The 112,958-nt window shown below is 69.0% G+C and carries 102 protein-coding genes and 1 tRNA gene (2 of these 103 running past the window's edge); 64 read left to right on the top strand and 39 right to left on the bottom strand.

Annotated elements, in window-relative coordinates; translation table 11 throughout:
• The 5 genes from HMPREF1529_RS01340 to HMPREF1529_RS01320 all read left to right on the top strand — a co-directional run.
• Positions 1-169, top strand: the 3' end of a protein-coding gene (locus HMPREF1529_RS01340; protein ID WP_016463394.1) for a 5-(carboxyamino)imidazole ribonucleotide synthase. It extends 971 nt beyond the left edge of the window; 169 of the gene's 1,140 nt are visible here — the last part of the coding sequence; its start codon lies beyond the left edge, outside the window; it ends in the stop codon at positions 167-169.
• A 274-nt stretch (positions 170-443) separates the two neighbouring features.
• Entirely contained in the window at positions 444-911 is a 468-nt protein-coding gene (purE, locus tag HMPREF1529_RS01335) for a 5-(carboxyamino)imidazole ribonucleotide mutase (RefSeq protein WP_016463393.1), read from the top strand.
• On the top strand, positions 908-2,371 hold the full coding sequence (locus HMPREF1529_RS01330; RefSeq protein ID WP_016463392.1) for an LCP family protein: 1,464 nt from the start codon (positions 908-910) through the stop codon (positions 2,369-2,371). The genes purE and HMPREF1529_RS01330 overlap by 4 nt, the downstream gene beginning before the upstream one ends.
• Before the next feature lie 3 nt (positions 2,372-2,374).
• Positions 2,375-3,496: a glycosyltransferase gene (locus HMPREF1529_RS01325; RefSeq protein WP_016463391.1), complete on the top strand. Its 1,122-nt coding sequence runs from the start codon at positions 2,375-2,377 to the stop codon at positions 3,494-3,496.
• 132 nt (positions 3,497-3,628) lie between these two features.
• Positions 3,629-6,391, top strand: coding sequence for a hypothetical protein (locus tag HMPREF1529_RS01320; protein ID WP_016463390.1), 2,763 nt, complete (start codon positions 3,629-3,631; stop codon positions 6,389-6,391).
• Between the two features lie 13 nt (positions 6,392-6,404).
• Here HMPREF1529_RS01320 and HMPREF1529_RS01315 read toward each other — a convergent pair whose 3' ends face one another.
• Both HMPREF1529_RS01315 and rfbB read right to left on the bottom strand, forming a co-directional pair.
• Complete coding sequence (locus HMPREF1529_RS01315) at positions 6,405-7,802, bottom strand: sugar nucleotide-binding protein (protein WP_016463389.1); 1,398 nt, start codon at positions 7,800-7,802, stop codon at positions 6,405-6,407.
• A 4-nt stretch (positions 7,803-7,806) separates the two neighbouring features.
• On the bottom strand, positions 7,807-8,805 hold the full coding sequence (gene rfbB / locus HMPREF1529_RS01310) for a dTDP-glucose 4,6-dehydratase (RefSeq protein ID WP_016463388.1): 999 nt from the start codon (positions 8,803-8,805) through the stop codon (positions 7,807-7,809).
• Between the two features lie 90 nt (positions 8,806-8,895).
• Here rfbB and rfbA point away from each other — a divergent pair, with 90 nt between their 5' ends.
• The 8 genes from rfbA (at position 8,896) to HMPREF1529_RS01270 (ending at position 19,822) form a co-directional block, all read left to right on the top strand.
• Positions 8,896-9,768: a glucose-1-phosphate thymidylyltransferase RfbA gene (gene rfbA, locus HMPREF1529_RS01305; RefSeq protein WP_016463387.1), complete on the top strand. Its 873-nt coding sequence runs from the start codon at positions 8,896-8,898 to the stop codon at positions 9,766-9,768.
• A gap of 7 nt (positions 9,769-9,775) precedes the next feature.
• Entirely contained in the window at positions 9,776-11,719 is a 1,944-nt protein-coding gene (locus tag HMPREF1529_RS01300) for a rhamnan synthesis F family protein (RefSeq protein WP_016463386.1), read from the top strand.
• Positions 11,716-13,653, top strand: coding sequence for a rhamnan synthesis F family protein (locus HMPREF1529_RS01295; RefSeq protein WP_016463385.1), 1,938 nt, complete (start codon positions 11,716-11,718; stop codon positions 13,651-13,653). Before HMPREF1529_RS01300 ends, HMPREF1529_RS01295 begins: the two co-directional genes overlap by 4 nt.
• 42 nt (positions 13,654-13,695) lie before the next feature.
• On the top strand, positions 13,696-14,613 hold the full coding sequence (locus tag HMPREF1529_RS01290) for an ABC transporter permease (protein ID WP_016463384.1): 918 nt from the start codon (positions 13,696-13,698) through the stop codon (positions 14,611-14,613).
• An 8-nt stretch (positions 14,614-14,621) separates the two neighbouring features.
• A complete protein-coding gene (locus HMPREF1529_RS01285) occupies positions 14,622-15,827 on the top strand; it encodes an ABC transporter ATP-binding protein (RefSeq protein ID WP_016463383.1) in 1,206 nt (401 codons plus the stop codon).
• 7 nt (positions 15,828-15,834) lie between these two features.
• On the top strand, positions 15,835-17,682 hold the full coding sequence (locus HMPREF1529_RS01280; RefSeq protein ID WP_084675211.1) for a glycosyltransferase: 1,848 nt from the start codon (positions 15,835-15,837) through the stop codon (positions 17,680-17,682).
• Positions 17,683-17,687: 5 nt separating this feature from the next.
• Positions 17,688-18,830, top strand: a complete 1,143-nt coding sequence (gene glf / locus HMPREF1529_RS01275; protein WP_036282898.1) for a UDP-galactopyranose mutase — start codon at positions 17,688-17,690, stop codon at positions 18,828-18,830.
• Positions 18,831-18,901: 71 nt separating this feature from the next.
• Entirely contained in the window at positions 18,902-19,822 is a 921-nt protein-coding gene (locus tag HMPREF1529_RS01270; RefSeq protein ID WP_016463380.1) for a class I SAM-dependent methyltransferase, read from the top strand.
• Positions 19,823-19,828: 6 nt separating this feature from the next.
• On the opposite strand, the gene HMPREF1529_RS01265 is transcribed toward HMPREF1529_RS01270, so the two are convergent.
• Positions 19,829-21,253, bottom strand: coding sequence for a glycosyltransferase family 4 protein (locus tag HMPREF1529_RS01265; RefSeq protein ID WP_232212026.1), 1,425 nt, complete (start codon positions 21,251-21,253; stop codon positions 19,829-19,831).
• Entirely contained in the window at positions 21,250-22,695 is a 1,446-nt protein-coding gene (locus HMPREF1529_RS01260; RefSeq protein ID WP_232212095.1) for a DUF2142 domain-containing protein, read from the bottom strand. Before HMPREF1529_RS01260 ends, HMPREF1529_RS01265 begins: the two co-directional genes overlap by 4 nt.
• Positions 22,696-22,842: 147 nt before the next feature.
• Here HMPREF1529_RS01260 and HMPREF1529_RS01255 point away from each other — a divergent pair, with 147 nt between their 5' ends.
• Genes HMPREF1529_RS01255 through HMPREF1529_RS01240 form a run of 4 tightly spaced genes read left to right on the top strand, consistent with a single transcriptional unit; the run spans position 22,843 to position 26,017 of the window.
• A complete protein-coding gene (locus HMPREF1529_RS01255) occupies positions 22,843-23,574 on the top strand; it encodes a glycosyltransferase family 2 protein (protein WP_016463377.1) in 732 nt (243 codons plus the stop codon).
• Positions 23,571-23,972, top strand: coding sequence for a DUF2304 domain-containing protein (locus HMPREF1529_RS01250; RefSeq protein WP_016463376.1), 402 nt, complete (start codon positions 23,571-23,573; stop codon positions 23,970-23,972). The genes HMPREF1529_RS01255 and HMPREF1529_RS01250 overlap by 4 nt, the downstream gene beginning before the upstream one ends.
• A 22-nt stretch (positions 23,973-23,994) precedes the next feature.
• Complete coding sequence (locus HMPREF1529_RS01245; RefSeq protein ID WP_157533848.1) at positions 23,995-25,221, top strand: hypothetical protein; 1,227 nt, start codon at positions 23,995-23,997, stop codon at positions 25,219-25,221.
• A 52-nt stretch (positions 25,222-25,273) separates the two neighbouring features.
• Positions 25,274-26,017: a glycosyltransferase gene (locus HMPREF1529_RS01240; RefSeq protein ID WP_135948437.1), complete on the top strand. Its 744-nt coding sequence runs from the start codon at positions 25,274-25,276 to the stop codon at positions 26,015-26,017.
• Position 26,018: 1 nt separating this feature from the next.
• Here the strand turns inward: HMPREF1529_RS01240 and HMPREF1529_RS01235 are convergent, their stop codons facing one another.
• The 3 genes from HMPREF1529_RS01235 to HMPREF1529_RS01225 all read right to left on the bottom strand — a co-directional run bounded on the left by HMPREF1529_RS01235 (position 26,019) and on the right by HMPREF1529_RS01225 (position 29,455).
• Positions 26,019-26,894, bottom strand: coding sequence for a glycosyltransferase (locus HMPREF1529_RS01235; RefSeq protein WP_016463373.1), 876 nt, complete (start codon positions 26,892-26,894; stop codon positions 26,019-26,021).
• Positions 26,895-26,982: 88 nt separating this feature from the next.
• Positions 26,983-28,008 carry a glycosyltransferase family 2 protein gene (locus HMPREF1529_RS01230; RefSeq protein ID WP_016463372.1) on the bottom strand — a complete coding sequence of 342 codons (1,026 nt, stop codon included), beginning with the start codon at positions 28,006-28,008 and terminating at the stop codon, positions 26,983-26,985.
• Between the two features lie 43 nt (positions 28,009-28,051).
• On the bottom strand, positions 28,052-29,455 hold the full coding sequence (locus HMPREF1529_RS01225) for an O-antigen ligase family protein (RefSeq protein WP_016463371.1): 1,404 nt from the start codon (positions 29,453-29,455) through the stop codon (positions 28,052-28,054).
• A gap of 42 nt (positions 29,456-29,497) precedes the next feature.
• On the opposite strand from HMPREF1529_RS01225, the gene manA reads away from it, so the two are divergent.
• From manA to HMPREF1529_RS01205, 4 genes are all read left to right on the top strand, one after another.
• Complete coding sequence (gene manA, locus HMPREF1529_RS01220) at positions 29,498-30,673, top strand: mannose-6-phosphate isomerase, class I (RefSeq protein ID WP_016463370.1); 1,176 nt, start codon at positions 29,498-29,500, stop codon at positions 30,671-30,673.
• Positions 30,674-30,842: 169 nt separating this feature from the next.
• Positions 30,843-31,160 (top strand): WhiB family transcriptional regulator, encoded by a 318-nt coding sequence (locus HMPREF1529_RS01215; RefSeq protein WP_005048276.1) that lies wholly within the window; start codon positions 30,843-30,845, stop codon positions 31,158-31,160.
• 91 nt (positions 31,161-31,251) lie between these two features.
• Positions 31,252-34,098, top strand: coding sequence for a glycosyltransferase (locus HMPREF1529_RS01210; RefSeq protein ID WP_016463369.1), 2,847 nt, complete (start codon positions 31,252-31,254; stop codon positions 34,096-34,098).
• Positions 34,095-35,522, top strand: coding sequence for a DUF5719 family protein (locus HMPREF1529_RS01205; protein ID WP_016463368.1), 1,428 nt, complete (start codon positions 34,095-34,097; stop codon positions 35,520-35,522). The genes HMPREF1529_RS01210 and HMPREF1529_RS01205 overlap by 4 nt, the downstream gene beginning before the upstream one ends.
• A 33-nt stretch (positions 35,523-35,555) precedes the next feature.
• On the opposite strand, the gene HMPREF1529_RS01200 is transcribed toward HMPREF1529_RS01205, so the two are convergent.
• Positions 35,556-35,990 (bottom strand): metallopeptidase family protein, encoded by a 435-nt coding sequence (locus HMPREF1529_RS01200; RefSeq protein ID WP_036282608.1) that lies wholly within the window; start codon positions 35,988-35,990, stop codon positions 35,556-35,558.
• 101 nt (positions 35,991-36,091) lie between these two features.
• Between HMPREF1529_RS01200 and HMPREF1529_RS01195 the strand changes: the two genes are divergently transcribed.
• The 9 genes from HMPREF1529_RS01195 (at position 36,092) to hpf (ending at position 46,463) form a co-directional block, all read left to right on the top strand.
• The gene (locus HMPREF1529_RS01195; protein ID WP_005048283.1) at positions 36,092-36,298 is read left to right on the top strand and encodes a DUF3499 family protein; all 207 of its coding nucleotides are present in this window, start codon (positions 36,092-36,094) and stop codon (positions 36,296-36,298) included.
• Between the two features lie 40 nt (positions 36,299-36,338).
• Positions 36,339-37,820, top strand: a complete 1,482-nt coding sequence (gene ahcY, locus HMPREF1529_RS01190) for an adenosylhomocysteinase (protein WP_016463366.1) — start codon at positions 36,339-36,341, stop codon at positions 37,818-37,820.
• A gap of 105 nt (positions 37,821-37,925) precedes the next feature.
• Positions 37,926-38,405: a Fur family transcriptional regulator gene (locus HMPREF1529_RS01185; RefSeq protein ID WP_016463365.1), complete on the top strand. Its 480-nt coding sequence runs from the start codon at positions 37,926-37,928 to the stop codon at positions 38,403-38,405.
• Positions 38,402-40,675 carry a catalase/peroxidase HPI gene (gene katG / locus HMPREF1529_RS01180; RefSeq protein WP_016463364.1) on the top strand — a complete coding sequence of 758 codons (2,274 nt, stop codon included), beginning with the start codon at positions 38,402-38,404 and terminating at the stop codon, positions 40,673-40,675. Before HMPREF1529_RS01185 ends, katG begins: the two co-directional genes overlap by 4 nt.
• 157 nt (positions 40,676-40,832) lie before the next feature.
• Positions 40,833-41,513, top strand: a complete 681-nt coding sequence (mtrA, locus tag HMPREF1529_RS01175; RefSeq protein WP_005048291.1) for an MtrAB system response regulator MtrA — start codon at positions 40,833-40,835, stop codon at positions 41,511-41,513.
• A gap of 10 nt (positions 41,514-41,523) precedes the next feature.
• Positions 41,524-43,194, top strand: a complete 1,671-nt coding sequence (mtrB, locus tag HMPREF1529_RS01170; RefSeq protein WP_016463363.1) for an MtrAB system histidine kinase MtrB — start codon at positions 41,524-41,526, stop codon at positions 43,192-43,194.
• Positions 43,191-44,885, top strand: a complete 1,695-nt coding sequence (locus HMPREF1529_RS01165) for an LpqB family beta-propeller domain-containing protein (RefSeq protein WP_016463362.1) — start codon at positions 43,191-43,193, stop codon at positions 44,883-44,885. The genes mtrB and HMPREF1529_RS01165 overlap by 4 nt, the downstream gene beginning before the upstream one ends.
• A gap of 96 nt (positions 44,886-44,981) precedes the next feature.
• Positions 44,982-45,650: a ComF family protein gene (locus HMPREF1529_RS01160; protein WP_016463361.1), complete on the top strand. Its 669-nt coding sequence runs from the start codon at positions 44,982-44,984 to the stop codon at positions 45,648-45,650.
• Positions 45,651-45,800: 150 nt separating this feature from the next.
• The gene (gene hpf / locus HMPREF1529_RS01155; RefSeq protein ID WP_016463360.1) at positions 45,801-46,463 is read left to right on the top strand and encodes a ribosome hibernation-promoting factor, HPF/YfiA family; all 663 of its coding nucleotides are present in this window, start codon (positions 45,801-45,803) and stop codon (positions 46,461-46,463) included.
• A gap of 134 nt (positions 46,464-46,597) precedes the next feature.
• Here the strand turns inward: hpf and HMPREF1529_RS01150 are convergent, their stop codons facing one another.
• Positions 46,598-47,929 (bottom strand): hypothetical protein, encoded by a 1,332-nt coding sequence (locus HMPREF1529_RS01150; protein ID WP_005048300.1) that lies wholly within the window; start codon positions 47,927-47,929, stop codon positions 46,598-46,600.
• Between the two features lie 143 nt (positions 47,930-48,072).
• Here HMPREF1529_RS01150 and secA point away from each other — a divergent pair, with 143 nt between their 5' ends.
• Together secA and HMPREF1529_RS01140 are read left to right on the top strand one after the other, a co-directional pair.
• Positions 48,073-50,865 (top strand): preprotein translocase subunit SecA, encoded by a 2,793-nt coding sequence (gene secA / locus HMPREF1529_RS01145; RefSeq protein WP_016463359.1) that lies wholly within the window; start codon positions 48,073-48,075, stop codon positions 50,863-50,865.
• A 60-nt stretch (positions 50,866-50,925) separates the two neighbouring features.
• Complete coding sequence (locus HMPREF1529_RS01140) at positions 50,926-52,149, top strand: pyridoxal phosphate-dependent aminotransferase (RefSeq protein WP_005048303.1); 1,224 nt, start codon at positions 50,926-50,928, stop codon at positions 52,147-52,149.
• 38 nt (positions 52,150-52,187) lie between these two features.
• Here HMPREF1529_RS01140 and HMPREF1529_RS01135 read toward each other — a convergent pair whose 3' ends face one another.
• Positions 52,188-52,646, bottom strand: a complete 459-nt coding sequence (locus HMPREF1529_RS01135) for an Rv3235 family protein (protein WP_016463358.1) — start codon at positions 52,644-52,646, stop codon at positions 52,188-52,190.
• Positions 52,647-52,798: 152 nt separating this feature from the next.
• On the opposite strand from HMPREF1529_RS01135, the gene HMPREF1529_RS01130 reads away from it, so the two are divergent.
• Positions 52,799-53,401 carry a hypothetical protein gene (locus HMPREF1529_RS01130; RefSeq protein WP_016463357.1) on the top strand — a complete coding sequence of 201 codons (603 nt, stop codon included), beginning with the start codon at positions 52,799-52,801 and terminating at the stop codon, positions 53,399-53,401.
• Positions 53,402-53,424: 23 nt separating this feature from the next.
• Here HMPREF1529_RS01130 and HMPREF1529_RS01125 read toward each other — a convergent pair whose 3' ends face one another.
• A complete protein-coding gene (locus tag HMPREF1529_RS01125) occupies positions 53,425-53,706 on the bottom strand; it encodes a helix-turn-helix domain-containing protein (protein WP_005048309.1) in 282 nt (93 codons plus the stop codon).
• Between the two features lie 98 nt (positions 53,707-53,804).
• On the opposite strand from HMPREF1529_RS01125, the gene HMPREF1529_RS01120 reads away from it, so the two are divergent.
• Genes HMPREF1529_RS01120 through HMPREF1529_RS01110 form a run of 3 tightly spaced genes read left to right on the top strand, consistent with a single transcriptional unit; the run spans position 53,805 to position 57,263 of the window.
• Positions 53,805-54,434 (top strand): hypothetical protein, encoded by a 630-nt coding sequence (locus HMPREF1529_RS01120; protein WP_016463356.1) that lies wholly within the window; start codon positions 53,805-53,807, stop codon positions 54,432-54,434.
• Positions 54,431-55,720 carry an AAA family ATPase gene (locus HMPREF1529_RS01115; protein WP_016463355.1) on the top strand — a complete coding sequence of 430 codons (1,290 nt, stop codon included), beginning with the start codon at positions 54,431-54,433 and terminating at the stop codon, positions 55,718-55,720. The genes HMPREF1529_RS01120 and HMPREF1529_RS01115 overlap by 4 nt, the downstream gene beginning before the upstream one ends.
• 49 nt (positions 55,721-55,769) lie before the next feature.
• Positions 55,770-57,263, top strand: coding sequence for a sensor histidine kinase (locus HMPREF1529_RS01110; protein ID WP_016463354.1), 1,494 nt, complete (start codon positions 55,770-55,772; stop codon positions 57,261-57,263).
• A gap of 61 nt (positions 57,264-57,324) precedes the next feature.
• Here HMPREF1529_RS01110 and HMPREF1529_RS01105 read toward each other — a convergent pair whose 3' ends face one another.
• Positions 57,325-57,573, bottom strand: a complete 249-nt coding sequence (locus HMPREF1529_RS01105) for a WhiB family transcriptional regulator (RefSeq protein ID WP_005048317.1) — start codon at positions 57,571-57,573, stop codon at positions 57,325-57,327.
• A gap of 213 nt (positions 57,574-57,786) precedes the next feature.
• Here HMPREF1529_RS01105 and HMPREF1529_RS01100 point away from each other — a divergent pair, with 213 nt between their 5' ends.
• Positions 57,787-58,179 carry a hypothetical protein gene (locus tag HMPREF1529_RS01100; protein ID WP_005048319.1) on the top strand — a complete coding sequence of 131 codons (393 nt, stop codon included), beginning with the start codon at positions 57,787-57,789 and terminating at the stop codon, positions 58,177-58,179.
• 32 nt (positions 58,180-58,211) lie between these two features.
• Here the strand turns inward: HMPREF1529_RS01100 and bcp are convergent, their stop codons facing one another.
• The 3 genes from bcp to aroA are packed head-to-tail and all read right to left on the bottom strand — an operon-like array spanning position 58,212 to position 61,089.
• Positions 58,212-58,679 carry a thioredoxin-dependent thiol peroxidase gene (bcp, locus tag HMPREF1529_RS01095; RefSeq protein WP_005048321.1) on the bottom strand — a complete coding sequence of 156 codons (468 nt, stop codon included), beginning with the start codon at positions 58,677-58,679 and terminating at the stop codon, positions 58,212-58,214.
• A 15-nt stretch (positions 58,680-58,694) separates the two neighbouring features.
• Positions 58,695-59,732, bottom strand: coding sequence for a ribosome small subunit-dependent GTPase A (gene rsgA / locus HMPREF1529_RS01090; RefSeq protein WP_005048324.1), 1,038 nt, complete (start codon positions 59,730-59,732; stop codon positions 58,695-58,697).
• A 22-nt stretch (positions 59,733-59,754) separates the two neighbouring features.
• Positions 59,755-61,089 (bottom strand): 3-phosphoshikimate 1-carboxyvinyltransferase, encoded by a 1,335-nt coding sequence (gene aroA, locus HMPREF1529_RS01085; protein WP_005048326.1) that lies wholly within the window; start codon positions 61,087-61,089, stop codon positions 59,755-59,757.
• 94 nt (positions 61,090-61,183) lie between these two features.
• On the opposite strand from aroA, the gene HMPREF1529_RS01080 reads away from it, so the two are divergent.
• Together HMPREF1529_RS01080 and HMPREF1529_RS01075 are read left to right on the top strand one after the other, a co-directional pair.
• Complete coding sequence (locus HMPREF1529_RS01080; RefSeq protein WP_005048327.1) at positions 61,184-61,915, top strand: sigma-70 family RNA polymerase sigma factor; 732 nt, start codon at positions 61,184-61,186, stop codon at positions 61,913-61,915.
• Complete coding sequence (locus tag HMPREF1529_RS01075; RefSeq protein ID WP_005048329.1) at positions 61,912-62,157, top strand: zf-HC2 domain-containing protein; 246 nt, start codon at positions 61,912-61,914, stop codon at positions 62,155-62,157. Before HMPREF1529_RS01080 ends, HMPREF1529_RS01075 begins: the two co-directional genes overlap by 4 nt.
• 14 nt (positions 62,158-62,171) lie before the next feature.
• On the opposite strand, the gene HMPREF1529_RS01070 is transcribed toward HMPREF1529_RS01075, so the two are convergent.
• The gene (locus HMPREF1529_RS01070) at positions 62,172-63,125 is read right to left on the bottom strand and encodes a diacylglycerol kinase (protein WP_016463353.1); all 954 of its coding nucleotides are present in this window, start codon (positions 63,123-63,125) and stop codon (positions 62,172-62,174) included.
• Between the two features lie 128 nt (positions 63,126-63,253).
• Between HMPREF1529_RS01070 and HMPREF1529_RS01065 the strand changes: the two genes are divergently transcribed.
• Entirely contained in the window at positions 63,254-63,763 is a 510-nt protein-coding gene (locus HMPREF1529_RS01065) for a DUF3060 domain-containing protein (protein ID WP_005048333.1), read from the top strand.
• 12 nt (positions 63,764-63,775) lie between these two features.
• Here the strand turns inward: HMPREF1529_RS01065 and HMPREF1529_RS01060 are convergent, their stop codons facing one another.
• Positions 63,776-67,501, bottom strand: coding sequence for a multifunctional oxoglutarate decarboxylase/oxoglutarate dehydrogenase thiamine pyrophosphate-binding subunit/dihydrolipoyllysine-residue succinyltransferase subunit (locus tag HMPREF1529_RS01060; RefSeq protein ID WP_016463352.1), 3,726 nt, complete (start codon positions 67,499-67,501; stop codon positions 63,776-63,778).
• A 122-nt stretch (positions 67,502-67,623) separates the two neighbouring features.
• Between HMPREF1529_RS01060 and HMPREF1529_RS01055 the strand changes: the two genes are divergently transcribed.
• Positions 67,624-69,081 (top strand): GuaB1 family IMP dehydrogenase-related protein, encoded by a 1,458-nt coding sequence (locus HMPREF1529_RS01055; protein WP_016463351.1) that lies wholly within the window; start codon positions 67,624-67,626, stop codon positions 69,079-69,081.
• On the opposite strand, the gene HMPREF1529_RS01050 is transcribed toward HMPREF1529_RS01055, so the two are convergent.
• Positions 69,071-69,634 carry a GNAT family N-acetyltransferase gene (locus tag HMPREF1529_RS01050; protein ID WP_016463350.1) on the bottom strand — a complete coding sequence of 188 codons (564 nt, stop codon included), beginning with the start codon at positions 69,632-69,634 and terminating at the stop codon, positions 69,071-69,073. The two genes, HMPREF1529_RS01055 and HMPREF1529_RS01050, sit on opposite strands and share 11 nt — an antisense overlap.
• A gap of 83 nt (positions 69,635-69,717) precedes the next feature.
• The gene (locus HMPREF1529_RS01045; protein ID WP_016463349.1) at positions 69,718-70,299 is read right to left on the bottom strand and encodes a hypothetical protein; all 582 of its coding nucleotides are present in this window, start codon (positions 70,297-70,299) and stop codon (positions 69,718-69,720) included.
• Positions 70,300-70,986: 687 nt separating this feature from the next.
• Here HMPREF1529_RS01045 and HMPREF1529_RS01040 point away from each other — a divergent pair.
• A complete protein-coding gene (locus tag HMPREF1529_RS01040) occupies positions 70,987-72,330 on the top strand; it encodes a hemolysin family protein (RefSeq protein WP_036282600.1) in 1,344 nt (447 codons plus the stop codon).
• Positions 72,327-73,382, top strand: coding sequence for a hemolysin family protein (locus HMPREF1529_RS01035; protein ID WP_005048345.1), 1,056 nt, complete (start codon positions 72,327-72,329; stop codon positions 73,380-73,382). The genes HMPREF1529_RS01040 and HMPREF1529_RS01035 overlap by 4 nt, the downstream gene beginning before the upstream one ends.
• Positions 73,383-73,485: 103 nt before the next feature.
• On the opposite strand, the gene HMPREF1529_RS01030 is transcribed toward HMPREF1529_RS01035, so the two are convergent.
• Complete coding sequence (locus HMPREF1529_RS01030) at positions 73,486-74,562, bottom strand: NADH:flavin oxidoreductase/NADH oxidase (protein ID WP_005048347.1); 1,077 nt, start codon at positions 74,560-74,562, stop codon at positions 73,486-73,488.
• Between the two features lie 96 nt (positions 74,563-74,658).
• Here HMPREF1529_RS01030 and HMPREF1529_RS01025 point away from each other — a divergent pair, with 96 nt between their 5' ends.
• From HMPREF1529_RS01025 to HMPREF1529_RS01010, 4 genes are read left to right on the top strand one after another with little or no spacing between them, the layout of a single operon-like run.
• Complete coding sequence (locus tag HMPREF1529_RS01025) at positions 74,659-75,489, top strand: ADP-dependent NAD(P)H-hydrate dehydratase (RefSeq protein WP_036282888.1); 831 nt, start codon at positions 74,659-74,661, stop codon at positions 75,487-75,489.
• Positions 75,490-75,512: 23 nt separating this feature from the next.
• Complete coding sequence (locus tag HMPREF1529_RS01020) at positions 75,513-76,760, top strand: glycosyltransferase 87 family protein (protein ID WP_036282597.1); 1,248 nt, start codon at positions 75,513-75,515, stop codon at positions 76,758-76,760.
• A gap of 44 nt (positions 76,761-76,804) precedes the next feature.
• Positions 76,805-77,167: a thiamine-binding protein gene (locus HMPREF1529_RS01015; RefSeq protein WP_016463347.1), complete on the top strand. Its 363-nt coding sequence runs from the start codon at positions 76,805-76,807 to the stop codon at positions 77,165-77,167.
• A gap of 42 nt (positions 77,168-77,209) precedes the next feature.
• Positions 77,210-78,403, top strand: a complete 1,194-nt coding sequence (locus tag HMPREF1529_RS01010) for an MFS transporter (RefSeq protein ID WP_016463346.1) — start codon at positions 77,210-77,212, stop codon at positions 78,401-78,403.
• A gap of 7 nt (positions 78,404-78,410) precedes the next feature.
• On the opposite strand, the gene metX is transcribed toward HMPREF1529_RS01010, so the two are convergent.
• Both metX and HMPREF1529_RS01000 read right to left on the bottom strand, forming a co-directional pair.
• Entirely contained in the window at positions 78,411-79,613 is a 1,203-nt protein-coding gene (gene metX, locus HMPREF1529_RS01005) for a homoserine O-acetyltransferase MetX (protein WP_005048358.1), read from the bottom strand.
• Positions 79,614-79,783: 170 nt separating this feature from the next.
• Complete coding sequence (locus HMPREF1529_RS01000) at positions 79,784-81,106, bottom strand: bifunctional o-acetylhomoserine/o-acetylserine sulfhydrylase (RefSeq protein WP_016463345.1); 1,323 nt, start codon at positions 81,104-81,106, stop codon at positions 79,784-79,786.
• Positions 81,107-81,270: 164 nt separating this feature from the next.
• Between HMPREF1529_RS01000 and HMPREF1529_RS00995 the strand changes: the two genes are divergently transcribed.
• Positions 81,271-82,074 carry an SDR family oxidoreductase gene (locus HMPREF1529_RS00995; protein ID WP_016463344.1) on the top strand — a complete coding sequence of 268 codons (804 nt, stop codon included), beginning with the start codon at positions 81,271-81,273 and terminating at the stop codon, positions 82,072-82,074.
• 27 nt (positions 82,075-82,101) lie between these two features.
• Here HMPREF1529_RS00995 and HMPREF1529_RS00990 read toward each other — a convergent pair whose 3' ends face one another.
• Positions 82,102-83,604 carry an MFS transporter gene (locus HMPREF1529_RS00990; protein WP_232212025.1) on the bottom strand — a complete coding sequence of 501 codons (1,503 nt, stop codon included), beginning with the start codon at positions 83,602-83,604 and terminating at the stop codon, positions 82,102-82,104.
• 60 nt (positions 83,605-83,664) lie between these two features.
• Between HMPREF1529_RS00990 and HMPREF1529_RS00985 the strand changes: the two genes are divergently transcribed.
• The 3 genes from HMPREF1529_RS00985 to HMPREF1529_RS00975 are packed head-to-tail and all read left to right on the top strand — an operon-like array spanning position 83,665 to position 85,498.
• A complete protein-coding gene (locus HMPREF1529_RS00985; RefSeq protein WP_016463342.1) occupies positions 83,665-84,165 on the top strand; it encodes a phosphoribosyltransferase in 501 nt (166 codons plus the stop codon).
• The gene (locus HMPREF1529_RS00980) at positions 84,165-84,854 is read left to right on the top strand and encodes a uracil-DNA glycosylase (RefSeq protein WP_016463341.1); all 690 of its coding nucleotides are present in this window, start codon (positions 84,165-84,167) and stop codon (positions 84,852-84,854) included. Before HMPREF1529_RS00985 ends, HMPREF1529_RS00980 begins: the two co-directional genes overlap by 1 nt.
• Before the next feature lie 5 nt (positions 84,855-84,859).
• Complete coding sequence (locus tag HMPREF1529_RS00975) at positions 84,860-85,498, top strand: GNAT family N-acetyltransferase (protein ID WP_005048370.1); 639 nt, start codon at positions 84,860-84,862, stop codon at positions 85,496-85,498.
• Here HMPREF1529_RS00975 and HMPREF1529_RS00970 read toward each other — a convergent pair.
• From HMPREF1529_RS00970 to HMPREF1529_RS00935, 8 genes are all read right to left on the bottom strand, one after another.
• The gene (locus HMPREF1529_RS00970; RefSeq protein WP_231860909.1) at positions 85,487-85,801 is read right to left on the bottom strand and encodes a protealysin inhibitor emfourin; all 315 of its coding nucleotides are present in this window, start codon (positions 85,799-85,801) and stop codon (positions 85,487-85,489) included. The genes HMPREF1529_RS00975 and HMPREF1529_RS00970 overlap by 12 nt on opposite strands.
• 22 nt (positions 85,802-85,823) lie before the next feature.
• Positions 85,824-86,924, bottom strand: a complete 1,101-nt coding sequence (locus tag HMPREF1529_RS00965; protein ID WP_016463340.1) for a M4 family metallopeptidase — start codon at positions 86,922-86,924, stop codon at positions 85,824-85,826.
• Between the two features lie 62 nt (positions 86,925-86,986).
• Positions 86,987-87,790, bottom strand: coding sequence for an ABC transporter ATP-binding protein (locus HMPREF1529_RS00960; RefSeq protein ID WP_005048375.1), 804 nt, complete (start codon positions 87,788-87,790; stop codon positions 86,987-86,989).
• Complete coding sequence (locus HMPREF1529_RS00955) at positions 87,787-88,575, bottom strand: ATP-binding cassette domain-containing protein (RefSeq protein ID WP_005048378.1); 789 nt, start codon at positions 88,573-88,575, stop codon at positions 87,787-87,789. Before HMPREF1529_RS00955 ends, HMPREF1529_RS00960 begins: the two co-directional genes overlap by 4 nt.
• Positions 88,572-89,450, bottom strand: coding sequence for an ABC transporter permease (locus tag HMPREF1529_RS00950; RefSeq protein WP_016463339.1), 879 nt, complete (start codon positions 89,448-89,450; stop codon positions 88,572-88,574). Before HMPREF1529_RS00950 ends, HMPREF1529_RS00955 begins: the two co-directional genes overlap by 4 nt.
• Complete coding sequence (locus HMPREF1529_RS00945; protein WP_016463338.1) at positions 89,447-90,397, bottom strand: ABC transporter permease; 951 nt, start codon at positions 90,395-90,397, stop codon at positions 89,447-89,449. Before HMPREF1529_RS00945 ends, HMPREF1529_RS00950 begins: the two co-directional genes overlap by 4 nt.
• The gene (locus HMPREF1529_RS00940) at positions 90,394-91,905 is read right to left on the bottom strand and encodes an ABC transporter substrate-binding protein (protein ID WP_016463337.1); all 1,512 of its coding nucleotides are present in this window, start codon (positions 91,903-91,905) and stop codon (positions 90,394-90,396) included. The genes HMPREF1529_RS00945 and HMPREF1529_RS00940 overlap by 4 nt, the downstream gene beginning before the upstream one ends.
• A 153-nt stretch (positions 91,906-92,058) precedes the next feature.
• Complete coding sequence (locus tag HMPREF1529_RS00935) at positions 92,059-93,000, bottom strand: alpha/beta hydrolase (RefSeq protein WP_016463336.1); 942 nt, start codon at positions 92,998-93,000, stop codon at positions 92,059-92,061.
• A 103-nt stretch (positions 93,001-93,103) separates the two neighbouring features.
• Here HMPREF1529_RS00935 and HMPREF1529_RS00930 point away from each other — a divergent pair, with 103 nt between their 5' ends.
• From HMPREF1529_RS00930 to HMPREF1529_RS00920, 3 genes are read left to right on the top strand one after another with little or no spacing between them, the layout of a single operon-like run.
• Positions 93,104-93,598, top strand: a complete 495-nt coding sequence (locus tag HMPREF1529_RS00930) for a carboxymuconolactone decarboxylase family protein (protein WP_005048390.1) — start codon at positions 93,104-93,106, stop codon at positions 93,596-93,598.
• Positions 93,595-94,305: a tyrosine-protein phosphatase gene (locus tag HMPREF1529_RS00925; protein WP_005048393.1), complete on the top strand. Its 711-nt coding sequence runs from the start codon at positions 93,595-93,597 to the stop codon at positions 94,303-94,305. Before HMPREF1529_RS00930 ends, HMPREF1529_RS00925 begins: the two co-directional genes overlap by 4 nt.
• 38 nt (positions 94,306-94,343) lie before the next feature.
• Positions 94,344-94,835 carry an SIP domain-containing protein gene (locus HMPREF1529_RS00920; RefSeq protein WP_016463335.1) on the top strand — a complete coding sequence of 164 codons (492 nt, stop codon included), beginning with the start codon at positions 94,344-94,346 and terminating at the stop codon, positions 94,833-94,835.
• Here the strand turns inward: HMPREF1529_RS00920 and HMPREF1529_RS00915 are convergent.
• From HMPREF1529_RS00915 to HMPREF1529_RS00900, 4 genes are all read right to left on the bottom strand, one after another.
• A complete protein-coding gene (locus HMPREF1529_RS00915; RefSeq protein ID WP_016463334.1) occupies positions 94,822-95,295 on the bottom strand; it encodes a hypothetical protein in 474 nt (157 codons plus the stop codon). The genes HMPREF1529_RS00920 and HMPREF1529_RS00915 overlap by 14 nt on opposite strands.
• Positions 95,292-96,104: an arginase family protein gene (locus HMPREF1529_RS00910; RefSeq protein ID WP_016463333.1), complete on the bottom strand. Its 813-nt coding sequence runs from the start codon at positions 96,102-96,104 to the stop codon at positions 95,292-95,294. Before HMPREF1529_RS00910 ends, HMPREF1529_RS00915 begins: the two co-directional genes overlap by 4 nt.
• A gap of 87 nt (positions 96,105-96,191) precedes the next feature.
• A complete protein-coding gene (locus HMPREF1529_RS00905) occupies positions 96,192-96,929 on the bottom strand; it encodes a PspA/IM30 family protein (protein WP_016463332.1) in 738 nt (245 codons plus the stop codon).
• Between the two features lie 78 nt (positions 96,930-97,007).
• A complete protein-coding gene (locus tag HMPREF1529_RS00900) occupies positions 97,008-99,038 on the bottom strand; it encodes a TPM domain-containing protein (RefSeq protein WP_016463331.1) in 2,031 nt (676 codons plus the stop codon).
• 173 nt (positions 99,039-99,211) lie between these two features.
• Here HMPREF1529_RS00900 and HMPREF1529_RS00895 point away from each other — a divergent pair, with 173 nt between their 5' ends.
• Genes HMPREF1529_RS00895 through HMPREF1529_RS00880 form a run of 4 tightly spaced genes read left to right on the top strand, consistent with a single transcriptional unit; the run spans position 99,212 to position 102,997 of the window.
• Positions 99,212-100,060 (top strand): DUF3097 family protein, encoded by an 849-nt coding sequence (locus tag HMPREF1529_RS00895; RefSeq protein WP_016463330.1) that lies wholly within the window; start codon positions 99,212-99,214, stop codon positions 100,058-100,060.
• 56 nt (positions 100,061-100,116) lie between these two features.
• A complete protein-coding gene (trmB, locus tag HMPREF1529_RS00890) occupies positions 100,117-100,863 on the top strand; it encodes a tRNA (guanosine(46)-N7)-methyltransferase TrmB (protein ID WP_016463329.1) in 747 nt (248 codons plus the stop codon).
• Positions 100,860-102,158 carry an MFS transporter gene (locus HMPREF1529_RS00885; RefSeq protein ID WP_016463328.1) on the top strand — a complete coding sequence of 433 codons (1,299 nt, stop codon included), beginning with the start codon at positions 100,860-100,862 and terminating at the stop codon, positions 102,156-102,158. Before trmB ends, HMPREF1529_RS00885 begins: the two co-directional genes overlap by 4 nt.
• Entirely contained in the window at positions 102,155-102,997 is an 843-nt protein-coding gene (locus HMPREF1529_RS00880; RefSeq protein ID WP_016463327.1) for a CPBP family intramembrane glutamic endopeptidase, read from the top strand. The genes HMPREF1529_RS00885 and HMPREF1529_RS00880 overlap by 4 nt, the downstream gene beginning before the upstream one ends.
• 24 nt (positions 102,998-103,021) lie before the next feature.
• Here HMPREF1529_RS00880 and HMPREF1529_RS00875 read toward each other — a convergent pair whose 3' ends face one another.
• On the bottom strand, positions 103,022-105,133 hold the full coding sequence (locus HMPREF1529_RS00875) for a bifunctional lysylphosphatidylglycerol flippase/synthetase MprF (RefSeq protein ID WP_016463326.1): 2,112 nt from the start codon (positions 105,131-105,133) through the stop codon (positions 103,022-103,024).
• Between the two features lie 58 nt (positions 105,134-105,191).
• On the bottom strand, positions 105,192-105,353 hold the full coding sequence (locus HMPREF1529_RS16015; RefSeq protein ID WP_016463325.1) for a hypothetical protein: 162 nt from the start codon (positions 105,351-105,353) through the stop codon (positions 105,192-105,194).
• A gap of 127 nt (positions 105,354-105,480) precedes the next feature.
• On the opposite strand from HMPREF1529_RS16015, the gene HMPREF1529_RS00870 reads away from it, so the two are divergent.
• Positions 105,481-106,746: an LCP family protein gene (locus HMPREF1529_RS00870; RefSeq protein ID WP_036282589.1), complete on the top strand. Its 1,266-nt coding sequence runs from the start codon at positions 105,481-105,483 to the stop codon at positions 106,744-106,746.
• A gap of 108 nt (positions 106,747-106,854) precedes the next feature.
• Entirely contained in the window at positions 106,855-107,607 is a 753-nt protein-coding gene (locus HMPREF1529_RS00865; protein ID WP_005048418.1) for an SDR family NAD(P)-dependent oxidoreductase, read from the top strand.
• Between the two features lie 517 nt (positions 107,608-108,124).
• Here the strand turns inward: HMPREF1529_RS00865 and HMPREF1529_RS15785 are convergent.
• Positions 108,125-108,478, bottom strand: coding sequence for a hypothetical protein (locus HMPREF1529_RS15785; protein ID WP_157533846.1), 354 nt, complete (start codon positions 108,476-108,478; stop codon positions 108,125-108,127).
• A gap of 313 nt (positions 108,479-108,791) precedes the next feature.
• Positions 108,792-108,864, bottom strand: a tRNA-Arg gene (locus HMPREF1529_RS00855).
• 159 nt (positions 108,865-109,023) lie between these two features.
• Here HMPREF1529_RS00855 and HMPREF1529_RS00850 point away from each other — a divergent pair.
• The 4 genes from HMPREF1529_RS00850 to lysA all read left to right on the top strand — a co-directional run.
• Complete coding sequence (locus HMPREF1529_RS00850) at positions 109,024-109,869, top strand: transglutaminase-like domain-containing protein (RefSeq protein ID WP_016463322.1); 846 nt, start codon at positions 109,024-109,026, stop codon at positions 109,867-109,869.
• A 98-nt stretch (positions 109,870-109,967) separates the two neighbouring features.
• Positions 109,968-111,635, top strand: coding sequence for an arginine--tRNA ligase (locus tag HMPREF1529_RS00845; RefSeq protein ID WP_005048589.1), 1,668 nt, complete (start codon positions 109,968-109,970; stop codon positions 111,633-111,635).
• Position 111,636: 1 nt separating this feature from the next.
• Positions 111,637-112,476: an LmeA family phospholipid-binding protein gene (locus HMPREF1529_RS00840; protein ID WP_005048590.1), complete on the top strand. Its 840-nt coding sequence runs from the start codon at positions 111,637-111,639 to the stop codon at positions 112,474-112,476.
• 122 nt (positions 112,477-112,598) lie between these two features.
• Positions 112,599-112,958: the 5' portion of a diaminopimelate decarboxylase gene (gene lysA, locus HMPREF1529_RS00835; protein WP_016463321.1), read on the top strand. It continues 1,089 nt past the right edge of the window; only the first 360 of its 1,449 coding nucleotides appear in the window; the start codon lies at positions 112,599-112,601; the stop codon falls past the right edge of the window.

Below are 112,958 nucleotides of genomic sequence, written 5' to 3'. Positions count from 1 at the left end.
GGAGAGCCGCTTTCCGGCCGCGCTCGCCGCGCACCCCTCGGTGAAGGTGCACACGTACGGCAAGGCGCCGCGGCCCGGACGCAAGGTGGGCCACGTCAACGCCTTCGGCGACGAGGTGGATGCCGTCGTCTATGAGGCCCGCGCCGCAGCCGCGTTCTTCGCCGACTGACCGGCCTGGCCCGCCGCCGTCGTTCCGAACTGCAAGGGGCGCCGGATGACACGCCGGTGTTGTGGTGGATGCCGCGGCGGGTCGCTCGCGCCACCTTGCAGTTGCGGCGAGTCGTTCCTCCCGGTCGTTGAGCGAGGTGCGTAGCGCCGAGCGGGAACGCCGTGCACGGTGGGCGGGATGCGTGGCGTTGCGGGGTTCTTCCAGCGTGCCGTCCTAGCCTGGTCGGGTGACCCGCGCTCTGCATTCCTCGGCATCCCCTCTCGTCGGCGTCGTCATGGGATCGGACTCCGACTGGCGCGTCATGAGCGACGCCTCGCAGATCCTCAGCGAGTTCACGATCGAGCACGAGGTGGAGGTCGTCTCCGCGCATCGCACGCCCGACAAGCTGCTGCGCTACGGCCGTGAGGCGCGGGAGCGCGGTCTGCGGGTGATCATCGCCGGGGCCGGCGGCGCGGCCCACCTTCCGGGCATGCTCGCGTCGGTCACCGCATTGCCGGTGATCGGTGTGCCGGTGCAGCTGGCGACGCTCGATGGGCTCGACTCGTTGCTCAGCATCGTGCAGATGCCGGCGGGGATTCCCGTGGCGACCGTGTCGATCAACGGCGCCAAGAACGCCGGTCTGCTGGCGGCGCGGATCCTCGGTGCGTCCGACGCCCGGATCGCCGACCGTGTCGAGCAGTACGCGCGCACCCTCGAGGCGCAGGTCGAGGAGAAGAATCTGCGTCTGAAGGAGTCACTGTGAGCACGGCCGCACCGCCGCGCTCGCCGCGGGCCGCCGCCGAGCCGGTGATCGTCGGCGAGCAGCCGATGCGTCGACCCGACACACGGTCGCCGCGTGTGATGACCCGCCGCGCCTGGTGGCTGCTGGCCCTGAACTTCCTGGTTCCCGGCTCGGCGCAGGTCCTGGCAGGAAGCCGGCGTCTCGGCCGTGTGGGGCTGACGGCGACGCTGATCATGTGGGTAGGCGTGGTCGTCGCGGCCGTAGCGGCTCTGGTGTGGCCGACGCTGCTGTTCACGCTCGGCACCAACGCGGCCGCACTGCTGGCCGTGCAGCTGGTGCTCCTGGCCTACGCCGTGCTGTGGGTCGTGCTGACGATCGACACCCTCCGTCTGATCCGCCTCGTGAATCTGCGAGCGGGAGCGAGGCCGCTGGTGGCGACGCTCGCCATCGTCGGGCTCCTCGTCGGCAGCGGCGGCGCCGTCTACGCCGCCCAGCAGCTGCTGGCGCCCGCGCGCGAGGCGATCGCGTCGATCTTCACGAACAACGCGCCGCCCGTTCCGCCGTCCAACGGCTACTACAACTTCCTCCTGCTCGGAGCCGACAGCGGACTGGGTCGGGACTCCATGCGGTTCGACAGCATCTCCGTGGTGTCGGTCAACGCCGAGACCGGCGCGGTGCACATCACCGGCATCCCGCGCGACCTCGCGTACGCGCCGTTCGCCGACGGTCCCATGCACGATCGGTACCCCGACGGTTTCGAGGGGCATCCCTCGCCGACGTGCGGGTGGGGGCCGGGCATCAATCAGCTGATGAACGCGGTGGAGATCTGCCAGCCCGACGAGGGCAAGGACATCTACCCGGATGCCGCGGCGAACAGCTCCACGCCGGCCGTCGAGGCCACGAAGGATGCCGCGGAGGGCATTCTCGGCATCCAGATCCCGTATTACGTCTTCGTCGACATGAAGGGCTTCGCCGACATCGTCGACGCGCTCGGCGGCGTGGACATCACCGTGCAGGAGCGGCTGCCGAAGGGGGGCGGACCCACCTACGAGGGGGAGCCCGCCGAGGACTGGGCGATCGGGTGGATCGAGGCGGGGCCGCAGCACATGGACGGCGACACGGCGCAGTGGTACGCCCGGTCGCGGTATACGACGAGTGACTGGGATCGGATGCGGCGGCAGCGCGAGTTGCAGCAGGCGATCCTCGCGCAGGCGAACCCGGCGAACGTGTTGAGCCGTTTCCAGGCGGTCGCCGCGGCGGGTTCAGACCTCGTCAAGACCGACATCCCAGACTCGATGCTCGGATTCCTCGTGCAGTTGGGCGTGAAGGCCAAGGAGCAGCCGGTGCAGACCCTCGAGCTCACCCCCGAGGGCGCCGGCATCGACACCGACAACCCGACCCCCGACCAGTACGCGCACGTGCGCGACCTCATCCAGCAGGCGCTCTATCCGCCGTCGCCGTCTCCGACGAGTGGAGGCTGAGGCATGGTTGCGACGCTGCGCGTGGTGCTCGACCAGCTCGTCGCGCCGACCGACCCCGACCTCGCTCTCGCATCGCGCGAGACGGGGCGTGCTCTCGTCGCGACTACGCCCGGTGGGTGCGAGGTGGCGGCGATCGTTCCCTCAGCGCCCGATGCCGCGGGCGATCTCGAGGGGGCGGTGCCCGGACTCGCCGACGTGACGCGCGCTTCGCTGGCAAGGCGTGAGCTCGCCGCCTCGTGGCAGCTCGGGCTGGCACCGGGGATCGGCGGGGGAATGATCCACTCGCCGACTGCGCTCGCGCCGCTGGTCAAGCACGATCGCGTCCACGACAACGACCAGACCGTCGTGACGATGTGGGATCTCTCGGCCTGGGAGCGCGCGGGAGAGATGCCGCGGACGGCCGTCACGTGGCACCGGGCGATGCTCAAGCGCGCCCTGAAGCACGCGGATGCCGTCGTGGTGCCGAGTCACGCGATGGCGCACCATCTCGCGGAGATCGCGCCCCTGGGTGACCGGATCCGCGTGATCGCGGGAGCCGCGCCGGCCGGCTTCGCCGTTCCCACCGACGAGGTCGGGCGGCGACGGGCGCTCGACGTGCCCGATGGGTGTCTCGTCGTGCCGGGGTCGTCGGCGGCCTCCGCGGGGCTGTCCACCGCTTTCGCGGCCATCGCCGCGGCGGGAGCGGACCTGCCGGTCGTGGTGATCGGTGCGCCCGAGGGGGACGAGCCGGCCGTTGCTGAGCTGGCGGCGGCATCCGGACTTGCAGAAGGGCGTGTGCATGTGCGCGGCGCCCTGGAGGACGCGGATCGCGCGGCCGTTCTGGGCGGGGCGGTGGCGTTGCTGGCTCCGTCGACGCTGAGCGGATTTCCGTGGCGGGTCGTGGAGGCGTTGGCCGTCGGTGTTCCCGTCATCGCCGCGGACTCCGAAACACATCGCGAGGTCGTCTGGGACGGGGGAGTGCTGGCGCCGGCGTCGGAGGACGGTGCGTTCGCGGACGCGCTCGCCGGTCTGCTCGGCTCAGCCGCGGCGGTCGAGCGGCAGGCCGTGCTGGCCGCGGATCGCGGCCGGGCCTTCTCGTGGATCAGTGCCGCGGAGCGGATCTGGCAGCTGCACGCCGACCTGTGAGGACGCGTGATCGGGGCGTGTCTTCGGCGTGTCTGGCCTGCCCCGGTGGTATCAGCTCGTCACATCAGTAACAATGGTCACGTGCGTACCCGAGCCCGGTCCCCCCGCCCTGATCGGCACTCACGGCGAGGGATGCTCGCCGGAGCCGTCGCTGCGACAGCGGCGCTGATCGGGTCGCTCGTGCTCGCGGCTCCCGCCGCAGCCGTGCCGACGGCCGCTCCCGCCGCGGTCGACACCGGGATCGTCCAGACCGCCGCCGTGGCCGGATTCAATCCGGAGAACATCATCTCCGACGCGCTCTTCTACGACGGTAACGCCATGTCGTCGGCGGAAATCCAGGCCTTCCTCGACGCGAAGATCGGCAGCTGCAGCAACGGCAAGTGCCTGAACGTCCTCAACGTCAGTATTTCCTCGAGGGACGCTTGGTATTCGGCGGTGACGGGCGATCTCGTCTGCTCCTCACTCCAGGGCGGCACGATGCGCACATCCGAACTGATCTACCGCGTTCAGGTCGCATGTGGGATCTCCGCGAAGGCGATTCTCGTCACGTTACAGAAGGAGCAGGGGCTGACAACGAGCAGCGCACCGTCCGACTGGAACCTGCAGGCGGCGATGGGCGCGTCGTGTCCCGATACGTCGCCGTGTGATCCCGCCTACTCCGGCGTGGGCCCTCAGATCGTACAGGGCGTGCGTCAACTCAAGATCTACAAGGCGGGACGCTTCGGCAAGCAACCGGGCGTCAACTTCATCGGGTACAGCCCGAACGCCGCATGTGGCGGGACGAACCTCAACATCCAGAACTACGCCACCGCGGCACTGTACAACTACACGCCATACCAGCCCAACGCCGCCTCTCTTGCCGCCGGTTGGGGGCTCGGTGACGGCTGCTCGAGCTACGGAAACCGCAACTTTTTCAACTACTACACGAGTTGGTTCGGCGCCACACAGGTACGGTCCTCCGCCAACGACCCGATCGGGAATTTCGAGTCCGCCAGCGTCGCCCCGGGGATCTTTCGCGTCACGGGTTGGGCACTCGACCCTGACACATCGGCGTCTATTCAGGTGCACGCTTATATCGGCAGTCGCGGTATCCCCTTCGTCGCCAATGGCGATCGACCGGACGTCGCAGCCGCCTACACCGGCAAAGGCGCGGCGCACGGATTCGACATTACGATTCCCGCCGCTTCGGATGGAACAGTCGACGTGTGTCTGTGGGCTATCAATGTCGGGGCAGGGGAAAACCTACCGATGGGTTGCCGTACGCTGACGGCAATGAGCGGCAACCCCGTCGGCGAGGTCGATCAGATATCAGCGACGGGAGGGGCGGTGACCGTCCGAGGCTGGGCGATCGACCCGGACACGACCGCCTCGATCGATGTCCACGCGTACATTGACGGCGTGGGCGTTCCGGTTACGGCCAAAGAGACGCGTGACGATCTGAAGGCTGCCTACCCGGCATACGGGACAGCCCACGGGTATACGGTGAGCGTCCCCGCGAGGGCCGGCCAGCACACGCTGTGCGTGTACGCGATCAATCGCGGGGCGGGCGACAACACCACACTCATGTGTCGCACGCTACTCGTCCCGGGTCCGCCCGATGCGGGCAACGTCCCGATCGGAAATTTCGAGTCCGCGACCGTCACGGGAACAACGCTCGTTGTCGCGGGGTGGGCCCTCGATGCCGACACCACGTCCTCGATTCCCGTTCATGTATACGTGAACGGCGTGGGGAGTATCACGACAGCCTCGGTGGCGCGCGAGGACTTGGCGGCCGCATTCCCACTTTTCGGCGCGCGGCATGGCTTCTCCCTCACCATTCCGCTGTCTGCAGGAACATCGCAGGTCTGCGTCTACGCTATCAACACCTCTGGGTCCAACCCATCACTGGGCTGCCGCACTGTGCAGGCGACGACCAACGGCGTGGAAATGGGGAGAGCTCCCGTCGGGAACTGGGAAACGACGTCCGTCGGGGACGGCGCCGTTCGTGTCAGCGGGTGGGCAGCCGACCCGGACACGGCGAACTCCATCGCCGTGCACGCGTACGTGGACGGCGCCGGAACCCCGTTCATCGCGTCGCAACCGCGCGATGATGTTGCCGCAGCCTTTCCGGGCCTTGGGAACGCGCACGGGTTCGACTTCTCGCTGCCGGTCGCTGCCGGTCAGCACAACGTATGCCTGTGGGCAATCAACGCCGGCCCGGGCTCTCACACAGCGCTGGGGTGCAAGACCGTCACCGTGATCGGTGAGCGAGGGCGAGCTCCGGTGGGAAACTATGAGAGTCTGCAGCTGTCAGGGACGACGGCCACCGTGACGGGATGGGCGATCGACCCGGACACGACTGCCTCGATCCGAATTCGCGTTACGGCAGGAACTTTGACGCGCGAGTTCACGGCGGACCGCGCGCGCGCGGACGTGCAGGCGGCATATCCCGCGTACGGCGGCAACCACGGGTTCGCCGCGTCGATCGCCGTTCCGGTAGGTCCGTCGGCGGTCTGCGTCTACGCGGTCGACAGCGTCTCGGGGGCGACAACCTCTTTCGGATGCCGCTCAGTCACGGCGACCTCACCGGTGACGGAGCAAGGCCGCGCACCCATCGGCAACTTCGAGGAACTCACCGCCCAGCCGGGCGCGCTGCAGGTCAGCGGCTGGGCTCTCGACCCCGATACGACGAGTCCGATCGAGATTCACGTCTATATCGATGGCGTGGGCAGCGTCGAGACCGCGTCTGCGCAGCGGGATGACGTCGCTGCGGCATTCCCTGGTTATGGTGATCCGCACGGGTTCCGATTCGAACGCGCCGTGTCGCCGGGCAACCACACCGTGTGTCTCTACGCGATCAACACAGTGGGCGCCGACCACACCAGCCTGGGCTGCAAGAGCATCGTCACAGGCTGAACGCTGGCGCCCGTTACGCCAGATATGTCGGTAGCGACGCCGTGGCGGTGAACCCGGTTCGCTCAATTCTCGCGAGGTCGAGGACGCTGTTGTGGGGCCGGGCTGCGATGGGGCCGGTTGCCGTGGCGAAGTACTCCCGCGTCGAGACGGCAGAGACGCGGTCAGGGTTATGCCCGGTGAGAGCGAAGACCTCGCGTGCGATGTCGGCCCAGGTCTGCGGTTCGCCGCCGCCGGTGAGGTTGTACGTGCCGTAGTCCGCGCCGGTGGTAAGGAGGTGGTGGATGCCGGCGGCGATGTCCGCGGTGAACGTGAGACGGCCGGTCTGGTCGCTGACCACCTTCGGGTCGACGCCGCGCTCGGCGAGCGCGGCCATCGTGCGCACGAAGTTGTTGCCGTCGCCGATGACCCAGCTGGTGCGGATGATGTAGTGGCGCGGCACGCCGGACACGATCTGATCGCCCGCCGCCTTGGTCTGTCCGTACACGCCCAGGGGGCAGACGGCGTCGTCCTCGGTGTAGGGGCGATCGAGCGTGCCGTCGAAGACGTAGTCGCTGGAGACGTGGACGAGGGTGATGTCGTTCGCGGCCGCCACGCGGGCGAGGGCGGCGACGGCGGTCGCGTTGGCCGCCCATGCGTCGCGGCGCCCCTCCTCGGTCTCGGCGAGATCGACCTTGGTGTACGCGGCGGCGTTGATGATGACGCCGTAGTCCCGCCAGCGGCGCGCGCTCTCCAGGCCGGGGGCGGTGATGTCCAGGGAGCTCCGGTCGGTGTACTCCACGTGCGCGGCGTCACCGTACTGGGCGCGGAGGGCTTTGCCGAGCTGCCCGTTGGACCCGATGATGAGGATCCTCTTCGGAGGGATCGGGGTCACCTGTGCGAGGCGGGGGTGGTTCTTGTCCTTCTCACTGATCTCCACCTGGTCCAGGGGGATGGGCCAGTCGATTCCGGCGGTCTCGTCGGCGAGGTTGAGGAACGAGTACTCCGCGCTCGGCGACCAGTGATCGTTCACGAGGTACGTGTACGCGGTGTCCGGCTCGAGGGTTTGGTACGAGTTCCCGACGCCGCGGGGGACGAAGATCGCTTTCGACGGGTCCAGCTCGGTCGTGTACACCGCACCGAAGGTGGGCCCCTCGCGCAGGTCCACCCAGGCGCCGAAGATGCGTCCGGTCGCGACCGACACCCACTTGTCCCACGGTTCGGCGTGGATGCCGCGGGTGGTGCCGACGGCATCGTTGAAGGAGATGTTGTTCTGCACCGGCCCGAAGCCGGGCAGGCCGAGTGCGGTCATCTTCTCCCGCTGCCAGTTCTCCTTGAACCAGCCCCGCGCATCCCCATGCACCGGCAGATCGAACACCACCAGGCCCGGAATCGAGGTTTCGGTGACCGTCAGCTGCTTCCCGTACTCGGTCACCGCGTCACTGCCCCTTCGACGCGTAGAACGCTTCGACGCCGTCCTTCGCCGGCGCCCACCATGCTTCGTTCTGTTGGTACCAGTTGATCGTCGCGGCAAGACCGGCTTCGAAATCCCGGTACTGCGGCGTCCAGCCCAGCTCGGTGCGCAGCTTCGTGGAGTCGATCGCGTAGCGCAGGTCGTGGCCGGCACGGTCTGTCACGTGGTCGTAGGCGTCGGCGGGCTGACCCATGAGGGTGAGGATCAGTTCGACGACGGTCTTGTTGTCCTTCTCGCCGTCCGCGCCGATGAGGTACGTCTCGCCGATGACACCCTTGTCGAGGATCGTGAGCACGGCGGAGGAGTGGTCGTCGGCGTGGATCCAGTCGCGCACGTTCTCGCCCTTGCCGTACAGCTTCGGACGGATGCCGCGGATCACGTTCGTGATCTGGCGCGGGATGAACTTCTCGACGTGCTGGTACGGACCGTAGTTGTTCGAGCAGTTGCTGATGGTCGCCTGCACGCCGAAGGAGCGCACCCAGGCGCGCACCAGGAGGTCGGAGCCCGCCTTCGTCGACGAGTACGGCGACGAGGGGTTGTAGGGGGTGTTCTCGGTGAACCGTTCCGGATCGTCCAGCTCGAGGTCCCCGTACACCTCATCGGTCGAGATGTGATGCATACGCGTCCCGTGCTTACGCGCGGCCTCCAGCAGCGTGTACGTGCCGATGATGTTCGTGTCCAAGAACGGACGCGGATCGTTCAGGCTGTTGTCGTTATGCGACTCCGCGGCGTAATGCACCACCGCATCCGCGTCGGCGAACAGTGCGTCTACCAGCGCGGCATCGGCGATGTCGCCCTCGACGAACGCGAGCCGGTCCTCGGGGAGCCCGTCCAGCGAGGTCCGGTTTCCGGCGTACGTCAGCTTGTCGAGCACGGTGACGTGGTCGTCGGTGTGCGCGATGACGTGGTGGACGAAGTTGGAGCCGATGAAGCCGGCGCCGCCGGTGACGAGGAGCTTTCGCATTGGTCCAGCCTACCGGCGCAGTTCCTGCGGATCCGGTGCGAGCGATGCGCTCGGTTGGACCGGATCCGTGCCAGATGGGAGACTGGATGAATGCGCGGAATCATCCTCGCGGGCGGTACCGGTTCCCGTCTGCACCCCATCACCCTCGGCATCTCCAAGCAGCTGGTCCCGGTGTACGACAAGCCGATGATCTACTACCCGCTGTCCACGCTGATCCTCGCCGGGATCCAGGACATCCTCATCATCACAACGCCGCAGGATGCCGACCAGTTCCACCGCCTGCTCGGCGACGGATCGCGCTTCGGCGTGTCGTTGACCTACAAGACTCAGCCGTCGCCAGACGGACTGGCCCAGGCGTTCGTTCTGGGGGAGGACCACATCGGGTCGTCTTCGGTGGCGCTCGTGCTGGGAGACAACATCTTCTACGGCCAGGGAATGGGTACACGTCTGCGTCAGTACACCGACCTGACAGGCGGCGTCGTTTTCGGTTACTGGGTTGATGATGCGACGGCATACGGCGTCGTGGAGTTTGATGCTCAGGGTCGCGTCGTCTCACTCGAGGAAAAGCCGGCCGTCCCGAAGAGCAACTACGCCGTTCCCGGTCTCTACTTCTATGACAACGACGTTGTCGAGATCGCAAGGAACCTGCGGCCCTCGCCGCGGGGGGAGCTCGAAATCACCGATGTGAACAAGGCTTATCTCCAGCGCGGGGACTTGAAGGTCGAACTCCTCCCACGTGGAACCGCGTGGCTCGACACGGGAACGTTCGACTCGCTCAGCGAGGCCACAGACTTCATCCGTACTGTCGAAAAGCGGCAAGGGCTGTCGATCGGATGCCCGGAGGAGGTCGCATGGCGGATGGGATTCCTGACCGACGACGAACTGCGAGCACGAGCCGAACCCCTCGTGAAGAGTGGTTACGGCGCCTACCTGCTGAAAGCGCTTCAGCAGGGCAACCGCTGACGGATCGATGAGCGCCGAGAAGGATGTGGCAGTGTCCGTGCAGGGGGCGCCCGAGCGGCGCTTGATTGTCTACGCTTTCAGCCGCGTCGCGCGCGTCGTCGACGACTACGCCCTTATCGCGCTCACTGCGCTACGTGCGCACGCCGAGCGCGTCGTCGCGGTCGTGCCGGCGGGAACGATGCCCGAGAACGGTGCTGCTCTCCGCGCGATCACCGACGAAGTCCTCGTTGCTCCCTCAGCGACGTTCTCGCCGGATACCTATCGTTGGGCTCTCTCGCAAGAGGCCCACCTCGATGACACCGACGAGATCGTCCTGACTGGTGACTCGTGGTTCGGACCAGTTGGCGATCTCGCTGCAGCGATCGACCGTGCCGCGAGCGATGAGGCGCCACTGCGCGCAATGGTCGAGCCGCCGCACCACCTTCCCGAAGCATTCCCGGACGCCGGCTATCCTCGTCGACCATCGGCATGGACGTGGACGGCAATCCGCCGGGACGTCTTTCTCTCGCCCGCGCTGGACAGCCTCTGGCCCTCGCTCCCCGCGTCCCGCGACGATATCTCCACGGAGCGTGAGTTCTTCGAGCGCGCCATTGCGGCGGGCATCGAGGTTTCCTATATCCATGCCGCGAGCGATTTCCCGAGCTCGGATCCCGCCCTGTACACACCGCTCGAACTCTTGGATGAGGGGCACCCGTTCCTCAGCACGGCGATGTTCGGTCTGTATCCGCCTTTGCTCGATCGTTTTGCCGTGGTGGGGCGTCGCATCATCGACGGCGTTGTGGCTCGGGGATATCCTGCGGCCGCGATCTGGCAGCATCTCGCTCGCGCGACGGCACCTCGCGCGCTCTACGCCATCGGTGGTGCGCTGGAGGTGCTGGCTCCGCCGATTGATACGTTCGACATGGACCGGCCGCTGCGCCTCGCCGCGGTCGTTCACGTTGGCGACATCGATGCGCTGGAGGGAGTTCTCGACCGGCTCGAGCACCTTCCCGTGCCGTATCGCCTCTACCTGACAACCACCGACGGTCGCCGGGCCGCGCGCATCCAGGACCTGGTCGAACAGCGTGAGGACGTACGTCGTACGTCGTTCGAGATCCGGGTCACACCTCCCAGTCGAGGCCGCGATATGAGCGACTTCTTTGTGGGATGTCGAGACGTGCTCCTCGCAGGCGACCTCGACCTCGTTGTCAAACTGCACACCCGGCGTATGCGACGGAAGACGGACAACGTCCAGCGGTACTTCCGCCGGTATCAGTATGAGAACTTGCTCGACAATGCGGATCACGCCGCGGGTATCCTCGCGATGTTCCAGCGTGAGGAGGGGCTCGGTTTTGTCTTCCCGCCGATGATGCACATCGGGTACAGCACGATGGGGCGCGGATGGGCGGGGCTGAAGGAAAAGGCCCGCAGCCTTGCTGATGAGCTGGGCATCCATGTCCCGGAGGACTCCGTCTCGCCGCTGGCGCCGTACGGCGGCATGTTCTTCGCGCGCCCGGAGGCGCTCTCGCTTCTTAGCGCTCGGCGCTGGCGCTACCGCGATTACGGGCGCAAGGGGTCGGCGCGATTCCAGCACCTCGCGCACCTGCAGGAACGCATGATCGTGTCGGCTGGCGCGGAACTTGGATTCCACTCGCGCACGGTTCTCACGCCCGAACATGCGTCCATCAGTCACACCGCGCTTGAATCGAAGACCGACTACCTCTTCTCCACCACGCGCGGATGGCCCGTGGAGCAGATTGCGCTCATGCAGCGTGCGGGCAGCACGGGTCACGGCGGCGTCGTAGCCCTCGCCCGGATGTACTTGCGATTGAACCATCCTCGCGCGGCACGCATGCTGATGCCCGTTTTCGATCTGGCGCTACGTGCAACCCTCACGCTGCGCTTCGCGCGCAGGGGTGTGCGCACAACGGTATCCACCCTTCTTGGCAGGCCAGGAGATCTCGACCGATGAAAACCGCCGAACTGGTGACCTATCCGGCGCGTCCGGCGAGTATCTTCCCCGAAAGTGGTCGACGTCTGCTGATCTACGTCGTCTACGACAGGCGCGGTGATGTCGAGGAGTACATTTCTTACGCGCTGAATGCGCTACGACCGCACGCGTCGACCATCCTTGCGGTCGTGAACGGAGCGCTCACCGAGGACGGCAGGGCGCGCCTCGAACCCGTCGTGGACCAGATCATCGTCCGCGAAAACCGGGGCTACGACATATGGGGATACAAGGAGGGGCTCGACGCTGTTGGTGCGAGCCTCGCGGAATACGATGAGGTCGTCCTCGCCAATGACACCTGGTTCGGACCAGTGCAGCCGTTCGGCCCGGTCTTCGAGCGTATGGATCAGCGGCCTCTGCATTTCTGGGGGATGACTGACCACGTCCGCGTCGAACCGCATCCGTTCACTAACTCTGGGTACCTTCCCTACCACCTGCAGTCATACTGGGTCGCCGTCCGGCGGGAGATGTTCCTCTCCCTGGAATGGGCCGCCTACTGGCGCGATCTTCCCGAGATGACCAGCTATTCGGACGCCGTCGTCAAGCACGAGGGCGTGTTCACGGAGCACTTCACTGATCACGGCTTCGTGGGCGAGGTCGCATTTCCGACCTTCACCGACAAAGTGGAGAACCATGCCGTTCTCTACGCAGAACAGCTCGTCGAGGCCGGGTGCCCAACGCTCAAGCGACGCCCGTTCTTCCAGTGGCCGCCCTACCTCGATCACCTCGGGGTCGTTGGTCGCTGGACGCTGGATACCGTGGAACGCCTCGGGTACCCCATGGAGCTTGTATACGCCGACCTCGCACGCAACGTCGAGCCGCGCACGCTGAATGCCGATGCAGCGATGCTCGAAGTTCTCGGCGAAGACGGCTCAGGTTATGATGCCCTGCGGCCGCTGCGGACCCTGGTGATCGCGCACATCTACTACCCGGAGATGACGGACGAGATCTTCGCTCGCGCTCAGATGCTGCCGGCCGAGTATGATCTCGTCGTCACCACACCCGATGAGATCAGAGCCGCGGACATTGAGAGACGGCTGTCAGCGCACGATGTCGAGGGCACCGTCGAGGTCCGCGTTGTCGCGTCGAATAACGGACGCGACCAGTCCGCCTTCTTCATCGGGTGCCGTGACCTCTTGCTCAGCGATGACTACGACCTCGTGGTAAAGCTCCACTCCAAAAAGACTCCGCAGGACGGCTACAACGTCGGTGTGCACTTCGCGTCGCAGCAGTTTGACAACCTTCTGCGCTCGCCGGGCTACGCGGCGAATGTTGTCGGCCTGTTCCAGCGCGAAGCCGGACTGGGCATCGTCTTCCCGCCCACGGTTCACATTGGGTATCCGAGTCTCGGTCACGGATGGTGGGCGAACAAGCCCGGGTTCGAGCGCTTGCGCGGCGAGCTCGGCATCCATGTCCCTGTCGACGATGTCTCACCCCTCGCGCCGTTCGGCTCCATGTTTGTCGCGCGCCCAGAGGCATTGCGGATCCTCGCTGAACATCCGTGGGGCTATGAGGAGTTCGGGGGTGTCGCCGCGTACGAGGACGGCGGGCTGGCGCACATCCTCGAGAGGATGCCGGTGTACGCGGCGGGTGAGCGGGGGTTTCATGCGCGCACGATCGCGAACACCCACTACCTCGCAAGCAGCTACACCGCACTCGACTTCAACTTCGACCAGTTCTCCAGTACTCTGCCCGACACGACCATGCACCAGATCGAGTTGCTGCGCGGTCTCGGACCGATCGAGTTCGGAACCCTCCCGGAGTTCATGCGGATGTACACGCGACGGCACCGCCCCGCCGCAGCGGATCGCACCGAGGCGCTGATCGCGCGGATGCAGAAGCTGCGTGGCGGAGTGCGAGCGGCCATGCATCGGGTGAAGCGCCCGTTCCACCGCTGAGCGCGCAGCGCGTCAGCCTGCCGCGGATAGGATTGAGCAGTTATGCCCGAGTACACCCACGTTGCCGAGGCGCGTTTCGCCCGCCTGTCCCAGACTCCGATGCGCAGTGTCGGTGCGGTCGACGGGATGGGGTTGCGCGGCTTCTGGAGTACCGCGAAAGAGGTCGTCGCACACCGGGAGATGCTGGATCTCCTGGTACGACGCGACCTCAAAGCCAAGTACAAGGACTCCGCCCTCGGATTCCTGTGGGCGCTCGCCCGCCCCCTTGTCCAGCTCGCGATCTACTTCGTGGTGTTGGGGCACTTCCTCGGTGCGGCGAGAGGGATCCCGGACTTTGCCATCTTCGTCTTTACGGGTCTGACAGCGATGGGGCTGTTCCAAGAGATTGCGGTCGGTGGCACGGGTTCCATCCTCGCCAACGCTGGCCTTGTCAAGAAGGTGTACATGCCGAGGGAGTTGTTCCCGTTGGCGAGCACGGGTTCCGCGCTGTTCAACTTCGGCGTTCAGATCGTCGTGCTCATCATCGCGACGATCGTCGTCGGAGCGCCCCCGCTGCATCTGGACATCTTCTATGCCGTACCCGCGCTGATGGTGATACTCGTTTACGGGCTCGCTTTCGCGCTATTTTTCTCCGCCGTCAACGTCTACCTCCGCGACATACAGCACTTGGTTGAAGTCGCAACGTTGCTGCTTTTCTGGATGTCGCCTGTCGTCTACTCCTGGCATATGGTCACGTCGATCGTCACCAACCCCGTGCTCCTGGAGATATACTCTGACAACCCGCTCACGCTCGCTATTCTCGGATTTCAGCGCGCATTCTGGGTGGCCGGTGACAGTGTGGCCGCCCCCGACCATTTGCTGTTGCGGCTGGCGATCGCCATCGTCGTCGGCTTCGGTCTTCTTGTCGTCAGCCATCGCGTCTTCCTGCGTCTGCAGGGCGACTTCGCTCAGGAGCTGTGACCCGCGCCATGCCCATCCCCATGAACGTATCCGCAGGGCGCCCAGACGTTGTGCGCGTCAGCAAAGTCTCCAAGCGCTTCACCGTCCGAAAAGACTCCTCGCTCAAGGAACGCATCGTCACGTTGGGTCGCGATGGCCGCGCACACAAAGAAGACTTCTGGGCGCTGAGCGACGTATCTCTCGCTATCCATGCCGGGAGCACCATCGGTCTCATCGGGCACAATGGATCTGGCAAGAGCACGCTGCTCAAGATTATCGGCGGGATCATCCAGCCGACTTCTGGGACCGTTCGACAGCGCGGCCGAATCGCGGCTCTTCTGGAGCTCGGTGCGGGGTTTCATCCCGACCTGACTGGCCGTGAGAACGTCTTTCTCAACGCTTCTGTCCTCGGACTTAGCGCCGAAGAGACGCAGGCGCAGTTCGCGAGCATCCTCGAGTTCTCGGGTGTTGGCGAGTTCATCGATACCCAGATTAAATTCTACTCCTCCGGTATGTATGTCCGGCTTGCTTTCGCCATCGCAGTGCATACCGACCCGGACATTCTCCTCGTCGATGAGGTACTGGCCGTCGGTGACGAGCAGTTCCAGCAGAAGTGTCTCGACAAGATCCGCGAGTTCCAAGCCGAGGGGCGCACGATTATCATCGTCAGCCATGCGCTCGATCAGATCGCTTCGCTGTGCGACCGCGTCGTCCTCATGAATCGCGGTCAAATGGTGTTCGACGGCGTACCCTCCACAGCAATAGAACGGTTCCGTGAACTGCTCGTCCATAACGCAGTCGGCGAGGGGCGACCTACCGAACAGTCGTCCGCGATGGAGATCGACGCGATCCGCGTCCTGGGGCGCGACGGATCCTCTCGCACCGAGTTCACACCAGGGGAACCGATCGTTCTCGACGTCGACGTGCGAATGGTGCGGTCGGTCGAGAGGTGGGCGATCGGCTTCAGTGTGGACACCAGCATGGGTCAGATGGCGCTCGCATCCAACACCGACCTGCTCGGAATCGACCTCAAGCCGCTGCGGGAGGACCGCTCCGTGCGGATCGAGATCGACGGTGCTGAGTTCGGTCCGGGTACCTATTTCGTCAATGCGAATGTGTCCGGGATCAGCGTGCCGGCATCGCATTCGCTCACCCAGGGCGCGTCCTTCACGGTAAGCGGTGTGGTCCGGACGATCGGTCCGGTCGCAGCGTCCATCCGTATCGACGAGGGATGACGGAGGGATGACGGAGCGACCTCAGACCGCGGCCGTACAGCGAATCCGCTTTCCCTGGCCGGATCAGGAAGATTCCGTCCCGTTGTACGTGCGAGCAGATGCGCCGCTTCGCTGGTCGCGAAGCCTCCTCCGCGCTCCAGCCCGATCCACGGTATCCTTCGACACGTATTTCGGCGCATTTCCCGCAGGATACTGGCGCGATCACGCGTCCGTCTCGCACGTCACTCTCACTGGACGGGCCGAAGGAGCAGTGCGGTTGACGCTGTTCGGCGCGAGCGATGCAGACTCTCGTGCCGTCATTACCGCACGAGACGTCGTCGATGATTCATTCTCCCTGCAGGCATCGACGGACGCCTGGGCATGGCTCTGGTTGGAGGTCGAGGCGCTCGAAGGAGAGATCGCTATCGGAGACATTGAATGGCGGCTCGAGGAGGTGTCGACGGGGCAGGTCGCGGTGTGCATCACCACGCACAATCGCCCGAGCGACTGTGTGCGCGTGCTGGAACGATTGGCAGAGGAGACGACAGCGGAGTTCGTGCCGCAGATCATCGTCGTAGACCAGGGCAGCACGCCCGCGACAGACGCTCTCGGGTGGGATCAGGCCGCCGCACGCCTCGGGGACCGGCTGCGGTACATCGTGCAACCTAACTTGGGCGGTTCAGGCGGTTACAGTCGAGGTGTTTCTGAGGCGCTTGACGGAGTCGCGCGGTACATGCTCCTCCTCGACGATGACATTGTGCTCGAGCCTGAATCGCTCTCGCGCATGGTTGCGTTCGCTGATCGTGCACCGTTCCCGACCATCGTCGGCGCGCAGATGCTCAGCCTCACAGAACCCACCCTTCTGCACAGCTACGGTGAGCGCGTGCGCAGCCGCGGATTCTGGTGGTCGCCCGTCGCTTCGGACCTCGCGCCCACTGATCTTGCTTCGCATACTCCCGCGACCACTCCGGCGATGCGCAGCGTCTATGACGTCGATTTCAACGGGTGGTGGATGTGTCTCCTGCCCAGAGCTACCGTCGTTCAGATTGGCATGGCGCTGCCCTACTTCATCAAGTGGGACGACGTCGAGTACGGTTTGCGCGCCCGGGCGGCGGGGACCCGGACGGTCACGCTCCCCGGTGCGGCAGTGTGGCACATGCCATGGACGGGCAAGGACGATGGGCTGGACTGGCAGGCCTATCACCAATTGCGGAACCGGATTGTCACGGCACTGCTCCATGCTCCCGGTACTCGAGGTGGTGGCGTGCTAGGCGCCTCGTTCGCGCAGGATCTGAACCACATCCTCTGTCTTCAATACGGGTCAGAAGCCGCGCGTGCCGTCGCGCTGCGTGACGTGTTGTCGGGGCCAGATCACCTGTACCGCACGCTGCAGACGCGCGCGGAGGATATGCGCGAGCTTATGCGTCGTGCCGGGCAGATCGTCGTCCCCGACGGTGAGCTGCCCGTCGTCGGCACCCGTCCGGCTCCTCGTGCACCTCGTGGCGCCGTCGATTCTGTCGGGCGACTGCTGCGGATCGTGATCCATCAGCTGCGACCCGTTCAGTCCGCCGGTGTGGTGAGCGTCGCCCTTGATCGCGCGGCAGGTAAGTGGTGGGCGCTCGGCCTTCAGGACAGCGCCCTCGTGCGAAGCGCAACAGGAAGGGGCGCGTTCGTCGCCTATCGCCGACGTCGACTCGCGCTCTCGCTTGTCGTCGAGGCTTCCGTTCTGCGCCTGCGTCTCTGGGCGCGGTGGCCATCGTTGCGTACCAGCTATCGGCGCGCCTTGCCCGACCTCGTCTCCCGGGCTCGCTGGGAGGAAGCTTTTATGTCGTCGACGGTGCGGGTGGACACCCCGGAAACGGACGGAACGGAATGACGAACATGGATCTCCTGGTTGTGGGGTCGGGGCTTTTCGGGCTCACGATCGCTGAGCGCGCTGCACAGAGCGGTCGGCGTGTGACCATCATCGACCGGCGTCACCACATCGGTGGCAACGCCTACTCCGAGACCGAGCCCACCACCGGTATCGAGGTGCACCGCTACGGCGCGCACCTCTTTCATACCTCGAATGCCACGGTATGGGAGTACGCGAACCGATTCACGAGCTTCACCGACTATGTGCATCGCGTTTATACGACGCACCACGGCGTCGTCTATCCGCTGCCGATCAATCTGGGCACAATCAATCAGTTCTTCGGGGCCGCGTATACCCCCGATCAGGCGCGGGCGCTCATCCGGGATCAGTCGGGGGAGTTCGATCCAAAGGCGGCACAGAACCTCGAGGAACGTGGCGTGGGCCTCATCGGGCGTCCGTTATATGAGGCATTCATCCGTGACTATACGGCCAAGCAATGGCAGACCGACCCGAGCGAGCTCCCGGCAGACGTCATCAGCCGACTTCCGGTGCGTTATACCTATGACAACCGCTACTTCAGCGACACGTGGGAGGGGCTCCCTGTCGACGGCTACACGGCGTGGCTCGAACGCATGGCCGATCATCCCCGCATCGACGTGCGACTATCCACCGACTTCTTCGACGAAACCCAGCCGCTCCACCGGGCTGCCGTCGTCGGGAGAGTGCCGGTCGTCTACACAGGCCCGGTGGATCAGTACTTCGGATACGCGGAGGGAGAGCTGGGGTGGCGAACCCTCGACTTCCGTGAGGAGGTTCTGTCGATCGGCGATTTCCAGGGCACGTCGGTCATGAACTACGCCGACCGGGACGTACCGTACACCCGGATCCATGAGTTCAAGCATTTCCATCCAGAGCGCGCGGCGCGCTACCCGGCCGACCGGACCGTGATCATGCGAGAGTATTCACGTTTCGCGACGCGCGAAGACGAGCCGTACTACCCGGTCAACACGCCGCGCGACAGGGCACGGCTGCTTGCATATCGCGAACTCATGAAGGGGGAGGCAGGAGTCCACTTCGGTGGGCGCCTCGGCACATATCAGTACCTGGACATGCACATGGCGATCGGCTCGGCACTGACGATGTGGACCAACAAGCTCGCGCGAGGGTGATCCTCCTGTGAGGAGACGGGGTTGAACTAGGCTGAATGGCGCGACAAGACGTGGGAAGGCGGACCACAGAGATGTCAGACCAGACGCACAGCTCAGTTGAACGCGATGAGGCGTTCTGGTTGTGTGCGGCCAGCTACCTGCTGCCGGCTCACTATCCCGTGTCGGCCTGGACGGAACACGCGCCTTTCGCTGCATGGCTGGTTGACGTGCTGCGGCCTCGCAGTGTGGTCGAACTGGGAACCCACCTGGGGTACTCCTGCTTCGCTTTCGCCGAGGCAGCACGCATTCTCGGTATCGACGTGACGGTATCAGCGGTGGACAGCTGGGAGGGCGACGAGCACGCTGGGTACTACGGCGAGGAGGTCTTCGAGGGCGTACGCCAGACGGTTGCGGACTGTTATCCGCGCTCGGTGCGGCTGGTCCGGGGGCGATTCGCTGATGGCAGGGAGCAGTACGGCGATGCCACCGTCGACCTGCTCCACATCGACGGCCGACATGCGTACGAGGATGTGCGGGAGGATTACCTCACGTGGGTGACGGCGGTGCGTCCAGGGGGTGTCATCCTCTTTCACGACATCGCCGAGCGCGGCAACGGCTTCGGTGTCTGGCGGCTATGGGAGGAGCTGACCGCGTCTGGGGCGCCGTCCTTCTCGTTCGCCCACGGGCACGGACTCGGAGTTCTTGGCGTGGGAGATGGTCATCCCGCTCCGATCGCGGAGCTTTTCACCGCGCGTAGAGGGCTCACGGCGAGGATCCGAGCGGACTTCGAGGCTCTGGGGGCGCGCGTGAGCCGCCAGGCATGGCTGGAGACACTACCCGCGGAGGCGGAGCGGGCATGGTCGGATGCCCGCTCACGCGCAGCACACGAGGAGCAGCTGATCGCCGAGCTGCGCGAGACTCGGGATCGAATCGACGCGATGGAACGTAGCACGAGTTGGCGGATCACGGGCCCGCTTCGAGCAGTCGGCCGTTTGCGACGCGGTCGCCGTTGAGTGTCGTCAGATCGATTCGCGGTCGTGACGTTCGCGCCTCTCGGCCATCTTCTCCTTGACGAGACGCGGACCTCCACGACGCAAGTAGTGGAAGAGGAGGGCAGCATCGCGGCGACGACCGGGGGGCATCTCCAGGATCGCCTCAAAACCACGGGCGCCTCCTCGGACCGAGCCGCGGCGCGCGGACGCACGTGTGCGTGCCGTGACCGCGTCGGCGGCCGGTTGCGGGGCGAGACAGAAGTCGATGAGCGGGGCGAGCGCGCTGTCCCACTCGAACTCTTTTCTCGCGGAACGAACGCGTTCGCGAACGGTGTCCAGGCGTTCGGGATCATCGAGTAGACGGAGGATAGCTGCCGCGACCTGCGCGGCGTCGCCGGCGGGAACGACCTCGCCAAGTCCCCGCTCTCCGATGATGTCGGCGAATGCATCGCCTTCGCTGGCGACAATCGGAAGGCCCGCCCACAGATAGTCCAGGATGCGCGTACGAAACGAGAACCGTGTCTCGGCGTGCCAGACGTGGGTGCTCACACCGATATCGGCGTCGAGCAGGTAGTCCGCGCGTGCCTCGTAGTCGACCCAGGTGTCGTTGAAGAATACGGTCCTCCCCGTGAGACCGAGCCGCTCTGCCGCGGCTATCGCGTCGGTGAGTGCCTTCATCTCAGGGACGTCGGGATTGAAGTGCCGTGCGCTGAGGAAGAACAGTTTGACGTCGGTCCGATCGCGCTCGACGAGGGCCATCGCTTCGATGAGCGTGACCGGATCGAACCAGTTGTAGATGCCGCCCCCCCAGATCAGCACTCGATCGGTGACCTCGATGCCAGGCACCGTACCTTTGATCGCGTGGCGCGTCTGCACCGGCGGCGTATCTGAGAGCCCGAAAGGAACGACCCGCACAAGAGACTCGAAGGTTGGATCGGCCGTGTAGTTTGCTGGATTCAGGCGGCCGAGCGTCGATAGGCCGCCCAGCCAGAGGTTACGCTGGGCCTCCGAGGCACACAGGAAGCAATCGGCGCGCGCGAGCTGCTCGTTGACAAGCGACACGGCTTTGGTGACCTCGTCCTCCCACGCATCACGATCGCGATATCGGTTCATTTCCAGTTGCTCGATTTGGAACGGATCGTAGAGGTCGGCGACAACGATCTTCTGGGTTCGAGAGATGCTCGGGAAGACACGTAACGACGTTCCTTGTACGACGATGACATCGCTCCAGGCCTCGTGGATCGACATTCCGAGGTCGTCGGTCTCGTGCACGTAGTGCAACTCGAATTCGTCGGATCGCCGGCCGATCGGCATCCACGAGACGACACGAACTTCGGCGACTCGGGCGAGCGCGCGTGCCATATGCCAGACCCGGATCGCCGGACCCGCCATCTGCTGTCCTATCGGATCTCCGGTGACGATGAGGACGTGAGTCCGCGCTGCGCCGCTCATGCTCCGGCCGTGGGCATCATCGCTGGGGCAGCGGGGCGCGAGGCTCGCCGCGAGGTGCGCGCCGCCTCGCGGCGCAGGATGGCGAACTGGAGAAGGACAAATACTCCCGCGAACGCGAGCGAACCTGCTATCCACACGGCGAGCGGTGAGGGCGCGAGAGCCCACCACCACTCGGCGCCCGAGCCGGGGTCGAACGTCAGCCGGTCGACGCCTGTCGTGTAACGCTGGATATTGGTGTGCAGCGCGACGGCGTAGGCGATCGTGAGCGCGAGGCCCGCGAGCCACAACCGAGGTCCCGACCACGCGCGCGCTGCTCCGGGCCGCAGCGACGCAACGCCGAGAGTCATGACCATGAGAGGCAAGATGTAGCGCGGCTGCACGAGGTCGCCGACCACAGTGCGGGACTGGTAGAGGAGGATGAACGGTACGAGCCACATGGACGCGAGGCCGAGCGCGACGGCAATGCCGCGCGTGAGGGTCGCGCGGCGCAGGCCGACGAAGAGCGCCCCGGCGAACACCGCGGTCGCGAGGACCTCGACGACGGATGGCAAGTTGGTATCGATCCATCCGAGAGCCCACCCGCCGAGCGCACCCACCCAGAGACTCGGGACCTCGAAGAGGTTGGAGACGATCTGCGCTTTGGACAGTGAGGCGCTGCCGCCAGCGAGTCCGGAGACGACAGCGCCGCCCTGACTGGCACCGAGATAGAAGGCGACGGCAATGACCAGGATGGCGGCTCCTGCCGAAAACGGGATCAGGTTCGAGAGGCGCGGGCGACCGGCAAGGATCAATGCCAGCATCACTGCGAAAACGGCGTAGATCGCCGAGTCGGCACGGGCCCCCGCGCCGATGAAAGCGCCCAAAACGGCGAGCCCGATCAGCAGCCATCGTCGTCGACCATCGACCTGGGTTGCTGCGTACAGCGTCACCCACACAGTAGCAGCCGACAGGATCGCCCACGACGACGGATTGATCGAGGCGAGAACGAAAACGCCGAGCGGCACCGATGTCGCGGCGACCGAAATGATGAGCGCCGGCCGCATACGACGTGGCAGCGCCCAGAACGCCGCTGTCAGCAGGCCGACGGCGAAGGCGCCGTTGAAGAGCCGCATTGCCATCACCGACGCGGCCACGTTCGGGCTGGCGAAGACGGACATGGTGGCATAAAAGGCCTTCGGGTAGAGGCCGTCCGCGTTAGCTCTGTCGACTCGGGTCATACCGGTCTGGGTCGGGTCCCAGCACGCCGCGCTCTCTTCGGGGTGGAATGCGTAGCAGGTCGCGGGAGGGATCGCGGAGGGAATGAGGCGCCCCATGGTGCCATCCTGCGGGTCTTCACAAAGCCCCGCGCGCTCGCCCAACCCGCACCAGCTAGAGGCGAGGTGGAAGTCTTCGTCGGGCGTCGCCGCAACCGGGGAACTGAACGCCCATGCGGCAAGAGCCACGAAGACGAGTAGCGGCACGGCGATGGCGAGGAGGAGCGTGCCCGGCCGGTTTCGTGGGTGATTCACAACGAAATGCTAACCGCAGTGCCTGAAGGTTCGCGGCGCCATGCGGTCAGCGCGGCCCGCCTTGGTACGATAGGTGGCATCATGCCCCCAACCCCCGAGCGCACGCTAATCATCGTTCCCGCGTGGAACGAGGCAGCCAACATCGGCAACACGGTTGCTGAGATCCGCTCTAAGAGCTCGGGGATGGACATCGTCGTCATCGACGATGGCTCCACAGACGATACGGCCGAGGTTGCGCGAGACTCGGGCGCTCGTGTCATCAGCCTGCCTTTCAACATGGGTGTCGGTGGCGCTATGCGCACCGGCTTCACCTACGCGCAGCGTCACGGGTACGCTCGCGCGATCCAGGTCGATGCAGACGGTCAGCACGACCCCGACGACATCGTGCGCGTTCTCAGTGGACTCGAGCACGCGAACATATCGATCGGAGCGAGGTTTGCGGAGGCGGGCGATTATAAGGTCCGAGGTCCTCGTTGGTGGGCGATGCGCTTTCTCGCCACGGTCTTGTCCCGTGTCGCGCGGACGAAGCTCACGGATGTGACCAGCGGTTTTCGCGCGGCTGACCGGCGTGCGATCGATTGTTACGTGCGCTATTACCCGGCCGAGTATTTGGGTGACACTGTTGATTCTCTCGTCAACGCCCTCCACTCGGGGCTGACTGCGACGCAGGTCCCCGTCTCCATGCGCGCGCGTCAACATGGGCAGCCCAGTCAGAACCCGTTGGGCGCGACCGTTTACCTGCTGCGCAGCGTATTCGCCCTGACTCTCGCTCTCCTCCGCGGAAGGCGCCGCGCCGAGGAGGCCAGCGCATGATCGTGTTGGCAGGCATCGCTTTCGCACTGATCGTTCTCGCAATTATCGTCTCGATGTTGCTGCGTCGGCAGCTTCGTGAGAAATATGCGACGTTGTGGCTGGTCATCGGGCTCGCACTTCTCGTCCTTGCCGTCTTCCCTGACCTCCTCGGCGGGCTGGCCCGGCTGCTCGGGGTCGAGATTCCGTCCAACCTGCTCTTCGCTTTGTCGATCGTGCTGCTCGTCGGCGTCGCCCTCCACCTGTCCTGGGAGCTGTCGCGCGCCGAGGATGAGATACGTCGCGTCGCAGAAGACGTGGCGATCCTGCGCGCCGATGTCGAGGCGCTGAGCGCCACCCCGGGCAAGGGGTCCACATCCGATGTCGAGAACGAGACGATTCCGGCCGACGGTGACTGTTAGAGCTGACCGCTCCGGGCTCGCCTTGATCCTGATCTCGACGGCTGTCTCGGGAGTGGTGGGATACGGGATACAGATCGCCGTCCCGGCCTTTGTGTCACCCGTCGACTACGTGACCTTCTCGGTCGCTTGGTCGGCCGTTTTCCTCATCGGTACCGCTCTCTCCGGTGTTCAGCAGGAGGTTAGCCGTAGCGTTCGACCCGTCGACGGGCCTGGAACGTCATGGACCCTCGGTTCCTTCTCGATGATCATTCTTCTGATCGTGGTCGCCGCGACAGGCATAGCCGCTCTTCTGGGATCGACTGCGCTGTTCGGTGAGGCCGCAATCGGCGGGGGAATCGCCGTGGTCGCCGGCTCGGTTGGCTATCTGCTCGTTGTGTTGTTGTCCGGCGTTGTCTATGGGACGAGGCGGTGGTTCGTGGCGGCGCTCATCACCGTCGTCGATGCTGTCGTTCGCGGTGCCGCCGTCGCGACCGGCCTCGTACTCGGAGTGAGCATCGACATACTCGTCTTCCTGGTCGTCATTCCCTTCTTCGTCACGTTCATCGTCGTCGGGATGTTCGCGAAGCTCACCGCCCGCGGGGGGTATGCGGTCGACGCGGGGACACGCGTGCTGCTTCGAAACACCGGCAAGACGGTCGGCGCAGCGATCGCCATGGGAATCATGATCACTGGTCTCCCGCTCTTGCTTCGTGCCAGCACGCAGGATGGCGGGGTGACGGAACTCGCCGCGACCATCTTCGCGATTACCCTTACACGCGCGCCGATCGTGATACCTGTCATCGCGCTGCAGAGCTATATCATCGCGCGAGCGCGAGATCGAGAAGGGGTGTTCTTCTCGGTTCGGGTGCGGCATGTCGCAGCACTCAGCGTCGCGCTTCTCGTCGTGGGTGCTGTCGCTGGACTCGCGGGGCCGTGGGCGGTATCCGCGATCTCCGGCGGAAGCTTGGCGATCACACCGATCCTGATGGCGATCATCGCCGATAGCGCTGTCCTGGTGGCTGCGATGGCAGGGCTGGGCTCATTGTTGGTCGCCTCTTCCCGGCACGACTGGTATCTGGGCGGCTGGATCGTCGCAGCGGTCCTCACCGTAGCGCTGTTGTTCTCGCCGGTCGCCTTCGATGCTCGGCTCGAGGTCGCTCTCCTCCTCGCTCCCGCTGCCGGCCTCGTGGTGCATGTGATTGGACTTCAACGCGTGTACGCGCGTGTTCGGGCAGCGCAGCTCACAGATGCACGGGGCGATGATGACTGACGCGGCGAGGTCGACGGATTCAGCAGAGATGCCGGTAAGAGTTAGCGTCTGTATGGCGACGTACAACGGTGCCCGATTCGTTGTCGAGCAGCTTCGATCGATTCTGTCCGAGCTGGAGGCGGATGACGAAGTCGTCATCGTTGACGATGCCAGCACCGACGACACGGTGGTGAGGATCCGTTCCCTGGCTGACGATCGAATCCATCTGGTCAGCCAAGACTCGAACCGTGGATACGTGCGGACCTTCGAGCATGCCCTTTCGCTCGCACGGGGAGACATACTGATGCTCTCCGACCAGGACGACGTATGGATTCCAGGAAGACGGGCTCTCTTCGTGGAGGCGTTGGCGATCCACCGGGCGGCGGCATCGAACCTCGTCATCCTGGGTTCCGGTGCTCCCGTGCCGTCCCCGGTAAGCGGTCGACCGTGGCGTCTTCCCCCGGACGGGGCGGAACGCGGCGCCGTCCGGTCGCTCCGTGTTCTCGCGGGCATCCAGCCCTACTACGGATGTGCGATGGCGGTGCGCCGGGATCTCGTTTCGTCGATTCTCCCATTCCCCGCCTTCCTGCACGAATCGCACGACCTGTGGATCGCGCTCGTCGCGAACGCCGCTCGAGATATGTGCCATATCGGCGAGGCGACCGTCGAGCGGCGCCTTCACGATTCCAATGCATCGCCATCACGACCTCGGGGCGTGCACGCGGTTCTCCGGGCGCGCTGGATGCTGTTGCGCTCCATCGCTGAAGCGCGTAGGCGAGTGAGGGCGTCGCGCGGCGCGCCCGGCTCGACGGAGTAGATCAACGGAAGATCAACGCAACCGCGGCGCGGCGCGCCCGCGGGTCCCCTCCTCTGATCACGCTGGGCAGTATGGAGACTCCGTGCAGCCGCGACATGATGCGCCACCGCGCGGCTCGGCTCGCACGAGCCCAACCACGCTCGTCGGCGAGTCCAGCCGCTTCGCGATAGTACGCACGCTCGTCGGTGAATCTGGAACCGTCGAGAATTGCCTTCTGCGAGAGGCTCGCCGCATGGCGACGATAGGAAAACACCACCCCCGGCTCGAAGTGCAGTGCGCCGTCCTGCAGCGCTATGTCGATGAGTAGTGCGAGGTCGAGGATGATTGGCAGATCATCGCGGAAGTCGATGGAACGCAACTTCTCCGTGCGGAACATCAACGACGGCCAGTAAAGCCAATTGCCCATAAGTAGGGTGGCGGCCATCTCCTCGCCGCGGAACGTGCGGGGTGATCGCGGCGTGAGCAGTCGCTTGACGCTGTCGACCAATGTGCGAGTCGTGTGGCCATGGGCATCCACGACGCGCACGCCGCCCTGGAAGACGTCCACGTCCGGGTAGCGGGCTGCGACTTTGCTCATGCGCGCGACATAGTGCGGTCCGAGCAGGTCATCGCTCCCGAGAATTACCGTGTAGTCGGTGCGTGCCGAGGTGACGGCTCGGCGGAAATTGTCGGTGATACCGAGGTTCGTGTCATTTCGCCGGTACTCGATCCGCGGGTCGCGCAGCTGCGCGAAGTACTCGGGCACCGAAGGGTCTGGGTAGCAGTCGTCGATGACAGTGAGTATCCAGTCGGGATCGGACTGCGCCAGAACCGACGCCACGGCTGACCTCAGGTCGGTCGGATCACCCCAGAAGGGCATGCAGAAATGGATAGTCATGACGCGAATTCACCTTACACGCGCCATCGCCGGTGACTCTCGTCTCTAAGGCGAGGGGCTGTGCCCTCTCGATTCTTCGGCGATGGTCTCAAGGGTCAGAGCGAGGTGGGGCCGTCAGATCCGCGCCCGCCGCGACCAGCGGCGGCATGGGCTTCCAGGCGGCATCCCGCGAGATCTTGCGTCCGTCGCGCAGGCCTCGGAACAGGTTCGAGGTGCCCCGGACGGTGCGCTCGACGAACAGGAGCCGGATGAGCTCCTTGCCGAACGTCAAAGCGGTGCCGAAGCCGAAGAGCACCGGGTTGTAGACCCCCAGGCTCCGGTAGTAGCGCTTGATGATCGCGCGGTTGCGCATGATGTAGTAGCGGTACGCGTTGCTCGACGCGTTCATGTGGCGGATGCCCATGTCCCACTGCTTGATCTCGCGCGTGCGGCGCAGCACGAACTCGTTCACGATCACCGAAGTGGTGATGCGCGACGCGAGCCAGCCGTAGGTCTGATCGTCCCAGTAGATGAAGAAGCGCGGGTCGGGCAGGCCGATCCGGCCCACGATGTCGCGGTGGATGAACATGCCCTCGAAGCAGCCGGAGTTCATCTCCTTGTATCCCGACTCGTCGAAGCCGCTGGGTGCGAACGGAATGGGAATCGCAAGAGGCTCCGCGACGCGGTACTGCCAGTAGAACTCGCTGCCGTCGAAGTCGTAGCGCCGTCCCTGGATCGACTTGAACCGCGGCGCCCACGCGCCCATCTTCGCGAGGCCGTCGGGCAGCACTTCGACGTCGTCGTCCATGAGCCAGATCCAGGTGGAGCCGAGCTCGTACGCCACGCGCATGCCCTCGCTGAAACCGCCGGATCCGCCGGTGTTCTCGTCGAGTCGGCGGTAGACCAGCTCGGCGCCCAGGCGGTCGCGGAACGACTCGACGACCGCGGTGGTGTCATCGATGGACGCGTTGTCCACGATCACCACGTGGCCGGGCTTCGGCTCCATCGCGGTGATGCTCTCGAGCAGCTTGGTGAGCAGGCCAGAACGGTTGTAGGTGACGATCGCGATCGTCGCGCTGGCGGGCGTGAACGTCTCGGTCGAGGCCGCGTCGGGGCGCGCAGAAGTGGAGGCCATAGCGCGAGAAGTCTAACCCGGCCCCCTGCGCATTCCCCGCTCGTCAGCGCGGCACACGCTCCGTCTCGCCCTGCTCGCCGACCAGCCGCTCTTCCGAGGCTCCGCGTCCGAGCAGCGGTGCCTGCTTGATCTTGAACGCGAGCATGACGATCAGCAGCCAGCCGCCGGCGACGATCGGACCGGAGTCGGCGACGCCCTGCACGAGCAGCACCGCGCCGGTCAGCGTCGGTACGAGCGTCACGGGGGAGTAGGGCCGGTCGGCGACGAGGTCCCAGCGCGGTCGGTCGACGGCGAAGAACCAGGAGCGCCAGACGTACGCGAAGAAGGTCAGGGCCAGGAGCACCATGCCGACGAGCCCGAGCTGGACGAAGACGTCGAGCCACACGCTGTGCGCCTGGGTGAGGGCCGGGTCGACGTCGGCGATCCACGGGGCGGATGCCGCGTCTCGCGGTGGCCACGGCGTCGCGAAACCCCACCCTTGCACCGGACGCTCGAGCGCCTTCGCCGTGATCAGCGCCCATGTCCCTTCGCGCCCGTCGAGGTCGGTGCTGCGGCCGAGGAAGGCGAAGATCTGGCTCCGCCCGAACCACACGGCGAGAATGCCGGCCGCGGCGACCAGGGCGTAGACCAGATAATACCGGGTGCGCTCGCCGGCGCGCTTCGTGGTCCGCATGACCAGCACCGTCGCCAGCACCAGGACGACCGCCGCGGCGCCGAGCCACCCGAGGGCGGAGCCCGCGCGGAAGAAGAGGAACGCCGACAGCGCGAACCACCCCGCCAGCAGCGTGCGCCGCGGCGCACGTGAGGCGAAGCGGACGGCGAACACGACCATGCCGAGCAGCGCGAGGAACGCCAGCGCCGTGGCATCGCCCACGATGCCCTGGATCCGCCCGCCGCTCAGCAGCTGATCGTGTGACCAGACGACGGCCCCGTCGGCCCCGCCGCCGTCGGGCCGCGCGAAACCGGCAAGCAGCACGCCCCGCCAGACCACGGACACCCAGAGCTCGAACAGGAGCGACAGTCCGAGCACCCATTTGAGTGCCGACGCCATCGCCCGCACCAGCTCACGCCACGTGAGCACCGCCCCGACGAAGACGGCCTGCACGGTCGTCACCAGCAGCAGGACGAGGGTCGCGGCCGTCGCGGCGAGATGCGTCGTCCACAGCAGCGAGCACACGGCCCACAGCCCATAGGCGAGCGCGAACCACGGCAGCCGACGCCATTGCACCGGCGGACGCAGCACCGCCCACACCGACGCCGAGACGACGCCGGCGGCGACGACGAGGACGGCGGTGCCCGGGATGCCGAGAGCAAGAGGCCAGGCGGGCCCCGCGAGGGCTGCGGCGAGGACGAAGATGCACCATCCCCGCAGCAGCAGGTGGCCCGACGTCGCGCGGATCGGCGCGGTCGGCGGCGCCGCGACCGGATGCTTCGTGTGGACGGCCATGGTCTGATCAGAGTAGCGCGGCGGCGGTCCTAGGCTGGGGGCATGCTGACGCCGATCTCCAACGATCCTCGCGACTACTCCTGGGGTTCCCCGACCCTCATCCCCGCCCTCGAAGGACGCGAGCCGACGGGGGCTCCCGAAGCCGAGATCTGGTACGGCGACCACCCGGGCTGCCCGTCGCTGACGTCCGACGGACGCACACTCGACGTGGCCCTCGCCGAGGCGGGACGCCCCGCCCTGCCGTTCCTGCTGAAGCTTCTCGCCGCCGCATCCTCGCTGTCCATCCAGGCCCACCCGACGCGCGCGCAGGCCCAGGAGGGCTTCGCGCGGGAGGAGCGGGCCGGCGTGGCGCGCGACGCCGCCGACCGTCTCTATCGCGACGACAACCACAAGCCGGAGATCATCGTCGCCCTGAGCGACGAGTTCCGTGCGCTCGTCGGGCTCCGGCCTCTCGCCGCGACACGTCGCTTCCTGTCGGTGCTGGCCGCGGCCGGCGACGAGGTCCCCGCGGGCGTCGCGCAGCTGCAGCACCGCCTCGACGTCGACGACGACGGTCCCGCCGCCGAGCGTGCGCTGCGCGACGTGCTCGCCTGGGCGCTCGGCGAGGCGGATGCCGCGACGGTGCAATCCGTGGCCACGGCTCTCGATGCCGCGGCCACGGCGCAGCGGGCGGAGTTCGCCGATGAGATCGCGGTGCTGCGCGCCGCGGCATCCGACTTCCCGGGCGATGGCGGGCTGATCGTGGCCCTCCTGATGAACCTCGTGACCCTCCGCCGCGGCGAGGGGCTGTTCGCGCCGGCGGGCGTGCTGCACGCCTACCAGTCGGGCCTGGGCGTCGAGCTGATGGCCGCGAGCGACAACGTCATGCGGGGAGGCCTCACCCCCAAGCACGTGGACGTCCCGGAGCTGCTGCACGTGCTGGACGCGACTCCCGCCCCGGCTCCCGTCATCCGCCCTCGCCGCCTCGCCGACGGGGTCGACGTCTACGACACCCCCGTGGACGATTTCCTCCTCGAGCGTGTCACCGTCGCCGGCGACACCGTTCGCGTCGCGGTGCACGGCCCCGCGATCGCACTGTGCACCGACGGCGAGCTCGTCGTCCGGGCGGCCTCGGGGACGGCGGCGCTCCGCCCCGGCGCGGCCGTGCACATCGCCGATGAAGACGCCGTCGAGGTCTCCGGCACGGGCGAGCTCTTCCTCGCCCAGCCGGGCTCCTGACCCACCGGCATCCGTGAGTGCGGCGAGGCCGCGACACGCCGACGGTCGTGCGTGAAGGTTCAATCCCGCGTTGAGGGTTTACGATCTGCGACTTGACCGCGGCGAATGACAAGGGTGTAATTATTCCAACACGCGCATCGGCGCATCGGGAAAACGTGGGGAGAACGATATGACGGGTTACCGCTCCGGCGTCCCCGACAACTGGTTCGTCGACCCGGTCAATCTGGGCGTGCCGGGAGTGCGTCGCCCGTCCGTCGCCGACGAGGACACTGCTCTCGCCTGGCAGGCCGACGCTCTGTGTGCGCAGACCGACCCCGAGGCCTTCTTCCCGGAGAAGGGTGGGTCGACCCGCGACGCGAAGCGCATCTGCACCTCGTGCGACGTGCGCGGCGAGTGCCTCGAGTACGCCCTGCAGAACGACGAGCGCTTCGGCATCTGGGGCGGACTCAGCGAACGCGAGCGCCGCAAGCTCAAGCGTCGCGCCTGATCGCGGCGGCCGCTTCGGCGGCGTGACCGATCACGAGACTCGCGGGCGACGTCCGCGCTCTGCGCCGGCTCCCGCCTAGGCTGACGACGTCATGCCCGCCCGAGTTCACGCACTGCTGGTCGTGCGCCCCGATGCGCGCGTGGCCACCGACATCCGTCTCGACCGCGTCCTTTCCGCGCTCGCGGCCCAGGCGCGCCCGGTGGACGCGCTCACCATCGTGCTGTGCGGCCCACACGCGACCGATCGCGAGCTTCAGCGCATCGCGGGGGAGTCCGCCGCCGAAGCCGTCATCACCGCCGATCGCGGAACATCCTTCGCCGACGCCCTCGCACTGGCGAGCAGGCGACTCGGTGGGGATGCCGTGTGGGTGCTCGACCAGGACACCACCCCCGCGCCCGATGCGCTCGTTCGCCTCATGGGTGCTCTCGAGACCGCGCCCTCGGTCGCGATCGCCGCGCCGAAACTCGTCCGCGCCGACGACAACGACCGGATCGTGTCGCTCGGTGTGTCGATGACGCGGGGCGGCCGCGCCGTCGGTCTCGCCGACGGGGAGCACGATCAGGGTCAGCATGACGCCAGCGAGGACGTTCTCGGCTCGGATGTGCGCGGCATCCTGGTGCGCACCGACGCGTGGCGCGCGCTCGACGGTCTCGATTCGGCGCTGGCGGGTGCGGACGAAGGCCTCGACCTCGGTGTGCGCGCGCGTCTGCGCGGCGGCCGTGTCGTCCTCGCGCCCCAGGCTTTCGTCGCCATCGCAGACCCCGATCGCACCGACCCGCCGACCCTCGGCGACCGCTTCGAGCCGGTCGGGGTGCGTCGGGCCTACGGCCTGCGCACGGCGCAACTGCACCGCCGACTCGTGTACGCGCCGGCGGTCGCCGTCCCGCTGCACTGGCTCTCCCTGCTGCCGCTGGCGGTCCTCCGCTCGGTCGCCCTGCTCCTCGGCAAGCGTCCGTCGATGATCGGTCCGGAATGGGGCGCCACGCTGACGGTGCTGCTGCGTCCCGCCGCCGTCGCCCGCGCACGCCGCGGCATCCGTGCCGGCCGCCGCGTCTCATGGGCGCAGCTGGCACCGCTGCGGGTCAGTCGGGTCGAGCTGCGTCAGCGTCTCGACGACGACGTGATCATCGACGGCACCGCGCGCGGTGAACTGCACTTCTTCTCCGGGGGCGGTGCCTGGATCATCCTCGGCGCCCTGCTCGTCTCGGTCCTCGCCTTCCTGTCCCTGCTCGCCTGGCCGGTGCTCGGCGGGGGAGGCCTTGCGCCGCTGCGGGCGACCGTCGGCCAGCTCTGGGCCGACGCGGCATCCGGGGCCCGGCCCCTCGGCTGGGACACGCAGGGGCCGGCCGACCCGTTCAGTGCGGTCGTCGCCGTGCTCGGCTCGCTCTGGCCCGCCGCGCCCTCTCGCGTGCTCGTCGTCGTCTGGGTGCTGGCGATCCCCCTGTCCGCCCTGGGCGCCTGGTTCGCCGCCACGCGTCTGACCGACAACGCGCTCGCCCGCGCCGTCGTGGCCGTGGGCTACGCGCTCGCGCCGAGCCTGCTCGACGCCCTGGCGTCGGGACGGCCGACCGTCGTCATCGCACACCTCCTGCTTCCCTGGCTGCTGTGGACAGCGGTCGCGGCGCACCGCTCGTGGACGGCGGCAGGCATGGGATCGGTGATCGCTGTCGCGGTGCTCGCCAGCGCCCCGTCGCTGGCTCCGGCGCTCATCGTGCTGTGGCTCGTGGCGATCGTGCTGACGGCGGCGCTCGGTCGGGGGCGAGGCCTCGCGCGCGTCGTCTGGCTGCTCGTTCCGTCGGTGATCGTCTGGGCGCCGATGATCTGGCGTCGTCTCACCTCCGGCGAGCCGTGGGCCCTGATCGCCGACCCCGGCGTGCCCCTGCCGTCGGGGGAGTCGACCGATCTCGCCCGCCGTGTCGCCCTCGCGCTCGGATTCCCCACCGCGGGCGGTTCGGAGTGGGGCCAGCTCGTCGACGGCGCGGGGCCGTGGCCGTTCCTGCTCGTCGTGCCCGTGATCGTGCTCGCGGTGGCCGCCCCCATCGTGTCGCGCACGGTGTCGGCCGCGATCGTCCTCATGATCGCGCTCAGCGCCCTCGCGACGGCGGTCGCGGTCATCGGCATCGTCGTCACCTCGGATGCCGGGACCGCCATCGCGGTCTGGCCGGGCGCCGCCCTCAGCCTGTACTGGATCGCCCTGCTGGGATCGGCAGCGTTGACGATCGACGCGTTGCCGGCGCCCCCCCGACTCCGTGGACCGCTCGCCGCCCTGGTCATGACCGCCCTCGCGGTCAGTGCGGTCCCTGTGATTACGGCGCTGCCTCGGGGCACGTCGGCCGTCACGAACGGCCCGAGCAGCACTCTGCCGGCCTACGTCGAGGCGGAGGGGCGATCGGGGTTGGGCAACGCCACCTTCGTGCTCACCGCCGCGGCCGACGGATCCGTCGTCACGGATGTCGTCTGGGGGGAGACCTCGGCCCTGGGCGGGCAGAGCACCCTGCGCTCGGCGCGCTCTTCCACCGACGCCGGTGACGCCGAAGCCGCGGAGCTGACGGCCGAGCTCATCGCCGTGCCCTCGGGCGACGCGGTCGCGCGTCTGGGGGCGCACGGGGTCGCGTTCGTGCTCCTCGGCGGCACCGCCGAGGGTGAGAGCGACGCGGCGCGTGCGGTGCGCATCGCGGCCGAGACCGCCCTCGATCAGCGTCAGGATCTCGAGATCGTCGGCGACACCGCGAAGGGCAAGCTGTGGCGGGTCACCGCCCCGGTCACGGATCGCGTGGCGACATCGGCGGTCGACAACGCCCGCACCGCCGCGGTGCAGATCGGGGTCGTCCTGATCGCCCTGCTGCTCGCTCTGCCCACCCGGCGCTCCCTGCGGCTGAACCGTCGTCGCCCGCGCGTCATCGGCGCGCGGCGCGCGTCCGGAGGAGGACTCCGATGAGCACCCGCCTGCCCGGCCTTCGTCGCCTCACGACCGTGCGGGTCGCCGTCGGCACCGTCATCACGGCAGCCGCGGTGGCGGCCGGCGTGGCATTGGTCGCGCTGCCGCTTCCCACGCACACCGACGACTCCGCCCTCTCGATCGCCGCGCACGCGCCGGCGACGGCATCGATCGCGACGTGCGTCGGTCCCGTCCTGGCCCCGGGGCGCGATGCGACCCGCGCCGCGCAGCTCACCGATGCCGCCCCGGCCGCGCTGACCTCCGCCGCGCTGTCGAAGGCGACCCCGACGGATGCCGCGACCTCCACCCTGGCGGCCCCCGACGTGACCGGGGGAACGGGCCCGACCGCGCTGCGGGCCGCTCCGGTGGGCGGACAGCCCGCCGAGATCGCTGCAGCGACCTCGGCGCAGGTGAGCGCGGACGATCTCAGCGGGTTCGCCGCGTCCTCCTGCGCCCGGCCCGAGATGGAGTCGTGGCTCGTCGGCGGCTCCGGGGGGACGGGCGCCTCCGATCTGGTCGTCCTCGAAAACCCGGGCGTGGTCGCGGCGCGCGTCACGATCACCGTGTACGGCGCCTCCGGCGGCGCCGTGCCCGTCGCGGGCAACGCGATCGTGGTCGCCGCCGGCACACAGCGGATCATCCCCCTCGCCTCCCTCGCCCTGCGCGAGGACAACCCGGTGCTGCGCGTGACGTCGGCCCAAGCCCCCATCCGCGCCGCGCTGCAGACCAGCCTCACGCGCGTTCTCGTGGCCGGCGGCGTCGATCAGGTCGGCGCCGCCGCCGTCCCCGACACGGATCTCGTGATCCCGGGTGTTCCCGTCGTGACGACGCAGGGCGGCGCCGGCGAGAGCAACGTCCCGACGTCGCTGCGGCTGCTCTCCCCGGGCGCCGACGCCCAGGCGACCGTCACCATCGTGCGCGACGGTGCGGCAGTGGGTGCCCCGCAGACGGTCCCCCTGAAGGCAGGGGTGCCCCTCAAACTCGATCTGGGCGGACTCGCCACCGGCACCTACGCGGTGCGGGTGAGCGCGACGGCCCCGGTGACAGGCGCCGCCTGGGCCACGTCCGGCTTCGCAGCCGGAAGCGACTTCGGCTGGTTCGTCGCCGCCGACGCGATCTCCGCGCCCGCGCTCGTCGCCGTCGCCGCGGGAGCGGCGCCGACGATGACCATCGTCTCGTCGACAGGCGAGCCCCAGACGGTCGTGCTCACGGCGGCATCCGGTACCGGCGCGAAGACCGATATCTCTGTGCCGGGTGGCGGCGCCGTCACCGTCTCTGTGCAGGCCGGGGACGTCTACCGCCTCGATCCGGGAACGGGAAGTGTCCGCGCTGCCATCACGTACGCCGGTGCCGGCGCTATCGCCGGCTACCCCGTCGCGCCGAGCGCGGCGGCGGCGTCGGCGGTCACCGTCTACCCCCGCTGAGGGCCCCCGACACCGCCCGTCGGTGCGGAACGCTCAGAGAAAGCGGAACCGCTCCGGCCCGAGATCCCACGGGTCGCGGTCCAGGTACTGCGCGGCCGCGCGGAAGACGCAGCCCTCGATGGCCATGCGCCGGTGCAGCTCGTCCTCACGATGCAGGCTCCCGAGCCGTTCGATCGGCAGGCGGTACAGCACGATGCGCCGCTCTTCGGTCGAGACCGTCCACCGCGGGATGCCGTCCTCATCGGATGCCGGTGGCATGGCCGCCACCTCGAAGCGGACCTCTCGCAGCTCCGGCCAGGCGCTGCGCAGGAACTCCGCCGCCGTGCCGACGACGAAGTCGAAACGTTCCTCGCGCGTCTCCTGCGCCGGAAGCGGCGGCCGCACCACGGGACTGCGGTCCTCCCGACCGTGGCGTCCGTGGCGGGACGGCCGCACCCGCGGGGGAGTGCTCGCGCGCCGCCTCATCATGTTCCGAGTCTAGGTCAGCGTTCCCCGCCCGGGTCGGCGATGCGTCCCGCGGCGGCGCGGCATCCCACGCCTCGTGCGCCGCCGCCGGTAGCGTGAGGACGATGCGTACCCGACTGTGTTCGAAGGTGGGCTGTGCCCGCGAGGCCGTGACGACCCTGACCTACGACTACGGCGATCAGATGGCCGCCCTCGGCCCGCTCGGCGCAGCGACCGACCCGCACGCGCACGACCTCTGCGCCATCCACACCGACCGCCTGTCGGTGCCCAAGGGGTGGGTCGTCGTCCGCCACGAGACGCTGCGCGTCTGAGGCTCGGCCGGCGTCAGGACGAGGGTGCGAGAATGGGCGGATGCCGACCACTGCCGCCCCCGCCCGCATTCATGACTTCGTCGTCGCCGACCTGAGCCTCGCCGAGGCGGGTCGTCATCAGCTGCGCCTCGCCGAGAACGAGATGCCCGGCCTGATGGCACTGCGCGAGGAGTTCGGTCCCCTCCAGCCGCTGGCCGGTGCCCGCATCGCCGGCTCGCTGCACATGACCGTGCAGACCGCCGTGCTCATCGAGACGCTCGTGGCTCTGGGTGCGCAGGTGCGCTGGGCCAGCTGCAACATCTTCTCGACGCAGGACGAGGCGGCCGCCGCGGTCGCGGTCGGCCCGCACGGCACCGTGGACCAGCCGGCCGGAGTTCCGGTCTTCGCGTTCAAGGGTGAGACGCTCGAGGAGTACTGGCAGCTGGCCGATCGCATCTTCGACTGGTCGGCCGAGGGCTTCGACGGGCCCAACCTCATCCTCGACGACGGCGGCGACGCGACCCTGCTGGTGCACAAGGGCGTCGAGTTCGAGAAGGCGGGCGCGGTGCCCGCGGCATCCCCGTCCGACTCGCACGAGTACCGCATCGTCCTCGACACGCTCCGCGCGAGCCTCGCCCGCGACCCGCAGCGCTTCACGCGGATGGCGGCGCAGATCATCGGCGTCACCGAGGAGACCACCACCGGCGTGCACCGGTTGTACGAACTCGCCGCAGCCGGGACGCTGCTGTTTCCGGCCATCAATGTCAACGACTCGGTCACCAAGAGCAAATTCGACAACAAGTACGGCATCCGCCACTCGCTTCCGGACGGTCTCAACCGCGCCACCGACGTGCTCATCGGCGGCAAGGTCGCCTACGTCGTCGGCTACGGCGATGTCGGCAAGGGAGCGGCCGAGGCGCTCCGCGGTCAGGGCGCCCGCGTGATCATCGGGGAGGTCGACCCCATCTGCGCGCTGCAGGCGGCGATGGACGGTTTCCAGGTCGCCCGCTTGGAGTCGGTCATCGGCGATGTCGACATCCTCATCACGGGCACGGGGAACACCCGGGTGGTCACGGTGGATCACCTTCAGAACCTCAAACACCTTGCCATCGTCGGCAACGTCGGACACTTCGACGACGAGATCGACATCGCCGGGCTCGAAGCGATCCCGGGTGTCGAGAAGATCGAGATCAAGCCGCAGGTGCACGAGTACCGGCTGCCGGGCGGTGACGACCGTGCGCCGCGCAGCATCCTGGTCATGAGCGAGGGGCGACTGATGAACCTCGGCAACGCTACCGGGCATCCCTCCTTCGTGATGAGCGCGTCGTTCACCAACCAGGTGCTGGCCCAGATCGAGCTGTACACGAAGCGGGAGCAGTATCCCGTCGGCGTGTACGTGCTGCCGAAGATCCTGGATGAGAAGGTGGCGCGACTGCATCTGGCGGCGCTCGGTGTTCAGCTCACCGAGCTCACGCCGGAGCAGGCCGCGTACATCGGTGTTCCCGTGGAGGGGCCCTACAAGCTGGAGCACTACCGCTACTGACGGTCGATGTTCCCCGGACCGGGTGCAGGCGATCCATAGGTGCGGCACAGCGAATGTTCACCCCGCTTTTGTTTTGATTTCTTCAAAACTAGGTAAGGTGGAGGCATGGCCTCGCTCGCAACACCCGCGCACGGCGCAGACGCCGCCGACGCCGCGGCGGCGCTGCGGGCGGCAGGGCTGAAGGTCACGGATTCGCGTGCAGCGGTCTACGACACGCTGCGAACGCACGCGCACGCCAGCGCGGAGGACGTCTTCCTCGCGATCGTGGAGCGGATGCCGCGTGCGAGCCGCCAATCGGTGTACAACGCGTTGGGTGATTTCGCCGATGCGGGGCTCGTACGCCGCATCGAGCCGGCGGGCCGGCCGATGCTCTTCGAGCTGCGGGTCAGTGATAACCACCATCACCTCGTGTGCACCTCGTGCGGCGCGGTCGTCGACGTGGACTGCGCCATCGGCGCGGCGCCGTGTCTCGAGCCCTCCGACAGCCACGGCTTCATCCTCACCACGGCGGAGGTGACGTACTGGGGCGTGTGCCCCGCGTGCGCACGAGCCGCCACCCCACCCCTCACGGAAGGAACATCATGACAGACCAGGACCCGACCAGCGCCGGCATCGGCGCTGACGCGACCGACATCGACCAGTCCGTCACCGTCACCGACACCGACGAGGCGTACGCCGAGGAGGCCGCGACCTGCCCGGTCATCCACGCGCAGCCGCACCCGACGAGCGGGTCGGCCAACCGGGTCTGGTGGCCCAACCAGCTCAACCTCAAGATCCTCGCCAAGAACCCCCAGGTGCGTAACCCTCTGGACGCGGACTTCGACTACGCCGCCGCCTTCGAGTCGCTCGACCTGGCGGCCGTCAAGAAGGACATCGAAGAGCTGCTCACCACCAGCCAGGACTGGTGGCCCGCCGACTTCGGCCACTACGGACCGCTGATGATCCGCATGGCGTGGCACTCGGCCGGCACGTACCGGGTGACCGACGGTCGCGGCGGCGGCGGCGCCGGTCAGCAGCGATTCGCACCGTTGAACAGCTGGCCCGACAACGTCAACCTCGACAAGGCGCGCCGACTGCTCTGGCCCGTCAAGAAGAAGTACGGCCAGTCGATCTCCTGGGCCGACCTCATGATCCTCGCCGGCAACGTCGCGCTGGAGTCGATGGGTTTCCGCACGTTCGGCTTCGCCGGCGGCCGCGCCGACGTCTGGGAGCCCGATGACGACGTGTACTGGGGTCCCGAGACCACCTGGCTGGGCGACGAGCGCTACTCCGGAGACCGCGAGCTGGACAAGCCCCTCGCGGCCGTGCAGATGGGCCTCATCTACGTCAACCCGGAAGGACCGAACGGCAATCCCGACCCGCTGGCCTCCGCCCGCGACATCCGTGAGACGTTCGGTCGCATGGCGATGAACGACGAGGAGACCGTCGCGCTGATCGCGGGCGGCCACACGTTCGGAAAGACGCACGGCGCGGCATCCGACGACAACCTCGACGACAACCCGGAGGCTGCGGGCCTGGAGGCTCAGGGCCTCGGCTGGAAGAACAACCACGGCACCGGACGCGGCGACGACACGATCACCTCGGGTCTGGAGGTCACGTGGACCTACCACCCGACGCGCTGGGACAACGAGTTCTTCCACATTCTGTACGCGTACGAGTGGGAGCTCATGAAGAGTCCCGCCGGTGCCCACCAGTGGCGGCCGAAGGGCGGTCAGGGCGCCGACATGGTGCCCCTGGCCCACAGCGACGGCAAGCGCGAGCCGCGCATGCTCACCAGCGACCTCGCCCTGCGCATGGACCCGGAGTACGACAGGATCTCGCGGACCTTCCGGGACGACCCGGATGCCTTCGCGGACGCCTTCGCGCGCGCATGGTTCAAGCTGACGCACCGTGACATGGGACCCGTCACGCGCTACCTCGGACCGGAGGTGCCGGCTGAGGAGCTCCTGTGGCAGGACCCGGTTCCGGCGCCGACCGGCACCGGGCTGGATGGCACGCAGGTCGCCGACCTGAAGGCGCGCGTGCTCGCGTCCGGCCTGACGGTCTCCGAACTGGTCGCGACGACGTGGGCGGCGGCATCCTCCTTCCGCGGCAGTGACAAGCGCGGGGGCGTCAACGGCGCACGCATCCGCCTCGCGCCGCAGAAGGACTGGGAGGTCAACAACCCCGCCCAGCTGCACCGGGTGCTCGGCGTGCTCGGCGGTATCAAGACGGATGCCGCCCAGGCCGGTATCGACGTCTCCCTCGCCGACCTGATCGTCATCGCGGGCAATGCCGCCGTCGAGAAGGCGGCGGCCGATGCGGGCGTCGCGGTGGACGTGCCGTTCCACGCGGGACGCACCGACGCCTCGGAGCAGCAGACCGACGTCGAGTCCTTCGCCTACCTGGAGCCCGCGGCCGATGGCTTCCGCAACTACCAGGGTCCGCTGGCCCCGATGCCCGCGGAGTACCACCTCATCGACAAGGCGAACCTCCTCACCCTCACGGCTCCGGAGATGACCGTCCTGGTCGGAGGCCTGCGTGTGCTGGGCGCGAACTGGGACGGTTCGCCGTACGGCGTGTTCACGGACCGGGTCGGGGTGCTCTCGAACGACTTCTTCGTGAATCTGCTCGACCTCGGGACGACGTGGACGCCGCTGGACCCCGGCTCCCACGCCTTCGCGGGGGTCAAGGACGGCTCGGGCGAGAAGGTCGGCGTCGGCACGCGCGTCGATCTGCTCTTCAGCTCGAACTCCGAGCTGCGCGCGCTTGCCGAGGTGTACGCCTCGGACGACGCGACCGAGAAGTTCGTCCGCGATTTCGTCGCCGCGTGGACCAAGGTCACCGAGCTGGACCGCTTCGACCTCCACCGCTGAGCACGCATCCACACGACGCCGGGGCCCCTTCCGATCGGAAGGGGCCCCGGCGTCGTCCTGCGCGGCACGCGGTCTCAACCCAGACACGTCGGATACTGTGTTGTTGCGCCCTGCCGCGCCGCGGCATCCGGCCCACCCGAAGGACGAATCAGGCCATATGACTTCCCGCATCCTCGTTGTCGACGACGACATCGCGCTCGCCGAGATGATCGGTATCGTGCTGCGCACCGAGGGCTTCGAACCGCTGTTCTGCGCCGACGGCACCGCCGCCGTCGAGATGTGGCGGGAGGAGCGGCCCGACCTCGTGCTCTTGGACCTGATGCTGCCCGGCATGGACGGCATCGAGATCTGCACGCGCATCCGCTCCGAATCGGGCGTTCCGATCATCATGCTCACCGCGCGCACCGATACGGCCGACGTCGTCCGCGGGCTCGAGTCGGGCGCCGACGACTACATCGTCAAGCCGTTCAACCCGAAAGAGCTCGTGGCGCGGATCCGCACGCGGCTTCGTCCCGCCGCCGAGGCGACCGGCGGCGATCTGCGCATCGGCGACGTCATCGTCGACGTCGCCGCCCATGAGGTGCGCCGGGGGAGCGAGGTCATCGCGCTCACCCCGCTGGAGTTCGAGTTGCTCGTGGCGCTCGCCTCGAAACCGCAGCAGGTGTTCTCGCGCGAAATGCTGCTCGAGCAGGTCTGGGGCTACCACTACAAGGCCGACACCCGTCTCGTGAATGTGCACGTGCAGCGGCTGCGCGCGAAGGTCGAGATCGATCCCGACAACCCGCGGATCGTCATGACGGTGCGCGGCGTCGGCTATCGCGCCGGCGCGGTGGTGTGATCGGCCGCTCATGACGCCGCAGACGGCGACCGTGCCGACGTTGACCGGCTGGCGCGATTGGCGCAGCTGGCCTCGCCGGGTGGCGTACGCCTGGACCCGGTCGCTGCGTTTTCGCACGCTCGTCATCACGATCGGTGCGACGGCTCTCGCCATCCTCATCGCCTTCGTCGCGATGGCGCTTGCGATCCAGAACGATCTCTTCGAGTCCCGCGTCCAGCAGGTGCAGGAAGCCGTGCAGCGCGCCACGCAGTCCACCCAGCAGACACTCAACGCCGCGCAGATCGATGGCGACGGCGCCGCCTTGCAGTCGCTCTGGAACAATGCGACCGACTCGATCGCCCGCCAAGCCGGCACCGACATGATCGCCGCGTTCCGCATTTCGGATGAGCCGTCGACGATCGCCCCGCAGGACTTCCAGCGCGGCGGGCTGAACGCAGGATTGATCACGCCCGGGCTGCGCGGCGCCGTTCAAGGTGACAGCCAGAAGCGCTGGTGGCAGTCCGTCGGTCTGCCGGCAGCCGACGGCAGTACGGTGCCCGGGATCATCGTCGGGCAGCAGCTCGAGTTTCCCGAGGTCGGTGCCTACGAGTTCTACTTCGCCTACGACTTCGCCCCGGAGCAGCAGACCCTGCAGTTCGTCCAGATCACGCTGTGGCTCGTCGGTGCCGGGCTGGTGCTCCTGATCGCCGCGATCTCCTCCTTCGTGCTGCGCTCGGTGACCGTCCCGATCGCCGAGGCCGCCGAAACGAGTGCGACCCTCGCCGCCGGCGATCTCGCCGTGCGTCTGCCGGTACGGGGTGAGGACGAGTTCGCGATCCTCGGCCGCTCGTTCAACGCGATGGCCGACAGCATCGAATCCCAGATCAAGGAGCTCGCCGAGCTCTCGCTCGTGCAGCAGCGCTTCGTCTCCGACGTCTCCCATGAGCTGCGCACACCGTTGACGACGATCCGCCTGGCCAGCGACATGCTCAACGATCAGCGCGACTCCTTCGATCCGACCACCGCCCGCGCCGCGGAGCTGCTGCATGCACAGGTGCAGCGCTTCGAGACGCTTCTGACCGACCTGCTGGAGATCAGCCGCTACGACGCGGGGTCGGTGCAGCTGGAGTATGAGCCGACCAGCCTCGCGCATCTCGCCGAGGACGTCATCGCCTCGATGCAGCAGTTGGCCGATCAGCACGGGACGGATGTGCGCCTGGTCGCTCCGGGAGGCTACTCTCCGGTCGATATGGATCCCCGCCGCGTCCGCAGGGTCGTGCGCAACCTGCTCGGCAACGCCATCGAGCACGGCGAGGGCCGTCCCATCGTCGTCACCGTGGACAGCAACCAGCGGGCGGTTGCGATCGGTGTCCGTGACTATGGACTCGGCATGAGCGCCGCCGACGCCGAGCGCGTGTTCGACCGCTTCTGGCGCGCCGACCCGTCGCGCAAGCGCACGATCGGCGGCACGGGATTGGGGCTGTCGATCGCGCTCGGCGATGCGAAGCTGCACGGGGGCACTCTGGCTGTCTGGTCGGATCTCGGCCGCGGCACGAACTTCGTGCTGACGCTGCCGCGGCAGGGTCAGCCCATCGACGGCTCGTCACCCGTTGCCCTCGACCCGGGCGAGGACGGCGTCTCGCTCGACGACCTCGGCTTGACGCAGCCGATCACCGTATTCGACAAGGGGGGACGCTCATGAGTCTTCGGCGTCTGCGCCGGGCGAGCATCACGGTGCTCGCGGGGGCGCTCATGGTGGCCCTCGCCGCGTGCGCGGGGCTGCCGACCTCCGGACCGGTCAACCCGGGCGTGCGGATCGTGGACGACGGGACCTCCGGTGACATCGCATTCATCCCGAAGGGGCCGGTGAAGGACGCCACGCCCCAGCAGATCGTCGAGGGCTTCATCGCGGCCGGTACCGGCCCCACCAACAACTGGGAGACGGCGCAGCAGTTCCTCGCCCCCAGCTACAAAGGCACCTGGAAGCCGCAGGCCGGCGTCACGATCTACGCGTCCGGGCAGCGCACCCTGCAGCAGAGCGCATCCGGCGACATCGTGCTGACGGTCTCGCCGGTGGCGACGGTGGATGCCACGGGGGAGATGAGCCCGGCATCCGACAACGGCCCCATTCCCCTGACCTTCAAGCTCGCTCAGCAGGACGACGGGCAGTGGCGGATCACCCAGGCGCCCGACGGGATCGTGCTCGACAAAGCCCAGTTCCTGGCCGTGTTCGGGAACTACTCGCTGATGTACTTCGATCCGACGTGGACCTACCTGGTGCCCGACGTGCGGTGGTTCCCTCGGTACTACGCCGCCACCAACATCGCTCAGGGCCTCGTCGACGGTGCGCCCGCGCCCTGGCTGCGCGGCGCGGTCGTGAGCGCGTTCACCGACGGTGCGCGACTGGAGCTGACCTCTGTCCCGCGCCAGTCCAACGTCGCGCAGGTGACCCTGCAGGACGGCGCCCGCTCGCTCGACCAGACCGCGCTGAACCGCATGCAGACCCAGCTCGAGGCGAGCCTGGACGTCCCCGGGATCACGAGCGTGGACATGCTGCTTCCCGGGGGCCAGCAGCTGACGGCCCAGCGTGTGGACGTGCGTTCCACCGCGGTGGCGGCCAACCCCTTGGTTCGCACCGATGACGCCTTCGGTTTCGTATCGGGCACGACCATCTCGCCGATCGCGGGGCTCTCCGACGCGCTGATGCAGATCTCGGCGACCGACATCGAGGTCAATGCCGATCGCACCGCAGCGGCCGTCCGCGACGTGTCGGGCGCGGTTCTCGAGGTCCCCGCAGACGGCGCCACCCGCCGCCTCGACACGCGTCCGGATCTCGTCGCTCCTTCGATCGATCCTGCGGGATATGTCTGGTCGGTGCCGTCGGACGCGCCCGGATCGGTGATCGCGTACGCGCCGGGCGGCACCGCCGTTCCGATGTCCGGAGGATGGTCGGGCGCCTCCGCGGTCATCGCGCAGCGTGTGTCGCGCGACGGGACGAGACTCGTCGCCGTCGTGCGCGACGGTGACCGCTACGCCGTATGGGGGGCGGGTATCCAGCGCGACCGCGCCGGGGCTCCCACCGCGCTCGTGTCTCCCGTGAAGAAGCTGGCGACGCTGTCGGATGCCGCAACGGATCTCACTTGGCTCGATGCGAGCACCCTCGGCGTGCTCGCCGGCGCCGGGCAGGACCAGTACGTCGAGGCGGTGCACGTGGGCGGCTTCCCGGACGCGCCGATCCGTACGCCCGGGGACACATCGACGCTCTCCGGACAGTCCTCGAACGCGAGCGTGATCGACACGGACGGCGAGCTCTACGCGCAGCGCGGTGCCAACTGGCAGCAGCTGATGGGGGGCGTCCGAGTACTGGCGGTGCAGCAGGGCATGCCACGCTGAGGCGAATCCTCCTCCCCGCACCGCGCTTCGAGTGCACTCGTCCACAGATGCGCATCGGGGTCCCCGCGCGTGACGTGCGTTCGACACGGTGGCATCATGCTCGATCCGGCCTGGCTCCGCGCACCCGTGTGGCGCCGCGTGGGCGACGCTGCAGCCGGGGCGCTCTCGCTGGTGCTGCCCGAGTGGTGCGCGGGCTGCGACGAGCCGGACGTCGGTCTGTGCGCGCGCTGTCGTGAACTCCTTCTGCCACGGGTGCGCGTACGTTCGCTGCTGCCGGGGCTCGCCGTCTGCTCCGCACTGGATTTCTCCGGCGTGCCGGCGCGCGTCCTGCGCGCGTTCAAAGAGGACGGGCGTACGGGGCTGGCCCGACCGCTCGGCGGTGCCCTGGCCGCTGCTGTGGCGCGCGTCGAAGGCGCCGGCGCCGAGGTGGCGATCGTGCCCGTGCCCTCGTCGCGACGTGCGTTTCGCCGGCGAGGATACGAGACCAGCGCCCTGCTGGCGCGCCGGGGCGGTCTGGAGCCGCTGCGGGCGCTGAGCTCGCGCGGCGCGGTCGCCGACCAGCGTGGTCTCGGCCGCGAGGCGCGCGCGCAGAACGTCGCGGGAACCCTCCGGGCGCGCGGCGTTGCGGGGCTGTCCGTCATCGTCGTCGACGACGTGCTGACCACCGGCGCGACGTTGCGCGAGGCCGCGCGAGCCCTGACGGCCGGCGGTGCGCGCGTGATCGGGGCCGCGACGGTCGCTGCGACCGCGCGACACGCCCCGTGAGCGCGGATCCATTGCGGATCCTCAGGGGATCGGTCCGTTACTCCCGGGATTGGCGCGTGACAGTACCGCCGCACCCCGATAGCGTGGGAGAGACCAAGGCGAACTCAGGGTCCGCCCTTGACCGGCCGGACCCGGAACAAGGAGGTCAGGATGGAAACCAGCATCGTCGGCGTGGGTGTGAGCATCTCGGATCGTTTCCGCACCGTCACCGAAGAGAAGTCCGTCCGCATCGGAACGCTGTCCCCCCGAGCGCAGCGTCTCGACGTCAAGGTCACGCACCGCGCGTATCACAATGGAAGCCGCGAAGAGGAGACGGTCGAGCTGACCGTCACGGGCAAGGGCCCACTCGTGCGTGCGGAGGCCACCGACAGCGACAAGTTCACGGCGCTCGACATGGCGGTCGACAAGCTCGCCGAGCAGCTGCGTCGTGCCAAGGACAAGCGCGTGGACGCCCGAAACCACCCGCGTGGCGCCAAGCTCGACAAGGGGAGCGGTGCGCTGTCCGGCATCGATGTGCAGCCGGCATCCGTGGAGACGCTGCGTGCTGTCGCGACCGGCGAGATCCCGATCGCCGTCGGCGACGAGGGCGAGGACGACTACACCCCGGTCGTGATCCGCACCAAGAACTTCGACGCCGAGTGGATGACGGTCGAAGAAGCCGTCGACCGCATGGAGCTCGTCGGACACGACTTCTTCCTCTTCATCGACGCCCGCACCGACCACCCGAGTGTCGTCTACCGCCGCAAGGGCTGGGACTACGGCGTGATCTCGCTCACGACCAGCGCTCCGCCGGCCGCGGAGCTCGCGTCCTGACCGACCCGACCGGCCCCCGGAAACGGGGCGAGTGAACAGAATCGGATGCCGCCGCGCGCGGCATCCGATTCTGTTTCTGCGATCCGATTCTGTATCTCCGATCCGGGTCGGCACGTGCGCCGGGCGGGGCGAACTCAGTCGAAGATGCCGTCCAGGATGCTGCCGATCACCAGGCCACCGAGGATGCCGCCGACCATGTCGCCTCCGCCTCCCCCGCGCCGGCCGCCTCCCCAGCCGCCCCCATCGCCCCAGCCGCCATCGTTTGGGCGAGAGGAGTCGATGTCGCGCTGGGCGAGCTGCAGCGCCTCCGCCGCAAGTTGTCCGCAGCGGCGAGCATCGGCGAGGGCCTGCTCGCGGTCGTCCTCGTCGATGGGTTGTGCGGTCAGCGCCGCCAGGTCCAGACGGATCCGTTCCGCTTCGGCGAGGCGGGTGCGGGCGTCGGCGCCGATCCATCCTCGGTGGCCCGAGATGACGCTGCGGGCCACTCCGAGCTGGCGATCGGCGTCATCGACAGCGTGGCGGACGTGGCCTTCCGGAGGCACGGGGTTGGCCAGACGGGTACGAGCCTTGGCGACCGCGGCATCCAGAGCGGCGTTCGCCTCACGCAGCCGCGTGAGTTCGCCGAACGGGTCGGGCAGCTCCCCCGCCGGGGTGAGGGCGGCCAGCTCCTTCTCGAGCGTCGCCATGGCGGCGCCGACGGAGGGGATGCTCTGCAGCTCGCGCGCCGTCACGAGGTCGTCGCGGGAATCCTCGACGATCGCATCGAGCGTGGACTCGGCGCGCAGTGCCTCGACTTCGAAGGCGTCCACGGCATCGAGCAGGGTGGTCGCCCGTCGCACCGCCTCCATCGCCGTCTCCAGCGCGAGATTCGCCTGCTCGCGCTGCCCGTTCTCGCGTCGTGCCGTGGAGACGTCGGCACCGTGCGTGGCGAAGGCGAAGAGCTGCGCCGCTTCGGCGGCGTTCTTCTCGATGCGGCGCACGGCGGCCGGCGCGTACCGGGCGTGCACACGCGCGAGAGTCGCCTCGGCGCGTTCGAGGCGCTGCGTGCCCCGTTCGACGTCGGCGCGGATGCCGGCGATGATCTCCGGAGCGCGGCGGGCCCGCTCGACGGGTTCGGCGAGGGCCTCAAGGCGATCGTCGAGAAGCTCCTGTGCCCACTCGCAGAGCTGGATGATGCGCGCGTTGCGCGTGCGCAGCTCCTCGGGGGTGTCCGGGATGTGGTCGTGGTTGAGCTGATTCAGCTGGAACGCCTCGCCCATGTGGCTGCGAACCGCCTTCAGTGCCTCGCGGAGGCTCTGCGTGGGCTCGATGCCCAACTCGATCTCGGCGAAGACGAGCTCATCCTCCGCGGTGCGCAGCCGCTCATCGATCGCGACGAGGGCCGCGTCCGCCCGGCGGCCGAGTTCGGCATCCTCCGCTGCCCGCTGCTCGCGTTCCTGCTTGCGTGCGCCCCAGAATCCGGCCATGTCACGATCCTATGCGCGTGTTTTCGAGGTCTCGCGCAGGTAAGCAAAGTCACAGCCAGGTAACATGGCCCCGTATGCCGTGCCTTCGCGCGCGGTCGAGGCGGCGTCGCGCGTCGCCCGCACCCGATAGATGGAGATGCTCCGTGGCCAACCCTCTCGAGAAACTGCTCCGCGCCGGCGAAGGACGCATCCTGCGGCGGCTTCAGCAGGTCGTGAAGGCGGTCGGCGCCCTGGAAGAGGACTACGCGCAGCTGACCGACGAGGAGCTGCGCGGGGAGACCGCCGAGCTGCGCGCCCGTCACGAGGCGGGAGAGAGCCTCGACAAGTTGATGCCGGAGGCCTTCGCGGCCGTGCGCGAGGCCGCCAAGCGCACGCTCGGCCAGCGTCCGTACGACGTCCAGATCATGGGTGGCGCGGCGCTGCATCTCGGCAACATCGCGGAGATGAAGACCGGTGAGGGAAAGACGCTGACCGCGACCTTCGCGGTCTACCTCAACGCCATCGCCGGCAAGGGCGTGCACGTCATCACCGTCAACGATTTCCTCGCGTCGTATCAGGCCGAGCTCATGGGTCGCGTCTACCGCGCACTCGGCATGTCGACCGGCACGATCGTCGCCGGGCAGACACCCGAGGTGCGCCGTGAGCAGTACAACGCCGACATCACCTACGGCACGAACAACGAGTTCGGCTTCGATTACCTGCGCGACAACATGGCCTGGCAGAAGCAGGACCTCGTCCAGCGCGGTCACTTCTTCGCGATCGTCGACGAGGTCGACTCGATCCTCATCGATGAGGCGCGCACGCCGCTCATCATCTCCGGCCCGTCCTCCGGCGAGGCGAACCGCTGGTTCGTCGAGTTCGCGAAGATCGCGAAGACTCTCGAAGCCGGCGTCGACTACGAGGTCGACGAGAAGAAGCGCACGATCGGTGTTCTCGAGCCCGGCATCGAGAAGGTGGAGGACTACCTCGGCATCGACAACCTGTACGAGTCGGCCAACACCCCGCTCATCTCCTTCCTGAACAACTCGATCAAGGCGCTGGCGCTGTTCAAGCGCGACACCGACTACGTCGTGATGAACGACGAAGTCATGATCGTCGACGAGCACACCGGTCGCATCCTGGTCGGTCGCCGGTACAACGAGGGCATCCACCAGGCGATCGAGGCCAAGGAGAACGTCCCGGTCAAGGCAGAGAACCAGACACTCGCGACGGTGACGTTGCAGAACTACTTCCGCCTGTACGAGAAGCTCGCCGGCATGACCGGCACCGCCGAGACCGAGGCGGCAGAGTTCATGTCGACCTACAAGCTCGGCGTCGTCCCGATCCCGACGAACAAGCCGATGATCCGCAAGGACCAGCCCGACCTCGTCTACAAGAACGAGCAGGCGAAGTTCGCTCAGGTGGTGGAGGACATCGCGCGCCGTCATGAGAGCGGGCAGCCCGTGCTCGTCGGTACCGTCAGCGTCGAGAAGAGCGAGTACCTCTCGCGCCTGCTCGCCAAGAAGGGCATCAAGCACGAGGTCCTCAACGCCAAGAACCACGCGCGTGAGGCCGAGATCGTCGCTCGCGCCGGTCGCCTCGGTGCCGTCACCGTCGCCACCAACATGGCCGGCCGCGGCACCGACATCATGCTCGGCGGCAACGCCGAGTTCCTGGCGGTGCAGGAGGTCAAGGCGAAGGGACTGGACCCCGTCGAGACGCCCGACGAGTACGACGCCGCATGGACCGAGACCTACGCCGCGATGCGCGACATCGTCGCCGAAGAGGCGACGAAGGTCGTCGAGGCCGGCGGACTGTACGTCCTCGGAACCGAGCGTCATGAGTCCCGCCGTATCGACAACCAGCTGCGCGGCCGCTCGGGCCGTCAGGGCGACCCCGGCGAGAGCCGCTTCTATCTGTCGCTGACGGACGACCTGATGCGCCTGTTCCAGTCGGGCGCCGCCGAGGCGATCCTCGCCCGCACGAACTTCCCGGACGATGTCGCGATCGAATCGACCATGGTTTCGCGCGCGATCAAGAGTGCGCAGTCGCAGGTGGAAGCCCGCAACGCGGAGATCCGCAAGAACGTGCTCAAGTACGACGACGTCCTCAACCGCCAGCGCGAGGCGATCTACGCCGACCGCCGGCAGATGCTCGAGGGCGACGACCTCTCCGACCGCGTCCACCACTTCATCGAGGACGCCATCGGCGCGATCATCGACGACCACACCGGTACGGGCCACAACGAGAGCTGGGACTTCGACGCGCTGTGGACGGAGCTGAAGACGCTGTACCCGGTGTCGGTGACGATCGACGAGGTCGTCGCCGAGAGCGGCAGCAAGGGCCGCGTCACGCCCGAGGTGCTCAAGCGCGAGATCCTCTCCGACGCGAAGATCGCGTACGCGGCGCGCGAGGAGAAGCTCGGTGAGCCCGCGATGCGCGAGCTCGAGCGGCGGGTCGTGCTGCAGGTGCTCGACCGCCGGTGGCGCGATCACCTCTACGAGATGGACTACCTCAAGGACGGCATCGGCCTGCGCGCGATGGCACAGCGTGATCCGCTGATCGAGTACCAGCGCGAGGGCTACGAGATGTTCCAGACGATGATGGGGCAGATCAAGGAGGAGTCCGTCGGCTTCCTCTACAACCTCGAGGTCGAGGTGCGCCAGAGCGGCGAGGAGGTCGAGGCGAAGGGCCTGCAGGTCGCGCCCTCGGTCGAGAACCAGAAGCTCCAGTACACGGCCGCCAACGATGCGGGCGAGGTGGAGGTCCGCAACGACCGCGGACAGGTGCAGCAGGCGGCGACGAGCAAACTCCGCCAGCAGAGCGCGCCCTCCGAGCAGGCCTCGCCCGCCGCCGAGGCTCCGCGCGGGGCGTTCGGGCAGCGCACGGATGCCGCGGCATCCGCTCCGGCGGCGAACAACCGTGCCGAGCGTCGCGCCGCCGGCAAGAAGAAGTAGGCGGACGCCCGGGCCACCGGGCGGCGATTGGCCTCGTCGGGGCGGCGATATCCTGATCCGATGAGTCCCCGCATCCTCGATCAGTCATCCAAACTCAAGGACGTCCTCTACGAGATCCGTGGAGCCGCCCTCGTCGAGGCTGACCGGCTCGAGGCCGACGGACACCGCATCCTCAAGCTCAACACCGGCAATCCCGCCGTCTTCGGCTTCGAGGCGCCGTACCAGATCGTGCGCGACATGATCGAGGCGGTCCCGCACGCACACGGCTACAGCGACAGCCGCGGCATCATGTCGGCGCGGCGCGCTGTCGTGTCGCGGTACGAGCAGGTTCCCGGGTTCCCCGCGTTCGATCCGGACGATGTCTACCTGGGTAACGGCGTCTCCGAGTTGATCACCATGACCATGCAGGCGCTGCTGGACAGCGGCGACGAGGTTCTCATCCCCGCTCCGGACTATCCGCTGTGGACGGCCATGACGAGCTTGGCCGGGGGCACCCCGGTGCACTACCGCTGCGACAACGAGAACGGCTGGCAGCCCGACCTCGAAGACATTCGGTCGAAGGTGACGCCGGCCACCAAGGCGATCGTCGTCATCAACCCGAACAACCCGACCGGGGCGGTGTACTCCCGTGAGGTGCTCGAGGGAATCGTGGAGATCGCTCGGGAGCACTCGCTGCTGCTGCTCAGCGACGAGATCTACGACCGCATTCTGTTCGACGATGCCGTGCACATCCCGCTCGCCACGCTCGCGCCGGATCTGCTCTGCCTGACCTTCAACGGCCTGTCCAAGACGTATCGCGTGGCCGGGTATCGCTCGGGCTGGATGGTCATCACCGGCCCGAAGAAGCACGCCGTCGGGTTCCTCGAGGGGATTCAGCTGCTCGCCTCGACGCGGCTGTGTCCCAATGTGCCCGCTCAGCATGCGGTGCAGGCTGCGCTGTCCGGCGTGCAGTCGATCGACGCGCTGATCGCTCCCACCGGACGGCTCCATGAGCAGCGGGATGCCGCATTCGAGGCGCTCACCGCGATTCCGGGGGTGCAGTGCCACAAGCCGCGCGGCGCTCTCTACGCGTTCCCCCGGCTCGATCCTGAGATCTATGAGATCCACGACGATGCCAAGTTCGTCTACGACTTCCTCGTCGCAGAGCACGTGCTGCTGGTGCAGGGAACCGGCTTCAACTGGCCGACGCCGGATCACTTCCGGATCGTGACGCTGCCGGAGGCGCGCGTGCTCACCGAGGCGATCGAACGGCTCGGCAACTTCCTCTCCTCGTACCGCCAGTAGGGATCGGCGACCGCGCCGACCCCGCTTTCGGCGGGTGGTCAGAGAAGCGCGAGGGACGTGGCGCGCCAGCGCCCGTCCCAGCCCTCCAAGCGGAGGGCGACGGCGCGGGTGCGCGCCGGTCCTGCCACGATGACCACTCCTTCGATGACGCCGTCGGCGGGGGAGGAGTGACGAGTCGAGAGGATGTGGTGCACGGGTCGGGCCGGTGCGACGCCTCGGGCGCTGCGTGCGCGAGCCGACAGATTGGCTCGTGTGATCAGAGCGCGGAACGCGTCCTCGCCGAACCAGCGTGCGAGTTGATCGACCTCGCGCACGCCGGCGAGCGCTTCGAGGACGCCGATGGTCAGGTTCTTCAGCAGCGGCTCCGGAGCGGGCAGCGCGTCCGTGCCGGTGCGCTGGGGGGCGAAATACTCGGCGACCTCCAAGGCGGAGCCGCGGCGCGGTGTCGAAACGCTCCGTCGGGTTGTGCCGGCAGCGTCGGGGGATGCGGTGGCCATGCTCCGTCCTCCTCTGTCGTCCTCCGCCCGGTCGGGCGTCTGACGAGTACAGCACAGCCCACGCACAGGGTGGATGAGAATCCTCCAACCTGTGGAGAGGCTGCTGTGGACAGAATCGGCGGGCGGCGGCATCCTTCCCCTAGGGTCACCGCGTGCGCTGGGACCGCTTCTTCGAGGATCTGGAAGACCAACTCGACTCCGAGTGGGAGGCTGAGCGCGCCGCCCTGGACACCGAAGCGGAGCGCCTACGTCTGGCGCGCATCCCCCTCCGCGATCGGCTCGTCGTGCTCGCGGAGACCGCCGATGTCGCGATCGGCCTCGAGCTCACGGACGGCACGACGCTGTCGGGGACCGTCACGCGCGTGGGATCGGACTGGGTCGCCGTCACCGTCGAGGGCGGATCGTCGGGCACGGTCTGGATCGTGCCCCTGGGCGCCGCGGCGACGATGGCGCTGGGAACGCAGCAGCTTCTCGGCAGTGTGCGCGGCGCTCATCCCGGCGGCGCACTCGCGCAGCGCATGTCCCTGGGCTTCGTCGTGCGCGATCTCGTCCGCCGGCGCATCCCGGTGACGGTGCATCTCGTGACGGGGCGCGCACTGTCGGGCACGATCGACCGCGCCGGCGCTGATCATCTCGACCTCGCACTGCACGAGATCGGTGCGGTGCGCCGCGCCGATCAGGTGCGCGGCTTCCGGATCGTCCCGTTCGCGGCGGTGGCCGCGATGCGGATGGATGCCCTCGTCGACCTCGTCTGACGGTATCGACGGGCCCGCGGCGATCAGTCCGGGTTGCGCACCGCGCCCCGACCCCACAGCTCGGGAAAACTCGCCGCATTCGATTCACGCCACAGGGCCATCCGCCGCGCGTCTTCCGCTTGATCGTCGAGGTAGACGGCGACGCTGCCGGCGTCGATGCGCCAGCGCGCCGGCGAGCCCGCCTTCATCCCTCGGAGTCGGCCGTCGATGACGAGAGCGACCACCTCGTCGACGGCGATCTGCAGCATCTCCGCCACTTGGGCGGGTGTCAGCAGGCGCGCGCCGGCGTCGGGCGATTCGGGCATGAGGCCATTATGCGGTCCGGCAGCCGAGGCCTCGCCGGTCCACGCCGCGCTGTGGATAACCAGCCCGCGCCGGCGGCACGCTGCGTCACCATATCGACATGAGCGACTCCGTCACGACCCGACCGCGCCCTCGCGCTTTCTGGGCAGACCTACGATTCCTCCTCGGGATCGCGCTGATCGTCGTCTCGGTGGCCGGCGTCTGGTTCGTGGTCGCCGCGGCGCGGCAGACGGCGCCCGTGTTCGCCGCCGCCACGACGCTGCTCCCGGGGGAGACCGTCGAATCCGCCGACCTGCGCGTGGTCGATGTCGCGCTCGGCCCGATGCACGATTCCTATGCGTCGCCGACGACGCTTCGGCCGGGAGCCGTCGCGACCCGTGTCGTGCGCGCCGGCGAGCTCGTGCCGAACGATGCGCTCGGCGACGCGGCCGGCGTGCGCAGCACCACCGTCGTCATCACGAGCGCGAGCGAGGTGCCCGCCACCGTCGGCACGGGATCATCGGTCGATGTCTGGGCCGCGGCGCCGCGGGAGCGCGGTGCCTACGACACGCCCCGCATCCTGGTCGGCTCCGCGACGGTCGCATCGGTCGATCGCGACCGGTCGATGATGGGCGCGACCGCCGTCGCGGTCGAGATCGTGATCGACCGCGCCGACGTCGCCGCCACCCTCGCCGCGATCGCCGACGGGTCCAGCCTGTCGATCGTCCCCAGCGGCGGAGCGGGCTCATGAGCGTGCGCGTGGTGCTGGCGTCCGACCGGCTGGACACCCCCGTCGTCGTGGACGGTCTCCGCGACGACGATGCCGAGGTTCTTCTCGTCGTGGCAGCGGATGCTCCGGCGGATGCCGCCGCCGACGCCGTCACGGGCCGCGCCGCGGCGGAACTGCTCGGCGCGCTCGCCGCCGCCGACGTCCTCGCCGTCGACGCCGGCCGAGACACGCTGACTCCTCAGCTGGTCACCGTGTGCGACCGCTTCGGAGTGCGCATCGTCGCGGTCTGCGGCGGCGCGGCCGATCGCCGACTCGCCGAGATGTTCGGCATCGCCACGTGCGCGCCGGACGGCGTCCGCACGGCGGTGCTGCACGCGGCGACGGGGGCGCCGACGGCGCCCCCGCGCGGTCGCATCGTCGCGGTCTGGGGCCCCGCCGGCGCACCCGGCCGCACCACCATCTCCATCGAGTTGGCGGCGGAGCTCGCTCGGGATGGCCGCCGTGTCGGCCTCATCGACGCGGACACTCATGCTCCGTCGGTCGCGATGCTGACCGGGCTCGCCGACGAGGGGCCGGGCTTCGCCGCGGCCTGTCGGGCGGCGGAGCGCGGGACGTTGAGCGCGGCCGAGCTCGAGAGGATCGCGCTGCCCCTCGGTGATGTCGCGGTCCTGGCGGGGATCAACCGGCCGGGGCGCTGGCCCGAGTTGTCCTCGGCGCGAGTCGGCGGTGCTCTCGAACAGTGTCGTACGTGGGTCGAGGATCTCATCGTCGATGTCGCGGCGCCGCTGGAGCGCGACGAGGAGATCGTGAGCGATATCGAGGGTCCACGCCGCAACGCGGCGACGCTCGCGGTACTGGCCGCGGCGGACATCGTCGTCGCGGTCGTCTCCGCAGACCCCGTCGGAGTTGCACGCTTCGTCAGGGCGCACGCCGATCTGCGCGCCGCGGCCGGCGCCGCGCCCATCCACGTCCTGGTCAACAAGACGCGGTCCTCGACGCTCGGGATCGACGCGCGGTCACAGGTGCGCCGCACGCTCGAGCGCTACGTCGGCGTCGCCGCGTGCTGGTTCGTCCCGTGGGATCCGAAGGCTGCCGATGCCGCGGTCCTGCAGGCGCAGCCGGTCGGGCATGTGGCGCCACGCTCGGCTCTGTCTGGCGCCGTTCGTCGATTCGTCGGCGAGGCGATCGATCCGCCACCGGCGCGCGCTGCGGCGCCTCGATCGCGTGCGGCAGCCGGCGCCGACAGCGAGGGCCAGCGCAGGGACGCTCGGCCCCGGACGCGGCGCACTCTTCGCGGCGTGGCCTGAGACGCGCTCGGCCGCGTCACCGATGAACGATCTCGCCTAGGCTGGGTGCGTGTCGACGCTCAGCGATCTCGTCTATGCCCAGGGCCGATCCACGGGGGCGGACGTCGAGTGGCTGCACCGCCTCGCCGGCGACGGTCAGCTCCTCGCCGACCTGGCCTTCGCCGACATCGTCATCTGGGTGCCGACGGTGGACGACTCGTTCATCGCCGTCGCCCACACCCGGCCGAGCGGTGCGGCGACGCTGTTCTACCGGGACATCGTCGGCGACATGGTGCGCCCGCAGTGGCGCACGCAGGTGCGTGATGCGTTCACGCGCGTCGAGATCGTCGATTCGGCATCCCCGGACTGGTTCGAAGAGACCCCCACGCGCGTGCGCGCTGTGCCGATCGTGCGCGCTGCCGGCGCCGGTGAGCAGTCGCCGATGGTGGTGGGGGTGCTCACACGGCACACCAACCTCGGCGAGGCGCGCACGCCGTCACGTCAGCAGATCACCTTCAACGACTGTGCCGACGATCTGTTCGGGATGATCGCGAGCGCCGACTTCCCCGACCTCGCTGCACCGACCTCGCCCCGACGGGGTGCGCCGCGCGCTTCCGACGGTCTGATCCGCATCGACGTCGACGGCACCACCACCTTCGCCAGCCCCAACGCCCTCTCCGCGTTCAATCGCCTCGGCTTCGACGACGAGCTCGAAGGGGAGTCCCTGCTCGAAGTGGCCACCGGCATTCTGCCGAAGGGGCGCGACTTCGATGAGTCGTTGCCGATCGTCATGGCCGGTCGCGCACCGTGGCGGGCCGACCTGGAGGCGCGCGGGGTCACGGTGTCGCTTCGCACCATCCCCCTCAAGGACCACGGCAACCGGATCGGCGCCATCGTGTTGTGCAGGGACGTCACGGAGATCCGCCACCAGGAGCAGGAGCTGATCACCAAGGACGCGACGATCCGTGAAATCCATCATCGCGTCAAGAACAACCTGCAGACGGTCGCGTCGCTGCTGCGCATCCAGTCGCGGCGCACGCACTCGGATGAGGCGCGCGACGCTTTGACGCATGCGATGCGCCGGGTCGCGGCGATCGCCGTGGTCCACGACACGCTGTCGGAGGGGCTCGCTCAGAACGTCGACTTCGACGACGTCTTCGATCGGGTGCTCAAGCTCGTCGCGGAAGTCGCCGCGTCACCCAACACCCGCGCGCGGACGCGGAAGACCGGCACGTTCGGCACACTGCCCAGCGAGTACGCCACGCCTCTCGCTCTTGCTCTCACAGAGCTCGTCACCAACGCCGTCGAGCACGGTCTGGTCGATCAGGAGGGCGAGGTCGAGATCATCGCGGAGCGCACCGAGGATCGACTGGGCGTGAAGGTGCGCGACACCGGCGTCGGCCTGCCGGAAGGACAGGTCGGGCGGGGACTCGGCACGCAGATCGTCCGCACCCTCATTCAGGGCGAGCTCAGCGGCACAATCGACTGGCACACGCTCGTCGGCTCGGGCACCGAGGTGACCATCGAGATCCCGATGCGCTATCTGGGGCGCACCCAGAGCTGAGTCCCCGCGACGCCGACGAGATCATCGTCGACGGTGCGAGCGGCAGCGGGCGGGCGCCGTCTCAGCTGGCGCGGCGGGCGCGGGCAGCGCGGCGCTTCAGAGCGCGGCGCTCGTCCTCGGACAGCCCGCCCCACACGCCCGAGTCCTGACCGGTCTCGAGGGCGTACTGCAGGCAGACCTCCGTGACGGTGCAGCGCGCGCACACGGACTTGGCTTTCTCGATCTGATCGACAGCAGGCCCGGTGTTCCCCACGGGGAAGAACAGCTCGGGGTCGACAGTCAGGCAGGCGGCTTTGTCGCGCCAATCCATAGGGGGTGCTCCTTGATGCGGGATGAGAAGTCGGGTGGGTGTGACGTCGGGCGTCGATTACCCTGATGGTGTGCGAGCAGACGCTCGCCCCACGCCACTGTGGGAGCACACGGATAGATCAATGCTCCCATGGTCATTCAGATGAATCAAGGGTGAACTCGGCATTTCCCCCGGCGTGTGCTGTGTACTGCCTGTATCGGAGGGCCTGCCCGCATGATGACGACGCCAGCAGAGCGGACCGGTTCGGCCATTCTGGCGCTGGAGGCGCTCGCCGTTCTCCTCGTGACCGGCTGGGAGATCGTCGCGCTGGTCACCGGCGACACCGACGACGTGGTCAGCTCGATCGCGCTCATCGTCCTCACAGCGATCGGGGCGGTGGCGCTCGCCGCCTTCGCGGCCGCCGTGTGGCGGGGTCACTCCTGGGGGCGGTCCGGGGGGATCGTCAGCCAGCTCCTGATCCTGGCGGTGGCGCTCGGCGCCATCACCGGCCCGACTCCGTCCGTCTCCACGGCGTTGGTCACGGCGATTCCCGCCGCCATCGGGTTGGTCGCCCTCGTCGTCGCAGCCCGGACAGTCGCCGCGCGGCGCGACGACGAGCGCCGCTGAGCGACCCCGAGCGCCGCTGTGGACGCGACGGGTCAGCCGACGCCGAGCAGGGAGCGCACCCGGGCGACGTGCCCGGTGGCCTTCACGTTGTACAGAGCGTGCGTGACGATACCCTCGGCATCCACGACGATCGTCGAGCGGATGACGCCCTCCACCGTCTTGCCGTAGTTCATCTTCTCGCCCCAGGCGCCATAGGCGTCGTGCACGGCGTGGTCGGGGTCGCTGAGCAGCGGGTAGGTGAGCCCATCGCGCTCGCGGAACCGGCGCAGGGTGGCGGGGTCATCGCGCGAGATCCCCATCACCGCGTAGCCCGCCGCCTCCAGCGGTGCCAGGCTGTCGCGGAAATCGCAGGCTTCCGTCGTGCAGCCGGGAGTCATGGCGGCGGGATAGAAGAACAGCACGGTCGGCGTGCCGCGCAGGTCGTGGAGGCTGACCGGTGCGTCGTCCTGATCGACGAGCGTGAAGTCGGGAGCGGGGGTACCGGGTTCGAGGCGTGGCATGGCTCCAGCCTACGATCAAGCGAACGTGGAGAGCAGACGCTGCAGCGAATCCAGTCGCGCCGCTCCGCGCTCTCCCAGGCGTCCCTCAGCCACCGCCTCGATCAGTGCGCAGTCGGGCGCGTCCGGAAGGTGCGTGCAGCCGCGAGGACACTCCTCGGCGACGACGGCGAGATCCGTGAATGCCCGCAGGATGTTCGCGGGGTCGACGTGTCCGAGCCCGAACGATCGCACGCCGGGGGTGTCGATCACCCACCCGCGGCCCTCTGCCGTCACGTAGCGCAGCGACACGGTCGAACTCGAGGTGTGCCGGCCGCGGCCCGTCACCTCGTTCACGTGCCCTGTTGCGCGATCCGCCGTGGGAACGAGGGCATTGACCAGCGTCGACTTCCCGACACCGGAGTGGCCGACGAACACGGTCGAATGGCCGATGAGGCGGTGCCCGATCTCCGCGAGAGGCATCTGGACGCGGCCACTTGTGAAGATCTCCAGATCGTCCACTCCCTCGAAGTGCGCGAGGAAGGGCGTGGGATCGGCCAGGTCGGTCTTGGTGACGACGAGCAGGGGATGGATGCCGGCGTCCAGCGCCGCGATGAGGTAGCGATCGACCAGCCGGGGTCGCGGTTCGGGGTCAGCGGCGGCGACGACGACGAGCATCTGGTCGGCGTTGGCGACCACGACCCGCTCGACCTGGTCGGTATCGTCGGCGCTGCGCCGCAGCAGCGACGTGCGCTCCTCGATCCCGACGATGCGCGTCAGAGTGCCCTCATCGCCGCTGGTGTCGCCGACGACGCGCGCACGGTCGCCGGTGACGATCGGCTGCTTGCGCAGTTCGCGCGCGCGTGTGGCGAGCGCGGTGTGCTCGTCGGGGCCGTCTTCGTCGATCAACACGGTGTAGCGGCCACGGTCGACGCCGAGCACCCGTCCGATCACCGCATCGGCGTGGGCGGGGCGGCGCTTGGTGCGCGGGCGATTCGCTTTCGGATTGGGGCGGACGCGGATGTCGGCCTCATCGAACTCGAGGTCGTCGTCGTCTCCGAGATCGAGCCAGCTCATCGCACGCTTCGCATCGGGCGGCTCAGCCGTCCGCCGACCCGGAGAGCATCCCGGTCCACAGGGCGGGAAATTCCGGCATGGTCTTGGCCGTGGTCTCGATGTGGTCGATCTCGACGCCGGGCACGCGCAATCCGATGAGGGCGCCCGCTGTGGCGATGCGGTGGTCGTGGTGCGCGCGCCACAGGCCGCCGTGCAGGGGAGCAGGCACGATGCGGATGCCGTCGGGAAGCTCCTGGGCGCTTCCGCCGAGTGCTTCCAGGTTGCCGATGAGCGCGTCGATGCGGTTCGTCTCGTGGCCGCGGATGTGTCCGATGCCGTGGAACGTCGTCGGGGCGTCTGCGAAGGCAGCCAGCGCGAACAAGGTCGGTGTCAACTCGCTCGCCGCGCTCAGGTCGAGATCGACGCCAGCGATGTGGGGTCCGCCGGTCACGGTCAGGGCGCCGCCGCGGCGGGTCGCGCGCCCGCCCAGCAGGGAGAGGATCTCGGGAAGAAGCGCACCGGGCTGTGTCGAGCTCGCCGGCCACCCGGGAACGGTCACGCACCCCTCCGTCAGCATCGCCGCCGCGAGGAAGGGCGCCGCGTTGGACAGGTCCGGCTCGATGGAGGCGTCGCGTCCACGGAGCGTGCCGGCGGGAACGACCCACTCGTGGGGCGTGGGGTGCTCGACCTGGATGCCGCGACGCGCCAGCGTCTCGATGGTCATGTCGATATGGGGGATGGAGGGCAGGCGCTCACCGGAATGGATGAGGTGCAGGCCCACGTCGAAGCGGGGTGCGGCCAGAAGAAGTCCCGAGACGAACTGGCTCGAGCCGCTCGCGTCGATCGTGACCTCGCCGCCGCGGATGTGGCCACGCCCGCGGACCGTGAAGGGCAGCGACCAGGTGCCGCCGTCGTCGATGTCGGCCCCGATCTCGCGCAGTGCCTTGATCATCTCGCCCATCGGACGGTGGAGGGCGCTCGGGTGCGCCGTGAGGGTGACGTCGCCGCGGGCCAGCCCGGCGAGCGGAGCGATGAAACGCATGACGGTGCCGGCTTGACCGCAGTCGATCTCGACGTCGCCGCGGAAGGATGCCGGAGGCGTCACGAGAAGGTCGGGGCCGAACCGACCGGACCCCGGCACCTCGGAGATCTCGACGCCGAGCGCGCGCAGGGCTGCGATCATGCGCTCCGAATCCTCGGAGTGCAGGGGCGCCGTGAGCGTGCTGGGGCCGTCGGCCAGCGCGGCCAGGACCAGCTTGCGGTTGGTGAGCGACTTCGAGCCGGGCACCGAGACCGTCGCGTGGACGGCTTCGTCCGCGCGCGGCGCCGGCCACGGAGAACCGGCCGGCGGAGAAAGGGAATACCCGGTGACTGTCATCGGGTTCTACCCTAACGAACCCGTGCGACAGCGCCGCCGTCGGCGCGGCGGGTCAGCCTACCGATCGGCGGAGGCCGACCGAGAAAGGAGCCCCGTGACCGCGACACTCGCACCCCTGGTGCCGGAGATCGCCGACGTAGACTGGGCCCTGATGGAAGAGCACGCGGCCCTCGAGTCGCCGACCCCCGAGACCCCGGCCCCAGATCTCGTCCTGCCGGACGAGGCGGACAGCGCCGCGGACCCCCGTGCGCAGTTCGAGCAGCAGGCGCTGCCGTTCATGGATCAGCTGTATGCCGCGGGAATGCGTATGACACGCAACCCGGCGGATGCCGCCGATCTGGTTCAGGAGACGTTCGTCAAGGCGTTCGCGTCATGGTCCTCGTTCACCCAGGGCACGAACCTCAAGGCGTGGCTGTACCGCATCTTGACGAACACGTACATCAACACGTACCGCAAGAAGCAGCGCGAGCCCTATCAGGGCACGATCGACGATCTCGAGGACTGGCAGCTCGGCGGTGCGGAGTCCACGACCGCCACCAGCAGCCGGTCGGCCGAGGCCGAAGCGATCGATCACATGCCGGCATCCGCTGTGAAAGATGCGCTACAGTCGATTCCGGAGGATTTCCGGCTCGCCGTCTACCTCGCCGACGTCGAGGGCTTCGCGTATCAGGAGATCGCGGACATCATGAAGACCCCCATCGGCACGGTCATGAGCCGCCTGCATCGTGGCAGGCGCATGCTGCGCGACCTTCTCGCCGACTATGCGCGCGAGCGCGGCATGGACGTGCCGGTGCCCGCGACTTCTTCATCAGGGAGCAAGAAATGAGTGACTGCGGCTGCGACAAAGCGCGCAAGGACCTGGAAGAGTACCTCCGCAACGAGGTCTGCAAGACCGAGCACGCCGATATCCGTGCGCACCTGGAGAACTGCCCGTCCTGCCGTGACGAGGCGCTGGTGGCCACGACGCTGACCGCCGTCGTCGCTCGTGCCTGTAAGGAGACGGCTCCCGAAGAGCTGCGGGACCAGGTGCTGGCGCGGTTGCGCGCCGAGCAGGCCACCCACCACTGAGCCGCCGCGACGCGTCAGCCGCGGCGGTCGAGCCGGCGGGTTCCGTCTGGCGACGTCGCCCGTGACACCTCGGGTGGGAATACCCGCAGCGCGCTCGGAACGGCCTCGATCTCCAGGGGGAGCGTGCCCATCGGGTCGCCGTCCGCGTAGGCGGTGGTGCCGCCCGCCTGGAGCCGGACCCGGCGTGCTCGTGCCGTTCGCACCTCGGGAAGAGTCGTGTGGGTCCCGCGGTACACCCGCGGCAGCAGACGCAGCAGGCGGGCGCGCCCGAGGGGACGCACGAGGGTCAGATCCAACAGGCCGTCCGAAAGGTCGGCATCCGGGCAGATCGGGATGCCGCCGCCGTAGGTCGGCGCGTTTGCCACCGCGGCCATCAGCAGTTCCTCGTCGATGAACTCCACCGTGCCGTCGGCACCTTCGAGCTCGATCGAGAAGCGCGCTGTCGTCAGAGCGACGAACTCGCGAAGGATCGCGACGTCGTAGCGTCGAGGCCCCCGTGGCCACCGCATGCGATTGGCGCGGTCGTTCACGCGGGAGTCGAAGCCGCTCGCCAGCACCGTCGCGTACAGACGCGACGAGTCGTCCGCCCGACGAACCCGGGCGAGGTCCACCGTCCGCGTGGCGCCGACGATCACGGCATCCGCAGCCCCGATGGCATCTCGCTCTCGCAGTCCCAGCGCCGTCGCAAAGTCGTTGCCGGTGCCGGTCGGGACGATGCCGAGAGGAATCTCGGTGCCGGCCAGCTCCTGCACCGCCAGATTCACCGTGCCATCCCCACCGGACACGACGACGGCATCGACCCCCATGTCCAGCGCCATGCGCAGCAGGTCGGTGGACTCGGCCGCGCTGCCGCCGGCGATCGTCGTCGTGCGGATGCCGTGGGCGCGCAGCCGCGTCGCGACCGCGTCGGCGGTGTGCGTGCGCGCGGCGGCGCGGGCCGTCGGATTGACGAGGAGTGCGACGTCCATGTCGTCCTGTCGAAGACTGGGCCGCCGTGGGGCTCGGCGACGTGCGGGTGTTCGCCTCATCATGCCTGTCGCGGGATCGCGACGCGGCCGCGACGCGGCTGCGGCATCCGTTTCGTAACGTTGTCTGCATGAACACGGTACGTCGCCCGCTCGCCTTCTCCCTTGCGCTCATGGTCGCGAGCTGCGCCACCCTCGCAGGCTGTGGCGTTCGCGTCTCCGATGCCGGCGTCGCGACCCCGACCGCGTCGGCGCCGTCACCGACCGACACGGCGAACGTTCGGGGCGTCGTCGACGATGAGCGCATGGCGAAGCTGCAGCGCAGCCGCTGGAGCGACACGGTCACCCAGCACGTGGTGTGCGTGGACGGCGCCTACACCGTCGACCGCAACGCCGACGCGATGGTCGTGGAGGTGACGGGCGCGTGCCGGGAGGTGACGATCTTGGCCTCCGCAGCGACCGTCCTGCTGCCGGCCGTGGACGAGCTCAGCGTCCAGGGCGACGGGAACATCGTGATCATGGCCGCTGCGCGTGAGGTCGTCCTCGACGCGGGTGCGGACGCGAACCTCGTCGGCTGGGAGAGCGGGACCGCTGTCGTCAAGGACGCCGGCACGCTCAACGGCACGACGCCGATCTCCTGAACTCGTACCGATTCAGACGGTCAGAGCCTTCTCGAGGATCGCGGCCTGCTCGCGCGCGTGCACCTTCGGTGAGCCGGTCGCGGTGGAGGCGGCGGCGGCGCGGGAGACACGGCGGATCGTGCGTCCCTTCAGGTGCTTGACGACCTCGAGCGCGATGAACGGCCAGGCGCCCTGGTTCTCGGGCTCGTCCTGCACCCAGACCAGCTGAGCGTTCGGGTACCGGTCGATCACGGCGTTCAGCTGGTCGATGGGAGCCGGGTACAGCTGCTCGAGACGGACGAGAGCGACCTGCGGGTTCGGCTTCTTGTCGAGCTCGGCCTTGAGGTCCCAGTGGATCTTGCCCGAGTGCAGCAGCACCCGGGTGACGGCCGCCGGGTCGAGGTTCCGATCGTCGTCCAGGACAGGTTCGAAGCGTCCCGTCGTGAAGGCCTCGACGGGACTCGCCGCACCGCGCAGACGCAGCATGGCCTTCGGGGTGAACACGATCAGCGGGCGGCGCGGACGGGCGTACGCCTGGCGGCGCAGCAGGTGGAAGTACGACGCCGGCGTCGAGGGGCGCGCGACCGTCATGTTGTCCTGCGCGCACATCTGCAGGTAGCGCTCAATGCGTGCCGAGGAGTGGTCCGGCCCCTGGCCCTCGTAGCCGTGGGGGAGCAGCAACACGACGCTCGACTGCTGGCCCCACTTCTGGTCGGCCGCGGAGATGTACTCGTCGATCACCGACTGGGCGCCGTTCGCGAAATCGCCGAACTGCGCCTCCCACAGGGTGAGGGTGTCGGGACGCTCCACGGAGTACCCGTACTCGAACGCCATCGCCGCATACTCGCTGAGAAGGGAGTCATAGACGTAGAACCGGCCCTGGCTCTCGGACAGGTTCGCCAGCGGCAGCCACTCCTGGCCGTTCGCCCGGTCGTGGAGCACGGCGTGGCGCTGGACGAACGTTCCGCGGCGGGCATCCTGGCCGGCCAGGCGCACGTTCGTGCCTTCCATCAGCACCGAACCGAAGGCCAGCAGCTCGCCGAAGCCCCAGTCGATCTGCCCGTTGCGGCTCATGTCGAGGCGCTTCTCGAGCAGCTGCTGCAGCTTATTGTGCACCGTGAAGCCGTCGGGCTTGTTGACGAAAGCGTCGCCGATCTGGTGCACGACCGCGGTGGATACGCCCGTGGTCTCGGGCTCGCCGACGGCCTGCTCCACGCCGCCCGTGACGGCGGGGGAGACGATTCCGGTCGCGCCGGTCTCGGCGGCGTGGGTCTCAGCGAACGCGATCTCGAGGCGGTTCTGGAAGTCCTGCTTCGCCTTGTCGTACTCCTCCTCGGTGATGTCGCCACGACCGACGAGCGACTCCGTGTAGAGCCGGCGCACCGAGCGTTTCGCCTCGATGAGGTTTGTCATCAGCGGCTGCGTCATCGACGGGTCGTCGCCCTCGTTGTGACCGCGACGGCGGTAGCAGACGAGGTCGATGACGACGTCGCGGTTGAACTCCTGGCGGTAGGCCACGGCGAGCTCGGCCACGCGCACGACGGCTTCGGGGTCGTCGCCGTTGACGTGGAAGATCGGCGCCTGGATCGTCTTGGCGACGTCGGTGGCGTAGACCGAAGTGCGGCCGTCCTGCGGGAGCGTCGTGAAGCCGACCTGGTTGTTGACGACGACGTGCACCGTGCCGCCGGTGCGGTACCCGCGCAACTGCGACATCTGCAGCGTCTCGACGACGACGCCCTGGCCCGCGAAGGCCGCGTCGCCGTGCACGAGGATCGGAAGCCACGAGAACGTGCCGATCGGCATGCGGTCCTGCTTGGCGCGGACGACGCCCTCCAGCACCCCGTCGACCGTTTCGAGGTGCGACGGGTTGGCGGCCAGGTACACCGGCAGCTCCTCCCCGGCATCCGACACGAACGTGCCCTGCGTCCCGAGGTGGTACTTGACATCGCCCGAACCGCTCTTGGAGCCGATCGCGACGGAGCCCTCGAATTCGCGGAAGATCTGGCTGTAGGTCTTGCCGGCGATGTTGGTCAGCACATTGAGGCGACCGCGGTGCGCCATGCCGATGGCGGCGCCGTCGAGGCCCGCGCCGGCGGCGCCCTGCAGGATCTGGTCGAGCAGCGGAATCAGGGACTCGCCGCCCTCGAGGCTGAAGCGCTTCTGGCCGACGTACTTGGTCTGCAGGAACGTCTCGAACGCCTCGGCCTGGTTGAGCTTGTCGAGGATGCGCAGCTGCTCGTCGTGGCTCGGCTTCTGGTACTTGACCTCGACGTTGTCCTGGAACCACTTGCGCTGGCCCGGGTCCTGGATGTGCATGTACTCGACGCCGATCGTGCGGCAGTACGAGTCGCGGAGCACGCCGAGGATGTCGCGGAGCTTCATCAGGCGTCGTCCGCCGAAGCCCCCCGTGACGAACTCGCGGTCGAGGTCCCAGAAGGTGAGGCCGTGGTTCTCGATCTCGAGGTCGGGGTGCGTGCGCTGCACGTACTCGAGCGGGTCGGTGTCGGCCATGAGGTGGCCGCGGACGCGGTAGGAGTTGATGAGCTCCTGTACGCGGGCGGTCTTGTCGACGCGTTCTGCGATGTCGACGTTGATGTCGCCGGCCCAGTGGATCGGCGCGTAGGGGATGCGCAGGGCCGCGAAGATGCCCTCGTAGAAACCGCGCTGACCGGTGAGCAGCTCGTGCACGATCTTCAGGAACTCGCCCGAGCCCGCACCCTGGATGACCCGGTGGTCGTACGTGCTGGTCAGGGTGATCGTCTTGCCGATGCCGAGCTCGACGAGGGTCTTCTCGCTCGAGCCCTGGAACTCGGCGGGGTACTCCAGGGCGCCGGCGCCGACGATGCAGCCCTGGCCTTTCATGAGGCGCGGCACGGAGTGCACCGTGCCGATGCCGCCGGGGTTCGTGAGCGAGATCGTGGTGCCCTGGAAGTCGGCCGCCGTCAGCTTGTTTCCGCGGGCACGCTTGACGAGGTCCTCGTAGGCCGCGAGGTACTCGCCGAAGGTCAGCGCCTCGGCCTGCTTGATCGAGGGGACCATCAGCGCACGGGTGCCGTCGGGCTTGGGAAGGTCGATCGCGATGCCGAGGTTGATGTGCGCGGGGGCGACGACCGACGGCTTGCCGTCGATCTCGGCGTAGGACACATTCTGGCTGGGGAAGGCCTTGAGCGCCTGGATGAGGGCCCAGCCGATGAGGTGCGTGAAGCTGACCTTGCCGCCGCGCGTGCGCGACATGTGGTTGTTGATCACGATGCGGTTGTCGATCATGAGCTTCGCCGGCACGGTGCGCACGCTCGTCGCGGTCGGCACGGTGAGCGATTCGTCCATGTTTGCGGCGAGGGTCTTGGGCATGCCGCGCAGCGGCGTGACGACGTCCTCGCGGGCGGCCGGGGTCGACGTCGGCTCGGTGCTCGGCGCCTGCGCGGGCACGGGCTGGGGGGAGGCGGGTCGCGCGGTCGTCCGGGCGACCGGCTGGGCGCCGACGACCGGGATCGGTGCCGTCATGGGGTGCGGGTCGGCGGCGGCAGCTGAGGCGGCGGGAGTGGACGCCTTCTCAGAAGCGGGCGCCGCCGCAGGAGCAGTCTCGGCGGGCGCGGCATCCTGCTGGGTCTTCTCGTACGCCTCGAGCACAGGCCACCACGCCCGGTCGACCGAGTCGCGATCCTTCGCGAACTGGTCGTACATCTCGGCGACGAGCCACTCGTTGGCCCCGAATTCGCCGTCGCTCGAAGTCCCCACGCCGGTCACCTGACTGGACACGGTTGCGCCTGCTTTCATCGATGAAGTTCAGATCGTGCGAGGCCCGCTGCCGTGTATGGTGCGGCCCACACGCACACGTTCATCAAGGGTATCCCAGGTTTTCTGTCGGTACCGTGGGAGTCATGCAGTTCTCCGGCGCTCAGCCCACCGTCGATCTCACCTATTCGGACGTCTTCCTCGTGCCTCGCCGCTCGGGCGTGACGAGCCGGCTCGATGTCGACCTGTCGCCGCGCGACGGCACCTCGGCGACCATCCCGCTGGTCGCCTCGAACATGAACTCCGTCACCGGTCCGCGCCTCGCGGCGGCGCTCGCCCGTCGCGGCGGCCTCGGAGTGTTGCCGCAGGACATGCCGCTGCAGGAGATCGACGCGGCGATCCGCTGGGTCAAGGACCAGCCCGTGCGCTGGGACACCCCGCTCGTGCTCCGCGCCGACGCCACCGTCGCCGAGGCGGCGGCTCTGCTGCCCGCGACCGAGGGGCACGGCATCATCGTCGTCGCCGGCGACCCCGCCCGCGTCCACGTCGACGACATCCTGGGGGTCGTCCCGGCGACGCGGCTGGGCACGGCTCTGCCGGATGCGCGGCTGGGTGACCTCACCCGCGGTCGCGGCGTCTCGATCGACGCCGACGACGTCACCGACGCCCGCCACGCCTTCGATCTGCTCGTCGCGGCGGATGCCGAGACGGTGTGCGTCCTGCACCACGGCTACCTCGTCGGCACCCTCTCGCAGCGCACCGCGCTGCGCTCGACGCTCTACCGGCCCGCGGTCGACGCGAACGGCCGTCTGATCGTCGCGGCCGCCGTCGGCATCAACGGCGACGTCGCCGCGAAGGCGAAGGCCCTCGCGGCGGCCGGCGTCGACGTGCTCGTCGTCGATACGGCGCACGGTCACCAGGAGGGCATGCTGCGCGCGCTGCAGACGGTGTCCGGGCTGGGCCTGGGCATCCCGATCGCGGCCGGCAACATCGTGACGGCCGACGGCGTGCACGACCTGGTCGGCGCGGGTGCCACGATCCTCAAGGTCGGTGTGGGTCCGGGTGCGATGTGCACCACCCGCATGATGACCGCCGTCGGACGGCCCCAGTTCTCGGCTGTCCTGGAAACCGCGCAGGCGGCGGCCGAGCTCGGCGCCCACGTCTGGGCCGACGGGGGCGTCCGCTACCCGCGTGACGTCGCGCTGGCACTGGCGGCGGGCGCGGCATCCGTCATGATCGGGTCGTGGTTCGCGGGCACGATCGAAGCCCCCGGCCAGCTGCAGGTCGACGAGGCGGGCCGCGTGTACAAGGAGTCGTGGGGCATGGCCTCGACGAAGGCCGTCCAGGGCCGGTTCGGACGGCTGGACGCCTACGAGCGGGCGCGCAAGGAGCTGTTCGCGGAGGGCATCTCGTCGTCGAAGATCTACCTGGACCCGCTGCGTCCGTCGGTCGAGGACCTCGTCGACATGATCACCTCGGGAGTGCGCTCCTCGTTCACCTATGCGGGCGCGTCGACCGTCCCCGAGTTCCATGACCGCGCCACGGTGGGTCTGCAGTCCGCCGCCGGATACGAAGAGGGCAAGGCACTGCCCGTCAGCTGGTGACGGCCTGCTCGCCGCGAGCCTCCCACTCGCGGCGGAGCACTCCCATCACCACCGAGTCGTACCGGCGGCCGCGCACCTCGCGCGCGTCGCGGAAGCGCGCTTCCTCGGTGAACCCGAGGCGGCGACCGACGGCGAGCATGCGTTCGCTGCCCGACCAGGTGGAGTAGTTCAGACGGACGACCCCGGTGGTGCGGAACAGATAGTCCGTCCAGACGGTCAGCGCGTTCGTGCCGATGCCCCGCCCGCGGAGCGCCGGGTCGTAGACGGTGAGGCCCATGCGTCGCCAGTCGGAATCCTCCGACTCCCAATGCCACGACAGGCTGCCGATCATCGTCGCCGGTTCCGCGACGGTCGCGATCGCCGCGCGCCGCAGCGGACTCTGCGCCGCGTAGCTGTCGTCCTCGATCGCCCCCGACAATCGCGCACAGACCGCGTCGATCTGCGGGCCGTCGAGTTTCGGAAAGTAGGGGCCGTCCCAGCGGTGCCACTCCTGGTCGGGCCGATGACTTCCGCTGCGTCGACCTTGTCCACCCTCACATTGTGCCCGCGGCATCCAACGTTCGACGGGTGCGCTGCAGAAATCCGCTCGCGCGACGAGAGTTTCGATAGCGGATGCCGATTCAGGTAGCGCGACGGTCACCGGAGCACGGAGTCCCCAGCCCGCGGGCGCGGTTTGGAGCTGCGCAGCCCATCCGCGGTGAGGACGTCGTAGACGCGTTGGGGGTGATCGGCGTCGGTTGCTTCGAGTCGCGAGAAGCCCCGCACTTCTCGACGGATCTCGTTCTCGCGATTCTTCTCGTCGATGACGACGGCGGCAGGAGTCCGACCGCCGGTGTACTCGGGGCTCGTGTATTTGCCTCGACCGTCGATCTCCAGCCAGTGATCTGCGTCGGGGAAATAGAGATCACCGAAGACGCAGCGACCGCTGGGGAGGGTGCGGCGTTCCTGTAGTCGCGGGATCGGAAAGCCGAGCGCCACGACCAGCAGGCGCATGTGCGTCTCGCGGACGTTGGCCGACAGCGTGGCCGATGCCGCCAGCGCACGTCGCGCACGACGATCTCCCCGAGCCACGGGCGTTCTCTCGAGGATGTCGGAGATCTCCGCCGCCGTCGCGAGCGGCCCGCGGGGCCGCCCGATCCACAACGCCTGGTCGATCGCGCTCACGGCGCGCACGTAGGGCAGCATCCGTGCGAGGTCCAGCACCGTCTGCGCGGGCATCGTCACCTCGTGTCGACCGAAGGGCACTCTGCGGCGATGCGCGACCCCGAGCGCATGACGTCGGAGCGTACCCCCGGACCGTCCGCCCGACGCCCGGTCGATCGTGACATCGACCAGTGCAGGCCAGGAGCCGAGTACGTCGATTCCCCAGACCGCAGCAGCAGCGAAGTGAGAAATCACCACCGATGAGGGAAGTCTCGACGTGACCTCTTCGACGCGGACGCGATGCCGATGGAGGGGATTGAGGCCTCGCCACGCGGCCATCGGCACGAATACGCCGGGGGCGACGTGCGTCCATCGTCCCGCCGCGAGCTCTCTGCGAACGCGACGGTCATCCAGGGGATCGAGACGGTCTCTTCGCCGCAACACGGGCACATCCGGAACGTTGAGCATCCCCCCGACTGTCGGGCACGGACGTGCCTCTCCACGCGCCCCTCAGCAACCGCGTGGACAGACGTGCCGCCATCCGCTCTGGGGAGGAGGCGCTGCACGCCCGGTCGCGCTGCAGAAATCGGTCCGGGCTGCGACAGTGTCAGCAGCGGATGCCGATTTCGGCAGCGGATGCCCGCGGCATCCAGCGCCGACGCGGGCCAGGTGCCGTAAACTTCTTCGCACCATGGACGACCCTCCCAGTTGCAGACGATCGCCCCACCGACCCTCCCCGATCACGATCGGGGGTGACGTGTGATGGAACTCGTCATGCTGGGCGTGGGGCTTCTGCTCACCATCGGGACCGGACTGTTCGTCGCGAGCGAATTCGCCCTCGTCAACCTCGACCGCGCGGACCTCGAGGCGCGTCAGGCCGCAGGAGAGTCGCGGCTGTCGCTGACGATCAGCGCGCTGCGGATCACCTCCACCCACCTCTCCAGCGCGCAGCTCGGCATCACGCTGACCACCCTGCTCACCGGTTACACGATGGAGCCCGCCCTGACCACACTGCTCAGCCTCGTGCTGAGTGGGTGGGGCGTTCCCGAAACGGTGGTGCGCGTCGTCGCCACGACCGTCGCGATCGCGGTCGCCACGACCTTCTCCATGATCCTCGGCGAGCTGGTGCCGAAGAACTTCGCGCTCGCCATCCCGCGTCAGACCGCGAAGGTCGTCATGCCGTTCCAGGTCGCGTTCACCACGGTGTTCCGCCCCGCGATCACCGTCCTGAACGGCTCCGCCAACGGCATCCTGCGGGGGATGGGGGTCGAACCCAAGGAGGAGCTGTCCGGCGCCCGCACGGCGGAGGAGCTCTCGAGCCTCGTCCGCCGCTCCGCGAGCGCGGGCCTGCTCGAAGAGGACACTGCGTCGCTGCTGGATCGCACCCTGACCTTCGCGCGGCTCACGACCGCAGACGTCATGACCCCGCGCCCCAGCATCCACGCCGTCGCCGCCGGAGACAGCGTCGAGGACGTCATCCAGCTCGCCCGACGCACCGGCCACAGCCGCTTCCCCGTGTACGACGAGTCGATGGACGACATCACCGGCATCGTGCACCTCAAGCAGGCCGTGAGCGTGCCACGCGAGCGCCGCGCCGATGTCCCGGCGGCGGCCATCGCCACCGAGCCGCTGCGGGTGCCCGAAGCCGTCCACCTCGACGCCGTGATGTCAGAGCTGCGCTCGCGCGGCTATCAGATGGCCGTCGTCGTCGACGAGTACGGCGGCACCGCCGGCGTGGTGACGCTGGAGGACCTCGTCGAGGAGATCGTCGGCGAGGTGCTCGACGAGCACGATCGCTCCCGCGCGGGCGTCGTGCGCGTGGCTGGGGCGGTGACGTTCCCGGCGGAGCTGCGTCCCGACGAAGTCCTCGACCGCACAGGCATCCGCGTGCCGGAGGGAGACGTATACGACACGGTCGGCGGCTTCTTCATGTCGATGCTGGAGCGCATCCCCGTCGTCGGCGACCGCATCGAGCTGGAGGACGGCACGCTGGAGGTGCAGCGCATGGACGGCCGACGCGTCGACCGGGTCAAGTTCACACCCCACCCGATGCCGGAGGGCGCCGAGGCGTCCGACACGACGCGCGAGGCGGGTGAGGGCCGATGAGCGACTGGGCCGGAATCGCCTGGCTGGTCGTGCTGCTCGCGTTCAACGCGTTCTTCGTCGGCGCCGAGTTCGCCGTCATCTCCGCGCGTCGATCGCAGATCGAGCCCCTGGCCGAGAAGGGCTCCAAGACCGCGGTGACCGCGCTGTACGCGATGGAGCACGCCACGCTGATGCTCGCGACGAGTCAGCTCGGCATCACCATCTGCTCGCTGCTGATCCTGAACGTGTCCGAGCCGGCGATCCATCACCTCCTCGAAGTGCCGCTGGGGCTGACGGGCTGGAACGAGGCGGTCATCGGCGGCGTCGCGTTCGCCATCGCCCTGGTCCTCGTGTCGTATCTGCACGTCGTGTTCGGCGAGATGGTGCCGAAGAACCTCGCGTTCTCGCTCCCGGATCGGGCCGTGCTGATGCTGGCGACACCGCTGGTGTGGACCTCGAAGATCTTCTACCCGATCATCGTGGCGCTGAACTGGCTGGCCAACCACATCGTGCGCCTGTTCCGGGTCGAGCCGAGGAACGAGGCGGCGTCGACGTTCACCCTCGACGAGGTGGCCACGATCGTGAACCAGTCACGGATCGAGGGTGTGCTCGACGACGCTTCCGGTGCCGTGACGGCCGCGCTGGAGTTCACCGACAAGAAGGCGCGGGACGTCGCCGTGCCCCTGTCTGAGCTCGTGACGCTTCCCGAGACGACGACGCCCGACGAGATCGAGCGCGCCGTCGCCAAGCACGGTTTCTCGCGCTACGTGATCGTGGATGCCGAGGGCATCCCTCTCGGCTACGTCCACCTCAAGGACGTACTCCGCGCGGCTGAGGGCGCCGGCGCCGATGAGAAGGTCGCCGTGCCGATCAAGCCGAAGCGCATCCACCACATGGTGCCGGTCGCCGAGACGACCGACCTGGAGGATGCATTGGCCCTCATGCGCCGCACCAGCCGTCACCTCGCGCAGGTGCGCAACGCCCAGGGCGAGACGACGGCGGTGCTCTTCCTCGAGGACATCATCGAGGAGCTCGTCGGCGAAGTTCACGACGCGACGCGCCGGGGCTACTGAGTCGGAGCGGCGTTTCGACTCGGCCCTGCGGGCCTCGCTCAACGACCGGGGGTCGCCCCCCGGTCGTTGAGCGAGCGGAGCGAGTCGAAACGCCGTTGCGTCCTCAGTGGGTCGCGGGGCGGGCGCGCAGGTACTGCGGCGGCCAGAGGCCGGCATCGGCCTCGCCGAGCTCCACCTGGGCGCGAAGGGCGAAGTGCGGGTCGCGCAGCCACTCGCGGCCCGCGAGGATCACATCGGCGTCGCCGGAGGCCAGGATCGCCTCTGCCTGTGCACCGGAGGTGATCTCGCCCACGGCGCTCACGGGCACGGCGCCGTCGCTGCGCACCTCGGCGGCGAGCGGTACCTGGTAGCCGGGGCCGGTCGTGATGCGCTGGTGGGCGACGAGACCGCCGCTGGAGATGTCGAAGAAATCGACGCCGCGCGCGGCTGCCCATCCGGCGACGGTCGCCGTCTGCGCGGCATCCCAGCCGCCGTCGGCCCAGTCGGATGCCGAGAAGCGCGCGAGAACCGCGGCATCTGGGGCGGCGCTGCGGACGGCGTCGACGACCTCCAGCAGCAGCCGGGCGCGGTTCTCCAGGCTGCCGCCGTACTCGTCCTCCCGGAGGTTCGAGAGCGGGGAGAGGAACTGGTGCAGCAGGTACCCGTGGGCCGCGTGGATCTCCAGCACGTCGAAGCCCGCGGCGACGGAGCGCTCCGCGGCGGCGGCGAACGCCTCGACGATGCGGCGGATGCCCGCGGCACCCAAGGCCTCCGGCGCCGCGAACCCGTCGTAGGCGATGGCGGAGGGGGCGAGCGTGGTCCATCCGCCGTCGGAGGCGGGGACGCTGCCGCGGCGCCCGGAGAACGGTGAGAAGGTCGAGGCCTTGCGCCCGGCGTGGGCCAGCTGCACGCCGGGAAGAGCTCCGCGGGCGCGGATCGCGGCAGCGATGGGCCTCCACGCGTCGCGCTGTTCGTCGTTCCAGAGGCCCACGTCCTCGGGGGAGATGCGTCCCTCGGGGGTCACCGCGGTCGCCTCGGCGATGACGACACCGGCGCCGCCGGACGCGAACTGGGCGAGGTGAACGTGATGCCAGTCGTTGGGCACACCGTCGGTCGCCGAGTACTGACACATTGGCGCGACCCAGAGGCGGTTGCGGACGGTGCGTCCGGCCAGTTCGTACGGGGTGAACAGCAGGCTCATCGTGACTCTCCGTGTGGGGGTGAGGGCGTTCCGAGGCGGCGTGGTGGGCCTCGTCCAACGCCCGGGCGGGCGGGTGAGAGGGGTACAGTGGCGCGCATGAGCGCACCCTCGCCGTGGACGGCGCCGGAGACGGCCACCTTCCTCAGGGTGCCAACGGCGAACGACGACAAGTATTCCCGTGGCGTGGTGGGCATGCGCACCGGGTCGGAGGAGTTTCCCGGAGCGGCTGTTCTGGGCGTCGAGGCCGCGTGGCGGACAGGGACGGGGATGGTGCGCTACCTCGGTCCGCGCCGGGCCGCCGATCTCGTGCTCCAGCGTCGCCCCGAGACGGTGACGGCCGACGGGCGGGTGCAGGCGTGGGTGGTCGGCTCGGGCACGTCTCCCGCCACCCGCACCGCTGCCGAGACCGCGGCGGTGCGGACGATCCTCGCCGGTCAGGTGCCGGTCGTCGTCGATGCCGGCGCGCTGGATCTCGTCGTCGCGGCATCCGCCCTCACCGGGGATCGCGCGCCGCTGGTGCTGACGCCCCACGACCGCGAGCATGCCGCACTGCGCGATCGACTGGGTCTGGCCCCGGCAGGCGACCGGGAGCAGGCTGCCCTCGAGACGGCTGCCGTCACCGGCGCCGTCCTGCTGCTGAAGGGGGCCACGACGCTGATCGCAACGCCCTCGGGGACGCTGCGTTCGGTGACGGCGGGTGTCGCGTGGCTGGCGACGGCCGGCACGGGCGACGTGCTCGCCGGCATCCTGGGGGCGCTGGCGGCTGGAGCTCCGGATCGTCTCGCGGATGCCGCTGCCTGTGCGGCCTGGATGCACGGGCGGGCGGGAGCTGCCGCGTCCGCCCGCCACGGCGGGGGTCCGCTGGTCGCTCTCGACGTGGCCCGTGCGGTGGCGAGGGTCGTGGGGGAACTCGTCTCGGAACGCTGAGGTCGCCTCCCTAGGATGGGGGGATGATGAGGCGGAGCGTGCTGTGGACCGCCTTCGCGATCGTTCACGTCGGTGTCGCCTGGCTCGGCTTCGTCTTGCCCAACGAACCGATGGGAGACGTCTACCGCGTCTACGAACCGTGGTCGACGAGCGCGCTGCAGGGGCACGGCATCGTCGGCATCGACCAGTCGTGGGTCTATCCCCAGCTCGCGCTCCTGCCGATGCTGCTGGCGCACGCGTTCGCGTGGATCGCCGGCTACACCGTCGGCTGGGCGATCGTCGTGATCGCCGCGGATGCCGTTGCGTTCGCCGTGCTCGTCGGACGCGCCCGCTCGGCGGGACGCGTGACGGCCGCATGGTTCTGGCTCGCCTACGTGGCGCTGCTCGGCCCGGTCGGGCTGTACCGGCTCGACGGCTTCACCGTGGCGCTGGCCGTGCTCGGGTGCCTCTGGCTCATCGGGCGTCCGTGGGTGGCGTCGGTGCTGCTGTCGGTCGCGACGTGGATGAAGGTGTGGCCCGCCGCAATCCTGGCCGCCGCGATCGTGGCGCTGCGTCGCCGCGGTGCGCTCGTGGGCGGTGCGGCGCTCGTGAGCGCGGCGACACTGCTCGCGATCGGCGCTCTCGGCGGTGGGGCGCACGCCTTCGGCTTCATCGGCGACCAGACGACGCGCGGTCTCCAGGTGGAGGCGCCGGTCAGCATGCCGTACCTCTGGGGTGCTCTGCTCGGCATCCGCGGGTTCTGGGTGTACTACGACCAGCATCTGCTGACGTTCCAGGTCGCCGGCACCCAGATCGATCCGGTGATCGCCGCTATGACTCCCGCGCTCGTCCTGGCGATGATGGTGGTCGCGGCCCTCGGGGCATGGGCCGTGAGGCGGGGCGTTCGCTACGCGACGCTGTTCCCGACGCTCTCGCTCGCTTTCGTGCTCGGGTTCATCGTCTTCAACAAGGTGGGCTCGCCGCAGTACCTGTGCTGGCTGGTTCCGTCGGTGGTGCTCGGGCTCGTCATCGATCGTCGTCGCTGGATGGCCCCGGCGTCGGTAGCGCTGTTCGCCGCGCTGCTCACCCAACTCGTCTACCCCCTCACCTACAACGGTGTGCTCTTCCCGCAGTTCGTGCCGGTGAGCCTGCTGACCCTTCGCAACCTCGTGCTCTGCGCGATGTTCGTGTGGATGGTCGTGCGCCTCGTGGCCATCGCCCGTCGTGCGCCCGCATCGGCCGTCTCGGTGCGCGCACCCCGCGATCGCGCCGTGGCCCCGCTCGTCCCCTGACCCGTCATCACCGATCCCGTCGTCACCGATCCGAAGGAGCTGTCATGCTCGTCGCCTTCTCCGTCGCCCCCAGCGGCACCGCCCCTCACACGCCGGCCGCCGCCGACGGTTCGGTGCACGACGCGGTCGCCGCCGCCGTGAAGGTCGTCCGCGACTCGGGTCTGCCGCACCGCACCACCTCGATGTTCACGGAGATCGAGGGGGAGTGGGACGAGGTGTTCGCGGTCGTGAAGGCCGCGACGGATGCCGTCATGCCGTTCGGATCACGCGTCTCGCTGGTGCTCAAGGCCGACATCCGCCTGGGCCGCACCGGCGAGCTCGATGGAAAGATCGAACGGTTGGAGACGGCGATCGCGGCGTTGGAGGTCGACGGGGAGGCCGCCCGGGACGCCGCCGGCGACCGGTAGCATGGCCGGGTGATCTCCTCGACCCCGTCGAGGGGTGCGGCGATGTGGGCGCTCCTCTCGCTCGCCGTCGGCTCTTTCGGCATCGGCATGACCGAGTTCGTCGTCATGGGCCTGCTCCCGAACATCTCCGCCGACCTGCTTCCCGCCACCTGGGCGGCCTCTCCGGAGGATGCCGTCGCGCAGGCCGGATGGCTCATCACCCTGTACGCGCTCGGCGTGGTCATCGGCGCACCCACGATCGCGGGGATCGTCGCGAAGTATCCGCGCCATCGCGTGATGCTGGCTCTGGCGGTGGCCCTCACCCTCGGCAACACGCTGACGCTGCTGGCACCGACGTTCGAGCTGGTCGCGGCATCCCGCGTGCTGGCGGGCCTGCCGCACGGTGCGTACTTCGGCATCGGGGCGCTCGTCGCCGCGGACGTCATGGGGCCGGGTAACCGGGCCAAGGGCGTCGCGTTCGTGCTCACGGGGCTCACGGTGGCCAACGTGGTGGGCGTGCCGTTGGGCACCTTCCTCGGACAGCGCTTCGGGTGGCGGATCGCGTTCCTCGTCGTCGCCCTCATCTTCGCGCTCGCCGCGGTGATGATCGCGCTGACCGTTCCCGCCCACGCGGGCGATCCCGATCGGACGCTTCGCGCGGAGCTGCGTGCACTGCGCATCGGCCAGGTGTGGCTCACGCTCGGCGTCGGCGCGATCGGATTCGGCGGGTTCTTCGCGGCGTACAGCTACGTCGCCTCGATCGTCACCGAGGTCGCCGGAGCTCCCGCGGCCGTGGTGCCGGTGATCCTCATCGTCATGGGCATCGGCATGACGATCGGCAATCTCGTCGGCGGCCACCTCGCCGATCGCAACCTGAAACGCACCATGCTCGCGGGCCTCGGCGCTCTCGTCGTGGTGCAGGTGCTTCTGGCGTTCACGGCGGGACTGCTCGTCGCGCTCGGCCTGTTCATCTTCCTCGTCGGCTTCGTGTCCTCGGTGCTGAGCCCGTCGATCCAGACGCGGCTCATGGACGTCGCCGGTGACAACCAGTCGATCGCCGCGGCGCTGAACCACTCCGCGCTGAACATCGGCAACGCCACCGGGGCGTTTCTCGGCGGCGTCGTGATCGCGGCCGGCTTCGGCTTCGTCGCACCGGTCTGGGTGGGAGCGCTGCTCGCGGCATCCGGCCTCGTGCTCGCCCTCGTGAGCTTCGGCATCGAGGCGCGCTCCTCACGAACCCCCGCCGCGGTGGCCTGACGCCGGATCAGGCCTGCAGCAACCGCCGCAGGTGCGCGCCGACGGCGGTCGTCTCGATGAGGAAGCCGTCGTGGCCGAAGTCGCTCGACAGCACGATCGCGCCGTCGTCGATCGTCGAGCGGATGCCGCGGGCGATGCGGTGCTGCCCATCGATCGGGAACAGGCGGTCGCTGTCGGTGCCGAGCACGAGCGTCGTCGCGGTGACGCGCGCGAGCGCGTCCTCGACGCCGCCGCGGTCGCGCCCGACGTCATGCGAGTTCATGGCCTCGACCAGCGTGATGTACGCGTTCGCGTCGAAGCGCCGCGTGAACTTGTTGCCGTGGAAGTCGAGATAGCTCTCCACGGCGAAGCGCCCGCCGTGACCGAGCGGGCTCTTGCCCGACTGCCACGAGCGCTGGAAGCGCTGGTTGAGCTCGGTGGGGCTGCGGTAGTTGAGCAGGGCCATGCGTCGTGCGAGCGCGAGGCCGCGGTGCGGCCCCTCCCCGTCGGGAGCATCGTAGTACTCGCCGTCGGCGAAGCGCGGATCGATCTGGATGGCCTCCAGCTGCACGCCGTTGAGCGCGATCTGGTCGGCCGTCGTGGTGGGGGGCGAGGAGAGCACCGCGAGCCGCGCGACGCGATCGGGCAGTCCCACGCCCCATTCGAGGGCGTGCATGCCGCCCATCGAACCGCCGATGACCGCTGCCCACACCTGAATTCCCAGGCTGTCGGCGAGGAGCGCCTGCGCGGCGACCTGGTCGCGGATCGTGAGGTACGGAAAGCGTCCCGCCCACTCGTAGCCGTCGGGGGCGATCGAGGACGGACCGGTCGAGCCCTGGCATCCGCCGAGCATGTTCGGTGCGACGACGAACCACCGGTCGGTGTCGATGGGAGCTCCGGGGCCCACAATGTCGTCCCACCACCCCGCGGTGGGATGGCCCGGACCGGCCGCGCCCCTCACGTGGCTGTCGCCGGTGAGCGCGTGCAGTACGAGGACCGCGTTGTCGCGGGCAGGCGACAGCTCTCCCCACGTCTCGTACGCGATGCGGATGCCGGGCAGCTCTCGGCCGCCCTCGGTGGTGAACGCGCCGAAGGCGGCGAAGCGGCGGTCTCCGGCGGGGTCGCCGTCGCGCCAGGCGCCTGTTGCGGGAGGACGGCCGCGCAGCAGGCGCGCATCGGCCTCCGTGATCGGTGCGCTCGGCACCGTGTCCTCGGAGGTCTGCCAGTCCATGGCGTCCATTCTCCCGGGTCGCGGCCGCCCCGAACGGACTGTTACGACCACGAACTCCGCAGATACGCACGAACTCCGCAGCGGGAAGCGGTTCCGGCTGCGGAGTTCGCGGCATCCTGCGGAGTTCGTGGCCCGTCGGACGGGTCTCGTGCTCCGCGGAGGAGAAGGGCTCAGGCGCGGGCGGCCTCGGAGACCTTGCGCGCGGCCGCGAGCGCCTGCTCCAGGTCGGCCTTGAGGTCCTCGACGTTCTCCAGACCCACCGACAGACGCACCAGGCCCGGCGTGACCCCCGTCGTGAGCTGCTGCTCCGGGGTCAGCTGCGAGTGCGTCGTGGATGCCGGGTGGATGACGAGCGAGCGGACGTCGCCGATGTTGGCGAGGTGGCTGAACAGCTCGAGCGCGTTGACGAACTCGCGGCCGGCCTGCACGCCGCCCTTCAGCTCGAACGAGAGCACCGCGCCGACGCCCTTCGGGGCGTAGCGGTTCGCGGCGGCGTACCAGGGCGAGGTGGGAAGGCCCGAGTAGTTGACCGAGGCGATGTCCTCGTGGTTCTCGAGCCACTCGGCGATCTCCTGCGCGTTCTGCACGTGACGCTCGATGCGCAGCGACAGCGTCTCGATGCCCTGGATGAGCAGCCACGCGCTCTGCGGCGAGATGGCGGCGCCGAGGTCGCGCAGCAGCTGCACGCGCGCCTTGATGACGTAGGCGAGCCCGTCGCCGACCGCCTGCGTGTACACCGCTCCGTGGTACGAGGGGTCGGGCGTGGTCAGGCCGGGGAAGCGGTCGGCGTGCTCGGACCACGGGAACGTGCCGCCGTCGACGATCGCGCCGCCGATGACGGTGCCGTGGCCGCCGAGGAACTTGGTGGCCGAGTGCACGACGATGTCGGCGCCGTGCTCGAACGGACGGATGAGGTAGGGCGTCGCGATCGTGTTGTCGACGATGAGGGGCACCCCGGCCTCGTGCGCGACGTCGGCGACCGTGCGGATGTCGAGCACGTTGATCTGCGGGTTGCCGATCGTCTCGGCGAAGAACAGCTTCGTGTTCGGGCGGACGGCGCGGCGCCACTCCTCGGGGTCGTCCTGGTCCTCGACGAACGTGACCTCGATGCCGAGCTTGCCCAGCGTGTACTTGAAGAGGTTGTACGTGCCGCCGTAGATCGAGCTCGACGAGACGATGTGGTCCCCGGCCTCGGCGATGTTGAGCACCGCGAAGGTCTCCGCAGCCTGACCCGATGCGACGACGAGGGCGCCCGTGCCGCCCTCGAGCGCGGCGATGCGCTGCTCGACGACATCCTGCGTGGGGTTCTGGATGCGGGTGTAGATGTTGCCGAACTCTGCCAGCGCGAACAGGTTCGCGGCGTGGTCGGCGTTGTCGAACACGTAGGAGGTGGTCTGGTAGATCGGCGTGGCACGCGCCTTGGTCACGGGATCGGGCTGCGCGCCCGCGTGGATCTGCGTGGTCTCGAAGCGCCAGTTCTCGGATGCGGACATGTCGGGCTCCATCGGGTGAATCGGAAGAGGAGGGGGAGCCGAGATCGGATGCCGCGGCCACCACCGACAGTAGGGTTCGCGCCCGTTGTCAACAACGGTCGGGAAATGTGACGTAACGAACGGCGCGCGTCTCGGCATCCGAGGCCGTGTCGTAGCGTGGGGGCATGACTTCGCCGCAGGAGAGCCCTCAGGACCATCGTCGTCGCGCCGTGGTGACGGGAGCGAGCTCCGGGATCGGCGCCGCGACCGTCCGGACGCTGCGGGCATCGGGCTGGGATGTGGTGGGCGTGGCCCGCCGCGCGGAGAGGCTGGTGGCTCTGGATCGCGAGACGGGGTCGGCGTCGTTCGCCGCCGACCTGTCGAACGAAGCCGACGTGGCGGCGCTCGCCGAGCACGTCGCCCGCACCGGGGCGGTGCACGCCCTTGTGCACGTCGCCGGCGGTGCGCGGGGGACCGATCGGGTCGAAGACGGCGACCCGGCCGACTGGCGCTGGATGTTCGAGGCGAACGTGCTCTCGGCGCAGCTGGTGACGGCGGCGCTGCTGCCGTTGCTGCGCTCCGGCATCGAGGACGGCGGCCACGCCGACACGCTCTATGTCACGTCGACGGCGGCGCAGACGGCCTACCCCGGGGGAGCCGGCTACAACGCGGCGAAGGCGGGGGAGGCGATGCTCGTGCACGCCCTGCGCCTGGAGCTGAACGGGGAGCCGATTCGCGTCACCGAGGTCGCACCGGGGATGGTCCACACCGAGGAGTTCACGCTCAACCGACTCGGCGGCGACAGCGTCACGGCCGAGAAGGTCTACGAAGGCGTCGAGCACCCGCTGATCGCCGACGATGTCGCGGACGTCATCGCGTACGCCCTCAACGCGCCCGGCCACGTCAACCTGGACCTCGTGACGATGCGCCCGGTCGCCCAGTCCGCGCAGCACCTGCTCGCGCGCGGTCGCCTCCGCCCGCGCGGCTGACGTCCCGATGCGTGGGGGCGGGTGCGATCAGGACGCGGGGGCGTCGGCGAACGCGACCTTCGGGACGAAGACGAGCAGCAGGGCGGCGAGGAAGCCGCCGCCGGCGCAGATCGCCCACACCGTGAGGTAGCCGCCGAGGGAGGCCGCGGTCTGGCTGGCCACGGCGCCGGCTCCCGCCGCGAGCACCACACCGAAGACGGCCGACGAGAACGACCCGCCGATCGTCTTGGTCGTATTGGTGAGCGCCGTCGCAATGCCGGTCTGCCCGCGTGGGGCGGCGGCCGCCGCGGCCGCCGGCAGTGCCCCGACGAGCGCGCCGCAGCCGAGCCCGGCGATCGAGAGGTTCAGCAGCACCTGCCACAGTTCCCGGTGGAACGGCAGGAACAGCAGATAGCCGACACCCACGAGCAGGGATGCCGCGATCAGCACGACACGGGGGCTCGCCCGACGCGACGTCACGGCGAACAGCACGGCGCCCACGATGAGGGAGACGAGGTAGACGCCGATGATGTTCGAGCGCTGCGTGGCATCCAATCCGAGTCCGTAGCCGAGGGAGGGATCGGTGCCGGCGTACGTCGACAGCGGCCCCTGGGCGCCGAGCAGGCTGATCCCGATCAGGAACGCGGTCGCCTGCACAGGCCACATCTCGGGCCGGCGCAGCACGCGGATGTCGACCGCGGGGTCGTCCTGACGCAGTTCGAAGCGCACGAACCACACGAACACCGCGATCCCGGCGAGAAGCAGAGCGATGACCCAGACCCAGGCCCCGGCGCCCAGCGCGAGCTCGCCGATCATCCGCATCCAGGCCAGACCGCCCGTCACGAGCAGCAGTGCCCACGCGAGCAGCACGAAGCCCCACGTGTCGAGGCTTCGTCCGCCCTCGGGTGCGGATTCGGGAACGCCGATCCAGATCACCAGTGCGACGAGCGTCACCGCGATCGCCGGCACGACGAGCGTCGCGGTGAGGTTCTGGCCGCTCGCGGCGAAGATCCGCCCGGCGGCGAGAGCACCGATGATCGCCCCTGCCTCCAGCCCGACGACCAGCAGACCCGCCGCGCGGCGGGTCGTCGAGACCCCGCGCTGCTGCACCCGCCCGCGCTCGAAGATGAGGGCGATCTCCAGCGGGAGCCAGACGACGTAGAAGCCCTGCAGCGCCCACGCGATGAGAAAGCTCCAGAAGGAGGTCGCGAACACCAGCCACCACGTCGCCCCGGCGGTGAGGATCGCAGCGATGAGCAGGATGCGCTTGTGCCCGTACATGTCGCCGAGCTTCGCCAGCACCGGGACGACGAGCGCAGACAGCAGCAGCTGTGCCGCCTCGAACCAGTTGACGTCGGAGTCGTGGATGCCGAGGGAGACGACGATGTCGCTGAACAGCGGCACGTAATAGCCCTGCAGGATGCCGCTGACGATCTCGACGAGGATGAACCACCCGATGAGGCCGGCGGTGATGCCGAGTCCGCCGGGAAGTCGGACCGAGCGCGTGCGGGGGCTCTTCGCCGTCGAGGAGCCTGCGGAGGAGGAGGTCACGGCGTTCACTCTAGCCACGCCTGTGCGCAGCGCACCGCAGCGGCGCCTAGGCTGAATGCCGTGACGAGCGAGCGCGAAGTACTGACGTGGGACGGTTTCGGTGAGGCGACCCGGGCGTTGTCCCGATCGATCGTGGCGGACGGGTTCGTTCCCGACGTCGTGGTGGCGATCGCCCGCGGGGGTCTGCTGCCCGCCGGTGCCATCGCTTACGGTCTGGGGGTGAAGAGCTGCGGCGCCCTGAACGTGGAGTTCTACACCGGCATCGGCACCGTGCTCGAGGCGCCGGCGCTGCTGCCGCCCGACCTCGACCTCGGTTACCTGCCCGGCAAGCGCGTCCTGCTCGTCGACGACGTCGCCGACAGTGGGCGCACGCTCGCCCTCGCCGTCAAGATGCTGCGCGACGCCGATGCCGACGTGCGATCGGTCTGCATCTACACGAAGCCCGGCAGTGTCGCCCAGCCCGACTTCTCGTGGCGCGAGACCGACCGCTGGATCGACTTCCCGTGGTCGGCCGCCGGCTCGGTGATCGAGGAGGACGCCGGCGCGGAGGCGAGCGCCTGATGGCGATGGCACTCGATGAGCTGGCAGCCGCCGGACTCATCGATGCCGACTGGGCGCGCGCGCTCGCTCCCGTGGCGCCGGATATCGCCGCCCTCGGTGAGCGCCTGCGCGCCGAGACCGCGGCGGGTCGGCACTATCTTCCGGCCGGAGACAAGGTGCTCCGCGCCTTCGCGAGGCCGGTCGCCGAGGTCAAGGTGCTCATCGTCGGGCAGGACCCCTACCCGACGCCGGGTCACCCGATCGGCCTCTCGTTCGCCGTCGATGCGCACGTGCGGCCCCTGCCGCGGAGCCTGGCGAACATCTACCAGGAGCTCGAGGCCGACCTCGGCATTCCGCGGGCGCCCCACGGCGACCTCTCCGCCTGGAGCGACCAGGGCGTCATGCTGCTCAACCGCGTGCTGACGGTGGCCCCCGGCGCTCCCGCGTCGCACCGCGGGTGGGGATGGGAGACGGTCACCGAGCACGCGATCCGCACCCTCGTCGCCCGGGATCGGCCTCTGGTCGCGGTGCTGTGGGGGCGGGATGCCGCGAACCTCCGCCCTCTTCTCGGGGAGACGCCGATCGTGGAGTCGGCCCATCCGTCTCCGCTGTCGGCCAGCCGCGGCTTCTTCGGGTCACGGCCCTTCTCGCGCGTCAACGACCTGCTGGCGCAGCAGGGTGCGACGCCGGTCGACTGGCGTTTAGGCTGAGCGACATGCTGGAGGAGGAGTACGACAAGAGTCGCCGGCGGCTGCCCGTGCATCTGCGGCGCAGCGAGCAGGAGCGTCCCTTCTCGTACGAGATCAGGCCGGTGCGTGACGGCGACATCCCCGACATTCGGGAGATCTACAACTACTACGTCACCAACTCGGTCGTGACCTTCGACGAGAAGAAGTGGTCGCTGGCTCAGTGGCGCGAGAAGCTCGCCCACCTCTCGAAGTTGGGGATGCCGTTCCTCGTCGCGCAGTCCCCGGGCGGTCAGATCCTCGGCTACGCGCTCGTGCAGCCGATGTCGGCGAAGTCGGCCTATCGCTACAGCGTGGAGAACTCGATCTACCTGGGGCAGGCTGCGACGGGCAAAGGGCTCGGCCGCGCGCTCCTGGAGGCGCTGATCGCGGCCAGCGAAGCGGCCGGCATCCATCAGATGGTCGCGGTGATCAGCGACAAGGGCGCGGAGTCGTCGATCGCGCTGCACGAGAGGCTCGGCTTCGTCGAGGTCGGACGCATGGGCCGCGTCGGCTTCAAGTTCGGCCGCTGGCTCGGCACGATCTACCTGCAGAAGCAGCTGTCGCCCGCGAAGAAGAAGCGGTCGCTGTTCTCACGCTCAGAGCGCTCGGAGCAGTCAGCGGGCTGAGGGCGTGGCCGCGCGGACGGCGTCGATCAGGGCGCGCCACGCGCCCTGGGCCTCCGCCTCGCTGACGATCGCACGGTGGGAACGACCGTCGATGCGCGCTTCGATGGTCCAGGTGAAGCGGTCGGCGCCGCGCGAGGCGACAGAAGCGGCGGAGGTCGGGGCAGCGGAGTCTCCGGCCGTGCCGGCGGCGTCCCAGGGGCAGCGTTCCACCAGCGGAATCCAGTGCGCACTCTCCTGGGGAGGCGCCGACACCTGCCATCGGCGGGTGACTCCCGCGACACCGCCGGCGCGCGCCACACTCACACTCAGGGTTCGGGCGTCCGGGTCAGCCGTGGACTCCGGCGGGACGCGCGGGTCGGGGTGATTCGTCACGGGCGGTCACGCCGACGGCGTTCCACGCGGTGCGGACGGCGTCGGCTTCCTCCGATCTCTCACCGTACTCCCGCTGCGCGACCGCGGTGGTCGCTGCCGCGAACGCGGAGAAATCCGCCGTCGGCGACAGAGTGCCCTCCGTCACCGTGAGGTACCAGATGCGGCCGGCCCGCTCCCACGCAGAGCCGCTGAGGGCGGTGGCGACGAGGTGGAAGGCCTTGTTAGGGATGCCGGAGTTGATGTGCACACCGCCGTTGTCCTCGCTCGTGTGGACGAAATCGCGCATGTGGGCCGGCTGAGGATCTGTGCCGAGTACGTCGTCGTCGTACGCCGTTCCTGGCGCCTTCATCGACCGCAGCGCCACCCCCTGCACGGCATCGGTGAAGATGCCGGCGCCGATCAGCCACGACGCCTCCGCGGCGCTCTGGCCGTGCAGGTGCTGCTCGGTCAGCGCGCCGAAGACGTCGGCGACGGATTCGTTCAGGGCGCCGGACTGGCCCTGATACGCGAGGCCGCCGCCGTGCTCGATCACACCGTGACCGAGTTCGTGTCCGATGACGCTGATCGACGAGGTGAAGCCCCGGAAGACCTCGCCGTCGCCGTCGCCGAACACCATGCGCTCGCCGTTCCAGAACGCGTTGTCGTAGCGGTCGCCGTAGTGCACGCTCGCCGCGAGGGTTCCGCCCGCGCCGTCGATCGAGCGGCGTGCGAACGCGTCCCAGAACAGATCGAAGCTCGCGCCCAGCCCGTCGAAGGCCTGGTTCACGGCCGCATCCGCGACGGGCGGGTCGTCTTCACCGCGCACACGCACGCCCGGAAGCGTCTCGCGGTGCCGGACGTCCGAGACGACCCGGTCGGGCGCGGGCTCTCCCTGGAGCACGAGAGCATCACCGTCGACCGAGAGATCCAGGCGCGCGCGCCCCCGTTCATGCCCGGGGAGGTACGCCCGGGGGATCGCGAGGGTCGCGCGGGCGGCCTCGGCCGCGTCCGCGAGGTGCGGGGCGTCGGTGGCGGCCAGGCGAGACAGCAGATACGGCGGGACGATCGCGAACATGGCGTCACCCTACGCTCGGCATCCGACGTGCGCTGCCGGCTGACGTCCGCGCTCGCGAGCGATCACTCCCGCGGCGGGTCGATCACCGGGATGGAGGCGAGCAGTCGACGGGTGTAGGCGACCTGCGGGGCGAGCAGGACCTTCTCGGTGGGGCCCTCCTCGACGATGCGGCCGTCCTTCATGACGATCACTTCGTCGCAGAGGTTCTGCACGACGCCGATGTCGTGCGACACCATCACGAGGGTGAGACTCTCCCGCTGCCGCAGCTCGCGCAGCAGTTCCAGGATCTGCGCGCGCACCGTGACATCGAGCGCCGAGAGCGGTTCATCGCCGACGAGGATGCGAGGGCGGTGCACGATCGCGCGTGCCAGAGCGATGCGCTGGCGCTGCCCGCCGGAGAACTCGTGCGGGTAGCGGTCGGCCATCGCGGCCTCGAGCCCGACGGCCTCGAGCACCTCGCGCACGCGCGCACGGCGATCTCCCGGGATGTCCAGCGCCCAGAGGGGCTCGCCGACGATCCGTCCGATGCTCATGCGGGGGTCCAGCGACGCGTACGGATCCTGGAACACGATGCCGGTCTCGCGGCGCAGCCAGTGCAGCGACCGCGCCGAGGCGCGCGCATCGACCGAGCGGCCCGCCATCGTGACGGTGCCTGTCGTGGGGACGTCCAGCCCCAGCAGCAGCCTGACGAGAGTCGACTTGCCGGAGCCCGACTCGCCGATGATGCCGACGGCGGAGCCTGCGAAGACATCGACGTCGGCGTCCTCGAGAGCCGTGGTCCATCGCGCCCGGCCGAACAGGCCGGTTCCGCGCTGGCGGAATCGACGGCTGACAGCGCGCGCGCTGAGCAGGGGAGCCGCGTTCATGCCCCACCTCCCGGTCGCCACAGCGTCGCGGTGGCGTCGCGCAGCAATCCCTGAGTCACCGGCGATGCCGGTGCCGTGAGCAGCCGTGAGAGCGGCCCGTGCTCGACCACGCGCCCGTGCTCCAGCACGACGGCATGCGTGGCGATCTGGGAGAGCACCGCGAGGTCGTGCGTGATGAACACGAGGGACATCCCGTCGCGGGCGACGAGACCGGCGAGCAGTTCGAGCACCTCCGCCTGGATCGTGACGTCGAGGGCCGTCGTCGGCTCGTCGGCGATCAGGAGCCGCGGCCGGCAGGCGAGGGCCATGGCGATGGCCACGCGCTGGCGCTGCCCGCCGGAGAGCTGGTGCGGGTAGCGGCGGACGATCTGCGCAGGGTCGGGCAGGTGCACACGCTCCGCCTCGGCGATCGCGCGCGCCGCGGCATCCCGCCGACCGAGGCCTTCGTGGATGCGCACCGACTCGGCGATCTGACGTCCGACGGTGCGGATCGGGTTCAGCGCTGTGCGCGGCTCCTGGAAGACGATGCCGATCTCATCTCCGCGCAGCCGGGCGAGTTCGCGGTCCGGCAGGCCGATCAGCTCGCGCTCATTCCAGCGGATGCTGCCGGTGGCCGTCGCGGCATCCGGCAGCAGACCGAGGATGGCGAGCGCGGTGAGGGACTTGCCCGACCCCGACTCTCCGATGAGGCCCACCCGCGCGCCGTCGGGAACGTCGAAGGAGACGTCGTCGACGACGCGGCGGCCCTCGATCTCGATCGAGAGGTTGCGCACCACGAGGCTCATGAGATCACCGCCGTCGTGTGGGTCTGCGCCGCCGTGCGCCGACGCGTGAGGGTGGGGTCGGTCGCTTCGCGCAGCGCGTCGCCGAGCAGGTTGAGCCCGAGCACCGTGATCGTGATCGCCAGTCCCGGCCAGACGACGCTGAGCGGGTGCACGGAGATGTACTGCTGCAGATCCTTCAGCAGCAGCCCCCAGCTGGGCTCGGTGAGCGGGGCGCCGAAGCCGAGGTAGCTGAGCCCGGCCTCGGCGAGCACGGCGACGGCCATACCCCACGACAGCTGGACGATGAACACCGGCGCGACGTTCGGCAGCAGGTGGCGGTACAGATTCTGCAACGGGGTGAGGCCGGCGGCGCGACCGGCGAGCACGAAGTCGCTGTGCAGCACGCGGCGTAATTCGGGGCGCGTCACCCGTGCGATGTTGACGCCGAAGCCGATGCCGACCGAGACGATCACGACCCACAGCGAGCCGCCCCAGACCGACGAGATCATCATGGCGATCAGCAGCACCGGGAACGCGATCAGGATGTCGACGAGCACCGCGACGCTCTCCCGCACCCACCGCGCGGTGAGGGCGCCGAGGGTCGCGAGGGCGCCGCCGATGACGGTCGCCACGAGTCCGGCACCGAGAGCCACCCACACCGTCGTGCGCGCTCCGGCCATCAGCAGGCTCAGGATGTCGCGGCCCGCGCCGTCCGTGCCGAGCAGGTGCGGCCACCCCGGCGCAGCCCAGCGTCCCTCGACGTCGACTGTCTGCGGATCGAACGGCAGCCAGAACCGTGCGACCAGGGCGACGGCGCCGATCGCCAGCACGACGACGAGGCCGAAGCGTCCGGTCGACAGTGCCCACAGCCGACGCAGCCAGGTGAACCTGCTCACTCCGCCTCCCGCTGTCGAGGGTCGATGAGGCGGTGGACGAGGTCGACGACGAAGCCGACGACGAGCACGAAGCCGGTGAGTACCAGCAGCTCGCCCTGCACCTTGAGCAGGTCGCGCTTGCCGACGTCCTCGACAAGCATGCGTCCGATGCCGGGCAGGCTGAACAGCTGCTCGATGACGACGGCGCCGACGATGATGCCCGCCACCTGCAGCCCCAGAACCGTGATGATGGACAGCCCCACCGTGGGCAGTCCGTGCCGGATGAGGGCTTGCGTGCGGGTGAGGCCCTTCGCCGCCGCCGTGCGGACGAAGTCCTCTCCCGTCGCCTGGAGGGTCGCAGAACGCACGAACCGCATCAGCATCGCCCCCTCGACGACGCCGATCGTGATGGCCGGCAACAGCAGCGCCCGGACGGCGGATGCCGGGTCGTTCCAGCCTGCGCGCGGGAACCCCTGGGCGGGCACCCAGCCGAGCCAGACAGCGAACACGAGCACCAGCATCATCCCGGCCCACACCACCGGGACAGCGGCGACGGTCTGGGCCCCGACCGACAGCGCGGTGCCGTCGGGGCGGCCGCGGCGGACGGCGGAGAGGACACCGAACGGCAGTGCGATCAGCAGGGCGACGGTCATCGCCATGAGTCCGAGCGGAATCGTCACCTGGGCCTTCTCGGCGAGCTGGGCCGCCACAGGGGCACCGGTCAGCAGCGACTGGCCGAGGTCTCCACGGAAGACACCGCCGATCCAGGACAGGTACTGCACCGCAAGGGGCTCTGCGAGCCCGAGGCGCTCACGGATCGCGGCGACCTGCGCCGGGCCCGCATCGATCCCGGCGATGAGCTGCGCCACATCGCCGGGAAGGATCCGCAGCGTCAGGAAGATCAGCGCGCTGGCGACGAACAGGCCCAGCACGAGCAGGGCCAGTCGCGTCAGCGCGTAGCGGATCACACCTTGCTCTTGGCCAGCTCGGCGAGGTTGATGCGCTCGTTGACGTTGACCGACGGGAATCCGCTCACGTTGGTGCCCACGGCGACGATCGACGCGCCGTTGTACAGCCAGTCGGCGGCCTGATCGTCGGCGACGATCTTCGCGGCCTGTGCCAGCAGGTCAGCGGATGTCTGCTCGTCGGTCGCGCTGAGCGACTGCTGGTAGAGCTTCTGCACCTCGGGGTTGTTGTAGGTGTAGTAGTAGTTCGGGTTCGCCCAGTTCTCGAAGTCGCGAGCCTCGGTGTGCAGCACGAAGCTGAGGTCGTAGTTCTTGTTCATGTAGACGTCGTTGAGCCACGTCGGGAACTCGACGGCCTTCACCTTCAGCGTGATGCCCACGTCATTCAGATTCGACACGAGGATCTGAGACACCGTGGTGCCGTAGAACGAGGGGATCGTGAGCGTGAGCGTGAGGTCTTTCACACCGGCGTCGGCGAGGAGCTTCTTCGCGGCGGCCGGGTCGAAGGGGGCGGTGGAGGACAGATCCGCGTAGCCGGGGTCGAGCTCGGGGATCGGGCCGTACAAGGTCTGGCCGGCGCCGAGCGCCTTGACGATGGCGTTGTGGTCGATGGCCTGGCGGATCGCCTGGCGCACGCGCTTGTCGGACAGGGGCGCCTTCGTCGAGTTCATCGCGAGCGTGCCCTTGTCGGTCGACTTTCCGAGCACGAGAGTGAAGTCACCGTTCGCCTCGACCTGGTCCTTGAGGTTGGCGTCGAAGCCCGTGACCACGTCGAGCTCGTGGGCGAGGGCACCGTTGAGCGCGGCCTGGTTGTCGGGAATGTAGCTGAAGACCACCTCCTTGACCTTGGCCTTGTCGCCCCAGTAGGCGTCGTTGCGGTCGAAGGTGATCGAGTCGCCCTGCTTCCAGCTGGTCAGCTTGTACGGCCCGGTGCCGTTGGCCTTCGTCTTGCGATCGGTGGTGTCGTCCTTCTTGAGGACGAGACCTGCCCGTCCGGTGAGGTTCCACAGCAGGCTGGAATCGGGCTGGCTGAGCGTGAGCACGACGTCCTTGCCGTTCGCGGCGATGCTCTGTACGCGTGCGAGTCGGTCGGAGTCGCTGTAGGACGCGGTGGACTTGACCTGCTCCAGCGACCAGACGACGTCATCGACGGTGAGCGGTGACCCGCTGTGGAAGGTGACGCCGTCGCGGAGCGTGAACGTGTAGGTGAGGCCGTCGGGCGAGACCTTGTAGTCGCTGGCCAGCTCCGGCTCGATCTTCTGGTCGGGAGTACGTGAGACGAGGCCCTGGTAGACGTTGTCGATCAGGATCTGGTCCAGGGCGGCACCGGCGGTCTCGCGGATGTCGAGGTTGCTCGGCTCGGAGACGAGGCGCACGTTCACGACCGCGTCAGGGTCGGGGGTGACGACGGTCGGGGACGCATCGGGCGTGGAACCGCCGGAGCAAGCGGTCAGCAGCAGGGCGCCGACGGCGAGGAGCGCGGCGGCAGCGACGGTGGTGCGGCGAAGCATGTGAGAGGTGTCCTTTCGGCAGCGCGGGCATGCGCGCGTGCTGTGCGCAGCTGCCCGCTGACTCGGGTGCGCGTTACAGCCTAGGCTTTGCGACGGCGGGTGCGGTCATCCGTGTTCGCTGCGGCGACACCGAGCGTCATGCGATCGGTCGCGTCAGCCGCGCGCGATCTGCACGATGAGCCGGGCGAGTTCGACCGGCTGCTCCTCCTGCACGTTGTGGCCCGAGTCGACCTCGACGAGGGATGCCGCCGGGAGGCGACGATGGAAGTCCTCGGCATCCGGGGGCGTCACGAAGCCGCGGCGTCCGCGCACGAGAGTGATCGGGGCCGTGGCGGCAGCGAGGTGATCCCACCCTTCGGCGGTGAGCGCGCCGCGGATCGCGTGACGTTGCGCCTCTGCGCTCGCCGCGGCATCCGCGTCGCCGGACAGCGCGTTCGCGAGGTGCGCGAAGTGGTGCTTCCACTCGACGCGGCCGTCCCCACGCACACGCGAGTTGAGGGCGACACCGCGGGTCGCGGCCTCGCGGGAGCCGCCGAGTCCGAACCAGAGCGCCCGCTCGACGAGTTCCTCGCGGCTGGCCCAGTCGGTGGGGCCGGCGAAGAAGGCGGCGATCTGCGCGGCGTCGCCGTCCGGGTCGATGCCGGGCGTGATGTCGACGACGATCAGCTCGCGCACGAGCTCGGGGTGCGCGGCGGCGAGCGCGGCGGCGGTCAGGCCACCGAGCGATTGACCGACGAGCACCTGTGGCGTGCCCGCTGTCCACGCGGCGACGGCCGGGGCGATGTCGGCGGCGAGGACGCCTCCGGTGTACGCGGCATCCGCCCGCCACGACGAGTCGCCGTGCCCTGGCAGGTCGACGGCGAGGGCGGGGATGCCGAGGGCGAGCACCGTCGTGTCCCACGTGTGCGCGTTGAGGCCGGAGCCGTGCAGGAACGTCACCTGCGGGGGAGTGAAGGCTGCCGTGACGGGATCCCCGTACTGCAGTGCGCTGACGACGCGGCCGTCGTCGAGGCGGTGGGTGAGGCGGCGGACGGGCGGGACGGCACCGATGCCGAGCTCGGCGGCCTGATCGGCCAGGAAGGAGAACTCATCCATCCGGACATTGTGCCTCCATCCGCGTTCGCACCGGTGATTTCGACGCACGGCTGCGCCGCGCGCTCGCCCGCTCGAGCGGGCCCACCCGTCCTAGGCTGATCGCATGAGCACCGAGCGTCGCGTTCACCTGTCCCGGTCGGCCCGTCCCGCGTACGACGCGCTGGAGGTGTTCTCGAAGACGGTCGGCGCGATCGCCGCCGAGGCGGGCATCGATGCGCGCCTGCGGGAGCTGGTGCTCATCCACGCGTCGCAGCTCAACGGATGCGCGTACTGCGTGCGCGTGCACGTCGACCGCGCGGTCGCGGCGGGTCTCGGCATCGATGAGATCGCCCAGCTCGCCGCCTGGCGGGACTCGGGCGTGTTCTCGGCCCGCGAACGCGCGGCTCTCGAACTGGCGGAGTGCTACGTCTTCATCCACGAGGAGGGTGTGCCCGACGAGGTCTACGACCGCGTCGGCGGCATCCTCTCGGAGCAGGAGTACGTCGCGATCAGCTGGCTGCTCGTGTCGATCAACGCCTTCAACCGCATCACGATCGCCGGAAAATATCCGGTCCCGCCGCGCGGGCGCCAGACGGGCGCGGGAGACGATCCGGCGTGAGCATCGTCTCCGGCGCTCTGAACTTCCGCGACGTCGGCGGGCTCCCGGCGGGCGGTGGCGTCACGCGTGCGGGTGTGCTGTTCCGTTCCGGCAATCTCGCCGGGCTGGACGAGGCCGGCCGCGAGGATCTCGTCGGTCTCGGAATCCGTCGCGTCGTCGACCTCCGCGCCGACGACGAAGTGGCCGTCGAGCCCAGCCGCGTCGCCGGCCTCGATCTCGAGACGATCCGGATCCCGCTCTTCCTCGGTTCGGTCGCCTCCTTCTTCGTCGAGGACCGCTCGCTCGCCGACGTCTACCGCGGCCTCGTCGACGAGTCGGCCGATCGGATGGTCGAGGTCGTCCGCGCCGTCCTCGAGGGCGCACCGGCGCTCGTGCACTGCACCGTCGGGAAGGACCGCACGGGCGTCGCCGTCGCGCTGCTGTTGGACGCCGTCGGCGTCGAGCATGACGCGATCGTGGCCGATTACGCGCGTACGGAACAGCTGCTCCCGGCGCGGCGCAATGCTCGCGTGCTCGCCTATCTGCGCAGCGTGCACCCCGACGCTCGCCATCTCGAAGACCTCGCGACACGCTCGCCGGCACCCGTCATGCAGGCGCTGTTGGAGGATGTGCGCGAGCGCTTCGGGTCGGCGGCGGGCTACCTCGTCGCGCACGGACTCCGCCGCGACGAGGTGGACGCGCTCGCGACGATCCTCATCGAACGCTGAGGTAAGGCTCGCCTTAATGGGCGTATGATCGAAGGATCATGACCTCCTCCGCGCTGCGTGCTGTGCACGACGAGTCCGCCTGCAAGGCGTCTCGTCACGCGCGGGTGCAGCAGCTCATCACGGCGGACGAGCACGCGCTGGCCGAGCTGGAGGCGCTCATCGCGACGCTGCCGATCTGCTCGACCGGTCGTGTCTTCATCGAGGTTCCCGACGCCTCGTGGATCACGCCGATCGCGGTTCCGGCGCGGATGGTCGTCACCTGGCTCGACCGCTCACGTCGCAGCGGCCAGCCCGGAACCGGCCGCTCCTGTGCTCCCGGCCAGGCCGTCAGCCGGGCCGTGACGGCGTGGGCCGATGAGATGCTCTGCGCAGACGGCGATGAGTCGACGTGCCAGGACGGCACCCGTATCCACCTTCTCGGCGGATTCCTCGGCACCGCCGACATCTTCGACCACCTCACCGAGCGCCTCGGAATCTCGCCTGCGGCGGTGCACACACCGGCGCGTTTCGGGCTGGTCAGCTCTCGCTGACCGTGCCTGCCCACGCTCCGCGCGCCACATAGTTGCCCTCTTCGAGGCCGGCGAGGATCTCGAACCGGTTCGTCAGCGGGTCGCGTCCCGCCAGGGCGTACAGCAGCGGCATGAGAAAGCCGTAGCGGCGCCATTGGCGCGCGTGCACGGCTTCGTGACGCAGCACGTCATCGCTGATGCGCGGTGAGTCGGTCAAGAAGCACCCGCCGACGCAGACCCCGCCGCGGCCGAACGTCCACGACGGCATGCCGGTGAACACCCAGAGGCCTCCGCGCCGATCGATGCGACCCGTCGACCACAGCGAGCCCCAGATCCAGCCCACGGCGGTTCCCCACCAGAAGCCGACGAGGCTGAGGGGGGAGTCGAGCAGGATGCCGGGAATCAGCGTATCGAGGCGGCGTCCGCGCGCCACGGCGCGGGCCGCCCGTTCCTGCCAGCCCGGCGGGGGCGACGCGATCACGCGAGCGCCCCGACGACCCGCAGGATCGTGCCGAGGTCGTCGACGGCCGCGGCCGGAGACGCCGGAGCGAATCCGGCGATCGACGCACCCACCAGGGGGAGGGTGCGTCGCGCGGCGGCGATCGCCGCGGTCAGCTCCCGCAGCGTCAGGCCGAACGGCGTCGGCCGGGTCACACCGGTGAGCTCGGCCGGGTCGAGCACGTCGAGGTCGACGTGGATGTAGACGGCCTCCGCTCCCGTGGCTGCCACGGCGGCGGCGATCGCCGCGCCGTCGCCGATCGCGTCGGCCGCGACGCTGCGGATATCGCTCTCGGCGAGGTGCACGGCCTCGCCCGGGTCGAGATCGCGGGCGCCCACCAGCACGAGACGATCGGCCGTCACGGCGCCGCTTCCGGGCACCGGTCCGCTCTCGTGCACGGCGCGCAGGGCCATGCCGCCGAACGCGCCCGACGGCGAGGTCGCGGCCGTGTTGAGGTCGCCGTGCGCGTCGAACCAGACCACCGCGAGCTCCGGGTGTCGGGCGGCATAATGGGCGATCGCGGGGACGGCGACGCCGCAGTCGCCGCCGACGATGAGTGCCGCCTCGTCGCTGACCGCGAGTTCCGCGGTGAGGGCGTCGGCGACGCGATGCAGCGCGCTGAAACGCCGGATGCCGGTCTCCAGCGCTTCACCGGCTTCTGCCGGCACGTCCACGCGCGCGGTCGCCGCGCGAGGCAGGTCGCCCGCGATCGCCTCGGCGCCGTCCACGAGCAACATCGCGCGCGCGGCGGGGGAGCCCTGCCACTGCGGAACCACCACGAAGCGGGTCATCTTCCCTTCCTTCCCTGCGCGCCCCGCGACGTCCGCGTCCCGGCATCCGCCGTGCGGCGAACCCCGGGACGCGGACCGTCATCCTGCCTACTTCTCCAGCGCCGCCGCGCCGGTGCCGCCGCTCTTCAGAGCAGCCAGGCGCGCCTCGACCTCGGTGAGCTCACCCACGTCCTCGAGCTCGTTGAACTGCGCGTCCAGGGTGGATGCCGCCAGCTCCGCCTTGCCGGCGGCGAGCGCCTCCTGGCGACGCACCTTGTCTTCGAAGCGGCCGAGCTCGCTCGTGGGGTCGAGCACGTCGATCGACTTGACCGCGTCGTGCACCTTGTTCTGCGCTTCTGCGGTCTTGGCGCGGGCGAGCAGCTCGCTGCGCTTGGCCTTCAGCTGCTCCAGCTTCTGCTTCATGCCGTTGAGGCCGTCCTTGAGCTTGGCGACGACCTCCGTCTGAGAGCTGATCGTCGGCTCGACGGCCTTGGCTTCGTTCTCCTCGCTGATCTGGCGCTGCAGCGCGATCTTGGCGAGGTTGTCGAACTTGTCGGCATCCGCGGTGCTGCCGCTCGCACGCAGCTCGTCGGCCTTGCGACTGGCGGCGAGAGCCTTGTTGCCCCATTCGGCGGCGGCGCGCACGTCTTCTTCATGGTCGCGCTCGAGCAGGCGCAGGTTGCCGATGGTCTCGGCGATCGCGGACTCGGCGTCGGCGATGGAGTTGGTGTAATCGCGCACCAGCTGATCGAGCATCTTCTGCGGGTCTTCGGCGGCGTCGAGCATGGCGTTGACGTTCGCCTTCACGAGCGTCGAGATGCGACCGAAGATGGACTGCTTTGCCATCGTTTTTCCTTTCCTAACGGGAGACTTCCCAGGGTGCGAGGGGATCGTGCGGTCGAAGTCGGCGAGCGGATGCCGGGCTCAGAAGCGACCTCCGCCGCGGCGCGCGCGGCTGCCGGCGCCGCCGAACCCGCCGGGGGAGATGCTGCCGCCCCCGCCCAGGCCGCCGAAGCCGCCGCCGGAGCGCGAGCGGCTGCCGCCGCCACCGTTGAGCAGGGAGTTGAGGACGATGCCACCGAGGATGGCGCCCATCATGTCGCCGCCCGAACCCGTGCGCTGCGATCCGCCGGAGCCGCCGAACATACCGCTCTGGAAGACGCCGACATCGTTCTGCGCCGCCTGCATCGCCTGCGTCGCCAGCTCGTGCGCGCGCTGTGCGGCGGCAAGAGCCTGTGCGGGATCGTTCTGCTGCAGCTGGCGGGCCTGCACGAGCGACGCGCCGGCCTCGGCGAGGCGGGTACGTGCCTCGGCGCCGACGGCGCCGCGGCGTGAAGAGATGAAGTCCTCCGCCGCGGAGATCTCGCCCTGCGCCTGTGCGATGAGGCCGCCCAGCTGCGCGGATGCGCGCGCCGCGCGCTCCTGCTCGTCGCGGATGCCGGCCAGGACTGCGTCGATCTGTGCGTTGGCGCGGTCCAGACCCTCGCGGGCGAAGAGGGGACGCTTGGCGGGCCCGGTGACCAGCGGCCGCGCCGCCTCGACCTGCGCGCGCGTGGCCGCGATCACGGGGGCCAGACGCCCGTCCGGGTCGGGCAGTGCCGTTGCCGCGGCGATGTCGGTCTCCAGATCGGCGATGAGGGCCGCGGCATCCGCCTCCGCCTGGGCGAGGTCGGCGCTCATGCGCGCGACGGCGTTGTGCAGCATCTCGGCCTGTGCCACGGCGTCCTCCGCAGCGCGGATGCTGACCGCCGCGGCGGACGTGTTGCCGGCGGCGATCTGCGCGGCGGCGGTGTCCAGCAGCGTGTCGGCGAACGCGAGGCGCTGCGATGCCTGCTCGGGGTTGTCGGCGATCGCGGTCAGGGCCAGGGGGTCGTACGCGCTCGTCAGGTCGGTGAGCGTCGCGACGGCGGTGTCGTGCGCGCCGGCCACGCTCTCCTTCTTCTCGCGGAGGCGTGCGAGTGCGTCGGGGGCGTTCTGCTCGAGCTTTCGCAGGTCGTCGAACGCCGCAGCCTTCTCGTCGAGGTGCGCGTCGGCGGCCTCGCACAGCTCGATGATGCGCATGTTCCAGGCGCGCGTGTCGTCGTCGCTGTCGGGGCTCTCGTCGTCGAGCTTCTGCCTGAGGGCGAACGCCTCATCGAGCTGAGCCTTCGCGCTGGCCAGCGCCGACTCGAACTCGCGGGCGGCCTCGTCGCCGAACTGCGCACGGGCGAACCCGAGCTCCTGCTCGCTCGTTTTGACCGCGTCGTCCGTCTGAACCAGAGCCGAGGACGCGCGGCGCGTGAGATCCTCGATGCTCACGGGCGCGGGCGGTGTTTCCGTGCCGGGCCCCGCGGGCGATCGACGCCTGCGCGAGCGCATCACGATCCAGATGATGAGCCCGGCCAGGGCGATCACCACGATGACGAGCAGGATCGGCGTGATGATACCGGCGGCGTCGACCCCGGCGCCGCCGGTTCCTCCCGCGATGGCGTCGGCCAGGCCGTCCGCAGCGGAGGTGGCGGCGCCGACCCAGTTGCCGGCCGACAGCGCCGGCTGCACCCGTTCGCGTTCGATCGTGGTGAGCTCATCGCCGGTCACGGGGCCGGCCGAGGAGCCCGACAGATAGTACTGACGGCCGTCCGTCGAGATCGCCAAGAGGTACTGGTGCGGGCCCAGACCGTTGTTCTGCGCCGTCTGGTTCGCCCAGTCCTCGGGCGTCGACGGATCGGTGAACTGCGGGACGTACGCAACCCAGAGATCGACACCCGACTTCGCGGTCAAGGCACGCAGGCGTGTGTCGACCTCGGAGACCTGTGCACCGGAGAGCACACCGGACTGATCGACCACGCGTGACGAGCTGAGGGCGACGGGACCCGTGGCGGTCGCCGCGGTCGCGCCGCCCAGGACGATCGCCGTGGCGCCGCCCAGGACGATCGCCGCCGCCGCCGTCAGCGCCAGCCACAGACGCGCACGCATGCGTGTTCCTCCCCTGCGCGAGGTGCGGGATCCTCGCTCCTCACGCCGATCCTATGTCGCGAACGGCATGACCCGATAGGCGGCCTGCGGGGATGCCGTGGGTCTTGCCCTCCCCGGCCTGTCCCTGCGTCGGCACCGATGCGGGCCGGTATGGTGTCGCGTTCGGAGGAACCATGAACAACGACGGATTCGGTGCCGATCGCTACGGCGCAGATGTGCTGGCGGCGGGGTGGCGAGACGCGGGCCGCCGCGCGGTGCCGCGCGTCGCAGCCACGCCGGAGCTCGTGGTGGAGATCGCCGGTGACGGCTTCTGCGGTGCCGTCACCGGCATCCAGTCCGGTCACGTCGAGCTGGAGGACCGCCTCGGCCGCCGCCGCCTGTTCCCCCTGGGGGGAGGCTTCCTCATCGACGGGCAGGCGGTCGTCCTGGAGGCGCCGAAGGCCGCGGCATCCGGCCCGCGCCGCACCGCCTCCGGATCGTTCGCCGCCGAGACCGCTCGCGCCCGCGTGGCCCGCGCCTCGCGGATCCTCGTGGAGGGACGCCACGACGCCGAGCTCGTCGAGAAGGTGTGGGGCGATGATCTTCGCGTCGAACGGGTCGTGGTCGAATACCTCCAGGGCGTCGACCTGCTCGAAGACGTGCTGCGCGAGGAGCCGCCCGGGCCGGGACGGCGCTACGGCGTGCTCGTCGATCACCTCGTGCCCGGCTCGAAGGAGTCGCGCATCGCCGACGCGGTCGCCCGGGGCCCCCACGGCGCTCACGTGCGGATCGTCGGTCACCCGCACATCGACGTGTGGCAGTGCGTGACGCCGCGCGCGCTCGGCATCGCGGCCTGGCCCGACGTGCCCCGCGGTATCGAGTGGAAGGTGGGTGTCAGCCGCGCTCTCGGCTGGCCCGCGCACGATCAAGCCGACATCGCCCGTACGTGGCAGCGCATCCTCGGAGCCGTGCACAGCTACCGCGACCTCGATCCGGCGCTGCTGGGCCGTGTCGAAGAGCTCATCGACTTCGTCACCGCCTGAGCCCGTCGCTCGGTCGTCACCGCCGCAATCAGCGTGCCCGCCGGTAGCCTGGTCGGGTGCCGCACGAGAGAGATGCTCCCCGTTTCCGCGACAAGCCCGTCTCGTTCGTGCGCCGCAGCGGCCGGATGAGCGACGCGCAGGAGCGCGCGTGGGCGGAGCTGTCACCGCAGTACGTCATCGACGTGCAGCGGGATGCCGCGGCCACCAGCATCCTTCCGGGGACCTCGATCGTGCCCGCCGAGGTGTTCGGGCGCACGGCGCCCCTGACCGTCGAGATCGGATCGGGTCAGGGTCATGCGATCGTCCACGCCGCTGCCGCCGCGCCCGAGCGTGATTTCCTCGCGGTGGAGGTGTTCCGCGCGGGGCTGGCGCGCACCATGCTCGACGCCGACCGCGCCGGCATCCGCAACCTCCGTCTCGTCGAGGCCAATGCTCCCGAGGTGCTCGAGCACCTGCTGCCGGCGGCGAGCGTGGATGAGCTGTGGATCTTCTTCCCCGACCCGTGGCACAAGGCGAAGCACAACAAGCGTCGCCTGATCGCGCCGCCGTTCCCGCCGCTCGCCGCGCGGGCGCTGCGTGACGGGGGACGGCTGCGGTTGGCGACCGACTGGCAGGAGTACGCCCTGCAGATGCGCGAGGTCCTCGCCGGCGTCGACGCGTTCGCGCCCGCGTTCGACGGTGAGTGGGCCGAGCGGTTCGGGGGCCGCGTGATGACGGCGTTCGAGCGCAAGGGTCTCGCGAAGGGCCGCGAGATCCGCGACCTCGTCTACCGCCGCCTACCGCGCGTGGACTCGGGCGCGTGAGCGCGGCGCCCCCCGCCCGCGATCGCTGGCGGGCCGTGCGGCCTCTGGCGCACCGTGACTTCCGCATTTTGTTCGGCGCAGTCGTGCTGTCGATCTCGGCGGCCGGGATGTGGGCCGTCGTCATGGTCTACGCGGTCATCCGCATCGACGACGATCCCGTGCAGCTGTCCCTCGTCGCCGCCGCGAACGCGATCGGTCTTCTCGCCTGTGCGATCCCGGGAGGTATCGCCGCCGACCGCCTGCCGCGCCGGGTGATCCTGCGTGCCGTGGAGACGGCGAATGTCCTCGCCGTCGGCTCGGTCGTCGTGGTGGGCCAGTTCGGCACCCTCACGATCGTCCACCTCACGATCGTCTCGCTCGTGCTCGGCGCCGGGGCGGGCTTCTTCTTTCCCTCCTACAGCGCGATCCTTCCGCGCATACTTCCGGCCGAGCACCTGCTGCCGGCGAACGGGCTCGAAGGCGCGGTACGTCCCGCCCTGCAGCAGGCCGCCGGCCCCGCGATGGCGGGACTTCTGCTCGCCGCGCTGATCCCGAGCCAGGCCGCCGTCGCCGTGCTCCTCGCCCACGCGGCCGCGCTCGTGCTGCTGCTGTTCCTCCGCCCCGAACCGGCTCCCGCCCCCGCCGACACGTCCGATGGCGCCGTATCGGTCCGGAGCATCCGTCACGACCTCGTCGAAGCCGTGCTCTTCACGATCCGCACCCCGTGGCTGCTGTGGACGCTGCTGTTCGCGACGATCTGGGTGCTCGTGACGATGGGTCCCGAGGAGGTGCTGTTGCCGTTCGTCACACGAGAGCGCTTCGGTGCCGATCCGCGTCTGTTCGGCTTCCTGCTGGCGTGCTTCGGCGCCGGCGGGGTGGTGGGATCGGTCGTCGTCTCGTCGCTGCGGATGCCGCGGCACTACCTCACCACGATGACCCTCGTCTGGGGCCTCAGCACCCTGCCGTTCGTGATCATCGGCCTCACACACGAGTACTGGCTGATGGCGGTGAGCGGCTTCGCGTGCGGCTTCGGCTTCAGCTACGGCAACGTCATCTGGGGGACGCTCCTGCAGCTCAGGGTGCCGCGCCACATGCTCGGGCGCATCTCGAGCCTGGACTTCTTCGTCTCCCTCGCGCTCATGCCCATCTCCATGGCGCTTGCCGGACCCCTGTCCGCCGTCGTCGCGATCCCCGTCATCTTCATCGTGGCGGGGCTCGTTCCCTTCGTACTGTCGCTGATCGTGCTGTGGATCGCGCGCATGCCGCAGGACGAGATCGCTCACCCTCTCGACGATGACGGGGAGGGCCCGCCGTGAGAGAGGTCGTCGACACGCGGCGGCTCGGGGTGGGCGTCCTTCCCGCGGCGGCGGTGTGCCTGGCCGCGCCCGCGTTCTTCGTTCTGCTGCAGCCGCTGCTCGGCATCGCGCTGCTGGTCATCGGGGTGGGGGCAGCCGTCGTCCTCGAGCGGCGGCGGGTCGCGGCATCCGCACCGTCGCTCGCGCGCGACCTGTCGCTCATCGCGATGGGCATGCTCGTGGTGAGCTCGATCTCGCTGGAGGCGAAGCTCGACACCCTCTCGATGCTGCGATTCACCCTCGCGCTGGGCGGTGCGGTCGCGCTGCCCTACGCCGTCTCGCGGTGGGTGTACCGCGATCGGGCGATCCGATTCCCGTGGCGGGGCGGGGGACACTGGCGCGGCTGGCAGTGGGGATGGCTCGCCGCCGTGCTCGTGCTCGGCTGGCTGATCCTGCCGTTCTACTTCATCACCTCGGGCGTGTACCGCAACTGGCCGGTGGTGGACAGCCCCGACCTCATCGGCCGGCTGTTCGTCGGCGTCGGTGCCGTGGGCATCTGGGACGAGCTCTTCTTCATCTGCACGGTGTTCGCGCTGCTGCGCCGTCATCTCCCGGATGCCGCGGCCACCCTGCTGCAGGCGGTCGTGTTCGTCTCGTTCCTGTGGGAGCTCGGCTACCGTGCATGGGGACCGGTGCTGACGATTCCGTTCGCTCTGCTGCAGGCGGTCATCTTCCTCAAGACCCGCTCGCTCGGCTACGTCGTCACCGTCCACCTGCTCTTCGACGCCGTCGTGTTCGCGGTGCTCGTCCACGCCCACAACCCGGGGCTGCTGGACGCGTTCTTCCTCGTGGCGCCCTGAACGCGCCGCAGCATCGGTCGACGCTCAGCGCTCGCCGCGCAGGAGCTCCAGACCGGCGCTGGCGAACTGCCGCGTCGTCGCGGAGGGCAGGAACGCGCGCGTGAGTCCCGCCCCGATCCGCGGCAGGTCGGCCTCGTCGCGGAACAGCAGCGACATGGTCTCGTAGCGTGGGTGGAACTTGTGCTTGAAGCGGTGCAGCGACTGGAATCCGTACACCGGTTCGAGCGCGTCGGACAGTCGTGTGCTCAGCGCCGCCAGCCCCTGGGCCTCGGGCGGGTACTCGTGGGTGAGCGGCGCGCCCGACAGCGACATGAACTCGGCGCCCTCGTCCCGGAAGGCTAGGGCCGAGCTGCCGATCAGATACTCCATCACCGGCCCGAACCCGTGCTCGCGGCGGCGCATCAGGTCAAGCGTCCAGCCGCGCACGACGCCTTCGCCGTACACCGGCATCCACGACAGGAAGCCGTGCACATCGCCGCGCGCGTCGAGGGCGAGCGCGATGCGCACCTCGGGATCGTCCGCTTCGGCGAGCGTTCCCAGCGTGAAGCGCATCTCGGGCAGCTGCTTCTCGCCGACCCACTGGTTCGAGATCGCCTGCAGCTGCGTGCGCACGCCCCACGACTCGTCGCGCAGGTGCGTCAAGCGGAAGGCCATCTCCTCGCGGCTGGCCCGGTTGAGGGTGGTGCGCACCGAGTTCCACCGCTTGCCGGTGTAGGCCAGACCCGGCAGGTCGACGATCGTGTCGTCCGCGACGACGAGCGCGCGCCACGAGTCCGGCACGGCCGCCTGCGTGGCGGCTCCCGCGCTGAAGAAGCACGGGATGAGGGCCGCTTCCTCGGATGCCGCGATGAACTCGGCCACAGAGGCGGCCCGTCCCTCTTCGGGCCCGAGCGGGTCGGCGAGGGCGATCGCCGCCCCGGCGCGGATCTGATACGCGACGACGCCGGTGCTCGTGCGCAGGTAGCTGTTGCCCTCCCATGTCGTCATCCACGACAGCGTGCCGCCGCCGTGCGTGCGGATGAGGTCGGCGACCTCGGCGGTGCTCGGCTGCGCGCCTGGCGCCCCGAGCGCGCTGCGTCGGGCGCCGGAGAACGCGGCGCGCACCACGATCAGATAGACGAGCAGCACGAGCGCGATCAGGCCGCTGCCGATCTCGATCGCCGTCTCGCCGTCGACGGGGACGCCGAGGTCGAGACGCACGTCCAGCGTGACGATGACCGCGAGCAGCGCCGCGGCCAGGATGTTCAGCGCCAGCAGAACGAGAGCGCAGATCCACGCCCAGCGCCGCGCGCGCCGGAGGCCCTGTGCGATCACGAGCACCACGACGACGTCGATGGCCGTCGTCGTCCAGTCGCTGGAGAGCGGGTCGGTGGTCCCGAACGGGCCGTAGGTAGGGATGAGCGTCAGGATCACTTCGATGCCGACGAAGGCGAGCATGCCGATGAAGGCGATCAGGCGCTGCTCGCGGATGGTGGCGCGACGCGGTCGCAGGGTCCGATCGAACGCGAGCACGACGAGCACGGCGATGAGGTGGGAGAGGTCCGCCATGGTTCCCAGCACGAGGACGCCGACGATGACGACCGCGATGAGCACGAGCCATGCCCGCAGCCGCCACGGCGAGGCGAGCAGACCGATCACGGCGGCGATGCATGCGAAGGTGCCGCCGCTGGCACCGACATCGAGCGTGGTGGCGGTGTCTTGCACCCACTCCCAGCCGGAGAAGACGCTGAGCGCGGCCAACAGCAGCGATGTCGCCAGGACGGCGACGATCTGGCCGACCCAGAAGTACGCGAGGGCCACCCGGGTGCCGCGGGCGTACTCGAGCACACCCATCCCGACGAATCCGATCAGGGTCGGCAGGAACAGCCAGGGCTCAGCGACGAAGAACGTGCCGGTGATCGGCGTCCACCATCGACCGGCTTCGAGCGCGGGCAGACCGTACGCCCACGTGTCCATGCCTGCGCTTTCGTCGAAGGGCGACCACAGGCCCTGCGAAAGGAGGCCGACGATGAACACGGCGGCCACGGTGAGCAGCGTGGCCGGCAGATGGCGCACGAGACGCACGAGAGCGTGGGCCCGCGTCGTCGCGAGCTGATCTGCGCCTGCGGGGGAGGCGGCAGGCGCTGTCTCCGTCATGCCTTCACCGTACCGGCAGCGACGGTCACCGCGTCGTCTCCGGGCGGTCGCCGAACGCTCAGAAGCGAGCCAGCAGAGCGGGACCGAAGACGAGGAGGGCTGCGACGGGAACGACGAGCAGGCCGATGGCGATGACGCCGATCGCCACCATGCTTCCGAGCACCGAGAGGATGGCGGCGCGGACGGAGGACGAGGAACGGGTGAGGCTCGAGGTGGTCATGTCTCGACGCTACGAACCGCAGGGTGGGCTCCACATCGTGCCGCGGGTGCATCGGCATCCTTCGGGAGGATGATCCTCCCAGGCCTCTCACACCGGGGCGATAGGTTGCCTCTGACACGATCTGTCGGTGTCTCGAACGTCTCGTCCCGTCTCACGCCGCGTGCAGATCCGGCGCCGCCGGGTGACCGTGGGAATTCTCGCCGTGCTCGCCGCCGCCGTCATCGCAGTGGTGGCCGTCGTGGCTTCCGACCTCAACGGCATCCACCGCTCCGACATCGCGATGCCGTCGGCCAGCCCCGGGGTCGCGCAGAACACGGGAGAGGTCAACATCCTGGTGATGGGACTCGACAGTCGCGTCGATCAGGACGGCAAGCCCTTCCCGCAGGAGATCTACGACGCGATCCACGCGGAGGATGAGAGCGTCGGCGGCTACAACACGAACGTGCTGATGTTCATCCACATCTCGGCCAACGGCGGCAAGGCGGTCGGCATCTCGATCCCGAGGGACGACTACGTCGACTACGCGAACGCGCCCGACGGGGTCACGAAGGGCAAGATCAAAGAGGACTACGGCCGCACGTTCCAGGCCACGTACGACGAGCTGACCGGCAACGGCACCGACGATGCGACGGCGTATCAGCGAGCCCGCGACGCCGCGCGGCAGGCGCAGATCCAGACCGTCTCGTCGTTTCTCGGCGGCGTGCGCATCGACCACTTCGTCGAAGTGACGATGGCAGCGTTCTATCGCGTCGCACAGGCGGTGCAGCCGATCACGGTGTGCCTCAACCAGGCGACGGCCGACACGTTCTCGGGCGCGAACTTCGCCGCGGGGATGCAGCAGATCGATGCCGCGCAGGCGATGGCGTTCGTGCGGCAGCGTCGCGACACGCAGTACGAGAACGTCGATCTCACCGACCTCGACCGCACGCGCCGGCAGCAGGCGTTCATGATCTCGCTCGCGGTCAAGCTCAAGAGTGCGCAGACGTTCACGGACTTCGGGGCGATGCGCTCGCTCATCGACACGGCGAAGCAGTACGTGGCGATCGATCAGGGCTTCGACCTGCTGAGCCTCGCGAGCACCGCGCAGCGCCTCGCCGGCGGTGACATCACCTTCCAGACGCTGCCGGTCGAGCGGTTCGGCACGATCGACGGCGAGAGCGTCAACATCGTCGACCAGGACAAGATCGCCGGCATCGTGCGCGACCTGCTCAACCCGCCGTCGGCGACCGCCGCGCCGACCGACGCCCCCAACGACGCCGCGACCGACGCGCCGCGCTCTCCCTCCGATGGGGGAGACGGCTCGTCGCCGTCGCCATCGGGTTCGCCGACCTCGCAGAGCTACACCAACTCGCAGCAGCCGATGGTCTCGGGTGCGGTGCCCTGCGTGAACTGACGCGCGGCAGATCCATAGCCGCACGCCCTCCCGGTGCCGTCCTGATCGGCGTACCGTCGAGATGACAGCGACGATCCGGCCGCTGCCGTTGCATGCGAAGGAGCAGCCATGGAACAGGCGTCGGGATTCACGGGACAGACGATCATCGTGACGGGGGCGGGATCGGGCATCGGTCGGGCGACCGCGGTGCGCTTGCATCGCGAGGGTGCTCGCGTGATCGGCGCCGACATCTCCGCCGAACGGCTCGACGCACTGCGCGCAGAGGCCTCGGACGAGCGGATGGTGATGGTGGCGGGCGACATCGCCGACGCCGCGACGATCGAGCAGATCATGGATGCCGCAGGCCCGACGGTCGACGGGTTGGCGAACGTGGCCGGCATCATGGACGCCTTCCTGCCGCCGGCGGAGGTGGACGACGAGACGTGGGACCGGGTGTTTCGGGTGAACCTCACGGCGCCGATGCGGCTGACCCGGGCGGTGCTTCCCGGCATGATCGCCCGCGGCAGAGGTTCGATCGTCAACGTCGCTTCGGAGGCGTCGCTGCGGGCGTCGGCGTCGGGTGCCGCGTACACGTCGTCGAAGCATGCGCTGGCCGGGTTCACGAAGAGCGTGGCGTTCTTCTACGGACCGCAGGGTATCCGCGCGAATGCCGTGGCCCCCGGTGCTGTCGCCACGAATATCGAAGCGCCGATAAAGAGCGAGTACGCCGCGGGACGGATCGGCCCGATCATGCAGGCGCTGATGACCCCCGTCGCGACAGCCGAGCAGCTCGCGTCGGCGATCGTGTGGCTGCTGAGCGATCAGTCAGCCAATATCAACGGCGTGATCCTGCCGAGCGACGGCGGGTGGTCGACGATCTGAGCGTTCGCCGGCGGACAAGTGCGCGCCCAGTTCGGTCACGGCGATCGATCCCGTGGTTCTCCTGCTAGTGAGTCTGCCGCCCTTGTGCAGCCCGCCTCCGTTCGCTGCTTCTCCGCAGCGCGGAGATCGCGAAGACGATCACAATCGTGACTCCCGTGACCGCACCGATCAACCACGGGTTAATCGGTGTGCTGATGGCGAGGATGATCGAGGCGATGATGAGGATGCCGGGCCACCAAGTGCCAATGAGCGTCGAACTACGCACAGTCTCCCCCTCCCGTCGGATGCGGCCCCGACCCGATGGGGACGACCTTGGTCTGATAGCAGGTGAAGTTGTCGATGTTTGGATTCGACAGGATGTTCTGAATAGCGCCCCAGATTGATCCGAGAGTCGGAGCGCCGATGAATCCGCACAGGGCTGAGATTATTCCGCCGACACTCGGGATCTTGCTCGCTCCCGCGCAACCGCCCGCCAGCGCAGCCGCCAGCGTAGACGCCGTGACACCTTGGATCGTCTTCATCTGATACCCGTACATGTTCCAGTAGAGACGTTCTCAGGCACGTCTACTCGGAAGTTGGTAGAAGTCTGGCCTTCCACCAACAAGCTCATCAGACGTGCTCCGTCTGCCAGTACGGTCGTGCTCGTCTGCTGGTCAGTCTCCGGTGCGACCGTCACTTCGAAATCGCCCAGCGAAACGGCGGCACCGCGTCGGTCTGCGGACACCGAGATCCCAGGGTGCAGTTGCGCCGCATCAACATCGGAAAGTCCGAGGTTTTGCTGTGCTGCGACAAATGGCGCCTCCGACGGCGCGACATCGTCGTCCGCGACCGCGGGCGCGCCCACGATGAGGGGAGCCGCAATCAAGGCCACCGTCCCAGCAACCGCAGTCGCATATTGGTGATGTAACGCATCTCACTTCCTATCTGCCCGTCGGGCACGTATCGAGTTCTTGCGCTACCCAGGCTTCCCAAATTCGTGAGAGGACGCATCCACCTTCCGTCGGAGTCCACTGCACCAGAAGTGTCCAAAGGCTGGGAGAGGTGGGACGAACGCGCCTGATGATTGCGCATCTGAATCGATCGGCGGACGCCCATGGCCGGGACGAAGCGGGCTGCGCAGCGCACCCCTGCGGGACACGAAGACCCGTGAAGGGTGACAGGGTCGCAACACGCGTCTTTGTAAGTGCCCCCGACAGGAATCGAACCTGCGACCTTTGGTACCGGAAACCAACGCTCTATCCCCTGAGCTACGGAGGCGTACCGATCGAGAGTATCACCGACGGCGAGTCGCGACCGCCGCGGACGGCTGCACGAGCGGCCTCGAGGAATAAGCGAACAGGGCGGGCCGCGGCATCCGCCTGGAGGGCCGAAACACGCGTCTACGCAGCGGACTTCTGGGCGTGCGAGGATACTCCGGTGCAACGCCTCGTGACCGCCGAACTGGACCTCGATCTCGGGGCTTCCGTCGACCTCATCTTCCAGATCGCCGCGGCCCAACCGGCACCCGTTCTGCGGGAGGAACTGACGTTCACGCAAGGCGATCGCGTCTACACGCCCACCGAGATCATCGACCAGTCCGGCAGTCGCCTGCACCGCCTGCTCGGCGAGGCCGGCCGCCTCGAGGTGCGCTATGAAGCCCTCATCGACGGACAGGTCGCGCAGCGCACCACGAGTGACCTCGAAGCCATCACCTACCTCCGCCCCAGCCGCTACTGCCAGTCCGACGAGGTGTTCTCGCAAGCACGCCGGCAGTTCCGCGGCCTGCAGGGGCTCGAGCTCATCACCGCGGTCAGCGAGTTCGTCGCCTCCAGCACGACGTACACGCCGGGGCTGAGTCAGGGCACCGACTCGGCTGTCACCACTCTCATGACCGGCCAGGGTGTCTGCCGCGACTACGCGCATGTCGTCATCGCGCTGCTGCGCGCGATGGACATGCCTGCCCGCTACGCCGCGTGCTTCGCCCCCGGCCTTCGCCCCATGGACTTCCACGCCGTGGCCGAGGCCTACCTCGACGGCAGCTGGTACGTCATCGACGCGACCCGGCTCGCCAACCGCCGCTCGCTCGTGCGCATCGCCACAGGTCGCGACGCCGCCGACTGCGCCTTCCTCAGCTACCACGGCGGCTATGTGGGCCTGCAGCGCATGCGCGTCGACGCGTGCGTCCTGCCCGACGATGCGGCCGACGTTCAGGCGCAGGATGCCGCCGCGGCGGCATCCGACCCCGCCCTCGACGACTTCGCCGAGCTCATCCAGCTCGCCTGACCCTGACCGGTGGCCGCCGGGCCGGCGCGCGCGGCGGCGCGGATGCCGAGGTGCGCACGCAGGTGGGGGACAGCGGGCGCCCGTAGACTTGACGGGCTATGAATCCCGATGCCCTCGCCGCCGCCCTCCTCGCCGTCATCGCCCCGCTCGCCGAGGCACGACGTCCCGGCTCGAGCGCCGGTCTGACCGCGGCCGATTTCCCCCTGGAGCGCCCGCGCAACCGTGACCACGGCGACTGGGCGTCCAACGCCGCCCTGAAGCTCGGCAAGGTCGTCGGGGTGAACCCGCGCGAGTTCGCGCAGGAGATCGCCGACGCGCTCGCCGCGACCGACGGCGTCGCCAGCGTCGAGGTCGCCGGGCCGGGGTTCATCAACATCCGCCTCGAAGCGGGAGCGGCCGGCGCCCTCGCCAAGACCATCGTCGAGGCAGGCGCGGCCTACGGCACCAACGACACCCAGCGCGGACAGAGCATCAACCTCGAGTTCGTCAGCGCCAACCCCACCGGTCCCATGCACATCGGGCACACCCGGTGGGCAGCGCTCGGCGACGCGATCGCCCGCGTGCTGCTGGCCAGCGGTGCGACGCTCGTGCGCGAGTTCTACATCAACGACGCGGGCGCGCAGATGGACCGCTTCGGACGTTCCGTCCTCGCCGCGATCAAGGGCGAGCCGACGCCCGAGGACGGCTACCCGGGCTCGTACATCGGCGACCTCGCCAGCCGCGTGCTCGCCGAGCTGCCCGGCATCCTCGATCTCTCCGACGACGAGCAGTTGGTGCAGGCGCGCGACCGCGCCTACGCCCTGCAGCTCGCCGATCTGCAGGCGTCGCTGGAGAAGTTCAACGTGCACTTCGACGTCTTCTTCAGCGAGCGCACACTCCACGCCCACGGCCCGAACGGCGAGCCCAGCCTCGTCGACGAGGCCGTCGACCGTCTGCGCGCGCAGGGCCACGTGTTCGAGCAGGACGACGCCATCTGGGTGCGCACGACCGACTTCGGCGACGACAAGGATCGTGTCATCCGCCGCTCCAACGGCGAGTACACCTACTTCGCTGCCGACGCCGCGTACTACCTCAACAAGAGCGACCGCGGCTTCGCGCACAAGATCTATCTGCTCGGCGCCGACCACCACGGCTACGTCCACCGCCTCAAGGCCCTCGCCGGTGCCGCCGGCGACGACCCCGAGAAGGACATCGAGGTGCTCATCGGTCAGCTCGTGTCGGTCAACGGCGCCCGCCTGTCCAAGCGTGCCGGCAACATCATCGAGCTCGACGACCTCCGCGACTGGCTCGGCACCGACGCGCTGCGCTACTCGCTGGCGCGCTACCCCGCCGACTCGCCGCTCACGCTCGATCCCGAGATCCTCACCAAGCGCACGAACGACAACCCCGTCTTCTACGTGCAGTACGCGCACGCCCGCACGCACAACGTCGCGCGCAACGCGGCGGACTCGGGCGTGGACCGCAGCGTCTTCGCGCCCGAGCTGCTGGACCACGAGAGCGAGTCGGCGCTGCTCGGCGCCCTGCAGGAGTTCCCGCGCATCGTGGCCTACGCCGCCGAGGTGCGCGAGCCGCACCGCGTCGCGCGCTACCTCGAGGAGCTCGCGAGCCTGTACCACCGGTGGTACGACACCTGCCGCGTCACGCCGCTGGGTGACGAGCCGGTCACCGAGCTGCACCGCACGCGCCTCTGGCTCAACGACGCCACCGGACAGGTGCTCCGCAACGGCCTGGACATGCTCGGAGTGAGCGCACCGGAGCGGATGTGACGTGAACGACCAGCACCCCACGCAGCCGCTTCCCGACCCCTCTGCGCGGTGGGTGCTGTCGACGGATGCCGCGGCATCCGCCCCGCGACGGCGCAGCCGCCGCTGGCCCTGGCTGATCGCGGTGCTCGCGGTCGTGGTGCTGGCGGTCGGCGCGTGGTTCGCCGGAGAGTACATCGCCCGCGGCATCGTGGAGCGCACGATTCGCGACCAGGTCGCCTCTCGCCTGGATATCCCCGCCGACCAGCACGTCGACGTGGATGTGCGCGGTCAGGTGATCCCGCAGCTGATCGGCGGACGCCTCGACGACGTGACGGTGTCGGCCCCCGATGTGAGCCTCGGCGCGCTGACCGGCGACGTGGAGGTGCATGCCGCGGGTGTGCCGATCCGCGGTGATTCCCCGTTGCAGAGTGCGTCCGCGACCGTGCGTCTCGATCAGGAACAGGTGCGCACGCTCCTCGGCACCGTCGACGGCTTCCCCGCGGATGCCGTGACGCTCGAGGCCCCCGACATCGTGATGTCCACCGAGCTCAAGCTCTTCGCCCTGTCGGTGCCGGTGGGCGTGAGCCTCACTCCCACCGCGTCCGGCGGTGACCTGGTGCTCACCCCGCGGACCCTTCGTGTCTCGGGGGCCGAAGTATCGGCCGATGTGCTCATCGACCAGTTCGGAGCGTTGGCGCGAACGGTCGTGCGCGACTGGGATGTGTGTGTGAAACAGTACCTGCCGGTGGGGCTCACGCTGTCGGGCGTGCGCGTGGACGGCGCGCAGGTGGTCGCAGACATCGCCGTCGATCCGCGGATCACCGTGGATGCGGCGCTGCAGCAGAAGGGGACGTGCGGCTGAGGGAGCCTCTCCCATCGACGCGTCACATACGCGGGCCGGTATGCGGGGGTGCCCTAGACTTCTAGGACTGCCGGGCGTGACGTCACCGACGGCAGCCCGACCCCACACGATTGGTTCCGCACGTGTCCGCCGCCTCCGACCGCCCGCTCGTGCCCGCGTGGCTCGCCGAACCGGCCGATGCGAACGCGCTCGCGCCGCTGGTGTGGCCGGCCTCGGCATCCCGCGACGGCGATGGCGAGCTGCAGATCGCCGGCGTCGGCGTCTCCGACCTGCGTGCCCGTTTCGGAACTCCGCTGTACGTGCTCGACGAGGATGCCGTGCGCAGCCGCGCCCGCGAAGTGCGTGAAGCGTTCACCGACGCGGCCGCGCGCCGCGGCGTGCAGGCGCGCGTCTACTACGCCGGCAAGGCGTTCCTCTCGACCGAGGTCGTGCGCTGGGTCACCGAGGAAGGCCTCGCCGTCGACGTCGCCACCGGCGGCGAG

Source organism: Microbacterium sp. oral taxon 186 str. F0373 (assembly GCF_000411455.1).
Taxonomy (GTDB): Bacteria; Actinomycetota; Actinomycetes; order Actinomycetales; family Microbacteriaceae; genus Microbacterium.
The sequence above is the reverse complement of the archived record's forward strand: the minus strand, read 5'-3'. Positions and strand labels throughout refer to the sequence as shown.

Bases quoted from the DNA above. Each gene is read 5' to 3' on its own strand.
- HMPREF1529_RS01210 (WP_016463369.1), top strand. From the start codon at position 31,252: ATGCCCGCCCGAGTTCACGCACTGCTGGTCGTGCGCCCCGATGCGCGC.
- HMPREF1529_RS00965 (WP_016463340.1), bottom strand. From the start codon at position 86,924: ATGTTCGCGATCGTCCCGCCGTATCTGCTGTCTCGCCTGGCCGCCACC.
- rfbA (WP_016463387.1), top strand. From the start codon at position 8,896: ATGCGCGGAATCATCCTCGCGGGCGGTACCGGTTCCCGTCTGCACCCC.
- mtrA (WP_005048291.1), top strand. From the start codon at position 40,833: ATGACTTCCCGCATCCTCGTTGTCGACGACGACATCGCGCTCGCCGAG.
- HMPREF1529_RS01135 (WP_016463358.1), bottom strand. From the start codon at position 52,646: ATGGCCACCGCATCCCCCGACGCTGCCGGCACAACCCGACGGAGCGTT.
- HMPREF1529_RS01010 (WP_016463346.1), top strand. From the start codon at position 77,210: ATGTGGGCGCTCCTCTCGCTCGCCGTCGGCTCTTTCGGCATCGGCATG.
- HMPREF1529_RS00935 (WP_016463336.1), bottom strand. From the start codon at position 93,000: ATGGATGAGTTCTCCTTCCTGGCCGATCAGGCCGCCGAGCTCGGCATC.
- HMPREF1529_RS01225 (WP_016463371.1), bottom strand. From the start codon at position 29,455: ATGGCCGTCCACACGAAGCATCCGGTCGCGGCGCCGCCGACCGCGCCG.
- HMPREF1529_RS01050 (WP_016463350.1), bottom strand. From the start codon at position 69,634: ATGCCGCGGGCACAATGTGAGGGTGGACAAGGTCGACGCAGCGGAAGT.
- HMPREF1529_RS01290 (WP_016463384.1), top strand. From the start codon at position 13,696: ATGCCCGAGTACACCCACGTTGCCGAGGCGCGTTTCGCCCGCCTGTCC.
- HMPREF1529_RS01255 (WP_016463377.1), top strand. From the start codon at position 22,843: ATGCCCCCAACCCCCGAGCGCACGCTAATCATCGTTCCCGCGTGGAAC.
- HMPREF1529_RS01250 (WP_016463376.1), top strand. From the start codon at position 23,571: ATGATCGTGTTGGCAGGCATCGCTTTCGCACTGATCGTTCTCGCAATT.
- HMPREF1529_RS00845 (WP_005048589.1), top strand. From the start codon at position 109,968: ATGAATCCCGATGCCCTCGCCGCCGCCCTCCTCGCCGTCATCGCCCCG.
- HMPREF1529_RS01140 (WP_005048303.1), top strand. From the start codon at position 50,926: ATGAGTCCCCGCATCCTCGATCAGTCATCCAAACTCAAGGACGTCCTC.
- HMPREF1529_RS01040 (WP_036282600.1), top strand. From the start codon at position 70,987: ATGGAACTCGTCATGCTGGGCGTGGGGCTTCTGCTCACCATCGGGACC.
- HMPREF1529_RS01205 (WP_016463368.1), top strand. From the start codon at position 34,095: ATGAGCACCCGCCTGCCCGGCCTTCGTCGCCTCACGACCGTGCGGGTC.
- HMPREF1529_RS00895 (WP_016463330.1), top strand. From the start codon at position 99,212: ATGAACAACGACGGATTCGGTGCCGATCGCTACGGCGCAGATGTGCTG.
- purE (WP_016463393.1), top strand. From the start codon at position 444: ATGGGATCGGACTCCGACTGGCGCGTCATGAGCGACGCCTCGCAGATC.
- HMPREF1529_RS01235 (WP_016463373.1), bottom strand. From the start codon at position 26,894: ATGACTATCCATTTCTGCATGCCCTTCTGGGGTGATCCGACCGACCTG.
- HMPREF1529_RS01300 (WP_016463386.1), top strand. From the start codon at position 9,776: ATGAGCGCCGAGAAGGATGTGGCAGTGTCCGTGCAGGGGGCGCCCGAG.
- HMPREF1529_RS00975 (WP_005048370.1), top strand. From the start codon at position 84,860: ATGCTGGAGGAGGAGTACGACAAGAGTCGCCGGCGGCTGCCCGTGCAT.
- metX (WP_005048358.1), bottom strand. From the start codon at position 79,613: ATGGACTGGCAGACCTCCGAGGACACGGTGCCGAGCGCACCGATCACG.
- HMPREF1529_RS01115 (WP_016463355.1), top strand. From the start codon at position 54,431: ATGAGCGTGCGCGTGGTGCTGGCGTCCGACCGGCTGGACACCCCCGTC.
- HMPREF1529_RS01285 (WP_016463383.1), top strand. From the start codon at position 14,622: ATGCCCATCCCCATGAACGTATCCGCAGGGCGCCCAGACGTTGTGCGC.
- HMPREF1529_RS01020 (WP_036282597.1), top strand. From the start codon at position 75,513: ATGATGAGGCGGAGCGTGCTGTGGACCGCCTTCGCGATCGTTCACGTC.
- aroA (WP_005048326.1), bottom strand. From the start codon at position 61,089: ATGACAGTCACCGGGTATTCCCTTTCTCCGCCGGCCGGTTCTCCGTGG.
- HMPREF1529_RS00865 (WP_005048418.1), top strand. From the start codon at position 106,855: ATGGAACAGGCGTCGGGATTCACGGGACAGACGATCATCGTGACGGGG.
- HMPREF1529_RS00940 (WP_016463337.1), bottom strand. From the start codon at position 91,905: ATGCTTCGCCGCACCACCGTCGCTGCCGCCGCGCTCCTCGCCGTCGGC.
- HMPREF1529_RS00980 (WP_016463341.1), top strand. From the start codon at position 84,165: ATGGCGATGGCACTCGATGAGCTGGCAGCCGCCGGACTCATCGATGCC.
- HMPREF1529_RS00910 (WP_016463333.1), bottom strand. From the start codon at position 96,104: ATGACCCGCTTCGTGGTGGTTCCGCAGTGGCAGGGCTCCCCCGCCGCG.
- HMPREF1529_RS01185 (WP_016463365.1), top strand. From the start codon at position 37,926: ATGGCCTCGCTCGCAACACCCGCGCACGGCGCAGACGCCGCCGACGCC.
- HMPREF1529_RS01070 (WP_016463353.1), bottom strand. From the start codon at position 63,125: ATGGACGTCGCACTCCTCGTCAATCCGACGGCCCGCGCCGCCGCGCGC.
- HMPREF1529_RS01105 (WP_005048317.1), bottom strand. From the start codon at position 57,573: ATGGATTGGCGCGACAAAGCCGCCTGCCTGACTGTCGACCCCGAGCTG.
- HMPREF1529_RS01280 (WP_084675211.1), top strand. From the start codon at position 15,835: ATGACGGAGCGACCTCAGACCGCGGCCGTACAGCGAATCCGCTTTCCC.
- katG (WP_016463364.1), top strand. From the start codon at position 38,402: ATGACAGACCAGGACCCGACCAGCGCCGGCATCGGCGCTGACGCGACC.
- HMPREF1529_RS00905 (WP_016463332.1), bottom strand. From the start codon at position 96,929: ATGGCAAAGCAGTCCATCTTCGGTCGCATCTCGACGCTCGTGAAGGCG.
- rsgA (WP_005048324.1), bottom strand. From the start codon at position 59,732: ATGAGCTGGCTCGATCTCGGAGACGACGACGACCTCGAGTTCGATGAG.
- manA (WP_016463370.1), top strand. From the start codon at position 29,498: ATGCTGACGCCGATCTCCAACGATCCTCGCGACTACTCCTGGGGTTCC.
- HMPREF1529_RS00995 (WP_016463344.1), top strand. From the start codon at position 81,271: ATGACTTCGCCGCAGGAGAGCCCTCAGGACCATCGTCGTCGCGCCGTG.
- HMPREF1529_RS00875 (WP_016463326.1), bottom strand. From the start codon at position 105,133: ATGACGGAGACAGCGCCTGCCGCCTCCCCCGCAGGCGCAGATCAGCTC.
- HMPREF1529_RS01025 (WP_036282888.1), top strand. From the start codon at position 74,659: ATGAGCGCACCCTCGCCGTGGACGGCGCCGGAGACGGCCACCTTCCTC.
- HMPREF1529_RS01150 (WP_005048300.1), bottom strand. From the start codon at position 47,929: ATGGCCGGATTCTGGGGCGCACGCAAGCAGGAACGCGAGCAGCGGGCA.
- mtrB (WP_016463363.1), top strand. From the start codon at position 41,524: ATGACGCCGCAGACGGCGACCGTGCCGACGTTGACCGGCTGGCGCGAT.
- glf (WP_036282898.1), top strand. From the start codon at position 17,688: ATGGATCTCCTGGTTGTGGGGTCGGGGCTTTTCGGGCTCACGATCGCT.
- HMPREF1529_RS01035 (WP_005048345.1), top strand. From the start codon at position 72,327: ATGAGCGACTGGGCCGGAATCGCCTGGCTGGTCGTGCTGCTCGCGTTC.
- HMPREF1529_RS01100 (WP_005048319.1), top strand. From the start codon at position 57,787: ATGATGACGACGCCAGCAGAGCGGACCGGTTCGGCCATTCTGGCGCTG.
- HMPREF1529_RS00955 (WP_005048378.1), bottom strand. From the start codon at position 88,575: ATGAGCCTCGTGGTGCGCAACCTCTCGATCGAGATCGAGGGCCGCCGC.
- HMPREF1529_RS01125 (WP_005048309.1), bottom strand. From the start codon at position 53,706: ATGCCCGAATCGCCCGACGCCGGCGCGCGCCTGCTGACACCCGCCCAA.
- HMPREF1529_RS01055 (WP_016463351.1), top strand. From the start codon at position 67,624: ATGCAGTTCTCCGGCGCTCAGCCCACCGTCGATCTCACCTATTCGGAC.
- HMPREF1529_RS01165 (WP_016463362.1), top strand. From the start codon at position 43,191: ATGAGTCTTCGGCGTCTGCGCCGGGCGAGCATCACGGTGCTCGCGGGG.
- rfbB (WP_016463388.1), bottom strand. From the start codon at position 8,805: ATGCGAAAGCTCCTCGTCACCGGCGGCGCCGGCTTCATCGGCTCCAAC.
- HMPREF1529_RS01160 (WP_016463361.1), top strand. From the start codon at position 44,982: ATGCTCGATCCGGCCTGGCTCCGCGCACCCGTGTGGCGCCGCGTGGGC.
- HMPREF1529_RS01015 (WP_016463347.1), top strand. From the start codon at position 76,805: ATGCTCGTCGCCTTCTCCGTCGCCCCCAGCGGCACCGCCCCTCACACG.
- HMPREF1529_RS01320 (WP_016463390.1), top strand. From the start codon at position 3,629: ATGCTCGCCGGAGCCGTCGCTGCGACAGCGGCGCTGATCGGGTCGCTC.
- HMPREF1529_RS00930 (WP_005048390.1), top strand. From the start codon at position 93,104: ATGAGCACCGAGCGTCGCGTTCACCTGTCCCGGTCGGCCCGTCCCGCG.
- HMPREF1529_RS01065 (WP_005048333.1), top strand. From the start codon at position 63,254: ATGAACACGGTACGTCGCCCGCTCGCCTTCTCCCTTGCGCTCATGGTC.
- HMPREF1529_RS01325 (WP_016463391.1), top strand. From the start codon at position 2,375: ATGGTTGCGACGCTGCGCGTGGTGCTCGACCAGCTCGTCGCGCCGACC.
- HMPREF1529_RS01195 (WP_005048283.1), top strand. From the start codon at position 36,092: ATGCGTACCCGACTGTGTTCGAAGGTGGGCTGTGCCCGCGAGGCCGTG.
- HMPREF1529_RS01045 (WP_016463349.1), bottom strand. From the start codon at position 70,299: ATGCCCGCGCAGACGGTGCTGGACCTCGCACGGATGCTGCCCTACGTG.
- ahcY (WP_016463366.1), top strand. From the start codon at position 36,339: ATGCCGACCACTGCCGCCCCCGCCCGCATTCATGACTTCGTCGTCGCC.
- HMPREF1529_RS01215 (WP_005048276.1), top strand. From the start codon at position 30,843: ATGACGGGTTACCGCTCCGGCGTCCCCGACAACTGGTTCGTCGACCCG.
- hpf (WP_016463360.1), top strand. From the start codon at position 45,801: ATGGAAACCAGCATCGTCGGCGTGGGTGTGAGCATCTCGGATCGTTTC.
- HMPREF1529_RS01120 (WP_016463356.1), top strand. From the start codon at position 53,805: ATGAGCGACTCCGTCACGACCCGACCGCGCCCTCGCGCTTTCTGGGCA.
- HMPREF1529_RS00900 (WP_016463331.1), bottom strand. From the start codon at position 99,038: ATGCGTGCGCGTCTGTGGCTGGCGCTGACGGCGGCGGCGGCGATCGTC.
- HMPREF1529_RS01000 (WP_016463345.1), bottom strand. From the start codon at position 81,106: ATGTCCGCATCCGAGAACTGGCGCTTCGAGACCACGCAGATCCACGCG.
- HMPREF1529_RS01295 (WP_016463385.1), top strand. From the start codon at position 11,716: ATGAAAACCGCCGAACTGGTGACCTATCCGGCGCGTCCGGCGAGTATC.
- HMPREF1529_RS01270 (WP_016463380.1), top strand. From the start codon at position 18,902: ATGTCAGACCAGACGCACAGCTCAGTTGAACGCGATGAGGCGTTCTGG.
- HMPREF1529_RS01265 (WP_232212026.1), bottom strand. From the start codon at position 21,253: ATGAGCGGCGCAGCGCGGACTCACGTCCTCATCGTCACCGGAGATCCG.
- HMPREF1529_RS01200 (WP_036282608.1), bottom strand. From the start codon at position 35,990: ATGATGAGGCGGCGCGCGAGCACTCCCCCGCGGGTGCGGCCGTCCCGC.
- bcp (WP_005048321.1), bottom strand. From the start codon at position 58,679: ATGCCACGCCTCGAACCCGGTACCCCCGCTCCCGACTTCACGCTCGTC.
- HMPREF1529_RS00920 (WP_016463335.1), top strand. From the start codon at position 94,344: ATGACCTCCTCCGCGCTGCGTGCTGTGCACGACGAGTCCGCCTGCAAG.
- HMPREF1529_RS16015 (WP_016463325.1), bottom strand. From the start codon at position 105,353: ATGACCACCTCGAGCCTCACCCGTTCCTCGTCCTCCGTCCGCGCCGCC.
- HMPREF1529_RS00960 (WP_005048375.1), bottom strand. From the start codon at position 87,790: ATGAACGCGGCTCCCCTGCTCAGCGCGCGCGCTGTCAGCCGTCGATTC.
- HMPREF1529_RS01030 (WP_005048347.1), bottom strand. From the start codon at position 74,562: ATGAGCCTGCTGTTCACCCCGTACGAACTGGCCGGACGCACCGTCCGC.
- HMPREF1529_RS01240 (WP_135948437.1), top strand. From the start codon at position 25,274: ATGGCGACGTACAACGGTGCCCGATTCGTTGTCGAGCAGCTTCGATCG.
- HMPREF1529_RS01230 (WP_016463372.1), bottom strand. From the start codon at position 28,008: ATGGCCTCCACTTCTGCGCGCCCCGACGCGGCCTCGACCGAGACGTTC.
- HMPREF1529_RS01075 (WP_005048329.1), top strand. From the start codon at position 61,912: ATGAGTGACTGCGGCTGCGACAAAGCGCGCAAGGACCTGGAAGAGTAC.